At 72.4% G+C, this 92,968-nt stretch carries 83 protein-coding genes and 2 pseudogenes (1 of these 85 cut by a window edge); 40 read left to right on the top strand and 45 right to left on the bottom strand.

Annotation, left to right across the window (positions count from 1 at the left end; genetic code table 11):
• Nucleotides 1-251: 251 nt before the first annotated feature.
• The 7 genes from B056_RS35045 to B056_RS0104025 are packed head-to-tail and all read right to left on the bottom strand — an operon-like array spanning nt 252 to nt 8,602.
• Nucleotides 252-3,686, bottom strand: a complete 3,435-nt coding sequence (locus tag B056_RS35045; RefSeq protein WP_051105523.1) for a protein kinase domain-containing protein — start codon at nt 3,684-3,686, stop codon at nt 252-254.
• Nucleotides 3,683-5,113: a phosphotransferase gene (locus B056_RS0104050; protein ID WP_018500625.1), complete on the bottom strand. Its 1,431-nt coding sequence runs from the start codon at nt 5,111-5,113 to the stop codon at nt 3,683-3,685. The genes B056_RS35045 and B056_RS0104050 overlap by 4 nt, the downstream gene beginning before the upstream one ends.
• Nucleotides 5,110-5,904, bottom strand: coding sequence for a hypothetical protein (locus B056_RS0104045; RefSeq protein WP_018500624.1), 795 nt, complete (start codon nt 5,902-5,904; stop codon nt 5,110-5,112). Before B056_RS0104045 ends, B056_RS0104050 begins: the two co-directional genes overlap by 4 nt.
• Before the next feature lie 10 nt (nt 5,905-5,914).
• Nucleotides 5,915-6,757, bottom strand: coding sequence for a VWA domain-containing protein (locus B056_RS0104040; protein ID WP_018500623.1), 843 nt, complete (start codon nt 6,755-6,757; stop codon nt 5,915-5,917).
• Between the two features lie 17 nt (nt 6,758-6,774).
• Complete coding sequence (locus B056_RS0104035; protein WP_026239297.1) at nt 6,775-7,410, bottom strand: hypothetical protein; 636 nt, start codon at nt 7,408-7,410, stop codon at nt 6,775-6,777.
• On the bottom strand, nt 7,407-8,084 hold the full coding sequence (locus tag B056_RS0104030; RefSeq protein WP_018500622.1) for a hypothetical protein: 678 nt from the start codon (nt 8,082-8,084) through the stop codon (nt 7,407-7,409). Before B056_RS0104030 ends, B056_RS0104035 begins: the two co-directional genes overlap by 4 nt.
• Nucleotides 8,081-8,602, bottom strand: coding sequence for a hypothetical protein (locus B056_RS0104025; protein WP_018500621.1), 522 nt, complete (start codon nt 8,600-8,602; stop codon nt 8,081-8,083). The genes B056_RS0104030 and B056_RS0104025 overlap by 4 nt, the downstream gene beginning before the upstream one ends.
• A 121-nt stretch (nt 8,603-8,723) precedes the next feature.
• On the opposite strand from B056_RS0104025, the gene B056_RS0104020 reads away from it, so the two are divergent.
• On the top strand, nt 8,724-9,107 hold the full coding sequence (locus B056_RS0104020; protein ID WP_018500620.1) for a response regulator transcription factor: 384 nt from the start codon (nt 8,724-8,726) through the stop codon (nt 9,105-9,107).
• Here the strand turns inward: B056_RS0104020 and B056_RS0104015 are convergent.
• The 3 genes from B056_RS0104015 to B056_RS0104005 form a co-directional block, all read right to left on the bottom strand.
• The gene (locus tag B056_RS0104015; RefSeq protein ID WP_018500619.1) at nt 8,999-9,814 is read right to left on the bottom strand and encodes a response regulator transcription factor; all 816 of its coding nucleotides are present in this window, start codon (nt 9,812-9,814) and stop codon (nt 8,999-9,001) included. The two genes, B056_RS0104020 and B056_RS0104015, sit on opposite strands and share 109 nt — an antisense overlap.
• On the bottom strand, nt 9,811-11,592 hold the full coding sequence (locus tag B056_RS0104010) for a sensor histidine kinase (protein ID WP_230202807.1): 1,782 nt from the start codon (nt 11,590-11,592) through the stop codon (nt 9,811-9,813). Before B056_RS0104010 ends, B056_RS0104015 begins: the two co-directional genes overlap by 4 nt.
• Before the next feature lie 267 nt (nt 11,593-11,859).
• Entirely contained in the window at nt 11,860-12,735 is an 876-nt protein-coding gene (locus tag B056_RS0104005) for an LLM class F420-dependent oxidoreductase (RefSeq protein ID WP_018500617.1), read from the bottom strand.
• Between the two features lie 127 nt (nt 12,736-12,862).
• Here B056_RS0104005 and B056_RS45670 point away from each other — a divergent pair.
• Nucleotides 12,863-13,054, top strand: a pseudogene (locus tag B056_RS45670) (VTT domain-containing protein); the annotation flags it as partial.
• Here the strand turns inward: B056_RS45670 and B056_RS40185 are convergent.
• Nucleotides 13,012-13,239, bottom strand: a pseudogene (locus tag B056_RS40185) (ABC transporter ATP-binding protein); the annotation flags it as partial. The pseudogenes B056_RS45670 and B056_RS40185 overlap by 43 nt on opposite strands.
• A 328-nt stretch (nt 13,240-13,567) precedes the next feature.
• On the opposite strand from B056_RS40185, the gene B056_RS43470 reads away from it, so the two are divergent.
• The 3 genes from B056_RS43470 to B056_RS0103980 all read left to right on the top strand — a co-directional run bounded on the left by B056_RS43470 (nt 13,568) and on the right by B056_RS0103980 (nt 16,291).
• On the top strand, nt 13,568-13,738 hold the full coding sequence (locus tag B056_RS43470) for a hypothetical protein (protein ID WP_018500615.1): 171 nt from the start codon (nt 13,568-13,570) through the stop codon (nt 13,736-13,738).
• The gene (locus tag B056_RS0103990) at nt 13,722-14,453 is read left to right on the top strand and encodes a phosphatase PAP2 family protein (protein ID WP_018500614.1); all 732 of its coding nucleotides are present in this window, start codon (nt 13,722-13,724) and stop codon (nt 14,451-14,453) included. Before B056_RS43470 ends, B056_RS0103990 begins: the two co-directional genes overlap by 17 nt.
• A gap of 1,232 nt (nt 14,454-15,685) precedes the next feature.
• The gene (locus tag B056_RS0103980) at nt 15,686-16,291 is read left to right on the top strand and encodes a hypothetical protein (protein WP_020572304.1); all 606 of its coding nucleotides are present in this window, start codon (nt 15,686-15,688) and stop codon (nt 16,289-16,291) included.
• Nucleotides 16,292-16,833: 542 nt separating this feature from the next.
• On the opposite strand, the gene B056_RS0103975 is transcribed toward B056_RS0103980, so the two are convergent.
• Nucleotides 16,834-17,550: a TetR/AcrR family transcriptional regulator gene (locus B056_RS0103975; RefSeq protein ID WP_020572303.1), complete on the bottom strand. Its 717-nt coding sequence runs from the start codon at nt 17,548-17,550 to the stop codon at nt 16,834-16,836.
• Between the two features lie 35 nt (nt 17,551-17,585).
• Nucleotides 17,586-18,575, bottom strand: coding sequence for an HAF repeat-containing protein (locus B056_RS0103970; RefSeq protein ID WP_230202806.1), 990 nt, complete (start codon nt 18,573-18,575; stop codon nt 17,586-17,588).
• Nucleotides 18,576-20,033: 1,458 nt separating this feature from the next.
• Between B056_RS0103970 and B056_RS0103965 the strand changes: the two genes are divergently transcribed.
• Complete coding sequence (locus B056_RS0103965) at nt 20,034-21,866, top strand: glycosyl hydrolase (RefSeq protein ID WP_018500610.1); 1,833 nt, start codon at nt 20,034-20,036, stop codon at nt 21,864-21,866.
• Between the two features lie 316 nt (nt 21,867-22,182).
• Here B056_RS0103965 and B056_RS43465 read toward each other — a convergent pair whose 3' ends face one another.
• Together B056_RS43465 and B056_RS0103950 are read right to left on the bottom strand one after the other, a co-directional pair.
• Complete coding sequence (locus tag B056_RS43465) at nt 22,183-23,571, bottom strand: hypothetical protein (protein ID WP_026239293.1); 1,389 nt, start codon at nt 23,569-23,571, stop codon at nt 22,183-22,185.
• Between the two features lie 1,112 nt (nt 23,572-24,683).
• Nucleotides 24,684-25,130 carry an SRPBCC family protein gene (locus tag B056_RS0103950; protein WP_018500607.1) on the bottom strand — a complete coding sequence of 149 codons (447 nt, stop codon included), beginning with the start codon at nt 25,128-25,130 and terminating at the stop codon, nt 24,684-24,686.
• Between the two features lie 103 nt (nt 25,131-25,233).
• Between B056_RS0103950 and B056_RS0103945 the strand changes: the two genes are divergently transcribed.
• On the top strand, nt 25,234-25,857 hold the full coding sequence (locus B056_RS0103945) for a TetR/AcrR family transcriptional regulator (RefSeq protein ID WP_018500606.1): 624 nt from the start codon (nt 25,234-25,236) through the stop codon (nt 25,855-25,857).
• 142 nt (nt 25,858-25,999) lie between these two features.
• Here B056_RS0103945 and B056_RS0103940 read toward each other — a convergent pair whose 3' ends face one another.
• Nucleotides 26,000-27,697 carry a choice-of-anchor I family protein gene (locus tag B056_RS0103940; protein WP_018500605.1) on the bottom strand — a complete coding sequence of 566 codons (1,698 nt, stop codon included), beginning with the start codon at nt 27,695-27,697 and terminating at the stop codon, nt 26,000-26,002.
• A gap of 358 nt (nt 27,698-28,055) precedes the next feature.
• Between B056_RS0103940 and B056_RS0103935 the strand changes: the two genes are divergently transcribed.
• Together B056_RS0103935 and B056_RS39275 are read left to right on the top strand one after the other, a co-directional pair.
• Nucleotides 28,056-28,937: a mechanosensitive ion channel family protein gene (locus B056_RS0103935; protein WP_018500604.1), complete on the top strand. Its 882-nt coding sequence runs from the start codon at nt 28,056-28,058 to the stop codon at nt 28,935-28,937.
• Nucleotides 28,934-29,371, top strand: coding sequence for a hypothetical protein (locus B056_RS39275; RefSeq protein WP_018500603.1), 438 nt, complete (start codon nt 28,934-28,936; stop codon nt 29,369-29,371). Before B056_RS0103935 ends, B056_RS39275 begins: the two co-directional genes overlap by 4 nt.
• Nucleotides 29,372-29,400: 29 nt before the next feature.
• On the opposite strand, the gene B056_RS0103925 is transcribed toward B056_RS39275, so the two are convergent.
• On the bottom strand, nt 29,401-30,423 hold the full coding sequence (locus B056_RS0103925; protein WP_230202805.1) for an N-acetylglucosamine kinase: 1,023 nt from the start codon (nt 30,421-30,423) through the stop codon (nt 29,401-29,403).
• 123 nt (nt 30,424-30,546) lie between these two features.
• On the opposite strand from B056_RS0103925, the gene B056_RS0103920 reads away from it, so the two are divergent.
• The 7 genes from B056_RS0103920 (at nt 30,547) to B056_RS0103890 (ending at nt 40,806) form a co-directional block, all read left to right on the top strand.
• Nucleotides 30,547-30,963 (top strand): hypothetical protein, encoded by a 417-nt coding sequence (locus B056_RS0103920; RefSeq protein WP_018500601.1) that lies wholly within the window; start codon nt 30,547-30,549, stop codon nt 30,961-30,963.
• A 346-nt stretch (nt 30,964-31,309) separates the two neighbouring features.
• Complete coding sequence (locus B056_RS0103915; protein ID WP_018500600.1) at nt 31,310-32,572, top strand: DUF5925 domain-containing protein; 1,263 nt, start codon at nt 31,310-31,312, stop codon at nt 32,570-32,572.
• Between the two features lie 749 nt (nt 32,573-33,321).
• Nucleotides 33,322-34,446, top strand: coding sequence for a Rossmann-fold NAD(P)-binding domain-containing protein (locus B056_RS0103910; protein ID WP_035750123.1), 1,125 nt, complete (start codon nt 33,322-33,324; stop codon nt 34,444-34,446).
• Entirely contained in the window at nt 34,443-35,783 is a 1,341-nt protein-coding gene (locus B056_RS0103905; protein ID WP_018500598.1) for a glycosyltransferase family 2 protein, read from the top strand. Before B056_RS0103910 ends, B056_RS0103905 begins: the two co-directional genes overlap by 4 nt.
• Nucleotides 35,780-37,267 carry a right-handed parallel beta-helix repeat-containing protein gene (locus B056_RS0103900; protein WP_018500597.1) on the top strand — a complete coding sequence of 496 codons (1,488 nt, stop codon included), beginning with the start codon at nt 35,780-35,782 and terminating at the stop codon, nt 37,265-37,267. The genes B056_RS0103905 and B056_RS0103900 overlap by 4 nt, the downstream gene beginning before the upstream one ends.
• 1 nt (nt 37,268) lies before the next feature.
• Nucleotides 37,269-39,557 (top strand): acyltransferase family protein, encoded by a 2,289-nt coding sequence (locus B056_RS0103895; RefSeq protein ID WP_230202804.1) that lies wholly within the window; start codon nt 37,269-37,271, stop codon nt 39,555-39,557.
• 349 nt (nt 39,558-39,906) lie between these two features.
• Nucleotides 39,907-40,806: a polysaccharide lyase gene (locus B056_RS0103890; protein ID WP_026239292.1), complete on the top strand. Its 900-nt coding sequence runs from the start codon at nt 39,907-39,909 to the stop codon at nt 40,804-40,806.
• Between the two features lie 224 nt (nt 40,807-41,030).
• Here B056_RS0103890 and B056_RS0103885 read toward each other — a convergent pair whose 3' ends face one another.
• Nucleotides 41,031-43,760 carry a Tex family protein gene (locus B056_RS0103885; protein WP_035750121.1) on the bottom strand — a complete coding sequence of 910 codons (2,730 nt, stop codon included), beginning with the start codon at nt 43,758-43,760 and terminating at the stop codon, nt 41,031-41,033.
• A gap of 436 nt (nt 43,761-44,196) precedes the next feature.
• On the opposite strand from B056_RS0103885, the gene B056_RS0103880 reads away from it, so the two are divergent.
• Nucleotides 44,197-45,297 (top strand): sensor histidine kinase, encoded by a 1,101-nt coding sequence (locus tag B056_RS0103880; protein ID WP_230202803.1) that lies wholly within the window; start codon nt 44,197-44,199, stop codon nt 45,295-45,297.
• A 104-nt stretch (nt 45,298-45,401) separates the two neighbouring features.
• Here the strand turns inward: B056_RS0103880 and B056_RS0103875 are convergent, their stop codons facing one another.
• Nucleotides 45,402-45,851 (bottom strand): SRPBCC family protein, encoded by a 450-nt coding sequence (locus tag B056_RS0103875; protein ID WP_018500592.1) that lies wholly within the window; start codon nt 45,849-45,851, stop codon nt 45,402-45,404.
• Nucleotides 45,852-46,168: 317 nt separating this feature from the next.
• On the opposite strand from B056_RS0103875, the gene B056_RS0103870 reads away from it, so the two are divergent.
• Nucleotides 46,169-47,449, top strand: a complete 1,281-nt coding sequence (locus tag B056_RS0103870; RefSeq protein ID WP_051105534.1) for a DUF4407 domain-containing protein — start codon at nt 46,169-46,171, stop codon at nt 47,447-47,449.
• On the opposite strand, the gene B056_RS0103865 is transcribed toward B056_RS0103870, so the two are convergent.
• The 10 genes from B056_RS0103865 to B056_RS0103820 all read right to left on the bottom strand — a co-directional run bounded on the left by B056_RS0103865 (nt 47,450) and on the right by B056_RS0103820 (nt 58,298).
• Nucleotides 47,450-47,965 carry a DUF3618 domain-containing protein gene (locus B056_RS0103865; RefSeq protein ID WP_018500590.1) on the bottom strand — a complete coding sequence of 172 codons (516 nt, stop codon included), beginning with the start codon at nt 47,963-47,965 and terminating at the stop codon, nt 47,450-47,452.
• A 95-nt stretch (nt 47,966-48,060) separates the two neighbouring features.
• Nucleotides 48,061-48,627, bottom strand: a complete 567-nt coding sequence (locus B056_RS0103860) for a phage holin family protein (RefSeq protein WP_018500589.1) — start codon at nt 48,625-48,627, stop codon at nt 48,061-48,063.
• 138 nt (nt 48,628-48,765) lie between these two features.
• Complete coding sequence (locus B056_RS0103855; protein WP_018500588.1) at nt 48,766-49,650, bottom strand: alpha/beta fold hydrolase; 885 nt, start codon at nt 49,648-49,650, stop codon at nt 48,766-48,768.
• A 205-nt stretch (nt 49,651-49,855) separates the two neighbouring features.
• Nucleotides 49,856-51,079, bottom strand: a complete 1,224-nt coding sequence (locus tag B056_RS0103850) for an MSMEG_0565 family glycosyltransferase (RefSeq protein WP_051105533.1) — start codon at nt 51,077-51,079, stop codon at nt 49,856-49,858.
• Nucleotides 51,080-51,183: 104 nt separating this feature from the next.
• The gene (locus tag B056_RS45270) at nt 51,184-52,782 is read right to left on the bottom strand and encodes an FAD-dependent oxidoreductase (protein ID WP_018500586.1); all 1,599 of its coding nucleotides are present in this window, start codon (nt 52,780-52,782) and stop codon (nt 51,184-51,186) included.
• Nucleotides 52,782-53,795, bottom strand: coding sequence for a carbon-nitrogen hydrolase family protein (locus B056_RS35030; RefSeq protein WP_018500585.1), 1,014 nt, complete (start codon nt 53,793-53,795; stop codon nt 52,782-52,784). The genes B056_RS45270 and B056_RS35030 overlap by 1 nt, the downstream gene beginning before the upstream one ends.
• The gene (locus B056_RS0103835) at nt 53,792-55,252 is read right to left on the bottom strand and encodes an MSMEG_0567/sll0787 family protein (RefSeq protein WP_026239290.1); all 1,461 of its coding nucleotides are present in this window, start codon (nt 55,250-55,252) and stop codon (nt 53,792-53,794) included. The genes B056_RS35030 and B056_RS0103835 overlap by 4 nt, the downstream gene beginning before the upstream one ends.
• A 5-nt stretch (nt 55,253-55,257) precedes the next feature.
• Entirely contained in the window at nt 55,258-56,388 is a 1,131-nt protein-coding gene (locus B056_RS0103830; RefSeq protein WP_018500583.1) for an MSMEG_0568 family radical SAM protein, read from the bottom strand.
• A 455-nt stretch (nt 56,389-56,843) separates the two neighbouring features.
• Nucleotides 56,844-57,353, bottom strand: coding sequence for an MSMEG_0572/Sll0783 family nitrogen starvation response protein (locus tag B056_RS0103825; RefSeq protein ID WP_018500582.1), 510 nt, complete (start codon nt 57,351-57,353; stop codon nt 56,844-56,846).
• 81 nt (nt 57,354-57,434) lie between these two features.
• Nucleotides 57,435-58,298 carry an amidohydrolase family protein gene (locus B056_RS0103820; protein WP_051105522.1) on the bottom strand — a complete coding sequence of 288 codons (864 nt, stop codon included), beginning with the start codon at nt 58,296-58,298 and terminating at the stop codon, nt 57,435-57,437.
• A gap of 207 nt (nt 58,299-58,505) precedes the next feature.
• Between B056_RS0103820 and B056_RS0103815 the strand changes: the two genes are divergently transcribed.
• The 6 genes from B056_RS0103815 (at nt 58,506) to B056_RS0103790 (ending at nt 65,030) form a co-directional block, all read left to right on the top strand.
• Nucleotides 58,506-59,159, top strand: a complete 654-nt coding sequence (locus B056_RS0103815; protein ID WP_018500580.1) for a metallophosphoesterase family protein — start codon at nt 58,506-58,508, stop codon at nt 59,157-59,159.
• A gap of 823 nt (nt 59,160-59,982) precedes the next feature.
• Complete coding sequence (locus B056_RS0103810; RefSeq protein WP_018500579.1) at nt 59,983-61,119, top strand: DegT/DnrJ/EryC1/StrS family aminotransferase; 1,137 nt, start codon at nt 59,983-59,985, stop codon at nt 61,117-61,119.
• Complete coding sequence (locus B056_RS0103805; protein WP_018500578.1) at nt 61,116-62,183, top strand: NAD-dependent epimerase/dehydratase family protein; 1,068 nt, start codon at nt 61,116-61,118, stop codon at nt 62,181-62,183. The genes B056_RS0103810 and B056_RS0103805 overlap by 4 nt, the downstream gene beginning before the upstream one ends.
• Entirely contained in the window at nt 62,180-63,352 is a 1,173-nt protein-coding gene (locus B056_RS0103800; protein WP_018500577.1) for a glycosyltransferase family protein, read from the top strand. Before B056_RS0103805 ends, B056_RS0103800 begins: the two co-directional genes overlap by 4 nt.
• 172 nt (nt 63,353-63,524) lie before the next feature.
• Nucleotides 63,525-64,652 carry a DMT family transporter gene (locus tag B056_RS0103795; protein ID WP_018500576.1) on the top strand — a complete coding sequence of 376 codons (1,128 nt, stop codon included), beginning with the start codon at nt 63,525-63,527 and terminating at the stop codon, nt 64,650-64,652.
• Nucleotides 64,653-64,751: 99 nt separating this feature from the next.
• On the top strand, nt 64,752-65,030 hold the full coding sequence (locus tag B056_RS0103790; RefSeq protein ID WP_018500575.1) for a hypothetical protein: 279 nt from the start codon (nt 64,752-64,754) through the stop codon (nt 65,028-65,030).
• A gap of 374 nt (nt 65,031-65,404) precedes the next feature.
• On the opposite strand, the gene B056_RS0103785 is transcribed toward B056_RS0103790, so the two are convergent.
• Nucleotides 65,405-66,214, bottom strand: a complete 810-nt coding sequence (locus tag B056_RS0103785; protein WP_018500574.1) for an NUDIX hydrolase — start codon at nt 66,212-66,214, stop codon at nt 65,405-65,407.
• 98 nt (nt 66,215-66,312) lie between these two features.
• Here B056_RS0103785 and B056_RS0103780 point away from each other — a divergent pair, with 98 nt between their 5' ends.
• The gene (locus tag B056_RS0103780) at nt 66,313-67,401 is read left to right on the top strand and encodes an SPFH domain-containing protein (protein WP_018500573.1); all 1,089 of its coding nucleotides are present in this window, start codon (nt 66,313-66,315) and stop codon (nt 67,399-67,401) included.
• Nucleotides 67,398-68,375: an NAD(+)/NADH kinase gene (locus B056_RS0103775; RefSeq protein WP_018500572.1), complete on the top strand. Its 978-nt coding sequence runs from the start codon at nt 67,398-67,400 to the stop codon at nt 68,373-68,375. The genes B056_RS0103780 and B056_RS0103775 overlap by 4 nt, the downstream gene beginning before the upstream one ends.
• A gap of 25 nt (nt 68,376-68,400) precedes the next feature.
• Here the strand turns inward: B056_RS0103775 and B056_RS43460 are convergent, their stop codons facing one another.
• The 3 genes from B056_RS43460 to B056_RS0103760 form a co-directional block, all read right to left on the bottom strand.
• Complete coding sequence (locus B056_RS43460) at nt 68,401-68,559, bottom strand: hypothetical protein (RefSeq protein ID WP_018500571.1); 159 nt, start codon at nt 68,557-68,559, stop codon at nt 68,401-68,403.
• A 477-nt stretch (nt 68,560-69,036) separates the two neighbouring features.
• The gene (locus B056_RS0103765) at nt 69,037-69,276 is read right to left on the bottom strand and encodes a DUF397 domain-containing protein (RefSeq protein ID WP_018500570.1); all 240 of its coding nucleotides are present in this window, start codon (nt 69,274-69,276) and stop codon (nt 69,037-69,039) included.
• The gene (locus B056_RS0103760) at nt 69,273-70,136 is read right to left on the bottom strand and encodes a helix-turn-helix domain-containing protein (protein ID WP_035749970.1); all 864 of its coding nucleotides are present in this window, start codon (nt 70,134-70,136) and stop codon (nt 69,273-69,275) included. Before B056_RS0103760 ends, B056_RS0103765 begins: the two co-directional genes overlap by 4 nt.
• A 538-nt stretch (nt 70,137-70,674) precedes the next feature.
• On the opposite strand from B056_RS0103760, the gene B056_RS43975 reads away from it, so the two are divergent.
• Complete coding sequence (locus B056_RS43975; protein ID WP_018500568.1) at nt 70,675-70,884, top strand: hypothetical protein; 210 nt, start codon at nt 70,675-70,677, stop codon at nt 70,882-70,884.
• A gap of 151 nt (nt 70,885-71,035) precedes the next feature.
• A complete protein-coding gene (locus tag B056_RS0103750; protein WP_026239287.1) occupies nt 71,036-71,377 on the top strand; it encodes a hypothetical protein in 342 nt (113 codons plus the stop codon).
• 11 nt (nt 71,378-71,388) lie between these two features.
• On the opposite strand, the gene B056_RS0103745 is transcribed toward B056_RS0103750, so the two are convergent.
• Nucleotides 71,389-72,282: a phytanoyl-CoA dioxygenase family protein gene (locus B056_RS0103745; protein ID WP_018500566.1), complete on the bottom strand. Its 894-nt coding sequence runs from the start codon at nt 72,280-72,282 to the stop codon at nt 71,389-71,391.
• Between the two features lie 138 nt (nt 72,283-72,420).
• On the opposite strand from B056_RS0103745, the gene B056_RS0103740 reads away from it, so the two are divergent.
• The gene (locus B056_RS0103740; protein WP_020572299.1) at nt 72,421-73,218 is read left to right on the top strand and encodes a class I SAM-dependent methyltransferase; all 798 of its coding nucleotides are present in this window, start codon (nt 72,421-72,423) and stop codon (nt 73,216-73,218) included.
• Between the two features lie 33 nt (nt 73,219-73,251).
• Here the strand turns inward: B056_RS0103740 and B056_RS0103735 are convergent, their stop codons facing one another.
• Complete coding sequence (locus B056_RS0103735; protein WP_018500564.1) at nt 73,252-73,689, bottom strand: PPOX class F420-dependent oxidoreductase; 438 nt, start codon at nt 73,687-73,689, stop codon at nt 73,252-73,254.
• Nucleotides 73,690-73,724: 35 nt separating this feature from the next.
• Nucleotides 73,725-74,231 (bottom strand): MarR family winged helix-turn-helix transcriptional regulator, encoded by a 507-nt coding sequence (locus tag B056_RS0103730; RefSeq protein WP_018500563.1) that lies wholly within the window; start codon nt 74,229-74,231, stop codon nt 73,725-73,727.
• A gap of 67 nt (nt 74,232-74,298) precedes the next feature.
• Here B056_RS0103730 and B056_RS0103725 point away from each other — a divergent pair, with 67 nt between their 5' ends.
• Both B056_RS0103725 and B056_RS0103720 read left to right on the top strand, forming a co-directional pair.
• Complete coding sequence (locus B056_RS0103725) at nt 74,299-75,396, top strand: epoxide hydrolase family protein (protein WP_018500562.1); 1,098 nt, start codon at nt 74,299-74,301, stop codon at nt 75,394-75,396.
• A 58-nt stretch (nt 75,397-75,454) separates the two neighbouring features.
• Nucleotides 75,455-75,781, top strand: a complete 327-nt coding sequence (locus B056_RS0103720; protein WP_018500561.1) for an antibiotic biosynthesis monooxygenase family protein — start codon at nt 75,455-75,457, stop codon at nt 75,779-75,781.
• A gap of 119 nt (nt 75,782-75,900) precedes the next feature.
• Here the strand turns inward: B056_RS0103720 and B056_RS0103715 are convergent, their stop codons facing one another.
• The 3 genes from B056_RS0103715 to B056_RS0103705 all read right to left on the bottom strand — a co-directional run bounded on the left by B056_RS0103715 (nt 75,901) and on the right by B056_RS0103705 (nt 78,113).
• Complete coding sequence (locus B056_RS0103715) at nt 75,901-76,491, bottom strand: RNA polymerase sigma factor (RefSeq protein WP_020572298.1); 591 nt, start codon at nt 76,489-76,491, stop codon at nt 75,901-75,903.
• Nucleotides 76,488-77,279, bottom strand: a complete 792-nt coding sequence (locus tag B056_RS0103710; protein WP_018500559.1) for a hypothetical protein — start codon at nt 77,277-77,279, stop codon at nt 76,488-76,490. The genes B056_RS0103715 and B056_RS0103710 overlap by 4 nt, the downstream gene beginning before the upstream one ends.
• A gap of 168 nt (nt 77,280-77,447) precedes the next feature.
• Entirely contained in the window at nt 77,448-78,113 is a 666-nt protein-coding gene (locus B056_RS0103705; protein ID WP_018500558.1) for an NADPH-dependent F420 reductase, read from the bottom strand.
• Between the two features lie 130 nt (nt 78,114-78,243).
• Between B056_RS0103705 and B056_RS0103700 the strand changes: the two genes are divergently transcribed.
• Nucleotides 78,244-78,636 carry a winged helix-turn-helix transcriptional regulator gene (locus B056_RS0103700; protein WP_018500557.1) on the top strand — a complete coding sequence of 131 codons (393 nt, stop codon included), beginning with the start codon at nt 78,244-78,246 and terminating at the stop codon, nt 78,634-78,636.
• 43 nt (nt 78,637-78,679) lie between these two features.
• Here B056_RS0103700 and B056_RS0103695 read toward each other — a convergent pair whose 3' ends face one another.
• The gene (locus B056_RS0103695; RefSeq protein ID WP_018500556.1) at nt 78,680-79,573 is read right to left on the bottom strand and encodes an NmrA/HSCARG family protein; all 894 of its coding nucleotides are present in this window, start codon (nt 79,571-79,573) and stop codon (nt 78,680-78,682) included.
• Nucleotides 79,574-79,667: 94 nt separating this feature from the next.
• Between B056_RS0103695 and B056_RS0103690 the strand changes: the two genes are divergently transcribed.
• Nucleotides 79,668-80,288: a TetR/AcrR family transcriptional regulator gene (locus tag B056_RS0103690; protein ID WP_018500555.1), complete on the top strand. Its 621-nt coding sequence runs from the start codon at nt 79,668-79,670 to the stop codon at nt 80,286-80,288.
• A gap of 84 nt (nt 80,289-80,372) precedes the next feature.
• Here B056_RS0103690 and B056_RS0103685 read toward each other — a convergent pair whose 3' ends face one another.
• Nucleotides 80,373-81,218, bottom strand: coding sequence for a siderophore-interacting protein (locus B056_RS0103685; protein WP_018500554.1), 846 nt, complete (start codon nt 81,216-81,218; stop codon nt 80,373-80,375).
• Nucleotides 81,219-81,275: 57 nt separating this feature from the next.
• Between B056_RS0103685 and B056_RS0103680 the strand changes: the two genes are divergently transcribed.
• Both B056_RS0103680 and B056_RS0103675 read left to right on the top strand, forming a co-directional pair.
• A complete protein-coding gene (locus B056_RS0103680) occupies nt 81,276-82,202 on the top strand; it encodes a LysR family transcriptional regulator (protein WP_018500553.1) in 927 nt (308 codons plus the stop codon).
• Between the two features lie 103 nt (nt 82,203-82,305).
• A complete protein-coding gene (locus tag B056_RS0103675) occupies nt 82,306-82,893 on the top strand; it encodes a DJ-1/PfpI family protein (protein ID WP_018500552.1) in 588 nt (195 codons plus the stop codon).
• Between the two features lie 160 nt (nt 82,894-83,053).
• Here B056_RS0103675 and B056_RS39270 read toward each other — a convergent pair whose 3' ends face one another.
• Nucleotides 83,054-84,937, bottom strand: a complete 1,884-nt coding sequence (locus B056_RS39270) for a DUF6777 domain-containing protein (protein WP_230202801.1) — start codon at nt 84,935-84,937, stop codon at nt 83,054-83,056.
• Nucleotides 84,938-85,209: 272 nt separating this feature from the next.
• On the bottom strand, nt 85,210-85,971 hold the full coding sequence (locus tag B056_RS35020; RefSeq protein ID WP_018500551.1) for a hypothetical protein: 762 nt from the start codon (nt 85,969-85,971) through the stop codon (nt 85,210-85,212).
• A gap of 230 nt (nt 85,972-86,201) precedes the next feature.
• On the opposite strand from B056_RS35020, the gene B056_RS0103660 reads away from it, so the two are divergent.
• Complete coding sequence (locus tag B056_RS0103660; protein ID WP_018500550.1) at nt 86,202-88,337, top strand: sensor histidine kinase; 2,136 nt, start codon at nt 86,202-86,204, stop codon at nt 88,335-88,337.
• Entirely contained in the window at nt 88,334-88,975 is a 642-nt protein-coding gene (locus B056_RS0103655) for a response regulator transcription factor (RefSeq protein WP_020572297.1), read from the top strand. Before B056_RS0103660 ends, B056_RS0103655 begins: the two co-directional genes overlap by 4 nt.
• Before the next feature lie 83 nt (nt 88,976-89,058).
• On the opposite strand, the gene B056_RS0103650 is transcribed toward B056_RS0103655, so the two are convergent.
• Nucleotides 89,059-89,892 carry a helix-turn-helix transcriptional regulator gene (locus B056_RS0103650; protein ID WP_018500548.1) on the bottom strand — a complete coding sequence of 278 codons (834 nt, stop codon included), beginning with the start codon at nt 89,890-89,892 and terminating at the stop codon, nt 89,059-89,061.
• A gap of 186 nt (nt 89,893-90,078) precedes the next feature.
• Between B056_RS0103650 and B056_RS0103640 the strand changes: the two genes are divergently transcribed.
• The gene (locus B056_RS0103640) at nt 90,079-90,810 is read left to right on the top strand and encodes a dienelactone hydrolase family protein (RefSeq protein ID WP_020572296.1); all 732 of its coding nucleotides are present in this window, start codon (nt 90,079-90,081) and stop codon (nt 90,808-90,810) included.
• A gap of 6 nt (nt 90,811-90,816) precedes the next feature.
• Here B056_RS0103640 and B056_RS0103635 read toward each other — a convergent pair whose 3' ends face one another.
• Entirely contained in the window at nt 90,817-91,440 is a 624-nt protein-coding gene (locus B056_RS0103635; protein ID WP_018500545.1) for a TetR/AcrR family transcriptional regulator, read from the bottom strand.
• Nucleotides 91,441-91,527: 87 nt separating this feature from the next.
• Here B056_RS0103635 and B056_RS0103630 point away from each other — a divergent pair, with 87 nt between their 5' ends.
• Nucleotides 91,528-92,295, top strand: coding sequence for an SDR family oxidoreductase (locus B056_RS0103630; RefSeq protein WP_018500544.1), 768 nt, complete (start codon nt 91,528-91,530; stop codon nt 92,293-92,295).
• 134 nt (nt 92,296-92,429) lie between these two features.
• On the top strand, nt 92,430-92,968 hold the start of the coding sequence (locus B056_RS35015; RefSeq protein WP_018500543.1) for an FtsX-like permease family protein. The gene runs 853 nt beyond the window's last position; only the first 539 of its 1,392 coding nucleotides appear in the window; it begins with the start codon at nt 92,430-92,432; its stop codon lies beyond the right edge, outside the window.

Here is a 92,968-nt window from a genome sequence, read left to right as displayed (position 1 = left end):
CTCACCCTGCCGTACAGCAACGGCGGCACCGAAGGCGTCAACACCAAAACCAAGAAGATCATGCGCCAGATGCACGGCCGAGCCGGCTTCCCGCTCCTCCGCCACCGAATCCTGCTCGGCTAACTCTCTGTCACCACCGGATGTGCGGCAGAGCCAGTAACTTTACAGACCCGTGCCACGCGCTCCCGGCCTTCGTCGCCGTGGCCGATCACCGCGCCGCCCAGAGGCCGGCGGGCCGGGTCGTGGGGTGGTCAGCGGCCCTTCCGGGGGGTGGATCCGCGGCGTAGCACGGGCCAGGTGACCGCGGCGACGGCCGCGGTCAGCAGCACGAGCGCGGCGAGGTCCAGTGCCCAGGTGCCGGCGTCAGCCGTCCACAGCGGGTCGAGGTCGGGGCTGGCCGGGTTCTGCCGGTAGCCGGTGGTCGCGGCGACCAGTGCGAAGCCCCACCGGGCCGGCATCAGGTACGCGAGCTGTTCCAACGGCGGGCGGCCGTCCAGCGGGATGAGCAGGCCGCACAGCAGGAACTGCAACAGCAGGACCACGACCAGGATCGGCATGCCGCGGTCGGCGTTGCTGATCAGCGCCGAGACCAACAGACCCTGGGCCATCGCGGCCAGCGCGACCGCGACCATGGCGACAGCGACCTCGGTGACCCCGCTCCCCAGCGCGAGCGGGGTGTCCGGCCCGGGCTTGCCGACCAGCCCGACGAAAGCCAGGATCAGTGCCTGCGCGCTGGTGATCATTCCTAGTACGGCGAGTTTCGACCAGAGGTAGGCGCTGCGGGAGAGCCCGATCGCCTGCTCCCGGCGGAAGACGGAGCGCTCCTTGACCAGCTCCCGGAACGCGCCGGCGAACCCCGTGAACGCGCAGCCGAGGACCAGCATGAGCATGAGCGGGGCGATGTCGTCGCCACCGCCCCGGTTGGCCCGCAGATGGGCCCACGACAGCCCGTGCCCGCCTGGCAGCAGCTGCGCGAACAGGCTCAGGACCAGCGGCAGCGCCAGCAGGAACAGCGCGTAGGGCCGGTCGGCCGCGATCACCGCGAAGTAGCGGCGGGCGAGCACGGCGAACTGGCGCAGCGCCGGCTGCTGGCGCGGCGGCGGGTCCGGCACGGCCGGTGCCGGACCCGCCGCCGCGGGCCGGACCGGACCGCTCGGCGTCCCGTACCTCGCGTACTCGGGCGAGGTCCGGAACCGGGACGTCCAGTCGACCTCCCGGGACTGGTCGAGGAGCAGGAACATGTCCGCGAAGTCACGCTGGCCGAAGTAGCCGAGGGCCTCGCCGGGCGGGCCGAAGTAGGCCAGCCGGCCGCCGGCCGCGAGCACGAGCAGCCGGTCGCACAGGTGGAGCTGCGCGGGTGAGTGCGTGACGACTACCACCGTCCGGCCGTCGTCGGCGAGTGTGCGCAGGGTCTGCATCACCGACTTGTCCATGCCAGGGTCCAGCCCGGACGTCGGTTCGTCGAGGAAGAGCAACGACGGGCGGGTGAGCAGCTCCAGCGCCACGCTGGTGCGCTTGCGCTGCCCGCCGGACAGGGTGCTGATCCGCTGTCCCGCGTGGTCGGCCAGCCCCAGTTCCCCCATGACCTCCTCGACCCGCGCGTCCCGGTCGGCCGCCGGGGTGTCGGCGGGGAACCGCAGCTCGGCCGCGTACCGCAGGGCCCGACGGACGGTCAGCTGTGGGTGCAGGATGTCGTCCTGCGGGACGAGGCCGATGCGCTGGCGCAGTTCGTCGTAGGACGCGTAGAGGTCACGGCCGGCGTAGCGGACCTCACCGGAGTCGGCGGGGCGCTGCCCGGTCAGCGCGCCGAGCAGGGTGGACTTCCCGGCGCCGCTCGGACCGACGACGGCCAGCAGGCTGCGCTGCGGCAGGGCGAACCCGACACCGTCGAGGAGTCGCCGGCCGGAGCGGGTGACGGCCAGGCCGTCGGCCTCGAACGAGATGTCACCCGAGTCGGTGTACTCGACGAGGGTGCCGCCCTGCAGGTGCAGCAGGGCATGCCCGATGCCGACGATGTCCCCGGCCCCGATCGTGGCCGCCTGGCCGATCCGGTGGCCGTTGACGAACGTGCCGTTCCAGCTGCCGAGGTCGACGATCCGATGCTCGGTCCCGACCTGGCGCAGCTCGGCGTGCCGGCGCGAGACGAGCGGGTCGGTGAGCACGATGTCGCACTCGGGCGTGCGGCCGATCACGACCGGCGCCGCCCCGACCGGGTGCAGGGCTGTGGCCTTCCGTCCCCACCACATCCCGCCCGGGCTCTGCCCGGCGGAGGAACCCGGCGCCGGCGCCGGCGCCGTTGGCGGTGGCGGTGGTGTGGAGCGTTGGGCACCCGGCGCCTGCACCGTGGGCGACGGCGCGGCGGTAGCCGGCCACTTCGCATGGTGGTGACTGGTTTCGAAGAGCGCCGTGGGCGTCAGCTGCGATGCGGGCGGCGGTGATGCGGATGGCGTCGACGGCGACGCGGGCGGTGCCGGTGGTGGTGCCTGCGGCGGCGCGGATGGCGTCGACGGTGGGGTGCTCGCGGCCTGCCACCAGCCCGCTGTGGGTGTGGGTGTGGCTGGCGCGGCGGGTGTGGCTGGCGCCGCGGGGGTGGTCGGCGCGACGGGCGGCGCGGCCGGTGGGGTGCTCGCGGCCCGCCACCAGCCCGCGGCGGGTGTGGTCGGCGAGGTGGGTGCGGCGGGCGGAGCTGGCGCCGGCGCTGTGGGAGACGGGGGCGGGGGCGTGGGGGTCGCCGCGGGAGCGGCGTTTCCCCGGGTCCACCACTTGCCTCCCGGAGCCGGAGCCGGGGCCGGGGCCGGGGCCGGGGTCGGGGTCGAGACCGGGGCGGCGGGCGGGGGGACCGGTACCGGTCCTGCCGGGACCGCCGACCCGAGGGCGGCGCGGGCGGCGGCCGCGAACACGGACGCGGCGGGATGCCGGTCGGCCGGAGACTTGGCCAGGCCCTGCGCGATGACGGCGTCGAGAGCGGCCGGTGCCCCGGGCCGCACCGCGGACAGGACGGGCGGCGGCTCCTCCAGATGCGCCCTGATCACCCCGAGCCGCTCGGCGGTGACGAACGGCCTGCGCGCGGTCAGGCACTCGAAGAGCAGGCAGGCCAGCGAGTAGACGTCCGCCCGGTGGTCGACCCGGTCGGAGAGGAACCGCTCGGGCGCCATGTACTCGATCGAGCCGATCGCCGCCCCGGTCGCGGTCATCCCGGCACCCTCGACCGTGCGGGCGATCCCGAAGTCGACGAGGTAGACGAAGTCGGTCGGACGTCCGCGGCCGGCGCACAGCACGTTGGACGGCTTGACGTCGCGGTGCACCAGCCCGTCGGCGTGCGCGGCGTCCAGCGCCGAGGCGATCTGCTCGACGACGTCGACGGCGGTCCGCGGGTCGAGCGGCCCGCCGCGCAGGACCGTGCCCAGGTGGGCGCCCTCCACCAGGCGCATGTCGATGAAGAGCTGGCCGTCGATCTCGCCGTGGCGGTGGATCGGGATCACATGCGGCTCGCGCAGCTGCGCCACCGTCTCGGACTCCCGGCGGAACCGCTCGGTGTAGTGCGAGTCCCCGGCCAGGCTCGGGAGCAGGAGCTTGAGGGCGACCATCCGCTGCTGCCCGGTGTCGTAGGCGCGGTAGACCTCGCCCATCCCGCCGCGGCCCAGCAGTTCCTCGATGCGGTACGGGCCGAACATCCGCTGCGTCATCGCGCCTTCCCCGGTGGTTGTCGCTGTCGCTTTCGCCGTCGGCGGCGGCGGACCATGAGGACGAGGACGGCCAGCGCCGGCACGAGGGCGACCAGCGCGGAGACGGCGGCCTCGTCGTCGGAGGTCAGGCCGGTGAGCGAGGCGGCGACGAGGGCGCGGCCGAGCCCCCAGACCAGGACCGTCACGACCGCCGCGAACAGGGCCCAGCCCACCTCGCGCAGCCACCTCCCGGCGTTGCGTACGGGGGCCCACGGCACCGGCTCCGGCCGCGTCGGTGTGGGCTGGGTCGGCCCGGGTGGCTGCTCCCACCAGGCCGGCTGTCCCGCCGGCCGCGCGGCGGACCGGGGATGTGGCCCGGCCGGTGTGCCGGTGTTCCGCGGCGGTGCGGCGGTGGGCCGAACCGGCGTGGTCGGCCGTACCGGCGTGGTGGTTCCCTGGGCCGGCGCGGGGATGATCGGGAGCGGCGCGGTGGTGGCCTCGGGCGGCGCGCCGGCCGGCGGGTGGGCGGCCGTGCGGGTCCACCAGGGGACGGGCCCCGAGATCAGGCCTTCCAGGTCGCCGGTGGCCGTCCAGCCCGGGGCGCAGCAGGCGCGCAGCCGGGCCGCGAGCTGGTCGATCTGTGGGTCGTGCAGCCGCTCGACCCACGACCACACCTGGGTCCGGTGCGGGGGCCGGTAGTCCTTGTCCCGGAAGAGCAGGTTCTCGCCGTCGTTGAGCCGCTCCCACTGCTTCGGCTCGCGGGCGAGCGCCAGCAGCGACAGGTAGATGACGAGCCCGGGGAAGGTGTCCATCCACGGGCCCCAGGGCCGGTTCTCGGGCTGGTAGTTGCGGTGGCCGCCCTCCGTGGGCGGCGGGGAGCCGGTGAACGGAGCGATCCACGAGCTGTCGAAGTCGACCAGGCGCAGCTGGCCGGCCGAGTCGACGAGCACGTTGCCGTGCTGGAGGTCGCCGTGCGCGAACCGGGCGGCCTGGGTGCGGCGCAGCAGGTCACGCCAGGAGGCGGCGAGGGTCTCCAGGGCCGTGCGGTCGTCGGCCTCGACGAGGTCCTCGACGTGCCGGTCGAGGGTGTGCCCGTCCACCCAGTCCATCTGGACCATCGGCCAGCGCCGGCCGTTGACGAGGATCGCGTCGTCCACCCAGCGGCAGCCGGCGACGTCGCCGGTGAGCCCGCGTTCGGTGAACCAGGCGTTGAGCGCGGTGTAACGCTGCTGGGTGGAGGCGTCCTCGCGGGTGAAGAACCGCAACGCCTGCGTGGTGCCGCCGACCGTAGCCCGGAACACGACCGCCGTGCTGCCCGACGCCGGGACGGGAATGCCCAGCATCGGGTGGACGTCGAACTCGGCCCGCGCCAGCTCGGGACGGTCGAACACGAGGTCGGGCCGCTGCACGGCCTTGATGTAGTCCTCGGCGGACAGCTGGTCGCTCACAGCGGGACCACCAGGGCGCCGGGCTCGGTGGTGGCGAGCCGGACCCGCAGCAGGGTGACGTCGTCGTTGCGCATCCGCCCGGCCGCGCGCTGGTCGGCGACGATCGCCGCGAACACCGCGTCGTGGTCCAGGCCGGCGAGCGCCGCCCACAGCGACGCCTCGTCGCGACCGGCCTCCAGCAGCAGCCACTGGGCCAGCGCGTCGGTGGCGATGTAGAGCACGTCGCCCGGGTGGACCTCGCCACTGGACAGCTCCAGCGCGCGCAGCATCGGGCCGAGTGCCTCCGGGCGGGTGCCGATCCCGTCGGGGGAGAGCCCGAAGTCGTCCACGCCGATCGGCGGGAAGTGGGTGAGCAGCCGGCCGGCCCGGACGTGGAACAGCACGGTGTCGCCGAGCGCGGCGGCCTCCCAGCGGGCCCCGGGCCCGCCGAGGCCGGTGAGGCGGCAGCCCAGGAACGTCGCGAACGACCCCTCGGTGTGGAACTTGTGCTCCTCGATGACCGTCGCGAACCGCGTGGGCGCCCCGGCCACCCACAGCCGCTGGGCCTGCTCGAACCAGGCGCGCAGCGCGTCCGGGGTGAGGTCGGGCCCGGTGTCGGCGACGAACGAGCCGACCAGGTGCGCCACCCAGCGGATCGCGTCGTAGGCCTCGGTGGCGCCGTCCACGACCGCGTAGCGGGGAGTGGTACCGGCGGCCGGGTCGCCGTCGTGGAAGGCGGCGGCGTCCTCCCATTCCGACGCCGCGCTGCCCAGCTTCTCCAGCCAGAAACAGGCGGAGCGGGCGAGGATCATCAGCGGGTCCTCACCGGTCCCGGACGTCGGCGACCCGGGTGCCGATCTCCAGGAACCACACCAGCGTCGCCAGGCCGGCGTTGAACACGAACCCGCGGGCGCCGTCGGCGATCTCCACCCGCGCGCCGCGGGCGTTCGCGACCATGGACGCCGGCAGCGTGCTGGAGATCGCGAACAGCTCGGGGCCCGGTTCGGGCAGCCCCGCCGCGGTGACCGGGAACAGCGCCTCGGGCGCGAGCGTCGGCGACAGGAAGATGTTGAACAGCAGCGCCTGGCCGTGGTGGGTCTCGATCGAGGTGAGCCGGGCGGCCCATTCGGCGAGGCCGGCGCCGTCGTACGGGCTGTCGGTGACCATCCCGTCGGTGATGTTGATGACGATCGGCGGGAACGAGTCGGGATGGCTGGCCGCCCACCCGTACACGTGCTCGCCCGCCGTCGCGATGGCCTGGCACATGGGGGTGCGGTAGCCGAACACCGGCTCGATCCAGACCGGGAGTTTGGACCCGGCGACGGCGTCGACCGACTGTTCGGCCTCGACCCGCAGCGGATGGTCGAACACCTCCGGGATCGGCACGATCGGCTGGCCGCCCAGAGCCGGTTCGACGCCCTCGCCGCCCGCCACCGGGCAGGCGCCGTAACCGAAGACGCCGACGTCGAAGTAGTGCCGGGCCCGGCCGCCGACCTCCTTCGCCGACTTCACGCACAGGTCGAGCAGGATCTTGTTCACGGCGCGGGCGGCGCCCTCGGCGAGCGTGCCCCCGCTGGACTGCCACGGCTGCTTCATCGAGTCGGACCGGTCCAGCAGGAACACGATGCAGCCGGGGTTGGTGCGGGAGAAGGTCTGCTCGTACATTCGTCCATCCGTCCTGGTCAGCGGGTGTTCCGGCGGCGACTCGCGACGACGGTGACCGGCCACGCGGTGCCGGGCCGCCAGGTCCATTCGTGGCCGTCGACGCGGCAGCGGAACGCGTAGCCCGCACCGGTCTGCCGGACGTCGAGGCGGAACGCGCCGCAGCGCGGGCACTGCACGACGCGGGCGGAGTCGCGCAGCTCCCCGAGATCGCGCGGTGCCGGGCGGGCCGGCGTGGCCGCGGCGGTGGGCGCCGCCGCGGGCGGTGGGGCGTCCCTGCCCCACCACTGCCCCGCGGGCGGGGCGCCCCCGACCGGCTGCCCGACCGGCAGCACAAGCTGTGCGGTCTCCGGCTGCCCGGTCTGCGGCTGCCCGGTCTCCGGCCGCGCGCCGCCGGCGCCCGGCCCGGACGACGGGCGCCTCGGTTCCGGGGATTGGCCGCGGTCCGTGACCGGTTGCCCCAGCAGAGCCGCGAGCAGCGTGCCGGCGGCGGCGGACCCGAGAACCACGGCGAGCGTCGTCTCGAACGGGCGGTCCCGGAACAGCAGGGCCCAGCCGAGTCCGGACGCGACGAGCGCCGACGCCGCGAGCAGCGGGAGCTGGACCCGCCCCGCCCGTCCCGCCGGGGCCCGTCCCGCAGCGGTGCGCCCCGTCATGACTCCTCCAGGCGGAACAGCACGTCGGCGGCCGGGTTGGTGACCGCCTGGCACTGCTGGTCGCGGGTCTCCGTGTCGGCGAACCGCCACCCGGCCGGCGGGTCCAGGCAGACCACCGCGTTCAGCGGCAGCTCGGACGGCATGAACCGCCCGTTCGAGTCGAGGGCGTCGCTCCGCGGCTCGCTCCGCCCGTGGCGGATCGTGACGGTGCCGCCGCTCGGGGGCGGGTCGTCCCCGTCCGCCCGCTCCGCGACCACGCGGACCCGCTCGACGGTGACCTTGGTCGGGGTGTCGCCGGACACCCGCTCCCGGGTGCACGTCGAGGCCGGGTCCGAGCCGGCCACCCGGATCGGCGTCGTCGACGAGACCACGCACACCTCGTGGTCGCCGGGAACGACGTTCTCGGACCACCGGCCCTCCGCGTCGATCCCCCCATCGGCCAGCACGGTCGTGCCGTGCCGGATCTGGACGGTCAGGCCGGCCGGGAGCGAGGTGCCCGGCGCCCCGACCAGGGTGACGTCGACCTGCTCCGGCTTGCCGGTGACCGGCGACTGCGACGCCGCCGCCGACGCCACGACGACGCTCGACAGCGCGACGGCACCGACCGCGATCGCCGCCGCGTAACCGGGTGTCAGCGCCGGATGCCGCCACAGCGACGCGCGGCGCGTTGTCATGCGCACGTGAACTGGTAGGTGACGCTGCCCGATCCGGACCGGTTCGGCGCGGAGACGACCACGTTGAAGCCCCCACCGCCGCCGGAGTAGCTCCCGCCGATGCGGACGACATCGCTCTCGCCCTCGTCGAGGAACCCGGACGACGGGCTGACCGAGACACCGGACGCGGACGCCGCGTTCCAGCGGACCGCCCCGTCGAACGCGGAGATCTTCAGCTCGCTGTCGATGCTCGAGCAGTCGACGCGGGAGGTGCCGTTCGTGCCCCGCTGTGTGACGGTCGCGGTTCCGGTCGAGTCCGGCGTCACGCCCGTCGGGATGTCCGGACGCTCGGCCGGCCCCGGCCCGTTCGGGCCGCCACCGCCGAGACCGAGCGAGCCGGAGCCGGAGCCGGAGCCCGAGCCGGAGCCGGAGCCGGGATTTGAGTCGGAGGCGGAGTCGGAATCGATCTGGCCACGGACTACCACGAATACGACGATCACGGCGAACACGCACGCGAGCCCGGTCAGGACGGCCTTCATGGGAAGGAGTGTCGGACGGACCGGATCTGGGCACATCCGTGCCGGCACGGGCTTTCGGGAGCGATTTTCCCAGTGCTGGCACCGAGATCCGATACGGCCGCCGGGTGCTACCGTCCGTGACATGGACCGGGTGGCGGTGGGCCGCGTCTTCATCGTCGACGACAGCGAGCCGTTCCGCGCCGTCGCCCGCGCCCTCCTGGAGAGCGGCGGCTACCAGGTGGTGGGCGACGCCGGGACCGGGGCCGAGGCGCTGGCCGGTGTGCCCGAGGCGGGCCCCGACGTGGTGCTGCTCGACATAGCCCTGCCCGACATGGACGGGTTCACCGTCTGCCGGGCGTTACGACGAACGGCCCCCGGAGCCACCGTGGTCTTCTGCTCGGTGCGCGACGCCGAGCACTACGGCGACGCGGTCGAACGGTCGTCCGCCGCCGGGTTCCTGCCCAAGTCGACGCTGTCGGCGGCCGCGCTGGCGCTGGTCGTGGCCCGTCGCGCCGAGCGCAGGTAGGCGAGCACCGCGAGGACGCGGCGGTTGTGCTCGGCCTCGTCGGGCAGCGCGAGCCGCTGGAAGACCCCGCGGACGTGCGTCTCGACGGTGCGGGTCGTGAGGTGCAGCTCGTCGGCGATCGCGTTGTTGGACCGGCCCTGCGCCATCAGCGCGAGGACCTCCCGCTCCCGCGGGCTGAGCTCGGCCAGCTCGTCGCGCCGGCCGCCCCTGCCGCCGACGAGCAGCGGGACGACCTCGGGGTCGAACGCGCAGCCGTCCGCCGCCACCTGGCGCACGGCGTCCAGGAAGCCGGGCCCGGTGACCCGGTTCTTCAGCAGGTAGCCGACGCCGCGCGCGGTGTGCCCGACCAGCTCGTCGAGGTGGGCGGCCTCCAGATGCTGCGACAGGAGCAGCACGCCCGTCCCGGGATGGCTCCGCCGCAGCCGCACGGCCGCACGCAGCCCCTCCAGGTGGTAGCCGGGCGGCATCCGGATGTCGACGACCGCGAGGTCCGGGCGGTGCCGTTCGACGGCGTCGAGCAGCCCGGCGGCGTCCCCGGCCTGCGCGACGATCGCGCACCCGTCGCGTTCCAGCAGCTCGGCGAGCGCGTCCCGGAAAAGCGCGGCGTCGTCGGCGAGCACGACGCGGGTCACCCCCGCGGGCGGGCCGGCTGGGCCGGGCGGGCCGGGCGGGCCGGGCGGGCCGGGCGGGGTGGTGGCGGTGGTCAAGGCCCCTCCAGAGGTAACTCCGCGTGGACGGACGTCCCGGCGCCGGGGAGGCTGCGCACGACCAGGCTGCCGTCGAGCACGGCGGTCCGGTCGCGCAGCCCGAGCAGGCCGGTTCCGGCGCGCGTGTCGGCGCCGCCGACACCGTCGTCGGCGACGGTGACGAGCAGGCGGTTCCCGGACGTCCGGACGTGGACGTGGATCTGGCTGGCGCGGGCGTGCTTCGCCGCGTTCGTCACCGCCTCGGCGACGACGAAGTAGGCCGTCGCGGCGACCTGGTCCGGCAGCGGCGGCAGCGCGGGCCCGTCGACGACCCGCACGGGGAAGGCGGAGCGGGCGGCGAGCGCGCGCAGCGCGGGCAGTAGCCCGGCCTCCGTGAGCACCGCCGGGTGGATGCCGCGGGCGAGCTCGCGCAGCTCCGTCACCGCCACCTCCAGTCCGTCGGCGGCCCGCCGCAGGAGCACGCCGAGCTCGGGGTCGGGTGGCTCCGGGCCGAGCCGGTCCCGCGCCAGTCGCAGGATCAGCGCGGCCGTGACGAGCTGCTGCTGGGCGCCGTCGTGCAGATCGCGTTCGATCCGGCGGCGCTGCTCGTCGGCCGCGGCGACGATGCGGACCCGGGACGCCCGGACCTCGGTGAGCTGGGCCCGCACCTCCGCGGCGAGCCGTTGGTTGTCCAGTTCGAGCGCCGCGGCCGCCGTCACCGCGTGCAGGACGTGCCGGTCGGCGCGCAGCGCCGGGTCGTGCAGGAGCACGGCGACCACCCGCAGACCACGCCGGACCGGGCTCACCGCGTCCTTCGGGCGGGGTGTCACCGGCCGCCCGTCGGCGTCGACGTAGCCGTCGGTGGGACCGGCGTCGTCCGGGCGGGGGTAGGCGATGCGCAGCGTGGGGTCGCCGAGCGCGCGGGCCAGCAGGTGGCGCAGCTCCGTCGGCGGCCGCTGCGGCAGCTGGAGCAGGAGGTCCCCGACGGCAGTGCGGCCGAGCCGGACGCGCAGCGCGCCGGCCAGGAACGCCACCGGGAGCCCGAGGGTGGCCAGGTGGGCGACCTCGTTGACCAGCAGCGCGGTCGAGCCGGTCAGCGCCGGGTGGAGCAGCGACGCGACGCTCCCGACGAGCCCGACCCCGTACACCGGCGCGAGCACCCGGCGGGCCGGCGGGGTGGCGGTGAACCAGCGCCGGACGAGCAGGCCGCCGACGACGACGGCGACCACCGCCTGCACGCTGTCGATCAGCAGGTCCTGCGTCCGGGCGAGGTTGGTGACGAACAGCAGGTTCGGCGTGTACGACTCGTAGAACGGGACGCCCAGCGGCACCAGGACGCCCACGAACACATACACGCAGCCGGTCAACGCCCGCTCGGTGCGCGTCCGCAGCCGCCCCTCGGGAAAGGCCAGCAGCAGGTGCACCAGGCAGCCCGAGGCGACGCACCGGAAGAACATCCCGACGGTGTGCGGCACCGGGTGGTTCGAGACCTGCAGGTCCTCGGCGAACCAGGAGATGCCGACCAGCACCATCCGCAGCCCCAGCCGGCCCGGCCGGCGCAGGTGGGTGACCGAACCGGTCAGCAGGTAGAGCCCGCCGACAAGGCCGGAGAACAAGGTGCTGGTCGTGTCCTTGTCCCGACCGCTGTCGGCCAGCCAGAGCACCACCGCCCCGAGGACCGCGCCCGCCACGGCGAGCGCCGGCACACCGTACGGCCCGCGCGACCCGCCCCCGCTCCTGGTCGGGGACGCCGTGGCCACCGCCCCCGGGAGGAGCAGCCCGCCCGCCTGACCGCGCACGGCCGCGTCCCCCACTCCCAGACCGCCCGAATCCGACCGGCGGATCGCTCAGATTACTGATCGATTATTCGCCAGGTGGTGACCGTCGACAAGGCGGTTGTGCACTCAGCGGAACACCGGAAAGGCGCCTTCCACCAGCCCTGCTCGCCGGTGCCGGAGTGATGACGGAGAATGCCTGGTAGACGGCCTCCGATGGTGTGGTCGAGGTGGCCGCCCCGAAAAATCCTCCGCGATGTCCCGGGTAACGAGCCGCCGCGAAACCAGCCGTCAGGCGGCCAGGTCGAGCGCGGTGGCGAGGGCACGCCACTGCGGCCGGGGAACGGTCGTCGGGTCCTCGGTGAGGACCTGGAGGCACACGTGGTCCGCGCCCGCGTCCTGGTGCTCCCGCACCCGGCTGAGCACCGCGTCGAGATCACCCCAGGCGACCAGCGCGTCGACGAGACGGTCGCTGCCGCCGCCGGCGAAGTCGTCCGGCGTGAAACCGAGCCGGAGAAGGTTGTTGGTGTAGTTCGGGAGGGGCATGTAGCGGCTCACCGTGGCGCGGCCGATCGCGCGGGCCCGCTCCGGGTCGGTCTCCAGGACGACCTTCTGCTCGACGGCGAGCAGCGGAGCGCTCCCGAGGATCTCCCGCGCCCGCCGGGTGTGTTCCGGCGGGACGAGGTAGGGATGCGCGCCCGCCGTGCGCTCGGCGGCGAGCGCGAGAACCCGCGGGCCGAGCGCGGCGAGCGCGCGGTTCTCCCGGGGTACCGGGGTCTTCGCCGCGTCGAGGCCGTCCAGGTAGTCGACGACCTTCCGGTACGGTTGCTCGTAGCGTTGCCCGGTCGGCTCGACGTTCGCGGCGTGCCCGGCCCCGAGGCCGAGGAGCAGCCGGTCGGGGTGGGCCCCGGACACGCGGGCGTAGCTGTCGACGACCTGGTCCAGTGGCTCGGTCCAGACGTTGACGATCCCGGTGGCCACGGCGATCCGCGGCGTCGCGTCCAGCAGCGTCTCCGCCAGCGTGAGGTCGGCGGCGGACGCGCCGACCCAGATCGCGTCGTACCCGAGCTCGGCCAGCTCCGCGGCGATCTCCGCGCGTTGCCCGAGGTCGCCGGGCCAGTAGAACGAGGCCCGCCACACTCCGACCCTGCCGACGTCAACCGCCATGACCCTGTCCCTCCGCCGCGACCGGTCCTTCAGTACTCAGGATTCCAGCCGTCGCCGGCGACGGCTTATTCCGCCGGTTCGGACGACCTCGCTGGGCGGCGTGGGTCGGCAGTGTGAGATCACGGTGGCGCTGTTCCGGCGTCCGGACTCGCGGCTGTTCAAGCGGGAGTATGTGGAGCAGGCGCACGAGTTCTTCGAGAAGCATGGTGGTCGTTCGATCGTGCTGGCGCGTTTCGTGCCGATCGTGCGGACGTTCACGCCGGTGATCGCCGGGGTGAGGACGATGAGATGGTCGGCGACCAGCGCCATCTCGCTCATCAGGTGCGACGAGACGAAGATGGTCCGCCCGGCGGCCGCCAGGTCGGTGAGCAGATTCCGGATCCACAGCACGCCCTCCGGGTCGAGCCCGTTGACCGGCTCGTCCAGCATGACGGTCTGTGGGTCCCCGAGCGGCGCCGCGGCGATGCCGAGCCGCTGGCCCATGCCGAGCGAGAAGGCGCCGGCACCCGCCAGCCAGCGGGAGCTGCCCTTGCGGCCGGCCACCGCCCCGCCGATCCGCCAGGTACGGGCGCGCCGGTATCCGCCACGAGGACCGTCCCACATCGTCCTCACATGTCGGCCGTCCTAGTCTCCCCTGGCGAGGAGCGGTCTTCGGACGGGGCACACCCGGCGGATGGGACGCGCTCTCCGGTCGAGCACGTCTCGGGGCCCGGAACGACCGCGGGACCGAACGCGAAAGCCCGACCGCGGAGGGAAGAAACGCGCAGAGAACGGCCACGAAAGGCCAGTCGCGAACGACCGACCGAGAAAGCTCGACCGGGGAACAGGAACATTGGAAGCGATCATCATCGACCGTGTCGCGGCGCCTGACATCGAGGCGGTGGCCATCGTGTCCCGACGAGCCCTGCCGGCGACCCGTGCGATGATCGCCGACGTGCCGACGGGGTCTCCCGTCGGCGGACATGCGTCGACCCGGCGGGCAATCGGTGCGCTCGACCTCTGACCGGCCGGCGGGCCCGCCCGCTCCGGAGCGGGCCCGCACCGAGACCGTCCGGTACGCCGTCGTCGGAGTGGCAGGGATCCTGCTCACGGTGCTGCTGGGCGCTGTCGTCTTCCGGAGCGGAACGCCGCTCGGTCTCGACGCCGGGTGGCACCGGTGGGTGCTGGCCCACCGTAACCCCGGGATGTCCGACGTCGTGGTCGCCGTCACCGACACCGGCGCCGGTGCCTGCGCCTACTCCCTCGCCGCGCTCGCCGGCGCCCTGGCGGCGCCGAGGTGGCGGCGATGGTGGCTGGGCGCCGTCACGGGAGTCGCGGCGCTGCTGTTGGGGCAGTTGTTGAGGACCTCGCTGGCGGTCATCGTCGGCCGGGCGCGACCGCCCGTGGCGGACTGGATAACCCATCCGTCCGGCTTCGCGTTCCCATCCGGCCACACGACCACCTCGGCGCTGGTCGCCGCGGGTCTCGCCGCGGTGCTGTACCGCCGGGCGCGCAGGCGCTCGACCAGAGCCGCGGCTGTCGCCGTCCCGGGTGTCTGGGCCTTCGCCGTTGGGCTCAGCCGGATCTACCTCGGGGTGCACTGGCCCACGGACGTTTTTGCCGGATGGCTGTTGGCCACGGTCCTCGCTGTCGCCTGCCTGCCGTCGCTGGGTGCCCTGCTCGCGTGGAGCGGCCAGATCGGCCACACCAGACGCGGACGCGGACGCGGTCGCGGGTGAACCCGAACCCACCCGCGCCTGCCTCATCCCCGCGGCGGCGGCGATGACAGGCCGGCACGGCCGCTTACCGGTGCGGCGCCAGCCGGCGCTCCTGACGGACCACGCGGGATCGTCTCGTCGGTCTCCTCACGGTTCTTCCACGCCGAACCGGCCGAGGCGGATATAGAACAGATCTAAGTACTCCTGGTTAATATCTGTCTATCGATCAAAACGGGTCTGATTGGGTGGTGCCTCCGGCTGACAGCTGAGCCGAGCGGGAGCGGCGGCAGCCGGGGATCGCTGCGCGGCTCAGCCGGGCCATGACTTTCCGACCGAGCCAGTGCGCTCATCACGCCGGCCATCGTTCCCCGTCCCGCTTACGGCGTCGCGCCCGATGAGGATCTGGGACCGGAGCGAGGTGGCCGCCTGGATCGCGCAGTACCGGCCCGCTGCGGTTGGCGAGCCCGGCCTCGACTAGCCATGAACGACTACGGGGAGCGTCAGGTGAGCACCAGATGGGGCACTTGCTTCCTGGTGACTATGGGCGGTCGGTTAACTACGTCGAGCGTGGCTCTGCAACTCTTCGGCGCCGGCGGGATCGTGGCCTGTGCGTGTGTGGCGCGCTGTGGGCCCACTTGCGTGCCACCAGGGCATCGCGACGGTCGTTCTGGCTGCGGGAGACCGGCATATTCTCCGTTCCGGAGAGCGGTTTCCGGTTGGTCTGGAGTTGGCGGCCGGGCCTGCCCGAGCCCCTTGCTGGTTCCAGCGCCCTGAAGTTCGACGGCTCGTCGCGCGAAGAATGGTCCAGGCGGATGTCGGTATCTCAAAAACCCGGACAATGCGGACGGGTCACCCGTCGCGACCTTCGAAGATCTGTGCCTGATTTGAATAATTTGTTTCGCGTATGCGTGCTCCGGCCTGTCATCGTAACGTGCGTCTCAACCTTTTAAGGGCTGGTCTGGTTGGCGGAAGCCGGTCATCCGCCGGTTACCTGCTGGCCAGTCGGAAAACTCGCGCGAGTGCCGGTCGCTCGTCTCCGCGCTTCCGTCTCTTCGTCATATACTCTTCTCTCGTCAGGCTAGTGATGACTCTCGGGGCCGAAAGTCCTATGGGCATCTAAACTTCTGGCCGGTATGCTGCGAGCGCAGGAGGTAGCGGAAGCGGTGGCTACTCGGATACCTAGGAGGAGAGCCGATCAGGGGGCGGTTCGACTTAACGCGCGCGACTTGCGCGCGCTAGAGTGGATCTTCGATATGTATGCGGTCTTCGAGAGCGATCTGCCTGACGTGCTCGACCCCATTCGGCTCATCTCGAAGAACGCGGCACGGTCGATCGTGACTCGTTGGGCCAACGCCGGGGTCGCGTACGCCGAGCCGGTGCTCGCCAACCAGGGGCGCCTCGTCCGGCTGACGCCGGACGGGGAGAAGCTGGTGAGCACCGGAGGTGTGCCCTCGCCCACGGCGGCGTCGGGCGTGGCCGCGACGGCGGTCCACCACGCGATGGTGGCCCGAACTCGGCTGCGGCTGGAGCGCGACGGTCTCTCCGACCTGGTTGTCGTGGGCTGGCTCAGCGAGCGGCAATGGCGAATGGAGAACCGTTCCCGGGTCGCCGCCGGCGAGCAGGTACCCGACGGAATGGCGCGTCTGGACAATGGCGACCTCTGCCTGGTGCAAGTCGGACACACGCGAATCGAATTCATGCGAATCAGATCAATTGTCATTGATCTCCTCGGCAAGTACGAGACTGTCATCGTCGCCGTACCTGGCGATATCGCGTCGCTCGTGCAGTCGACCTGGAACGAGCCGGACCTCTCCGGCCCTGGAACGGATCACGGCGGCCTGCACCTGATCGTGATTTGAGCGGGCATTCCAGCTGGAGGACGGCTGATGCGTGCCCGCGTCCGGGAGGACCGCCTGCCGCGGGGACGCCCTCCAGGCCCCACGCCGCCTGCGAGCACAGCTAGAGGCTGTTTCGTAAATCGGTTGGGTGCGGTGTGGATGGTCAGCGAGGCTGGTCCACCGGTCCGGCTGATGTTGTGGAGATAGACGATTCCGGCAGGGGTGACCCCGAGGGCGCGGGCCTGGCGGCGGTAGTCCCGCAGAATCTTCCAGGTCTTCATTCCGGCGAGGGTGTGCCCGACGCGGGCCCGGACCTCGTGGTGCGCTCGGTTGAATTCCTCCTTCCACGTCGATCGTGACCCACGGGCTCGTCGAGTACCGGCAGTTCTTCGACGGGCGGCCAGGGCGTGGTCGCGGGTCGGGGTCGACGTGCCGTCCACGATCGCGATCTGGTCACGGCGGGGGCGTCGGGTCGGGCCAGGGCCGGCAGCGGAGATGACCCGCACCCCAGTATGATCCACCCGGTCGACTCGGACCCGGCCAGCCGGGTCGCGGAACAGTCCTCAGGGATGACCGTCGCGGTCGCTGATCTGCCAGCCGTCCGCGATGAGTGACAGCAGCCGGTCAAGATCTACGCCGGAATAATGATTTTGTGAATGTCGGGCGCCGAGTTCCCTCTCCTGACCGGCGGCCGGCTGAGCCTCAGGCGCGCCGGAGTCTCGCCACCCGCGGCCAGGGCCCAGCGCCGACACGAGTGCGGCCGTGACCGTCACCAGGTCGTCCACGGTGATGTCGGTACGCGCGTTGCCGGCGCGCTGAGCACGGGCGAGCAGTCCGGCCCCGGCGTCACCGAGTGGCGTGGCGGGGGAGGCGGGCGGCGCCGCCCGAGGTAGCGGCGCTATCTGCGGGGCCTCGAGTGGGAGTGTGGAGACCCCCTGCCGGATCAGGAGATGCCTCGCGAGCTGCCGGAGCCAGGCGGCGAGCGCCGCGCCGGGTGGGAGCCGGTCGCCCAGCTCGTCCGCCTGGTGGTGGAGGCTGGCGACATCCTGGCGGTACACCGCCTCGATCAGGTCCTCGCGGTTGGCGAAGTTCCGGTAGAGCGTCGCGGGGCCGACCCCGGCGCGTCGCGCGATCGCGTTCAACGGTGCGTTCGTACCGAACTCGGCGAAGACCGCCCGCGCGGCGGTCAGCAGGCGCTCCTGGTTGCGGACGGCGTCGGAGCGTCGGCGCCGTTCCGCCGGTCTGTAGGCGATGCCGGCATCGCCACTCTGGCCGCTCACGGTCGCATGCCGCGTACCACCGCTCTCAGGCATCACTACTGCGTCCAGAAGGTGGCGTGGGGGACAGAACCAGAGACACCCATCGCCTCACCGAGAACGACTCCGCTGGCCGTCACGTGACTGGCCGAACTCTGCCTCCCGCCGAGGGTTCCGAGATCGGTGACCACTCCGTGCCGCCAGCGAAACGCGTGCCCGTCCCCGTTCGGGAGCTCGGCTGTTCCGCAGACCACACCGGAGTCGTTGAGCCCGGCCGGGTCGACCCAACCCTCGCCGAAACCGAGGATCTCGGTACGACCGCCACCGGCCCAGAGGAATCCCCGAACTCCCTCGCCGTAGCTGCGTACGAGCACCTGGCCGGCCTTGTTTATCGCGACAGCTTCGCTGTGCTCTTCTCCATCGATCGTGCCGAGATCTGTCATTATTCCGTTCTGCCAACAGAATGCGTGGGTCCGGTCGTCCGCGGTGCCGCTGCTCCCGATGACCAGCCCGGCGTTGTTCACGCCGGACGCGCGGCTCCAGGTGCCCCCGAGGGTGCCAAGGTCGTGCATACGGTGGTCGGACCACACGAACGCATGATTGTCCCCACTGGGCGTCTGGCTCGTTCCGACAACCAGGCCGAGGTCGTTGATGGCGGCGGCGGAGCTCACCGGGCCGCCGAGGGTGCCGAGATCCTCGCCGATGTCTCCCCTCCACAGACAGGCATGCCGGTCCCCGCTGTTCGTGCTGCTGCTCCCGACGACCAGGCCCAGGCCGTTGACACCCACGGCGGTACTGAAACGCCCTCCTGGGATGTCCGTCCCGCCCAGGTGGGGAAGCGCGGAGTGGATGCCGTAGCTCCAGCGGAAGGCCTGTCGGCCATGCCCGCCGGTCATCTCACCCACCACGACGCCCAACGGACTCATGGCGATCGGACGGCTGTTTCCGGGGAGGCGGCGAATCGTGTTGCCCTGCCGCAGGAAGCCGTCGGCCCGATCCCGGCCGCTCTGCCAGAGGCCGGCCAGCAGGCCACTGGCGTCACCGCACACCAGGCGTCCCGGCACGCCCGGTGGCCCGGCTATGGGGGTCGCGGCCCGACCGGCCCGCCACGGGGGTATCGCCGTAGTGGTCGCGGTAGCCACTGACGCCGGGTTCCTCAGGCTGATCGGCCCCGCGGCAGCGGCCGACACCGCGAAGCGCGCGACTGCTCGACGGTCATTTGGCATGAAAGGCTTCGCTCCATTTGTCTGGCTTCGGGAGTTCGGTGGCTCACGACGTTGACCGGGCGTGAACGCCTGGGGCGGTCATCTGGTGTTCCGAGACCGTCATCAGTGTCAGAGAATTTCATTCTGCGGCATCGGTAGACCGTCTACGACACATCGTCGGACCACATGCGTGCCACAAAAATATTGCTCGCTGTGTCTCGCGTTCTGGACCCCCGCCGGATGGTTGTACGGCAAAAACTCGACCGTTGGCCCGGAAAACTTTCAGGGGATTGCCGAGAAATTCCTCGAAAGATCCTGGTGACGGTTTAGATAATGGCTCGGAAACTGCTGGTTAAGTGCCTGTTTTCATTCGGGCTGGCAGTGGTCGAATCAGCTGGGATGGCTGATGGTCGGGGGTCCGCGCGCCAGCGGATGCCCAGGTCGGCCGCTCGTGCCGCCGCGGACGTCGACAGTGCGGCGGGGTCGAGCGGTTCCGGGCCCGCCGCGCTGTAACCCGAAGGCGTGGCCTCTTCGCCTGCGGAATACCGGCTTCGCGCGGGTGACACCGCCCTGGGGAGATTGCGGCTTCGGTGCCACCGCCTGGCTCGCCCTCGCTGCGCCGATTGGCCGGACGGGCCCCGCTGAACCATTGGGCCGGGTCGGGAGGGAGCCGCTGAGCCGCGGAGCGGGGAGTCGCCGGGCCGCCGGACCGGGTGACCTCGGCGATCCGTGATACGGCCGGTAGTCCCAAGCGGGCCCGACCACACTCGGGTCGGCCGGCCCGTGGAGCTCGCGCTGTCGGTCCCCGATGCGTCGCGCCGCCCTCGGCCGTTGGGCTCGAGGCCTGTCGCCAGCGTTCACGACGGTACCTTCTCCCAGTCGAAAACAGGTCGCTGACTGGACGGTCACGAGAAGTTAACCACTGTTCTGAAAGGCGTAGTCGGTGGTTTCTCTCTGGGATTTACGGCCGATGGATCGAAATTTTTATGCCATTCGGCGGTGATCAATCGATGCGGCATCCTCGGATGGTGACCATTGGGTTCGGGTGTCTTGAATCTCCGAAAAAACTGCGGCGTCGCGGTGAAACCCTGAGGTGATTTATCCTGAGGTGCTGTTCGTGGTTGTGACCTCCTTTGTGGAGAGTGTGGCCGCCTTGGTTCACGGTGGGATATAAGGATGCGTGCAACGAGAGAAAAAATCCGGGCGAAGCATCGCCCTTCGGGGCGCTTCGGTAGATTCAACCGGCGGTGTTCGGGCCCTGCCCGCCGTGTAACGAATCTTGTCGCGCTCATCGTGATTGCCATGGCCGGCGCGGTACTCGGGCCGGCGGTGGCCCCGGCCCGTGCGCAGACGACCATGACGACCATCGAGGACACCGCCGTCGGCACGGGCGTCAACCAGGTCTCCTACACGGGAGCATGGTCGGTGTGCACCGGTTGCGGGCCGGCGACCCCGAACAGCAGCTTTCGCTACTCCTACGGCTACGGTTCCCAAGCCACGATCCGGTTCTCCGGAGCCCAGATCTCCGTATTCGGCATCAGGAACCCGCTCGGGGGGTTCGCGGCCTTTAGTGTCGACGGTGCGACGCCGACCATGGTCGATACTTTTCTCATCTCCTCGGCGGTGGCTCTGAACTGGAGCTCGGCGCGGCTGCCCGAGGGCGTCCACACCCTGACGATCACGAACGTGCATCAGCGCAGCGGCGCCTCGTCGAACTTCTACGTGGGATTCGACCGTGCCGTGGTCGGCGACGCGGCGGTCGTGCCGACACCACGGATCACACCTCCGGTCACCGTTGAGGACACCGCCCTCGGGATGGGAGCGAACCAGGTCTCCTACGCCGGCACCTGGACCCAGTGTGTGGGCTGTGTGGCCGTCTCTCCCAACAACAGCATCCGGACGTCCACGGCCGCCGGTGCGGCGGCCACCATCCGCTTCTCCGGCGTCCAGGCGGACATCTACGGGGTCAAGGGGCCCAACGGAGGGCGCGCCGAGGTGCGCGTGGACGGAGGAATGGCCTTCCCCATCGACACGTACGCGCCGACCGCGTCGATCACGCTGTTGTACAGCTCTGCCCAGCTCTCTCCTGGAAACCACGCCTTCACGCTCGCGAACACAGGGCAGCGCAATGCGGCGTCCACCGGGAACTCCGTGAGTTTCGACCGTGTGGAGGTCCCCGCCGGCCTGACGCCGACCCCGGTGCCGCCGCTGTACGCGGGACTCCTCTCCGGCAAACCGTGGAACTCGGGGAGCTTCCCGGACCCGGTGATGAACACGACGAACATAGACGCATTCTGCACCTGGCGGGGGGCGCCCTGTGACTTCGTCCTGCTTTACACCACGCGCAACAGCTGGACGAACATCACGCAGCCCACTGATCTGCTGCGGAACTTCGCCGGCTGGCCGGGCCGACTGATAATCGCGAACCCGCCCTTCCCGGAGAATATGGGCGCGAGCAACTCGACCTGCGCGACCGGCGCGTACGACTCATATTGGCGGAATTTCGGCAGCACGCTGAACGCCTACGGTCGCCAGAATTCGATCATCAGGCTCGGATGGGAGGCGAACGGCGACTGGTTCCAGTGGTCCGCCACGAGTCCGACGGCCTTCATCAACTGCTGGCGCCATGTGGTGGACTCCATCAGGGCCACGGCCGAACCTGATCCCGAGATATCGTGGAGTCTCAACGCCCACTACTCGCAGAATCCGCCCAGCCACAACGCGCTCGACATCTACCCGGGGGACGCCTGGGTCGACGACATCGGTCTGGACTACTATGACTTCTGGCCGCCGTCACGCACGAAGGCGGAATTCGATGCCCAGGCCACCGCGGTCGGTGGGCTGGCCTACTACTACAACTTCGCGATCGCCCACAACAAGAAGTTCGGCGTCGGTGAGTGGGGAGTCGTGAGCGGGGCGGGATCGAACGGGGGAGGCGACAGCGCCAACTTCATCCAGTGGATGAACGACTGGTTCGTGGAACGCGCGGGGCGGGGGCTGTCGTACGAGTTCTACTTCGGCAACTGTGATCCCGGGAACGTGGGCTCCAACCTGTACCGACCTCTCGGGCCCGGTTGTATCTACCGGAACACGAACGCCGGCGCTCGCTATCAGCAGCTCTGGCGGCGGACATAGGCCCGACTTGGTTTGGCCTTGGCGCGTCCCGCGAGTGAGCCCTGCCTGAGCCCGGTACTCGATCCCACCGGGCGTGTATCGGGTCCGGCGGGCGGGCTCGGCGGCGGACCGCGGGCACCGCCCCCGCGCCGAGGGCCAGCCAAGGTGGGAGGCTTCCAGATCCTGGAAGCCTCCCACTCTGCCGTTCCGTGCTCGTCGCGGAGTTCGCCTTCGATCCCCGCGACCTCCCCCGACGCTCGCCGGGAGCGCCGGGGGCGGCGCCGGTGTCGCTAGCCCGGCTGACGAGGGCTGACGGTGTCCCGCTTCATGCCGGCGATCAGCCGGTGTAGTACGGCACGGCGGACACCGCGGTCGGCGCGGCGGGCGCAGCAACAGGCAGCCCGCCGCCGCCGCCGCTACCGCCGGCAGGCGCACCGCCGCCGCCGCCACCACCACCGCCGCCGCCGCCGCCACCACCGCCGCCGCCACCGCCGCCGCCACCGCCGCCGCCACCGCCACCGCCACCGCTACCGCCGGCAGGCGCACCGCCGCCACCGCCGCCACCGCCACCGCCGCCGGTGCCGCCGGTGCCGCCACCACCGCTACCGCCGGCAGGCGCACCGCCGCCACCGCCGCTACCGCCGGCGGGTGTGCCGCCTCCGCCTCCGCCTCCGCTACCGCCGCCGGCGGGTGTGCCCCCACCGCCACCAGGTGTGCCTGTGCCGCCGTTGCCGCCGCCGGGTGCGCCGTTGCCGCCACCGGTGCCCGTTCCGCCGGTGCCGGTGCCGCCGCCGCCGCCGCCACCGCCACCGCCGCCGGTGCCGGTGCCGTTCCCGCCGGTGCCGGTGCCGGTTCCGCCGCCGGGCGCGCCGACGCCGCCGGTTCCACCGCCCCCGGCAGGTGCGCCGCCACCGCCCGGAGTGCCCCCGCCGCCCGTGGCGCCTCCGCCGCCGCCGGGTGTGCCGCCGCCCCCGACCCCGCCAGCGGTCCCGCCGCCGGTACCGACGCCGGCACCGACACCGGCTGGCGGCGTCGAGCCCACCCCGCCGCCGCCCGGGATCACCGTGGGCGCCGGTGTTCCGGCGCAGGTGGAGACGCCGACGGCCGGAACGGTCACCAGGAGGTTTCCGGTCGTCTCGTTCCATGGCGAGGCGATCACGGCCATGGCGCGGGACGGCAGTTCCAGCGACTGTCCCGGGCCGAGGGTGGAGATCCCGGAGCCCTGGCTGGTGTCGAACCAGCCGAAGCCGAACGCGACGTCCGACTGGTTGCTCACCCGCCAGGTGGTGCCCGCGCCGGTGCAGGTGTAGCTGAGGCGCAGCGGGTTGGTCTCGAAGTCGTCGATGCCGTCGATTTCCCGGTCGAAGGGGAGCCGGAACGGGAGCAGGGACAGGAACTGGTCCAGCGTCGCGTCACCGGTACCGGTCGGCGTGGCCGAAGGGCTGCTGATGATGACGCCCGGACCGGTGCCCGGGGACGGGCTCGGACCCGTGCTCGGGGTGGCCCCGGGAGTGGCGCTCGGCGAGGCGCTCGGATCGAGGTTGACGGTTATCCCGCTTCCCGGGGAGGCGGTGGGATCCGGCGAGCCGAGGATGCCCTCGGTGATGTCGGCGGACGGGCTCGCGGTCGCAGCCGGCGTGGGAACGGCCCAGGCCGGTACGGCCGCCGCCGTCATGGCCGCGCCGAGAACGCCGGCCGTCACGGCCCGCATTCTGGTGATACGCATTAATCCTTCTCCCTTGACTGTGACGAGTCGCCATGACACTCACCGACGGCGCCCGTCGAACCGCCCTTATCGGGAGTACGGCGGTCCGGCGCAGGGTGTGGATCAGCGTTTGCCGGTCAGTCTCGACTTGCGCAGAAAACTACCAACGCCAGGTTCACCGCAACCCGGGAGGGTCTGGCGTGTGGGAGAGTCCGAGTGCTCCTCTGTATTAATCGCGTACTGCGCCGATGACCTTGTTCCGGGTGTCCGGATCGGTGGTGGGCGTGGGCCGTCGGGTGCTCGGGATGATCCGCTCGGCCGCCATGGACGATCTTCGGAATTCGCTGCGCCACAGGCATTTATGTTCCGTCTCCGCAGCATAATGACCGAAATGAACTGTTTGTTCATCTTGACATCGAACGCCGCAGTGTGTCAGTCCGACTGCTGAACGTGGTCAGATCCTGGCGTGGTCCGGGCCCGTGGAGACGGTCGGTCAACGGCCCGCCGGGCTCGGGATCCGGCTTCATTGGCCCATTCGGGCAGGCGAATTCGGGTAGGTGCCCGACCGGGCCGGTCGGCGTGAAAGGCGGCCGGTTCCGCGCGTCCGCGTCCCGCGGTGACGACCCGTCGCCGGACCCGACCGCGCGGGGCGGCGGCCGCGTCGTGCAGCGGCCCAAAGATCCGACCGTTACCGCGATCAGTGGCCTGACCTGCGTTGATGAGTGTGTATGCCGACTTTGGGCGGACCCGGCGAGGGCGCGGTCGGCTGACGGCCGCTCGTCTTCGGCCCGATTCCGGACGGTACCCGGAGCCGGTGGGAACGGATGCCGATCCGATATCGCGACAGCGGGGCCGGAGAAAGCTGAGAAGAAATGGTCAGCTGGCTGCTTCGGCGCGTTACCTTCCAGGTTCGGCGGGCCGACCTCGGCTCCCCGGCCCGTCGCTGCTGTGGCCGATCCCGGGGAGAGCCGTCCGGGGAATCACCGGGAACGATTTCCGGTGCGGATGATCCGGAATGTGGTCGGTTCGAGCCGGTGTTTTGCGGGATCAGCTCGAGGCGGGCCGGCCGGGTACGTGACCCAATCCGCCCCGCCGGTCGCATTCCGGTGGCCGGGCGAGGGAGGCTCCGGGTTTCAGCTGTCGCTTCGGCCGGCGCGGGACCGCTGCTCGCAGTGCTGTCGCAGCCCCTGGGCCTCGGTGTCGACGTAGCGGCGGACCAGCCGCGCCATGAACGGCGCCACCACCGGAGCCAACGGCCCGGACTGTCGCAGGCTCAGTCGCACCGTGACCCTGCCGGGTTCCGCGGCCGGCGTGATTCGGTGGTCGGCGACCGTGGTCATGCCGGTGGCCCTGGAGATCCAGGAGAAGCCCGCGCCGGGCACCAGGTCGGTCACGGTCCACTCGGCCGCGGGCAGTCGGGGCTGCCGGATCCGCACGAGGCTGCCGTCACGCAGCTCGCCGTCGGCCGTGTCCACGGTGGTCATCGTCGGAGTCCAGGTGGGCCAGCGTTCGACGTCCCGCAGCACGGCCCAGACCTCGTCGGCCGTGGCGTCGATGGTCACCGAGGTCTCGTAGTACATCGGGTGCCTCCCGTGGGGCGATCGGCTGCTCGACCGGCGCCGATGGCGCCGGGGTGTGTACCAGGTGGTACATCTTCCAGGTGGTATATGTACCATCTGGTACATGGCGTCGCAAGGTCAGCTGCCGGACAGTCCGCGGACCGACGCGGGGCGCCGCGCGCGAGAGGCCCTGCTGGCGGACGTCATCGCCCACCTGGCGAAGCACGGGATCGGCGACCTGAGCCTGCGCCAGCTGGCGACCGCCCTCGGCACCAGCCATCGCATGATCATTTACCATTTCGGTTCCCGGGACGGCCTCCTCGTCGAGGTGGTCCGGGCGATGGAGGAGCAGCAGCGGGCCGCGTTCGCCGAGATGCGGCGCGAACCGGCGGCTTCCGCGGTCGAGCTCGGGCGTCAGATGTGGCGGCGGCTGAGCCAGCCGGAACTGGCGCCGTTCGAGCGCCTGTTCTTCGAGATCTACGGCCAGGCGCTGCAGGGCCGTGCCTACGCCCGGCCGCTGCTGGACGGAGTCGTGGAGGACTGGCTCGGCCCGATGACCGAGTTCCTGGTGCGAGACGGCCTGCCGCCGGCGCAGGCGCGAACGCGGGCCCGCCTCGCGCTCGCGACCACCCGCGGCCTGCTCCTGGACCTGCTCGCCACCGGTGACCGCGCGGGCGTCGACCTGGCGATGGAACAGATGCTGGCCGCGTTCGACCATCGACCCCGGCCCGGCGCCCCACCCGGGTGACCCGACCGCGGGCCCGACCGCGGGCCCGACCGCGGGCCCGACCGGAGGCTCGCGCCGGCCACGCCGGCCGTGCCGATACGCGAACGGGCCCACCTTCCGGTCTGTTGCCTACCGGAAGGCGGGCCCGTCGTGGGCGGTCGGGTCAGCGGCGGGGGACGTCGACGGTGTACACCGTGGTCGAGCCGGAGACCTCGTTGCCGACCGCGAGCAGCGGCCTGCGGGTCGGCGAGTCGCTGTCGGAGAGGAAGGCCAGGCCCTCGGGACCCAGGTCACCGGTGTTGCCGGCGAAGTCGCGGTTGTTGACGTAGGTCACGAACGCCGGCGACCGGGGGTCGGTGACGTCGTAGACGAAGATCCCGCTGACGCGCTCGAGGCCGACGAAGGCGTACAGACGGCGCTCGATCTCACCGACCGTGACACCCTCGGGCTCCGGACCCTTGTCGTCGCTGCGGCCGTCGAAGGCGACCTCGGTGTGGTTGGAGTTGAAGAACGTCGGCAGCGCCTGCGCGGTGAGCTGCTCGAACTGGGCGGCGCTGCTGCTCACCAGCTTGCCGTCGGTGGTCCAGATGGAGAAGCCACGGCCGCCGTATGCGTAGAGCGTCGAGTAGCAGCTGCCGTCGGCCGACAGGCCCTGCGCCTTCGTGATGTTCAACCGGCCGAGGTTCGCGTCCTTGCGCAGGTCCGCGACCGTCATGCCGGCGGCCTCGGCGACCGACGGGCAGATCGGCTTGAGACCCCCCGAGCCGAGGTCCTTGACCCGGACGACCTCCGAGTAGCCGTCCCAGTCCCGGGTGTCGCCCTCGTCGGCGGTGATCAGGTAGGTCGTGCTCTTCACCTTGAAGGTGGCGACCGTGTCCGGCAGGCGGTAGGCCTGCACGGGCCAGGTACGGATGTTGACGGCGCCGTCGCGGTCGCTGGCGTCGAACGGCACGACGTTGTGGTCGACGGTGCCGAACGGCCAGATCTTCTCGACCTTGGCCGACCTCAGGTCGACCACGGCCATGCCGTTGGCCTCCTGCAGGGTCACGTAGGCGGTGTCGGAGTGCTCGTCGACGGCGATGTACTCCGGCTCCAGGACCTCACTCACCGGGAAGGCCGGCGTACCGGTCCCGGCGTCGGCGCGGCCACCGAAGACACGGATACCGGCGGGCAGCCCCGCGCCCTCGAACGCGTGGAACCCGGCGGTCCGAACCGCCGACTGCCCGACGGTCTCGACGTGCCGGGGCAGCTCGATGATCGAGATCGAGCCCTCCGGGTCGACCGAGTAGTCCTCGGCCGGCTCGCCCTCGTTGGCCACGACCGCGCGGTCACCGTCCGGGGTGATCGTCACCATGTCCGGCAGCGCGCCGACCCGTACCGCGCCCAGAGCGGCGCCCGTGCCCGCCGCGTCGAAGAACACCAGCCAGCCGGCGTCGGTCTTCCGGTCGGACTCGACCGCCACGACGCCGAGGCCGTCGTCCTCGCGCACGGCCACCGAGTTCGCGACCGCGCCGGCCGGGATGACCGACCCGTCCGCGGCGGTGACGCCCGTCGTCTGGAGCGCGAACAGCCGGGTCGGCCTGGCCGGGTCGGCGATGCTGAGCACCTCGACCTCGCCGGCGGCGGCGTTCACCTTCAGCAGGCGCTTGCCCTTCGCGTAGAACTCGACGATCTCCGCTGCGCTCTCGTCGAAGATCCCGGTGTCGTAGCTGCCGGTCGGCGTCAGGGAGAGGACGGCCCCCGGCGCGGACAGCGTGACCGGGTTGGGCACCACCACGGCGGACGCCGGTGATGCCAGCAGGGCCATCACCGCCAGGCCGGCGGCGGCGGCGAGAGGTGGCCAGAAACGGCGGATGAGCACGAGCCCCCCAGTCAGGTCCGACCGGGCCGGGTCGCGCGGTCGGTGCCTCAGGGACGTTAGGGACCCGCGTTAATCCACACGCGAATAGAAGATGAACGGCGCAGTACACGGATGACTTCAACTGCCCATCAACCGCAGGTCAAGCCGATGGCGCCGGCCGCGGGGCCCTCCGGTCGGGCGTGGGCGTAGGTGGAGATTTTTTTGCGGCTTGTGGGGCGCGGGTGGTCGGGGCCGGGGGCGCGGGTAGGTTCGGATGGGTGAGGGCATACCGGACCTGTCTGCGCGGGACCGCTGGCCGCGGGTGGCTCGCGAGAACGCGATGCGGGCAGGATCGAGCCGTCCTGACCACACTGACGCCATGATCACGGCGGCCGCTCCGCTGACGGACATCTCCGAGTGGGCCCGGGGCCGCGGGCTCGAGATCGTCATGATCGTGATCGCGGCCGTCCTGTTGACCCGGTTCGCGACCTGGGTGGGCGACCGCGTCGAGCGGCGCATCGACCAGCGGTCGAGCCAGACCGACGGGGTGGTCCGCTCCGAGGCGACGAAACACCGGCACGCGGTCGTCCAGGTGCTGACCTGGGTGTCACTGGCCCTGGTCTACTGCGTGGCGGTCGTGCTGGTGCTCCAGCGCCTCGGGGTGCCGGTGACCGGCATCGTCGCCCCGGCGACTGTGGTCGGCGTGGCGCTCGGCTTCGGCGCGCAGCGCGTCGTCCAGGACGTGCTCGCCGGGTTCTTCCTGGTCACCGAGCGGCAGTACGGCTTCGGGGACCTCGTCCGCCTGATCGTCCAGGGGGCGCCGAGCGCGATCACCGGGACGGTGGAGGAGGTCACGCTGCGCATCACCAGTGTGCGGACGTCCAACGGCGAGGTGGTGATCACGCCGAACGGGCAGATCGTCCAGGTGGTGAACCTGTCCCGGGGCTGGGCCCGGGCCGTGGTGGACGTCCCGATACCCACGAGCGTTGACGTGACGACGGTCAGTGAAGTACTCACCCGGGTGGGTGCCGAGGCGTACGCCGACGACGCGCTGCACGACCTGCTGCTGGACGCACCGACCGTGATGGGGGTGGAGAGCATCGACCTCGACCAGTTCAAGATCCGGGTCGTCGCCCGGACCCTGCCGGGCAAGCAGTTCGAGGTCGGCCGGGCGTTGCGTGCCAAGATCACAATGGCGCTGCTGCGCGCCGGGATCCACGTGCCGGCCGACCTCGACACGGCCCCACCGACGTCCTCATGAGGTTCCTCGACCGGATTCCGGCGCAGCGCTCGACGTTGCTGCTCGGGTTCGCGCTCGCCGCCGTGTTCGCGCTGTACATCATGGTGCGGCCCGAGTCGCTGCCGGCCTCGCGTTCGTACACGGCGGCGGTCGAGCAGGCCAAGGCCGACCGGCGTGACGAGCAGGCGAGCGCCACGCCGACCCCGCGGGCGCGGGCGAGCACCGCCCCGGCGCCGGAGACCTCGCCGACGCCGACCGCCTCGCCCTCCCCGGAGGTCACCGCCACCCCGACCACGACGGCGGACCCGTCCGGCACCGCCGATCCGTTCGGTTCCACCGACCCGTCGGCGGTCGGCACCTCGCCGGCCTCCGCGCCGCCGTTCGCGCGGGTCCCGTCGGTGTCCGGTGACCCGTTCGCCCCGGCCCCTGGTCCGACCGCGACGTCCGCGCCCTGACCAGGCCTTCGGCGACGCCGACGCCCTGATCAGGCCCTGAGCGCGCCCAGGCCGGCCCAGTCGACCAGCCGTTCGGCGCCAGCCTGCCGCGCCGCCAGCAGGACGGCCCCGACGGCCGGGGACATCCGCGGCCGGACGAGGCGCGCGTGTGGGCTGGTGGCGGTGACAAGGGCGGTGAACGCCTCCAGGAACGGCGGCCCGGAGTTGAACGTGCCGCCCACGAGCGCGACGGGGAACTCGCCCACCAGGCCGAGCCGGTCGATCACGGTGCGCACCTGGTCGGCGAGCAGCCGGCCGGCCTCCGTCAGGATCCGGTGGGCGACGGCGTCACCGGCGGCCGCGGCGGCGGCGACCTCGACGGCGAACGCGGCGATCCCCGCCTTGTCGAGGCTGCCGTAGACGAGATCGTCGACGCTCTCGACCAGGTCGAGGCGGTAGAAGGCCAGCAGGCGGGGCACGAGCGCGGACCAGGGGGCGCGCCCGTCACGGAACTCCACGGCGGCGCGCATCCCGTGCAGGCCGATCCAGTAGCCCGAGCCCTCGTCGCCCAGCAGGTGCCCCCAGCCGCCGCACCGCCAGGTACGCCCGTCGGCGGCGACGCCCAGGGCGTTGCTGCCCGTCCCGCTGATGACGGCGACACCGGGACGGCCCAGCGTGCCGGCGGCCCAGGCCGCGACGACGTCGTTGAGGACCAGCGGGCGCCCGACCGGCCGGAGCTCGGTGAGCCGGTCGCGCAGGGCCTCCTGGTTCTCGTCGGTGTCGGCGCTGGCCACCGCGAGTACCGCGGCGGCCACCTCGTGGGCCGTGGCACCCGCCCGGCCGAGTGCCCCGCGGACGGCCTCCATGATCGCGGCGGCGGCGCCGTCGAGGCCGACGACGTCGAGATTGCTCGGGCCCGCGGTGGCGGTGGTCAGCGTCGACCGCCGCAGGTCGAGGACGGCGGCGGTGGTCTTGGTACCGCCGCCGTCCACGCCGAGCAGGAAGGGGCGGGGGAGAGCGACGCGGGGCGCCGGCACCGGCTCCAGTGCCGCGACCGCCTCCGGTGCCGGCACCGTCTCCGGGGGCGGCCGGAGGGACGGCGGCAGACTGATCAGCGGCCTGGAGTCCGCTGGCCGCGGGTTGTGCATCCGATCACCCCGTGTCCCATCGTGGCTTCGTTGAGAGACGGTAGTGCAGTGACCGATGACGACGACGACTGGGCGCCGCCGCCCGTGCCCGACGGCGGCGGCGATCCGGTGGCAGCCGTGGACGAGGCCCTCACCGAGGCCGAGAGCGCGCTGCGAGCCGGAACATGGCTGCCGGACGTGGACGAGATCGACGCGGTGGTGACCATCCTGCACCGTACCGACCCGGCGCGGCGGCGCCCCGACACGCCGCTGCGCCGCGTCCTGCACCAGACGCTGGACGAGACCTACCCGCAGCTCACCGTCTGGCGCCCGCGCCCGCAGTACCTCTACGCCGTGGTGAAGACCCTGCACCTGCTCGCGTCGGATCCCGTCACCGGTGAGAACAGCGCCGCCCTCCTCGTCGGCTGGGACCGTCTCATCGAGCTCCTGCGAGCCGTGCTCGAGGTGGCCGGATCCGGGCCCTGAGCCAGCCCGGCCCGGGTGTCGGGCCCGGCACCCGGCGGCCACGCGGGAGCCACCCTGATGGCTCCTGCGTGGTACCAGTACGGGCACTGACGGTCCGCCACCGACCTCCTGCCGCGGGAGCGGGCCAGGCGTATGCGGCGGGAGGTCGTCCGGGCATGACCGGTGGGGCCCCGGCCACACAGGGTGAGACCGGGCCCCCGCAAGGCCGCCAGGATGCGGCGTGCCGGGCGTCTCCCACCACCTTCCGCGACGGAATGGAGGAACCAGGTGGTGTCAGGAGCAGTCGTCACCGAGTATCTGTCTCGTGTCCATTCCGCGGCAGGGTTCCTCGTCCAACGGCGATCGTGTGAGGGGTGAGCGCTCCGGCCGGCTCCCGGCGGAGCTGCCCTTCGTCGTCGCTCTCGACGATTCGGACACCCCCTACGACGTCGTCGACGCGCTCGCGCTCGGCCCGTTCACCAAGGGAGACCAGCCCTGGGCGCGCAGCGCCCGCATCGACCGGCTCAAGCCCGGCGCGAGCCTGCTGCCGGTCGACGCCGAGGTCGTGCGGACCGTGGTCGAGGACGCCCGTGACTCGCGGCTGGCGACCGGTGACGGCTGGACCATGCGCGCCGTGCGCTGGCGCGGCGGCAGCGCCGAGGTCCTGGTGACGGCGGTCAGCGAGGAGCTCGCCCGGACGGTTCTCGACGGGGTGGTGCGCCAGGCGACGGCGGAGTCCGTCGGCGAGGGCACCGTGACCATGGGCTTCTGGTATCTCTCCACCCAGCGTGGGCCGACGAGGATCATCCGCCGGGCCGCGACGACGGCCTGGCGGTCGATCCGGCGAAACTACGCGGAGACCACGCTGACGCCGCTGGACCATCTGATGACCATGCGCCCGGAGAACCTGGTCGGCCGGCTGATCCTCCTGCACGGGCCGGCGGGAACCGGCAAGACGACGATCCTGCGCGCGCTCGCGCACGAGTGGCGGAGCTGGTGCCAGGTCGACTGCGTGCTCGACCCGGAGGCGCTCTTCGGCGATCCCGGCTACCTCATGGAGGTGGCGATCGGGTCGGACGACGCGGACGACGACGGACCGGCCGAGGGGACCAGCCTGGCGCTCGGCGACACGGTGCCGGACTCCGCCGGTGCCGCCGGAACGGCCGCGGCCGACGGAGCCGCCGGAACCGACGCGGAGAGTGGTGGCTCGGTGGACGCCGGGGACACCGCGCGCACGGACGACTCGCCCCGCCGCCGCTGGCGGCTGCTGGTGATCGAGGACTGCGACGAGCTGCTGCGCGGCGACGCCCGCAGCGTCTCCGGCCAGGCGCTGTCCAGACTGCTCAACCTCACCGACGGCCTGGTCGGGCAGGGCCGGGACGTCCTGGTCGCGGTCACCACCAACGAACCGCTGGCCCGCCTGCATCCCGCGATCGTGCGGCCGGGCCGCTGCCTGGCCCAGGTCGAGGTCGGGCCGCTCCCGCGTGGGGAGGCGCTCGCCTGGCTCGGGACGCCGGCGGACGCGGGCGTCGGGACGTCCGCGACCCTGGCCGAGCTGTTCGCCCTCCGTGACGGACGGATGCCCGCGACCACCCCGGAGCGGGAGGGCCACACCGGCCTGTACCTCTGACGACCCGGCGGCGCCGTCCCGTGTCATCGGGCGGCGCCGCCCGATCCCCGGCGGGGGAAGATAAGCTCCCGGACCGCCAGGAAGAGGATTAACCGCGGTTCCGGTCGGGTCGCTGTCGCGCAATTCTATGCCGGAATTCGCTTCACGGTCGTCTCGCGTAACACGCCCGGTGTCGGCCTTCTGCGACGAACCACGTGCCGATCGACTACTCTTCCGCACTTGGACGGGGTATTTGGGGATGCTCTGTTCTGGGGTAATCATCGATCGGTAAACATGTCTGGGGGGTCGGTTCCGGGGTCCGGCCGCGAACCACTGGGGGAAACGGCAGTGATGGCAACACAGCATGCGGACGGCATTGCGCCCATGTCCGCGAGCGTGCCCGGGGGGCGCACGCCATCGATCGCACCGCCACCGGTCATACCGCCGTTGGTCACACGGCCGCCGGTCATACGGCCGCCGGTCACATCGTCGACGGCGACGGCGGACGCCGGGCCGCGGGCCGGTGGGGACCTGCCGCGGCGGCACCGCCTAATCGTTTAGAGAATCACCGGGCCCAAAGCCCAAAGCCCAAAGCCCGAGGACCGTGAGTCCGCGCGGCCCGACCGGGACGCGGACTCCACGACAGTGCCGCGTGGACCGGGACGGCCCTCCGTCACCCTCCGCGCGGATTCCCGGACGTCATCGTCCGCGCCCGCTCGACGCCGCCCGGGTCGACCATGCCCTGGGCGCGCCCCAAGGAGCTGAAGAAGATGCGAATCTTTGTCGTCGGATCCGGAGTCGTTGGAACAGCCACCGGGAGGGGGCTGCTCGACGCCGGGCACCGGGTCACGTTCATCGACGTCTCGCCGGAGCGAATCGCATTCCTGAACGAGATCGGCCTGGACGCGCGGCCCGAGATCGACCTGCGGTCGGAGGGCGACTCCGTCGTCTTCCTCACCCTGCCGACACCGAATGCCGGCAGCCGCTACGATCTCACCGCGTTCGTGGCCGGTATCCGCGGCCTCGGCCGCGCGCTCCGTGAGACGTCCGCCGTGCACACCGTTGTCGTCCGGAGCACCGTCGATCCGGGCACGACCGAGGGTCTGGTCGGCCCGCTGCTCGAGCAGGAGTCCGGGCTGCGCCAGGGCAGCGGGTTCCTGCTGGCCAGCAATCCGGAGTTTCTGCGCGCCTCGTCGGCCGCCGAGGACTTCCGCTGGCCGTGGATGACCGTTGTCGGGGCCCGTAACCGGCGGGTCCAGGAGCGCCTTGCGGAGCTTTTCGCGCCGTTCGGGGGGACTATGCGGATCTTTGATGATCCGATGACCGCCGAGTTCGTCAAGTGTGCGCACAACATCTTCAACGCCACGAAGATCTCGTTCTGGAACGAGATGCACGTCGTCGCGGAGCGCCTGCACCTCGACCTCGGGGCGGTGGCCGAGACGGTCGCGCGATCAGCCGAGGCGTCCTTCAACCCGGCCTACGGGACCAGAGGTGGCGCGCCGTACGGGGGCGTCTGCCTGCCGAAGGACACCATGGCCTTCCTCGGGTTCGCCGCCGGTGTCGGCGTGGACATGCCGATCCTGCGGTCGGTCATCGAGATGAACAGCCGTTTCGTCGACCGCGCCGCCGGCGGCGCCGTGACCGGCGAGCGGGCCGGGGCCGTCGACTCGCTCGGCGACAGGTCCGGTAACGGATTCGGCGACGGCACGGGCGAGCGCGTAGGCGACGGGTTCAGCGCCGGCGTCGGCGATGGATTCGGTGCCGGTGCCGGTGCCGGTGCCGCGGGTCGGGGTCCTGGGCTGGCCGCCGCCCGCGCGCTCTGGTCGCCTGACCGGCTTCCGCGGCAGCCGCGCGACTCCCGCGGCGTCGAGGCGACGGAAGGCGCACCCCGATGAGCACCTGGCTGCCCTGGCTGCTGCTCGTGGCCTTCCTCCGACCGATGATCGAGATCTTCATCCTCGCCGCGGGCGAGTGGTGGTTCCACACGACCTTCCGGCAGAACCGGGACCTCTTCTCGCGATACATCATCCAGATCACCACCGTCGGCCGGGAACAGGACCGCGTCAACGAGATCATCCGGGAGATCCGCTCGTTCCCGATGACGATGAACTACGAGATCTGGGTGACCAACGAGCCCGGGAACGGTGACATCTACCCCGAGGCGGACCGGGTCATCACGGTGCCGACGGACTTCACCTGCGTGGCCCAGTACAAGGCCCGTGCCCTGGAGTTCAGCCGGATCGTCCGCCAGCACCTCGGCTACGACACGGCCGACACGAAGATAACGTTTCTCGATGACGACACGTCGCCGACGTGGGAGTACCTCGAGACCGCCTACGCGGCCGACTACGACATCTGCCAGGGTGTGACGGCCCCGCGCATCGACTACGGCAGCGGGCCGTTCGCGCACTTCATCCTGAGCCACATCGACGACCTGCGGTTCCACAACTGCATGACCTACTGCTCCTCCTTCCAGGGAATCCTCGGGCGCCCGCTTTTCGTCCACGGGGAGGGCCTCACCATCACCGGCCACACCGAGCGGACAGTCACCTGGAACTGGCGGATCTTCGCCTCCGAGGATCTCACCTTCGGCTGCAACGCGGCGGCGGCCGGTCTGCGCTGGGGCTTCTTCCACGAGTACATCCAGCTCACCTCACCGTGGACGTGGCAGGCCTACTTCAAGCAGCGCCGCCGGTGGATGTGGGGCAACATCCACGCCATCGTGAACCGCGACGTGCTCCCGCTCGGCGCCGCGATCAGGATCGCGATCCGGTACTTCCTCAGCCTGTTCACGTTCCTCGCGTCGGGTTCGGCGGTCGTCCTGATTCTCACCGACACGATCGAGGTGGCCGGGTGGGCGCATTCGCTCTTCTGGTGCTCGCTGGCGGTCTGGCTGGTGAACTTCGGGCTGAGTGGCTGGGTCAACGCCGGCCTGCGCCAGCCCGGGGTGAGCACCGCGAAATTCTGGACCAACCGCGTCCTGCAGAGCCTCGCGGCCGTGGTCCTGGCACCCGTCACGGCGACGTTCACGATCGTCGCGCTCGTCGCGACGCTCTACATGGGGAATCCGCGCAGCTTCGAGGTCATCGCCAAGACCGCGGCCACCAGCGGCCAGCGTGAGCGCGACCGGGACGACGACGGCACCACCGGGGACGGCGCCACCCGGCACGGCGACGCGGTGGCCGGCGGGGGTCGCGTGCCGGCGTCCGTCGCGGGGGAGGGAAACCGATGACGACCCACCCGACCGACCAGCCCTACTCGATGGGCTCGGCGAGCACGGCCAACACGGCCACCCTGCCGACCGCGGTGCCCGTGCGGCAGCCGGCGCGGGCGCCGGGCGAGCGGGCCGCGGTGACGGCGGCCGCCCGGGCCCGGCGCGAGCGGTCCCGCCGCCGGGGCGTCCACTTCCTGCTGGCCGTGATGACGGCGCTGAGCGCGGTCACCCTCAGCGTGACCGTCGGCCGGGACTACCGGGAGCTCACCTCGACCACCGAGTACTTCCACCGGCACGCCTACACACCGTCCTACGACCCGCTCAGCAACGTGATCCTGGGGCTGCCGCCCAACACCGTCGACGCGCGGACCAGCCCGGCACCGGAGATCCGCAGCATCGCGGTGGGGCCCGGCGCGGTCACGCTGCTGGCCGGCGGCCGGCCGGAGCGGGTCGTCCCGCTGCGGCAGCCGGTCACCGGGCTGCTGGACGTCGTCGAGAAGGTCGACGACCCCTCGTGGGTCGGATACGACGGCCGCGGCCGGGTCACCGTGTCCGCCGCGCTCGTCGTCTCGCCCGGGGCGTCACTGACGATCACCGCTCCGGTCTCGGAGCTGGTGCTCGTGGCCCGGCGCGGCGTGCTGCTCGGCGTGGACGGCGGGCGGCTGGCGCTGGACGGCGTCGCCGTCCGCCCGAGCACGACGAGTGACGACTCGCAGCGGAGCAGCGTCGACGAGCAGCGGCCGTTCGTGGTCGCCACGAACGCGGCGACCCTCACCATCACCCGCAGTCACCTGAGCTATCTCGGACGGGACTGGAACAGCTCCTACGGTGTCTCCTGGTCGGACCGCTCCACCGGGAGCATGACCCATTCCGAGGTCGACCACAGCTTCATCGGGACGTACACGGACCATGCCCGTGACGTGAGCATCGAACAGAACTGGTTCCACGACAACACGCTCTACGGCGTCGACCCGCACAGCCACTCGACCGGGATCTCGGTGCGCAACAACGTCAGCGAGCGCAACGGCCGGCACGGCATCATCTTCTCCGACTTCGTCACCGGCGGTGTCGTGGCCGGCAACATCACCCGGGACAACCGGCTCAACGGCATCATGATGGACGCCTCGAGCACCGGGAACCGCATCGTCGGCAACACCGCCAGCGGCAACCGCGGTGACGGCATCGTGCTCGCCTCCTCACCCGACAACGTCGTCGAGCAGAACACGGTCACCGGGAACCGGGTGGGCCTGCACGTCCGCGGCGGCGCGGAGAACCTCCGGGTACGGGGCAACACGATCGTCGACAACCAGCTCGCGGCGCAGGGGACCGATCTCGACGGGAACACGCTGCGCGACAACGGCGACCAGTGGCGCACCCGGGTGCTCGTCGGGATCTGGGCGTCGGTGCCGCTCGTGCTGGTCCTGCTCAGCGGCGTCACCGGCCTCGCCCGTCGGCGTCGGGCGCGGGTGACCGGCCGGCCGGCGTTCGGTGCCGGAGTCTGAGGTGGCCGGCGGGGACGCCCGGCTCAGGAAATTCCGGCCGGACATCGAGGGGCTGCGCGCGGTCGCGGTGGCCCTGGTCGTGCTCGGCCACTCCGGGCTCGCCGTCGCCGGCGGGTTCGTCGGCGTGGATGTCTTCTTCGTGATCTCGGGCTTCCTCATCACCAGGCAGCTGCTCGCCGAACGGGCCGCCAGCGGGCGGATCTCGCTGCGGGGCTTCTACGCCCGGCGGGCGCGGCGGATCATCCCGGTGGCGACGGTGGTCATCGTCGCGACGATGGTGGCCGCCTGGCGGTGGGCGTCACCGCTGCGCCTGCACTCGATCAGCGTGGACGCCGCGTTCTCCGCCGTGTCGGCGATCAACATCCGGCTCGCCCAGGCCGGGACGGACTACCTGCGGGCGGACGGTCCGCCGTCCCCGTTCCAGCACTTCTGGTCGCTCGCCGTCGAGGAGCAGTTCTACGCCCTGTGGCCGCTGGTGCTGGTGGTCGTCACCACGGTGATCGCCGGAGGCTCGCACCGGGGCCGCGGCGGAGCGGTCCGCACCGGGCCAGCCGGGACCGCACCGGCCGGGACCGGACCGGCCGGGACCGGACCGGCCGGCACCGGACCGGCCGGCACCGGACCGGTCCGCACGGGGCGGGTGTTCGTCGTGCTCGTCGCGGTGTTCGGCGGCTCGCTGGCCCTCAGCGTGCTGCTCACGCCGCGGTCGGCGCCGTGGGCCTACTTCGGGAGCCACACCCGTGCGTGGGAGCTGGCGGCGGGGGCGCTGGTCGCGCTCGGCGCGCCCGCGTTCGCCCGGATGCCCCGCGCGCTGTCGTCCCAGCTGAGCTGGCTGGGCCTGCTGGGGATCCTGATCGCCGCGGCGCGGTTCGACGAGAGCACGCAGTACCCGGGGCTGGCGGCGCTGCTGCCGGTCGCGGGCTCGGCGTTCGTGATCGCCGGTGGGTGCGCCGGGCCACGCCGGGGTGCCGAGCTGCTGCTGCGGCGGTGGCCGCTGCAGGTGGTGGGCCGCCTCAGCTACTCGTGGTACCTGTGGCACTGGCCGGTGCTGGTGCTCTGGCCGGAGGCCGCCGGGGCACCTCTCGGGACGGCCGGGAAGGTCGCCGCCGTCCTGGGCTCGCTGGTCCTGGCCGCCGTCACCTACCACGCGGTCGAGAACCCGGTCCGGACCCGGGCGGTGCTGGTCCGCCGGCCGGCGGTCGGTCTCGGCCTCGGTGGATGCCTGGCCGGCACCGCGGTGGCGGTGGCGCTCGCCGTGGGCCAGGTCGCGGCCATCCCCACCACCGGCGGTGGGACGCCGGCCCCCGGCCTGGCGGCCGGCCCGGCGGGAGGACCGGGTGGCGCCGGAGTGGCGGGTGGCGCCGGAGTGGCGGGTGGCGCCGGAGTGGCGGGTGGCGCCGGAGTGGCGGGTGCCGCCGGAGTGGCGGGTGCCGCCGGAGTGGCTGGCGTCGAGGGAACAGTGGGGGCGGCGGGGGCGTCCACCGCCCTGTCCCGGGTGATCGAGCGGTCGCTGGATCTGCCGGGGCTGCCGGCGGGGCTGCGGCCGTCGCTGGAACAGGTCCCGTTCGACTACAAGGCGAACAGGTGTTACGCGTCGATCACCGCCAGCACGCCCACCGACTGCGTCTACGGGGACCCGAACGGCCACCGGACGGTCGTCCTCTACGGCGACTCGCACGCGAACCAGTGGTTCAACGCGATGAACGAGGTCAGCCGCGAGCGCGGCTGGCGGCTGATCCCCTACACGAAGGGCGGCTGCCCACCGGCCGACTACCAGGACTTCGTGCTGGAAACCCTGAAACGGGTCTACACCGAGTGCAACACCTGGCGGGCGGAGGTCCTCGCCAGGATCGGCGCGCTCCACCCGGATCTGGTCATCGTCGGTTCCGAGGCGCGCACCGAGGCCATCCGGGTGGGCGCCGGCGGGATGGCGAGCCTCGTGCGCACGCTGCGCTCGACCGGCGCCAAGGTCGTGTTCATCTCGGACACGCCCTACCCGGGATTCGACGTCCCGGACTGTCTGGCCAGGAATCCGTCGAACATCCGCCGGTGTGTCGTACGGGTCTCCGACGCGAAACTGACCGAACCGCAGCGGGCCATCGAGACCAACGGTGCCCGTGACGGTGGCGCGATGCTGGTCGACCCGGTGCCGTGGCTGTGCGCGAAGGAACAGTGCCCGCCGATCATCGGCGACACGGTCGTCTACTACGACAAGAGCCACATCACCGGTACCTACTCCACCACTCTGGCGTCGTATCTGGGCCCGGAACTGATCCGGCTGGCCGGATGACCCGAAAAAGACCCCGGATACCGTCGTTCTGTTGACCCTTTCGTGTTCTGCTCGCCCCTTCGGGAAAGAATCGGACCGCATCAGCTCACGAAACGGCGAGCGCGACATTAAAGGGCAAGAAAGCCGGCCGGTGCCGGGACTGCCGCCGGGGTCACCGCCGGTCGGCGTGCCGGTCGGCGTGCCGGGTCGGCGTCATGCCCGGGCGCCGTCCGGCCCGGGGCTAGAATTCCAGCCGGCGCGGATGATTCGAATTCGTGGTTCGCGCTTTCGGGAGATCGTGCCGCGCGCCGACAGGTGAAATCGTCGGCGGCGGGCCAGGCGGGCGAAATGCGGGTCGGGGGGCATCGCGATGACCGTACTGTCGCGAAGAGGAGCGATTCTGACGGCGTTGCTCGGCGCCGCGGGCGCCGTGGGTGCCGCGGGCTGCACCACCGGGCCGGACGAGCACCGGCCGGAGCCCGAAGTGCCCGAGCCGAACGGGCTGAGTGCCCCGGCGACACCGCCGATGCCCCCACGGCTGCAGAGCTTCTTCGGTGACGAGCTGATCATGCGCCGGCGGGGTGCCTTCGGCCTGGACGACGTCACCGTGGAGCGGCCGGAGGCGGGCTGCGGCTGGAAACACATCCGGGTCAGCTATCCGGCGGGTTCGGCCAGCCAGCTCTCCGTGGAACAGGACGGGGCCCCCTCCGGCGGTGCCCAGGTCTATCTCCAGCTTCGCGACGGACCCGCCGACGACCTCTTCCTGAGCTACCGTGTCCGGTTCCAGGAGGGTTTCCAGTTCGCCCGAGGTGGCAAGCTTCCGGGATTCTTCGGCGGCACCCACGTGGCCGGTGGAAACACCCCGGACGGTACGAATGGATTCTCGACGCGATACATGTGGCGGGCCGGCGGAAAGGGACAGGTGTACGCCTACCTCCCACGCTCGAAAGAGTACGGTACGACGCTTGGCCTGGGGAGCTGGAAATTCGTCCCGGGGAGGTGGGCGGCCATTCAGCAACGGGTTTGTCTGAACAGTCCGCAGGCGGCGGACGGATCGGTGACGGTCTGGGTCGACGGTCGTGAGGTCTTCCACCAGGGCGGTCTTTTCTACCGCAGCACGCCGGCGCTGCGCATCGAGGGCGTCTTCTTCTCCACCTTCTTCGGCGGCGATGACCTGAGCTGGGCCAGCCCCATCGACCAGTACGCCGACTTCGCCACCTTCGTGGTCTCCGACCGGTTCATCCAGGCCGGCCCCGCCAGCTCATGCTGACCTGGCCGACGGGCCCGGTACGGTTCCCGCTGGCTTACGTGACGCGCACCCGGTGACATGGTTCCCCAGGTACCGACCGTGGGAGCCAGGCCGCGGTCAGCGCTGCCGGTGAGATCGCCCAGCCGCTGATCTCACCAGGAAGATCCACACTCGTCGAAGGGTGTTGCCCCAGCCGGTACAGGCGCGGCTGAGGCAACACCCTTCGGAGCGAAATCCGGGCGCGGCTAGCGGCGCCCGCGACGGCGGCTGTCGCGCGCGTCGTCCTGGTTGCCGCTGAGGGTGACCTCGTCGCCGGTGACCAGACCGGCGCGGCGCAGCGCGTCGGCGATGGCCCCGTCGGTCCGCCCGCCACGGTGGCCCGCACCGCGCTGGCCACCGCCACCGCCACCGCCAGCACCGCCACCGCCAGCACCGCCACCGCGCTGACCGCCACCCGCGCCACCGGCACCGCCGCGCTGACCCGCGCCACCGCCACCGCGCTGGCCCGGACCACCCCGCTGGCCGGGGCCGCCACGCTGACCCGGACCGCCACGCCCGCCTCCGGGCTGGCCGCCACCCGGCTGCCCGCCGCCGGCCGCCGCCGCCTGCCGGCCGCCCTGCTGGTCGGCGGGCGGCCCCCCGTCACGCTCCTGGCTCCGGCCGGCGCCACCGGCGCCACCGCGGATCTGCCCACCGCGGCCACCGCGGCCCGCGCGCCGCTCACCGCCCTGACCGCTCTGCCCGCCGCCGGCGTCCGCCGCGCCCGGCTCGTCGTCCAGGCGCAGGGTGAGCGAGATGCGCTTGCGCGGGATGTCGACGTCGAGGACCTTCACCCGCACGATGTCCCCGGGCTTGGCGACCTCGCGGGGGTCGCTGACGAAGTTCTTCGACATCGCCGAGACATGGACGAGGCCGTCCTGGTGCACGCCGATGTCGACGAAGGCGCCGAAGGCGGCGACGTTGGTCACCACACCCTCGAGGACCATCCCCGGCACCAGGTCGGCGAGGGTCTCGACGCCCTCGGTGAACTCGGCGGTCTTGAACGCCGGCCGCGGGTCGCGGCCGGGCTTCTCCAGCTCGGCGAGGATGTCGGTCACCGTCGGCAGGCCGACCGTGTCGTCGACGAACTCGGTGGGCTTCAGCGAGCGCAGCGTCTTCGTATCGCCGATCAGCGCGCGCAGGTCGCCACCGGTCACCGTCAGGATCCGCCGGACGACCGGGTAGGACTCCGGGTGCACGCTGGAGCTGTCGAGCGGGTCGTCGCCGCCGGTGATCCGCAGGAAGCCGGCGCACTGCTCGAACGCCTTCGGGCCCAGCCGGGCCACCTCCAGCAGGCCGGTCCGCGACCGGAACGGCCCGTTGGTGTCCCGGTGGCGGACGATGTTGTCGGCCAGCCCGCCGCTGATGCCGGAGACCCGGGAGAGCAGCGGTGCCGAGGCGGTGTTGACGTCCACGCCGACCGCGTTCACGCAGTCCTCGACGACGGCGTCCAGGGAGGACGACATCCGGGCCTCGGAGAGGTCGTGCTGGTACTGGCCGACCCCGATCGACTTCGGGTCGATCTTGACGAGCTCGGCGAGCGGGTCCTGCAGGCGGCGCGCGATGGACACCGCGCCGCGCAGCGAGACGTCCATCGAGGGCAGTTCCTGGGACGCGTAGGCGGAGGCGGAGTACACCGAGGCACCGGCCTCGGACACCATCACCTTGGTCAGCTTCAGCTCGGGATGCCGGCGGATCAGGTCGTCGGCCAGCTTGTCGGTCTCCCGGGAGGCCGTCCCGTTGCCGATGGCGATCAGCTCCACGCCGTGCTCGGCGGCCAGCCGGGCCAGAGTGGCCAGGGAGTCGTCCCAGCGCCGGGCCGGGACGTGCGGGTAGATCGTGTCGGTGGCGACGGCCTTCCCGGTCGCGTCGACCACCGCCACCTTGACGCCGGTGCGGAACCCCGGGTCGAGGCCCATGGTGCGCCGCTCCCCGGCGGGGGCGGCGAGCAGCAGGTCACGCAGGTTCGCCGCGAACACGCGTACGGCGGTGTCCTCCGCGGACGTCCACAGCCGCATGCGGAGGTCGACGCCGAGGTGGACGAGGACCCGGGTCCGCCAGGCCCAGCGCACCGCGTCGAGCAGCCAGCGGTCGGCCGGGCGGCCGGCGTCGGCGATGTCGAAGCGCTCGGCGATGCGCCGCTCGTAGTCGGTGGGGCCGGGGGCCGGGGGCTCCGCCGGGTCGGCGGGCTCGTCCGGCTCCAGGGTGAGATCGAGGATCTCCTCCTTCTCCCCGCGGAACATCGCGAGGATCCGGTGGGACGGCAGCTTCGTGAACGGCTCGGCGAAGTCGAAGTAGTCGGCGAACTTCGCGCCGTCGGCCTCCTTGCCCTCGCGGACCCGGCTGACGAGATACCCGCGGGACCACATCTGCTCGCGCAGCGCGCCGATCAGGTCGGCGTCCTCGGCGAAGCGCTCCACCAGGATGGCGCGGGCGCCCTCGAGCGCCACGGTGGCGTCGGCGACGCCCTTCTCGGCGTCGACGTAACGCTCCGCCTCCGCCCGGGGGTCGAGCGAGCGGTCGGCCAGCAGCGCGTCCGCGAGCGGCTCCAGCCCGGCCTCGCGCGCGATCTGCGCCTTCGTCCGGCGCTTCGGCTTGTAGGGGAGGTAGATGTCCTCCAGGCGGGCCTTGGTGTCGGCGGCCATGATCTGCGCCTCGAGGGCGTCGTCGAGCTTGCCCTGGCTCCGGATGGACTCCAGGATCGCCGCGCGCCGCTCCGCCAGCTCCCGCAGGTACCGCAGCCGCTCCTCGAGGGTCCGCAGCTGGGCGTCGTCGAGGGTGCCGGTCACCTCCTTGCGGTACCGGGCGATGAACGGCACTGTCGCCCCGCCGTCGAGCAGGTCGATCGCCGAGGCCACCTGCCCCTCGCGCACGCCCAGCTCCGCGGCGATCCGCGCCTGGACAGACACCGTCTCTGAGACGGACACCGTCGTCACGATCCGCAACCGCCTTTGCCTGTGTGCTCGTCGTCCCCACGGTTCGGACCCGGGGGTTGGTACTCCCGATAATCCCTCTCGTCGGATCACCGGTGCCGGTCGGGGTGAGCCCCGGTACCGGCCCGGACGCCCGCGCGGCCCCGCCGCGGCGCTGGTCGCCCGCCCGGGTGCCGTGCCCGCCGGGGACACCCGCCGGGCGGCCCGGCCGGCGGCACCCAGGCTCTTTAGCGCAATACGGTGTTCTTCCGTCGACATACCATGTCATGGTGTTTCGGATTGGCCTGTCACGTTCTGTACGGGGACCACGACGTCGCCGCTCCGGCCGGGGAGGCCCGGAACCGCGATGACGCCGTCCCGGCGGCGGTCCGGGCCGTGATTGATCGAATTCGGGGGGGACACCGTGAGGGACGCCCGCGGGTCAGAGGTCGGTCCAACCGTGGCATTCGTGCACGAGGCGCTCGTCCACCGCGGCCCGGCCGGTTTCCTGGCTGGCGCGGTGGAATTCGTCCGGGCCGGTGTCCAGCGTGACGAGGCCGTCCTGGTCGCGGTCACGCCCGCCAACGCCGGGCTGCTGCGATCCGTGCTGGGCTCGATCGTGGCGAAGGTCTCCTTCCTCGACATCACCGAATTCGGGCGAAATCCAGGCCGGGTCATTCCGGCCTGGTCGGCCTTTCTGGACGAGGCCCGGGCCCGGGGAACCCGCGCGCGTGGCCTCGGCGAGCTGGTCTGGGCCGGGCGGAGCGCGGCCGAGATAGCCGAGTGCCACCACTGCGAATCACTGGCCAATCTGGCCTTCGGGGCATCGTCCGGGCTGCGGCTACGCTGCGCCTACGACGCCGCCACGCTGCCGGCACCGGTGGTGGACGCCGCGTGGCGCACCCATCCGCGGGTGCTGGGCGACGGCGCGGCCCGCGGTGGCGGCGGCCGGTACCGCGCCGCACCCGGCCCGTTGTCGGGCCCACCGCCCGGTCCTCCGCCCGGCCCGTTGTCGGGCCCTCCGCCCGGCCTACCTCCGGGCCGCGTCCGTCCACCGGCTTCCGCGCCGCTGGGGCCGGGGGTGCCGGAGCCGTTCGAGATGGGGCTGCCGGCGCCCGCCGTGGCCGGCCGGGCCGTGGTCAGCCTGCGCTTCACCGGGCGGGACGTGTCGGCCGCCCGGCGGATGGCGGTCGGCCGGGCCTGCGAGGTCGGCGTGCCCGACAGCCGGGTGGACGACCTGAAGCTGGCCATCCACGAGATCGTCACCAACAGCGTGCGCCACGGCGGTGGGATCGGCCGGCTGCGCGTCTGGGTGGAGGGGCCGACCCTGATCTGCGAGGTCGCCGACCGCGGCCGGGTACTCGACCCGCTGGTCGGCCAGCGGATCCCGGAACTGGACTCCGAGGGCGGCCGGGGGCTGTGGCTGGCCCACCAGCTCTGCGACCTCGTCCAGCTCCGCTCCTCACCGGCCGGCACCGTGGTCCGCCTGCACATCGCGATCCGTGGCGCGGCGCCCACCCACGGCACCACCGAGGACGGCGCGGCCGCCGAGGCCGGTTAGCCCGGCCCCGGCCCAGGTGTCGCGGAGGGTGCGCAACGCCGCCCGTCGGCGCCGCCGAGGCCGGTTAGCCCGGCCCCGGCCCCGTTCGCGGAGGAGACCGCTGGTCAGGCCGGCTGGCGCAGCCGGGTCTCCAGGCCGTCCAGGACGGCGTTGCCCAGCTTGCGGATGCCGATCGGGGCGAAGGTCTTCTCGAAGAACCCACCGACCCCGCTCGCGCCGTCCCAGGTGGTCAGCGCGGTGACCGTGCTGCCGCCGGCGCCGGCCGCGCGCACCTGCCAGCGGGTGCGCAGGGAGGAGCACTGGTCGGTCTCCAGCAGGCTGCCCGCCGCGGGGGCGCTGACCAGCGCGTCCACCTCGCGGACGCGCTTGCGGGTGGCGTGCAGCCGGTAGGTGATCCGGGTACCGGGGCCCTCGCCGCCCTCGACCACCTTGTAGTCGGTGATCATTTCTGGCCACAGCTCGGCCCGCGTGCCCGCGTAGTCGGCCAGCAGCGCCAGCACCCGCTCCGGCGGGCCGCCGACGATCCGTTCCACCTCGACACTGATCTGTGCCATCGCTCGCTCCGTCCGAACTCGGCCCGGCTGGCGCCGGCACCTCCGCCGAAAAAGAGACTATCCCGGGCACGACAAATCCGGTTGACCGCCCCACCGGGCCGCCGATCTCGGCCGTGAATTGTGGGGACGGCGGTCGGGAGATAACGTTGCCGCGCTGCCCGGAGGCGTAACCGGCGGCGCCCGATCCGCCCGGCAAAATGCTGCGCGAATCTGTGAGGTACCGGTTGGACGGGGGTCCTGTGTCAGATTCACCGCAGACTTCCGAACATTCCCGTGAGCGGATGCGCCGGCCTGGCCCGGTGCGGGCTTTCGGGGACATGCTGGCATTCTTCGCCGGTGCGCAGGCCAAATTCCTCCCGCCGACGGATCGCGCCCGTTTCGTCACCGCCGGCACGCTGATGCTGCTGACGGCGGCACTCGCCACCTGCGCGGGGTCGACGGTGGTGGCCATCGGGTTCGGCATCGGGACACTCCAGGCGCTGCCCTTCGGCATCTTCTACGCCCTGTTCATCTTCTTCATCGACCGGTCCGTCCTGCTGACCCAGACCCCGTACCGTTATGGCGCGGACGGCGGAGTGGAGACCGGTCGGGCCGGATTCTCCGTGGCGGTCCGGGTGTTCATCGCGGTGTGCGCGGCGGTAATTGTCGGGGAGACGGTGCTTCTCCGGATCTTCGAGTCCTCGATCGCGAACCGGGTCGCCGAGATCCAGCAGGAGGACGCCGGGCGCGTACTGGCCGGGTGGGACGCGAACCAGGAGAGCGAGATCGCCGCCCGCACGGCCGATCTCGCCGCCAAACAGAAAGGCCTCGACGCCGCCGACGATCTCGTCGAGGCGAAGACTGCGGAGGTGAACTGCCAGCTCGCCGGCGGCCCGGACTGCCTGGGCGGGGCCGGCCCGGTCTATCAGATCAAGCTGGCCGAGCTGGCCGCGGCGACCGTCGCCGTCACCGACGCCACCCGGCTGCGCGACGCCGCCCAGCGCGACCTTGACAAGTTCCAAGCCACTCAGCAGGCCAGCCGTTCCGCCTTCGCGGGCACGGTGGAGGCCACGACGGGCGCGGCGGACGACCTGCTGATGCGGGAGAAGGCGTTCTGGCGGCTGACCACCGAGGACCGCTCGGTCCTGGTGTGGCGCCTGTTGCTGACGTTGCTCCTGCTCGGTGTCGACCTCGCCCCGCTGCTGTTCAAGCGTGGTCTGGACCGCACCTCCTACCGGCAGCGCGAGCGGCTCGAGCGCTGGCGGGACGAGACCGCCGTCGAGGTCGACGCGCTCCAGGTCGGTCACACCGCCCGGGAACGCCGTGATCTGGCTCCGGTGGTCGCGGCGCGGCTCGCCGGGCGCTGGGAGGACTATCTGCTGCGCCGCGACGGCGTCGAGACCGCTGTGCGCTGGACGGCCGACACGGCCCAGGCGCGCCTCGCCGAGGAGGAGATCAGCGCCGACCAGGAGTCGCGGATGCGCGAGCTGCGCGCGCGGCACGGCATCGTCGCCGTGCCGCGCGCGCCGACCTCGGAATCGGCTGTGGCCACCGGATCAGCCGTGGCCACCGGATCGGTCAGCGGTCACGCGGTACCGCCGCCGCCGGAATCGCCGTGATCAGACGCCGCCGGCGCGGCGCCGGCGGCGGCGGCGGGCGATCAGGGCGGCCACGACGCCCAGGGCCGCCGCTCCGCCCGCGGCCGAGCCGGCCGCGCGCGGGTTCTCCCGCGCCCGGTCACGCCCGGCCGTGATGAGCGGTCCCGCCTTCGCACGCCCCGCGGCGGCCGTCTGGGCGGCCTTCTCCCGGCCGACGGTCATCGCGCTGCCGGCGGTCGCCGTCGTCCGGTGCAGGACGTCCGCGACCTGCGGGTGGGCGTCGAGCTGGCGGTGGGCCGTCTGCTGCGCGGCGGTGGCCGCGTGCCCGGCGGTCCCTCGGGCCCGGACGGTCGCCTCGTCGAGCTTCGGCTTCAGCGCGCTGCCCGCCCCCGCGACCTTGTCCTTGACCCCGGCGGCGGTGCGCCCGGCGACCTTGTGCGGGCTGATGCGGTCGGAGAGCTCGTCGAGGTCGTGGCCGAGCTGGGCGCGGGTCGCCTCGATGTCGGCCCGGATCTCGTCAGGTGTTGTGCTGGTCACGCGCGCCTTCCTTTCGGCCTGGACGTCGGCCTGGGACGTCTTCTCCGTCGCTCGTCGCTGGTTGCTGGTCGCGGGTGGCGGTGGGCCGGACGGGCTCAGTGGCGGCGGCTCTGCGCCCACTGGACGTCCTCGCGCAGCGTCTCGACCGTCTGCGTCGGCGCCGGGTGCACTTCGCGGACCGTGCTGCGGCCGCGCAGGGCGAGCACGGCGGCGACCGCGGCGAGCACCACTCCGACGATCAGCGCGGCCCAGCCCAGCGCCATGACCTCGCCCAGCCCGAACATGACCGCGAGCAGGACGAAGAGCAGCGCGAAGTAGCCGGCCCCGCCGGCTCCGGCGAACATCCCCGCGCCCTTGCCGGCCTTCGTCGCCTCCGCGCGCAGCTCGGCCTTGGCGAGTGCGATCTCCTGGCGGAACAGGGTGGAGACGTCCGCCGCCACGTCGGAGACGAGGCGGCCGGTCGAGGCCGGCCGGGGCTCCGTCATCGTGGCGGGGGCTGACGGCGTGATCCGTACCGTGGCATCGGGCGGAAGGCCCGGGATGCCGGCCTGGTCGGCGGGCACGCCGTCCGCGGATGTCGGGACGCCTCCCGGGGCGACCGGGAGATCGGCGGGGGGTGCTGGGGTCGACGTCGTGGGCTGGCGGGTGTAGGTGCTGGTCATGCCGTCTCCTTCTCGACCGGACCTGACCCCGCCCTCCGGCGGTGTCCATTCGGATCGGTGTAGACCCGGATGCCCGCCCGACCTCGGATTAACCGTGGATGTGGCAGAGGGTGCCGGCCCGCCCCGCCGGCCGGCCGGCTAGTCGGCGCGTTCCTGGGGGGACGAGTGCTCCCAGTCGGCGAGGATGGTGCGGATCCCGGTGACCAGCATCAGCGGCTGGTCGAGCATCACGTGGTGCCCCGCGAGCGGGATCTCGATGACCGGCGCGACCCGGCCCAGCAGGTTGTACATCAGCTCGCCGATGTCCGGGGTGACCAGCCCGTTCTCGGCGCGGAACAGCGCGACCCGGCAGTGCACCTTGCGCAGGATCTCGGGGGACGGCGTCCGGTTGCCGAACACGTTCGGGTCGAACTTCCACGTCCAGCCGCCGAGCATCGCCCCGATGGAGTTCCGGGCGATGTGGTCGATGATGTAGGGCAGGCTGCTCGGCTGCTCGGGGACGGTGCGGAACCGCGCCAGCGCGTCGGCCGCCGTCGCGTAGACCCGCAGCGGGCCGAAGGCGGTCCGCTCGCGGGCGGCGCGCTCCTCCGGGGTCGACTCCTTCACCGGCGAGTCGACGACGACGATGCCGGCGACGCGGTCCGGGTACTCGGCGGCCGTCGTGATGGTCACCCAGCCACCCATGCTGTGCCCGATGACGATCGGTGGGGACGTGATCCCGGCGTGGTCGATCACCGCCACGACCTCGGACGCCCACGTGCTCAGCGAGTACTCCTCGCGGCGCCCGCTGTCACCGTGGCCCGACAGGTCCAGGGCGACCACCCGGTACTCGGCCGGGATCAGTGGCGCGATGTGGTCCCACCAGCCCGCGTGGGCCGCGCCACCGTGCACCATCACGATCGCGGGGCCGCCGACCCGTCCCCAGCACCGGTAGCTGATGGTCGTCCCGTCGACCTCGGTCTCCAGCCGCTCGGGACGAGTATCGATGGCGGCCTCGTACCAGGCCGGTGCTTCGTCATACATCTATGTCTGCCGTTCGGCTCGTCGTTGTGGTTCTCGGCGACCGCCGCATCCTCGATGAAACACCGTGGGCGCGGTGCGGCCGGGGTCCATCGGCACCGTGACACATTCGTCGGATTTCCGACTCGACTCGACCGACGGAGCAGAGTCGATTCGACACCCAGTGGGACCGTCCGGATCCGGGCTATCGCTCTCCGTTATTAAATTCTTACAGTGAGACAGATGATTTGTCGGTGGTGGCGCTGATGCGGCCGGCCGGCCGGCCGGTGGACCGCGCCCTGATCAGTTCGCGGTAGCGGGCGACGTGCCGGTCGGCCGCGGCCGACCAGCTGTACCCCGAGGCGACCGCTTGCCCGGCGGCCCGCCCGGCTGGCCGCGCGGGCGCTTCCGCGCGATGGCCCTGTTCCGTGGAGCCACCCTGTTCCGCGGAGTCCAGGTACGCCTCCAACGCGGCCGCGAGGCCGGCCGGTGTCGCGGCGAAACGCACCGCGTCCCCGGCCGCGGCCAGCACCTCGCGCAGTACCGGCAGGTCACGGGTGACCACCGGGACGCCCGCGGCCAGCGCCTCCAGCGCGGCCAGCCCGAACCCCTCCTTCACGGACGGGAACGCGAACACGTCCGCCGCCGCGACCAGGGCGGGTAGTTCCTCGTGGGCCACCGGCCCGAGGATGACGGGCTCGACGCCGAGGCGCGCGGCCCTGGCCAGCACCCGCTCGCGGTACCCGCGGTAGTCGAAGAGGGTCTCCCCGCCGGCGAGAACGAGCGACACCGGCGTCGCCCGCTCCCGCAGCAGGGCGAACGCCTCGACCAGGTCGGCGGTCCCCTTGCGGGGCTCGATCCCGCCGACGGCGAGCACGTACCGGCCGAGCCGGGCCCGCCAGCGTTCACGGGCCGTGCGGGCGGGGTCCTCCGGTCCGGCCGCCGCGCTGAAGCGGGCCGCGTCGACGCCGTTCGGGATCACCGTCGCGGTGATCCCCCAGCCGTCGGCCAGCTCGGCCGCGACGGCCGCCGACACGCACACGTGCGCGTACGGCCGGCGCAGCGCCCGCTCGTGGCAGGCGACGAGCTCGGGGGTGGTGAAGGCGTCCAGGTGGTGGACGGTGCGCATGCAGTCGGCCACGGCGTTCGCGGTGATGCAGTCCTGGGCGTGGACGATGTCGTACCCACCGGGAAACGCCTCGAAGGCCTCCCGCAGGACGGTGATCGAGCGCAGGACGCGCGCGCCGACCGCCTCTCCGGCGATCTCCGGGAACGGCACCGCCACCACCTCGACCGCCGGGTCGACCGGGCGGAAGAAGCCGGCGTCCCCGCCGCGGGCCAGTGTCCACAGGCTGACCCGGTGCCCGGCGCGCGCCAGCGCCTCGGCCAGCGCGAGGGTGGCCACCACCCCGCCGCGGGGCCGGGTGGAGTAGGTCAGCAGCGCCACCGACAGCGGGCCGTCCGCCATGCTTCCGCCCGGCGCGCTCCTGTCCACCGTGCTGCCGCCCGCCGGGCCGTCCGCGCCGCCCTCGCCCGCCGGGGCCTCGCCGTTTCCGCTCACCGGGGCTCCGGGGCGCCGACCCGGGCGAGCGCGTCGGCGGCCAGCCCGACCAGGTCGTCGTGGCCCGGTCCGGGCACGCCCGCGGGCCGCCAGCCCGTCGCCAGGACCTCGCGGACCCGCGCGGCGAACCCCGGCTCGCCCAGCACGTCCGACGGGGTGGCGAGCAGGTTCTGCAGCCGGGTGAAACGGTGCCAGATCCCGGGGTCGCGACGCGCGGCGAGATAGGCCTCGCCGTTCGTGACACCGGCCGGCCACGCGGCGCCCGCACCGGTGGCCGGGGCCGCCGGCCAGGGGGTGTAGCCGGTCGGCGGCGCGCCCTCGGCGGGCTCGGCGCCCCGGGCCCGCGGGACGACCGGTTGCTCGGGCCGCCAGCGCAGCAGCCGGGCCGCGTCCTGGGCGCACGAGTCCTCGAACCACGGCGCGAGCTCCGCCCGCGTCGACTCGTCCAGGGCGAGCGCCCGTTCGGCGGGGTCGCGCAGCGTGCTCGCGACCTCCGCCAGCCGGACGGCGCCGAGGACGCCGAGCGAGACCCCCCGGGTGTGCGCGGGGTTGGTGATGACCGCCGCGTCGCCGATCGCCAGCAGCCCGAGCACGCCCGGACGCCCGTCCGCGACCAGCGGCCGCAGCCGGTTGGTCAGGTGCGACATCGCGGTGACCGGCGAGACCGGCCGTACGTCGGCGGGATCCAGCCACGGGACGAACAGCTCGATGGACCGCACCGCCGCGTCGAACGCCGCGCCGTGCCGAAGCACCCGGATGTCGGCGTCCTCGGGGAGCACCCCGAAGGTCAGCGAGAAACTGTCGCCGTCGGCCGGGAACATCAGGCAGGAGTAGCGGTCGAAGGAGGCGCCGGTGGTGTGACCGCGGTTGAGCGCGATGTCCGGAGTCGGGCCGGTGCGCCGGTAGAAGCGTGAGTAGTAGGCGATGCCGCAGTCGGCCTCGGCCGGCATGGGCAGGTCGGCGCCCGCGTCGACCAGCCACCGCCGCACCGGCGAGAGCCGGCCCGCGGCGTCGACGACGAGGTCGGCGTCCCGGCTGGAGCCGTCGGCCAGCCGCACGCCGCGGACCAGCACCGGCCCGCGCGAGAACGCGGCCCCGCCGCCAGCCCCGGCCCCGGCACCGGCTCCGATCCCGCCACCGGCTCCGCCCGGGGCGGTTTCGGTGCGCAGGCCGACGACGCGTGTCCCCGACCGGACGGTCACCCCGGGCTGCGCGGCGACGACCTCGCGCAGCACCCAGTCCAGTACCGCCCGCCGGCATCCGAGGACGACGAGCTCGTCGTCGGCCGGCGCGGGGCCGGTCAGCGTCGGCGGCGCGTGCTCGGTGAGCCGGACCTCGAGCGCGCCCGCGGCGCGCAGCGCGTCGAGGACGTCCGGGGCGTGCTCGGCCAGCAGCGACCGGCAGCGGGCCAGGAAGGCGTGCGAGTGCCAGGTCTGCGTCGCGCCCGGCCGGCGCCAGCCGTCCACACCGGCCAGGTCGCCGGGCCGGTCGTCGACGTCCCGTTCGAGCACGTCGACCCGCCAGCCGCGGCGGGCGAGCAGCAGGCCCGCGGTCAGGCCGGCCGCCCCGGCGCCGATGATGATCGCGTCGGGCATCAGCGCACCGGTCCCGCGGGGCGAGGGCTGACGGGGCGCGGGTCGGCGGGGCGCGGGTCGGCGGCGCGGGAGCCAGCCGGCTGGGCGGCCCGCCGCGGGTCGTAGGGCTCACCGGCCAGCAGGCACTGCTTGTCGTAGCTGGCGGCGCGGCGGTCCCGCAGGTGGTTCAGGCCGCGGCGGGCCGCCCGCAGCGCCGCGGGGACGTCGACCGTCGCGACGGCCGTCCCCGCGCCGGTGCCCGTCGAGGCGAGCACGGAGCCGTCCGGATGGACGATCTTCGCGTTGCCGACGAAGCGCAGCGAGCCGAACGTGCCGGCCTGGTTGGACGACACCCACACGACCTGGTTCTCCAGCGCGCGCACCTGGTCGTAGAGGTCGAAGCGGTGCCGCCACCTGTCCGTGGCGAGGTCGTCGGCCGGGTGGGTGCGCGCGGCCGGCCAGGCTGACAGGCAGGCGATGATGTCGGCGCCGTCGAGCGCCAGGCTACGCCCGGACTCGGGGAACGCCTTGTCGTAACAGATCATCATCCCCATCCGGCCGAGCGGGCTGTCGAACGCGGTGAAGCAGCGGCCGGCCTCGTAGGCGAGGGACTCACCGAGCGGCTGGTGGACCTTGCGGTGTCGGCCGAGGACGCCACCACCGTGCACACACACCGCACTGTTGTACCGGTATCGCCCGTCACGCTCCGCGTAGCCCGCGCAGACCACCATATCCCCGGCGATCGCCGCCAGCCGGGTGATCTCCGGGCCGTCCGGGTCGAGGGCGGGCGGCCCCCCGCGCGGGGTCAGATCGTCCCCACGCGGCGGCAGCGCCCGCAGGTAGCCGCCGAGCGCCCCCTCGGGCAGGACGAGCAGATCCACCCCGCGCCGGCGGGCCCCGGCGACCAGCACGCTGATCGCCGCGAGGCATTCGTCCAGGTCACGGGTGAACGGAGCGGTCACCGCGGCGATCGTCACCGCGCGGGAGGCCGCTGCCGGCCCCCCGCGTGTGGCGTCCCCGCGGTCCGCGATCACGCGTGGCCCAGCCCCGTCACATGGCCGGACAGCGCCGGGGTGAGCACGCCGTCCGGCCAGCGCAGGGTCACTCCGGTCCCGTTGAGCAGCCGGCCGCAGCGCCGCGACGTCGCCGGGCTGAGCGCGGGGACGGGCCGGTCGTCGACGTCGGCGGTGAGCATCGCGTAACCGGGGAAACAGGTCAGCCAGTCACCGACGGTGGCGCCCGCCGGCCGGGGGACCGCGGCCACCTCCAGCTCGGCGGCGCACCCGCTCGCCTCGGCGAGCATCCCGAGCGTGCCGACGATCCCGACCATGCTGACGTCCTTCGCCGCGCACGGGCGGTGCCGCCGCGGCAGGTCCAGCAGTGCGCGCAGCTCCGCCGTCCGGCGGTCGGAGGTCGAGTCCCACTGCCGGCCGGAGTACCCGGGGCGCCAGTCGCCGCCCAGGTCGGCGGTCAGGGTCACCGCGTGCCCCGGCAGGCCGCCGCCGGCGGGGATCGGCCGTTCGGCGCGGCCCAGGGCCGTCACCGACAGCGCGGCCGCCACCCCGAGCTGGGTGTGTCCGCCCAGGATGGGCACGCCGTAGCGCTCCGCCGCCGCCCGCAGCCCGCCGATCACCCGGGCCACCCGGGACGCCGTCGGGCCGGCGACCGCGTCGAGCATGCCCACCGGCCGGGCACCCATCGCCGCCAGGTCGTTGAGGTTGACCAGCACGCCGCACCAGCCGGCCCAGTACGGGTCGCGCTCGACCATCGACGGCACGATCGCGTCGCAGGCCGCGACGACGTCGGTGCCGGGCACGGGTGCCCCGTCGTCACCGACGAACCCGGGGCCGCCGGGGCGCATCCCGGCCAGCAGGGTCGCCAGCGGGGCCTTGATCGAGGCCGCCACCGCCGCCAGCCGGTTGATGGGCCAGCGCATGAGCACGTGGGGGCGGCCGGCGACCGTGGTCGTCCCGGCGATCATCCAGCCGAGCCGGCCGAAGAAGCGGGCTCGGTCGGGCTGCACCGCGGCGTCGAAGCGCAGCACCCCCTCGTTCTCGGCCCGCGCGCACGCCGCCCGGACCAGCGCGGCGCCGACCCCCGCGTAGCGCCCGCGGGCGGCCGCGGCGACCACGAGCCGGCCGCCCTGCCAGGCGCCGATGTCCTCGCCGCGCCAGATCGGCGCCAGCCGGACCCCGCCGATCACCGTGCCGTCCTCCGGCCCGCCGACCACCCGGGCCACCAGGACGATGCTGCGCGGGTCGCTGTCGACCTCGTCGAGATCGCCGGCCACCGTCGCCGGGAAAAGGCCCTGCTCGTCGACGAAGACCTCCCGCCGCAGCCGGGCGTAGGCGGTGAAGGTGGCCAGGTCCTCGGCCTGTTCGACGCGGTACGGCGGCTGGCCGGCCAGCGCGCGGCGGTCACCCCAGATCGCCAGCGTGTCCACGGTGCGGTGCCGGATCGGCGAGTGCCCCCCCGACAGCAGGCTGGACATCGCGCTCACCCCCCGGCCTGGGGCAGGGCCGAGCACGCCCCGCAGGCCGCGCAGCCCGCGCCCTGGTCCGCGCCGCGCATGCCGGCCGCGCGCAGCTCGGCGGCGACGCGGGCCGTCACGTCCGCGACGAGGCCCGGCTCGGGGGCCCGCGCCCCGTCGCGCTCGGCGAGCGTGCCCGCCAGCGGACGGAACGGGACCACGAACGGGTACACGCCCATCGCGATGAGCCGGCGGGCGCCGGCTACCAGCTCGTCCGGATCCTCCCCGAGCCCGATCAGCAGGTAGGTCGACACCCGGTTGCGGCCGAACACCCGGACGGCCTCGGCCCACGCCCGCTCGTACCGTTCCACCGAGACGGTCGCCTTGCCTGGCGTCCAACGCCGCCGGACGGACTCGTCCAGCGACTCGATGTGGATGCCGATCGTGCTCGCCCCGGCCGCGCGCAGCTCACCGATGAACGCGGGGTCGGCCGGCGGCTCACACTGCACCTGGACGGGCAGCCCCGGCACGGCGTCCGTCACCGCCCGCACGCACTCGGCGAGCAGCGCGGCACCGCGGTCCGGGCCGGCGGTGCTGCCGGTGGTCATCACCATCTGGCGCACCCCGTCGAGCCGCACGGCGGCCAGCGCCACCTCGGCGAGCTGCCCGGGGGTCTTGAGCCGGGTGGTCGCCCCGGTCCGCAGCGACTCCTCGATCGCGCAGAACCGGCAGCGCTCCGGCTCCTGGTACCGCACGCAGGTCTGAAGAACGGTCGTGGCCAGGACGTCCGCGCCGTGCAGCCGGGCGAGCTGGGAGTAGGGGACGCCGTCGGCGGTGCTCAGGTCGTAGAAGCGCGGCCGGCGCACCGGTCGGGCCTCGACGCCGAGGTCCACACCGTCGAGCAGCAGCCGGCCGGCGTCGACGGAGTACGGGCTGCTGGGGACGATCGGCAGGGCCAGCCCCTGGCCCGCGACGACGACGTGGCCGTCGTCGCTCGGGCCGGCGCCGCCGCGGCGGCGTACCGGGGTGTTGACGCGCACCCCGCGGACGGCGACGGCGCTGCGGACCGCGAGGTCGAGGCCGCCCGACGGGCGGACGCCCACGGGGATCTCGGCTCCGTCGTCAGGCCGGAGTTCGGCCGCCGGACCGTTTCTCATCTGTGTCTCCCGTCGGGAATCCGCGCCCGGCCCGGTGGCGGATGGGGCAGCGCCTGTGGGCCTGGGCGGGAGATCGGGGTGGAGATATCGGGGTGGAGATATTTCGGGGCAGCCGGGCCTCGACGGCGCCTGATGTCCGGAGGCATCCGAGGCCGGGAGGCATCCGAGGTGCCGGCCGGCGCGCGGACGCGCGCGGGAGCCCGTGCCTGCTGGGCCCAGGTCCGCGGGGCCCGGTACGCCGAGATGCGGAGAAGCTGCTGGGTGCGGAGAAGCTGCTGGTGGAGGTACTGCCAGGTTGTGGAACTGTCGGAACTGGTGGAACTGGTGGAACGCGAGTGTCTGGTACCCGCGGTGCGCGGGACCCGCGGTGCCTGGCTCCCGCGGTACCCGGCGCTCGCGGTGCGCGGCGCCCGCCGTGGGCGGAGCCGGGAGCGCCCGGAGCCGGACGCGGGGCGTCAGAGCATGTACGTCGAGTTCACGATCGCGCCCTTGCGGGTGTAATGGATCACACAGTCCTGGATGTCGAGCGGGTGCGCCGGGATGACGCCCTCGATGAGGTCCTCCTCGCGCAGGCCGTGCAGGGAGAGCCCGAACCGGCAGACGTAGACCTTGCCGCCCTCCTTGATGAAGGTCTCGATCTGGGCGTTGATGTTGTGCTCGCCGGCGAACGCGGAGTCGCCGGTGTGCGGGAACCCGCGGGTGGCCATGCAGTTCATCGCGCCGGGCCCGTAAAAGTAGATGACTGACTCGAAGCCCTTACGTAGTGCTCGGGTGGCTTGGAGGATCGCGACGAAGCTCACCGACGACTCGTGCGCGATGCCGTGGATGAGCGTCAGGTAGGACTCGCCGTCCTCGGCCTGGTAGTCGGGGAAGAGCTTCGTCGAGCCGTAGAGGTTGCTCCCGGGCGGCAGCGAGGGGTGTGGAACCTCGGTGAGGCTCTGGCGCTCCAGCTCCGTCAGCTCCATGCGTGCTCCTGTCTCGGTCGGTGGTGTCTCGATCTGGGCGGTTGTGATCGGACTACCCACATCTTGACCGCCCGACGGTTACTAAGTAGTCGCTGGATGTGGTCGCGGTGTCCGCTTCCGCAGATATAGATCATGAAAGTTCTCCGTGCGGACCCGCCGGGCGAGCTCCGGGTCACCGATGGCGCTGGTCAGCCGGGCGAGCTCGCCCTCGTGGTCGCTCCACGGCTCGTCGCTGGCGAACAGCAGCCGATCGTGGCCGAGGCCACGACGAGCCACCTCCGCCGCGAACCACCGCGGCGCGAAGCCCACCGCCCAGCTCGCGTCGGTGTAGACCCGGCGCCCGGCGGCGACCCAGTCGAAGAAGCGGCCGCCGATCAGCTTGATGTGCCCACTCGCGCCACCACCCAGATGGACCAGATGAACTGTGACCTCGTCCGCGTAGTCATCGACCAGCGTGCCCATCCGGTCGACGTCGGCGGCACCTCCGGGTGAGGTGTGGACGTGTACAACCAGGTCGTGCGCGCGGGCGACGGCGAAGATCCGGTCCAGCCGGCTCCGGCAGGCCGGGTCGGTCACGTCCCCGCCAAGCAGGAAGCTGAGCTTGAGGGCGACCACCCCCCGCTCGCCCGCCAGCGCCAGCGCGCGCTCGGTGGCCTCGGTGTCCTCGGGCCGGGCCGAGACCCACAGGCCGGCCAGGATCCGCTCGTCCACCTGGGCCGCCTCGACGCAGAGCTCGTTGAACCCGAAGGCGACCGAGGGCTCCGGCACGCCGTAGTTCGGGATCACCACGGCCGCCGACGTCCGTTCGGCGTCCAGGTCCGCGCGCAGCTGCGCGATCGTCGCCCGGGCGCGGACGTCGGGGACCACCGGCGGTCCACCGTAATAGGGGTGGGCCGGCAGCACCCCGAGATGTCGATGCGCATCGTGTACGTCCGGTCGCGGCACGGTCGCAGTGAAGCACCCTGGTGTTTCCCGGGTGTGGCCAACGTGACAATCCGGTCGCGGCACTGGCCCTTTTGGTCCCTCGATCGTCCTGGCCTGGTCCTGCGCTGACCCCTCCGGGTAGTCGGAGGGGGGGCTTCTGTTCACTCGATGTGATCTTTCTGTTGATCGTGTCGTCCAGGCTCCCGTCTGCGGAGCAAGCTGGATGGCATGCGGTACGCGGTCATGGCCGACCTGCACGGAAAACGCAAGGCCCTGCGGCGCGTCCTGGCCGCCGCCGACGAGGTCGGCGTCGACGAGGTGGTGTGCCTGGGTGACTACCTCGAGGCCAAGGTGCCCATGCGCCGGCACGATCCAGGGCGGTTCTGGTCCCTCGACGAGGTCGTCGAGCCCGACCCCAGACTCTGGGCCGAGCTCGCCGACCTGCGGCGGATCCTGGGCAACCAGGAGGAACGCATCCGGGACCTGCTCGCTCCGGAGCAGGTGCCGGAGCTGCTGGCCCCCCTGCTGTCCGGTGTGTCGATGACCCATGTGGACTGCGCGGTGGGGATGCACGGCCACCAGATCGGCTGGGATGTCGATCCGGGCTCGGGCTCGTTCGTCCCCCGCGTCCGCGACGTGCCGGCCGTCCCGCTGGTGCTGGTGGGGCACACCCACCGCCGGGCCGTCTTCGAGATCCGCCGGAGCGGGCGGTCCGGGGCGGTCCGGTCCGTCCCGGTGGTCTCCGGGGTGCCGGTGCCGGTACGGCCCGCGGGGCCCGATCCGGTCACCGTGGTGGTGAACGTGGGCCCGGCGATCGGGCGGCCGTCCAACTGGCTGTTCTTCGACGCGGACCGTGGTGAGGTCGTCTTCGAGGAGGCGTGAGCCCGCCGCCAGACCGTGGGTCGGACCAGGCTCGGGACTTTAGTCCTGTCGCGTCCGACATCTGGGGGTCGTAAGCTGGACAGACGTCCCGGCGAGCTCCGTGTACTCCCTGCGTTCCCCCCGTACGCGAGGAGCCGCGCGGCCGCCGGGACTTCTTCTTCTCCCGTGTCGAATGTCGGTGGCATGCCGATGGAACCTGTCGACGGGCCTTCTCCCACACTCGTGTGCGCCGCGCCGGGCGTGGTCCGGAGCGCGCGGTGCCGTCGTCGAGGTGCGGGCCGGCGACGGGTGCCCGTTCGGAGCGTCCCTGTTCGGCCAGTGTTCGTCCGGCAGGTGTCGGTTCGGTGGGTCAGTGTCCGGATGGGTTGTCGTGCCGTCGGATGTTTGACACCGATCGGGCCTACCCATCTGGTGATCCGCGCCCATCCTGGTGATGACAACACGAACCCAGCCGATTCTGATGGGTAGCAATCGTCCGGCATCGGTTGCGGTACGTCGCGCAAAAACTGTGAACAGTTACGTTGTGGTGGAGATCAGGTGAAGGAAAAAGGCGTGCGGTGATGTGTCGACCGGGTTGTCGCGGCGTCGACGCGGCAGCAACGACCGAGGTCCCGCCGGGGGTCTGTAGCCTGCCAACGGCAGGGTCCGGTGCAAATCAACGCGATCTGGGCGGACCGGACCTTTGGTTTCGACCAGTCGGATGTTCAGGTTTCGCGATGTTGCGAGCCGGCCCGGGGGCGAGCCGGTAGCGTTCGAAGCTGCTCGCGCTGCGTGCGCGACCGACTACAGCTAATAGGCTCGTTGACCTAGGGGGGTTGAACTGGTGCAGGTCCCCGCGGCGCGCATCGTGTTCTCGCCAGAAGACCGCGCGGAGGTCGCGTCGGTCGCGGCCGAGGTCCTCTCGACCGGTGCCCTGACTCTCGGTGTGCACACCCAGGAATTCGAGGCGGCGTTCGCGGCCGCTCACGGCGCGCGGCATGCCGTCGCCGTGAACAGCGGAACGGCCGCCCTCGAGATCATCCTGAGAAGCATCGACGTAGGCGGATTCGACGTCGTCGTGCCCACCAACACCTTTGCCGCTACCGCGTTCGCGGTTCTGCGTGCCGGCGGGACGCCGGTCTTCGCGGATGTGAGCGCGGACACCTTCGCGCTCAGCCCGGAGACCGTCGCCGCGGCCGTCACCCCGCGGACGAAAGCCGTTGTCGTCGTGCATATCGGCGGCATGATCCCGCCGGACATCGACGAGTTGCGCGGCCTGCTCGACGAACGGGGCATCGTGCTCGTCGAGGACGCCGCCCACGCGCACGGATCAAGCCTCGCCGGCCGGCACGCCGGTTCCTTCGGGGTGGCGGGGTCGTTCTCCTTCTACCCGACCAAGCTGATCACGTGCGGTGAGGGTGGAATGGTCGTCACCTCGGACGACCGGCTGCGCGACGAAGCCCTCCTCTACCGCGACCAGGGCAAGGCGGGATTCCTCGGTAACATTCACATCCGTGAGGGATACGCCTGGCGGATGAGCGAGGTGCACGCGGCGACCGGCCGCGCCCACCTGCGCCACCTCGACGACTTCCTGGCCCGCCGCCGTCGTGTCGCGGCCCGTTACGACCAGGCGATCGACGAACTGGGCGTGGAACGGCCGCTGGCGGTCCAGGACGGCGTCACCAACTACTACAAGTACCCGGTTCTCCTTTCCCGGGGTGTGGACCGGGCACAGGTGAAGAAGGAGCTCCGGGAGGGCCACGGTGTCTCCATGGCGGGTGAGGTGTACGAAGCCCCGCTGCACCAGCAGCCGGTGTTCGAGCGGTATGCGCGGGTCCAGCTTCCGGTCGCCGAGGACATCTGCGCGCGGCACGTGTGCCTGCCCCTGCATTCCGACATGACCGACGCCGAGACCGAACATGTCATCTCGGCATTCCGTGCCGTCGTTCACGGAATGGAACTGGACGGTGCCTGGCGATGAAGATAGCCGTCACGGGAGGATCCGGATTCATCGGCGGACACGTCGTCGACCGCCTGCTCGACGCCGGTCATGAGGTGCTGTCGCTCGATCTGAGCGGTTGCGGGCGGCCCGACCCGCGTGCCGCCTACCGCGAGATCGACGTTCTTGACCTCGACGCGCTCGTCGACGCGTTCACCGGCGTGGACGTCGTCTTCCACATCGCCGGAATGTCGAACGTCGACTTCGCCTTCGCCGACCCGGTGCGAACGGTGCGCCTCAACGTGGAGGGGACCGGCAAGGTCTGTGAGGCGGCCCGGCGCGTCGGTGTCCGCCGCGTCGTGTTCGCGAGCACCGTCTGGGTCTACGGCGCCGTCGCCGACTCGCCCGCGCGGCTGCCGGGCCAGCCGCCCGCGCAGCCATCCGGGCATCCGGCGGACAGCATCCCGGCTCCGGCGGGGCACGGTGAGCACCCGCGGCCCGCGCCGCTCACCGAGGACGCCGAGATCGTGCTGGCCCGGGCCGGGCACGTGTACACCTCGACCAAGCTCGCGGCCGAGCTGCTACTGCACAGCTACCAGCAGACCTACGGGCTCCCGTTCACGATCCTGCGGTACGGCATCCCCTACGGCCCCGGCATGCGCGACGAGCTGGTGCTGGCCAGGTTCGTCCACAACGCCGCGCACGGTCGGCCGCTGACCGTCGCCGGCGACGGCCTGCAGTTCCGCAACTACGTCTACGTCCGTGACCTGGCCGACGCGCACGTGCTCGCGCTCGCCGACTCGGCGGCGAACACCACCCTCGCCCTGGAGGGCAACGAGCCGGTGAGCGTGCTGGAGATGGCCCAGGCCGTCCAGCGGCACTTCCCCGGTACGAAGATCGAGCACATGCCCGCCCGGCCCGGAGACTTCCGCGGCCGGGAGATCTCCGCGCAGCGGGCCGCCGGCCTCCTCGGCTGGCGGCCGACGACGCCGTTCCTGGACGGCGTCCGGCAGTACATCGAGTGGTATCAGGCGAACCGGCAGCCACCCGCGGTGACTGCGCCGTCGATCGGGGATCTCGGCGTCTCCGCGACCTCATCGGAATGAGCATGTCGAAGATGGACGGGATCGAGGGGATCATGGACGACGTCACTGCGGCGGGCGAGCCCGAGTCTCGGCGCGGGAACGTGCTGCTGCTCTCCGGCTCCCTCGGGATGGGCCATGACGTGATGGCCGAGGCCTGCGCGACGTCGCTGGAGCGCCGCGGGTTCCACACCCGCACCGCGGACTGCCTGCGCCTGACGGACGGCCGCAACGGCACGCTCGGGCAGAACGCCTTCCGCGGGCTGATCGCCGTCCCGGGGGTGTACGACGCGCTGCACTTCTCCCAGCTGCGTACGGGCGGGCGGGTGGCGCGGGCGATCGAGCGGACGTCCAGCCACTTCCTCGTGCCGCGGCTGCGCGAGGACATCCGGGCCGAGCCGGCCGATCTGGTGATCTCCATCTTCGCCTCCGCCGCGGCGGCGGTCAGCCGGCTGAAGTCGGAGTTCCCGGGGATGACCACGGCGGTCTTCTCCTCGGACTGCTGCGTGCACCGCATCTGGGTGCAGGACAACACCGACCTGTTCCTGGTGACGTCCCAGACCGCCGCCCGCTATGTGCGCCGGTTCGCCCCGCAGGCCCGGGTCGCCGTGGTGCCGACCCCGGTGCGCACCCCGTTCTACGACCCGCCGACCCAGGAGGAGGCCCGGGGCAACCTCGGCATCCCGCTGGAGAGCCGGTGTGTGCTGCTCATGTCCGGGTCGTGGGGTCTCGGCCCGCTGGTCGAGGCGGCCGAGGCGCTCGCCGCCGCCGGGGTGTGGGTGCTCGCCGTCGCCGGCCGCAACGAGAAGCTGGCCGCCCGGCTGTCCGCCCTCGCGCAGCGCGACCACCGGGTGATCCCGTTCGGTTTCACCAACCGGATTCCCGAACTTATGGCTGCAAGTAACCTGGTAGTGACCTCGTCGGGGGACACCTGCAGCGAGGCTCGCGTGATCGGGCGCGACCTGCTGTTGATGGACGTGGTCCCCGGCCACGGGCGGGACAACCTACAGAAGGAACTCGACCGTGGCCACGCCGAGGTGACCAGTACGGACTCGCTGTCCCTGACCCGGTCGGCCCTGGCCTGTCTGGACCGGGTCAAGCCGCCCTCGCAGCGGGTCGCCGTCAGCCCACAGGCCTGGGAGCAGGCATTCGGTGCGGCGCTGGCCCAGGTCGGGCTGGGCGTCCACTGGTGATGCCGCGGGCTCGGGTGGGCCGGGTGCCGTGAGGGTCGAGACGTCATGAGATGTGCTGGGGGAGCCGTCGCGTTGTGGGAGATGATGCCGCCGGGGTCGCCGCCGTTGCGGCGGCGCACCCTGACTGGGCCGCCCGTGCCGGCGGATGGGACGCTGCGATGGTGAGCCGCGCATGAACACGGCGCTCGTACTCGGGCTGCCCACGACCGTTGTCTCGGCGGCCCTGTACGGGGTCGCACCGCTGCTGCAGGCGATGGCCGCCCGGAGGGAGGAGGCCGGCACCGGCCTCGGGCTCGGGCTGCTGGCCCGGCTGGCCACCCGCCCGCTGTGGCTGGTCGGCCTCGGGGTGGAGGCCGGCTCGTTCCTGCTGGAGGTCTACGCCCTGTCGGTGGCGCCGGTCGCCCTCGTCGCGCCGGTGATGGCCCTCGACATGATCGTGTTCACCATGCTCGCGCGCCGATTGCTGGGCGAGCGGATCAGCCGGGTCGGCTGGAGCGGCGTGGGCTCGATGGTCGCCGGTGTCGGGCTGCTCGCCTACGCGTTCCACCGCAACGCGGAGGTCGGCAGCCCGGCGGGCAACGGCGTCCTGCTCGCCTTCCTGATCCTCGGGCTGATCTTCTCCCTGCTGTGCGCGTTCGGCGCGAACCTGGCCGCGGCGAAACGCAGGGTCGCCGGGGCCGCACTGGGGTTCGGGCTGGCCGCCGGGGTCAGCTATGCCATCGCGACCCTGGCCACCCGCCAGATCGGGCTCGCGGTGCACGAACGCCGCAACAGCGACTCGACCCTCATCGACCTGCTCTCCACCCCGACGCCCTACATCCTCATCCTGTTCTCCGTGCTGGCTCTCGGGTTGGAACAGCGCGGTCTGCAGGGCCGGGCCGCGGTCATCGCCTTCCCCGTCACCAGCGGTGTCTCCGCGTTCCTCCCGGTGACCCTGGGGCTGACCCTGTTCGACGAGCCCGCGCCGGACGGCCCGCGCCTGCTCGCCTTCGTCGTCTCGCTGGTGATGGTCGCCGCCGGCATCGGCGCGCTCGGCCGCGACCGGATGGCCGCCAACCGGTCGGTCGAGGACGAGTCGGTGGAGGACGAGCCGGCCGTCGATCCCCGAGCCGGTTACGATCCCGCCGACGAGGACGGCTATCGTCCCCTCGACGGTGCCACCGACGAGGACGACTGGGCTGTTCCCGGGGCGGGAGCCGGCTGTGACGGCGGCGGACCCACCCCGGGTGGCGCGCCCGCGCACGGGTCGGCCGACCGGTTCGGCGTGGTCATGGACCCATTGCGGAGTGCGCAGAGCTGAGTCAGGATGGGGCTCATGGGCGAAATGTCCCGTGGGCCCGTGGGTCGGTGAGGGCATCGCGACAGGTGTTCGAGATGCGGCCCCGCTCGGCCGGGATTGGTGGATCGCGTGTACGCGGACGACTCGGGGTTCGACGATGCGGCGGGCTACCAGGACCCGGGGTACCGGGTCGTCTCGGTCAATCTGCCGAGCGATCTGCTGGAGGTCGTGCTGCGCCGGGTCGGCCCGAACGGCCTGTCCGCCTACGTGACCCAGGCGCTGTGGCGGCAGGAGCCGCGCGCGTCACTGATCGACTTCCATCGCTGGACGGCCGCCCTCAGCCGCGCGGCGCTCGACCAGGACGTCTCCCGGGCCGCGGAACCGCCGGCCCTGCACTGAGGCGTGACCCGCGCTGAGGCTCGCCCTGCGTTGGGCCTGGCCCACGGCCGAGTCTTTCGGCGCTGGGCCCGCCGCGGATCACCTGGTTGGACGGCCGGGCGCCCGGGCGATCGGGGGGTGAACCCGGGCGGCCGGCCACGAAGACTGTCTCACGCTCGGCACACGATGCGTTACTAACAGTTTCTTGATGTGTGCATCGCGTGAGCGAGTCCACGGGTAGGACCGCATTGGTGCGGCCTGCCCCCGCCTCGCCCCGATCGTTCCGTTCTGGACGTCGATTCCGCCCCACTGGCGCTCGCTCCCACCCACACTCGCGCCGAATGGCCTCGGGTCACCCGGGCTGGGCGGGTCCGGGCCGCGCCGGTGCCGGGTGGTCAGCGGTTTCCGGGTTCCGGCCGCAGCATCGCCGGATGCAGCAGGCGGGCGTCCCCGCGGGTGAACAGCTCGGCCGGACGGCCGCCGTCGCGCGTAGTGGTCCGTCCGGTCGGGACGAGGAAGCCCGCCGTGCGGGTGACCTTGCGGTGGAAGTTGCGGGGATCCAGTCTGGTCCCCCACACGATCTCGTAGATCCGCCGCAGCTGCGCGACGGTGAACTCGGCCGGGCAGAACGCGGTCGCCACCGGGCTGTACTCGATCTTCGAGCGGGCACGTTCGACCCCGTCGGCGAGGATCCCGGCGTGATCGAAGGCCAGCCCGGTCATCCCGCCGCCCACGCCGCCGCCCGTACGGCCCGGGTCTCCGGCTCCGCCCACGCCGCCGGCTGAGCCGGCTCGCGGGATGTCGGTGACCGCCCACCACCGGCTGGCCGCCGCGTCGGTGCCGGCGACGGGAACCGGCAGGTCGGGCGCGAGGGCCAGGTACGCGACCGTGGCCACCCGCCCGCGTGGGTCGCGGCCCAGGTCGGCGTAGGTGGCGAGCTGTTCGAGATGGCTGGTGGAGCGCGCCAGGCCGGTCTCCTCCCGCAACTCCCGGACGGCGGCCGCGTCGAGGTCCTCGTCGGGCCGGACGAACCCGCCGGGCAGCGCCCAGCGACCCGCGAAGGGCTCGATCCCGCGCCGGACCAGAAGCACGCAGAGATCATCGTCGCGCACGGTCAACACGACGAGATCCACGGCCAGCGCGACCGGGACGATCCCGTCGAGTCCGGGCGCGGCGCGGAGGTCGGGGGCGGGCGGCGTGGTCATGGCCGCGATGGTATCTCGTCAGGTTGACGAAAAGGGGGGTGGAGGCCTACAGTCCTTCTTATCGTCAGTTCGACGATAAGAGGGTGAGGAGGTCGGCGATGGCCGACATCAGTCGTGTTCTGTTCCTGCGTCACCTGCGTGGCACCCCGACGGCGTACATCCGGCACCAGCGGGGCACCGCCGTCGCCCACGAGGGCGTCGGCCTGGTGTTCTGGTACCGGCCGCGGACCGCCGTCATCAGCGAGGTCCCCGTGGACGACCGTGAACTCCCGGTGGTCTTCCACGCACGCACCGCGGACTTCGCCGACGTGGCCGTCCAGTCGACCGTCACCTTCCGGATCGCCGACCCGGCGCTCGCCGCGAGCCGCCTCGACTTCGGCATCGACCCGGAGCTGGGGAGCTGGCGCGAGGACCCGCTCGCCCGGCTGGCCGAGATGATCACGGAGACCGCCCAGCAGTACGCCGCCGACCAGCTCGTCCGCATGCCGCTCACCGACGCCCTGGTGGACGGTGTCGCGGCGGTCCGTCAGCGTGTCGGTCAGGGTCTCGGCGGCGACGCCCGTCTCGCTCAGACCGGGATCGCGCTCGTGGGCGTCCGGGTCGTCGCCATCCGGCCGGTGCCGGAGATGGAGAAGGCGCTGGGCACCCCCACCCGGGAGAGGATCCAGACCGAGGCCGACCGCGCCACCTACAGCCGCCGCGCGCTGGCGGTCGAGCAGGAGCGTCGGATCGGCGAGAACGAGCTGCAGAGCAAGATCGAGCTGGCCCGTCGCGGGGAGCAGCTCGTCGTCCAGGAAGGCGCCAACGAGCAACGCCGGATGACCGAGCAGGCGGCGGCGGCGCGGATCAGTGCCACCGCGCAGGCCGAGCGGGCCGAGACCGCCGCTCGCGCCGAGGCCGGGCGGGTGCGGTTGGAGGCCGCCGCTCGCGCCGACGCCGTCCGCCTGGTCGGTGCGGCCGAGGCCGACGCCGAGGCCGCCCGGATCGGCGCGCTCGCCGGCATGGACACGGCGACGCTGGTCGCCCTCGCCGTGCGCGACCTGGCCGACCACCTGCCGGACATCGGCGCCCTCACCATCACACCGGACGTCCTCACCGAGGCGGTCGCCCGCTTCGTCCGGCCCGGCCTGACGGCCGCGGCCCCGGCTGGCGCGTCGGCCGGCGCGCCAGCCGGGGGCGAGCGGTGAGTCTCGCCCCGCGCGCGGTGATCGTCCACCGGCGTACCGAGTACACCGAGCTGCTCGAGCACCACGGCACCCGTGGCCAGGCGGAGTTCTTCCTGCGGTCGCGGGGCCGGGACATCGCCGAGGTGGAGGCTCGGCATGCCGCCCAGACGGCGGCCCGGCGCCAGGTGGCCGCCGCGGTGCCGCCGAGCTGGCGGCGTGGCGAGGTGGAACGCGCCGACCTCGACCGTTTCCTGTTCGACCCGGAGGACGTGATCATCTGTGTCGGCCAGGACGGTCTCGTCGCCAACGTCGCCAAGTACGTCGACCGGCAGCCCGTCGTGGGCATCGACGCCGACCCCGCGCGCAACCCCGGGGTGCTCGTCCGGCACCAGCCGGGCGAGACCGGGCACCTGTTGGCTGTCGTCGAGGCGGTCCGGCACGCGGGTGGTGCCGACGGGCGCGGTGTTGACGGGCGCGGTGTTGACGGGCGCGGTGCCGACGGCCACGGGGCCGGCGGCCCGCTGCGCCACCTCACCATGGTCGAGGCACGCTCCGACGACGGACAGGTGGTGCGTGCCCTGAACGAGGTCTACATCGGGGACCCCGGCCACCAGACGGCCCGTTACCTCCTGCGCGCGCCCGGGTACGACGGAGTCACGACAGAGCGGCAGGCGTCGTCCGGGCTGATCGTCAGCACCGGTACGGGCAGCACCGGGTGGTGTCGGTCCGTCTGGCGGGAGCGGCACAGCGCCCTCGACCTGCCGGCCGGCGAGGCACCTGCCCTGATCTGGTTCACCCGCGAGGCGTGGCCGTCTCCGAGCACGGGGACGGCCTGCACCGAGGGGCTCCTCGTCGGATCGGTCCGGCTCGAGCTGCTGGTCGAATCCGAGCGCCTGGTCGTCTTCGGCGACGGCATCGAGACCGACTCGGTGGCCCTGACCTGGGGTCAGCGTCTCACGATCGGGATGGCCGACCGACGGCTCAACCTGGTCTGACGTCGCCCGCCCGTCCGGCGCGCGGTCAGTGCCCGAAGCGTTCGATCGCCTTGCTGACCCGGGAGTTCGCCTGCGCGAAGCTGACCTTCCCGTCCACATACGCGGCGAGTGCGGCGCGGCGGACCCGCTCCGCACGCGGATCGCTCAGCGGGGTGTTCAGCAGGTTGGTCGTGGCGGTGGCCACGGCGATCACCTCCCGGTACCAGGGGAACAGGCGGAGTGCTACAGGGCGGACTCAAAATGCAACGGAGTGGGTCGAACTGTTAACTGGGCTTGGCGGAGTGGACCGGGTGGACGAGTCGGATCGGGCTTGACGCGACCGGCGGTGTCGTGACCGGCGGTGCCGGTCGGAAACGCGGTCCGCGTCGCGGAAAGCCCGGTCACGGAGCCGGTGCGGGGTGGCCGCTCGGCAGGTCGTACCGGGTCAGGCCGGGGCGGGTACCCGCTCGATGGCAATCACGACGTCGCTCCTCCGTGACGGACGGGCACCGTGCGCCCGCGCTCGGCCTCAGCGAGCCTCGCACGATCGACACGACCGTGACGTCTGAACAACGCGGCCCGCACGAACATCTACAGAGTGCGCGACGTGGGCCGGTTACGCAAGAGCCGAAGAACGGCCGGTCAGCGGCTCGACATCCCCCGAGGGCGCGGTCGGCGCCGGTCAGCGGTGGGCGCGCGGGCGGTCGAACTCGCCGTCGTGGACGCCGGCGAGGAACGCGTCCCACTCCGCGCCGCTGAAGGCGAGAACCGGGCCGAGCGGGTCGGTGGAGTCGCGGACCGCCACACCGCCGTCCACGTCGGCCACCTCGACGCACATGCCGCCCTCCCCGCCGCTGTGCCGGCTCTTGCGCCAGGGCAGCGTGGACGGGTCGGTGATCGCGGGTTTCCCGGATGTCCTCATCGAAGTGCCTCCGAAACGGCGGAAATCAACGCCACGGAGTCCGCCGGGCCAAGAGCGGACGCCATCAGGTGATCCAGCCTGACTCTATAGCGGCGAATTTCTGACGGACGTTCCAGGTAGAGGCTTCCGGCGCCTTTTTCTATGTAGACCACATCGTGATCCGTCTCGTCCGCGAATCCCAGAACGGAGAATGTGCTGCCCAGGCCGGCATGTGCCCCGGCCGCGAAGGGAAGCACCTGAACGGTGACATTCGGCAGTTCGGCCGCCTTCGCGACCCGCTCGAGCTGGGCGCGCATCGCCGCCGCGCCGCCGACCGGACGACGCAGGACCGCCTCGTCGAGGATCACCCAGAGCCGGGGCGGGTTGTCGCCACGCAGGCGGGACTGCCGGTCGAGCCGCAGCGCCACCCGGCGCTCGATCTCGTCGTCGGGAGCCTCCGGGTTGCTCGCCCGCATCACCGCCCGCGCGTAGTCCGCGGTCTGCAGCAGGCCGTGGACGAGTTGCGGCTCGTACACGCTGATCGAGGAAGCGTCCGCCTCGAGGCCGATGTACACCTCGAACCAGGCTGGGACCACGTCCTGATAGGCCTGCCACCAGCCGTGCCGCCGCGACTCCCGGGCCAGGCCGAGCAGCGCCCCGCGGTGGTCGGCATCGGTCACCCCGTACAGCCGGAGCAGGTCCGCGACGTCCTTCGTGCGTACCGGGATCCGCCCGTTCTCCAACCTGCTCACCTTCGACGCCGAGCAGCGCAGCACCTCGCGGACCTGCTCGACGTCGACGCCGGCGGTCTCGCGCAGCCGGCGGAGCTCGGCGCCGAGCCGTCGGCGCCGCACTGTGGGACCACTGTTCCTCGCCGTCACACCCCGTCCTCCCGGTCATCGGAGCTGATGTGGAGCGTTCCGTCACTCATCCACAATCTGATCACATGGATAGTGCGCAATCTGTAGCGAAACCAACACACAAGACCTTGCATATGCGTGGTGCAAGCTCCATGCTGCAGAAGCGGTGCTCACCTTGAGTGGCGAATTCGAGTCCCTGGGTGAGATGTTGTCGACGATGGGGCCTACCGGGGGAGCGTCGGTGCTGGTCGGGACGGGATGGATGGCCGTGAGCCGGTACCGTCCGCCCCGCCACGGCCGGCCTCCCGGCTTCGGCGGATCGACTCGGTGCCCCGGGCCGCCCGGCCGCGCCGGCATGGCTACTCCGCCGACCCATGTGGTGTCGACCCGGGCGGTCGACCCGGTGACCGTGCCCGCCGCCCGTCAGGCCGCTGTCCGGCCGGCCGCCGCGCGTCCGGTGGCAGCCCCGGAAATCCCGGCAGAACAGGGAACTGGAGTCCCGATGAATCGTTACTCGCGCAGTAGGGGTCATTGCGGCAGGCGCGTCCGGCCGGCCACGATGCGGCCGGGGGAGGCCGACGACCCCGACTCCTCCTCGATGTTCGGCGTGATCCTCTTCGTGGCCGGTTCGCGTCGGGCGCGCCGGATCGTCCTCGCCTTCGACTCCGCGTCCGACGCCGATGCGTACGCGGTCGAGAACCATTATGTCGACTACCTGGTCGCGCCGCTGTCCTTTCTGTCGCCGGCGGGTATCCGCCGCGTCCGGTGAAGCCCGGCGAGCCCCACCAGGCGGCGGGAGTTACCAGAGGGCGAGACGCACCGACCGGCGAGAGCCACCGAACGGCGAGACCTTCCGACTGGCGAGACAACCCGACCGCCGAGAAGACCCGGCCGGCCGTGAGAAGAGAGGCGGGACGACGATGACCCGGCGATTTCTTGTGTTCGACGGCGACGGTGAGCTCGTGGGCACGTTCGCGGCGTGGGAGGACGCGCATTCCTGGGCACACCTGCGATCAGCCGAACCCGCGAACACCGGCCCCGTGCAGGTGGAGGACCGCGCCGAACGCCGCACCTGGACGGTGAGCGGCGAGCAGTGCCGGCTCACCGTCTGGCGGCGCCAGGTCGAGTACGGCTACTGCGCGCCTCCGCCGCCGGTGCCGCTCCCGGCCCCGCCCGCCTTCGTCACCCCCTCGGCACCGCCGCCGGGGACGGTGAGCCCACGTCCGCGTAACAGGCTCCGCCGCCAGGTCAAAGCCTCCTGACCGCGGCCGGGTCAGCCGGGTCGGCCGGGTCCGCCGGAGTGCCCCGGGTTCCCGGAGGGTCCTGAGCCGTCGGCTCCCAGCCCGCGGCGGATCGCCAGTTCCACCGGCGAGCGGGGGCGGTCCTCGCCGTCGGGGAGCGGTGGGCCGCCGGGCTCGAGTGGCGGCTGGGCGAGGAACCGGGGGACCGACCCCCGGTGCGCCTGCGCGGCGTGGATCAGGAACGGGTGGCAGAGGTAGACGTCCCCGGCCTGCCCGGTGGCCGGCGCGGTCCGCCGGTCCGCGGCGTCGAGCCGGCCGGCGGCGTCCATCGTCCGGCACAGGCTCAGGACGTCCGTCCCGCGCTCGCCGAGTGGCGCGAGGAACCGGGGGACGTCCAGATGCGACCCGACCTTGATCCTGGTCGGGGCGTCGGCCGGGCCGACGTCGGAGAAGAGGAAGAGCATCAGCAGGGCGCGGCCTCGTGAGGCCACATTGAGCCACGGCCAGGGCGTCGTCGCCGCGGCCTGAGCCGGGTCGTCCGGGAGGTAACTGCCGTCCATGTGCCAGCCTGTGTCACCGGGGTCGTCGGGATGCGGGAACCGGATCGGGAAGGTGCCCAACCCGCTCCGGGGCAGCCAGCGCCCGGGGCCCACCAGCTGGTCGAACGCGGCGTTCAGCCGCGGTGCGGACGCGGCGGCGCGGAACGGCTCGTCGGCGCGCCCGTCCACGCGGACGACGGGGCGCGTCCAGCTGGCGCTGTCTGCGGGATCCGCGCCGATCGCCTCCCAGAGAATCGCCCGGCCCGCGTCGGCGACCGCACGGCTGAACGCCCCGGGCACCCGCACGAATCCGTCCGCGACGAACCGCTCGATCTCCTCGTCGGTAAGCGTGGGACGACTCGGCTCGGCCGTGAGTCCGGATGTCATGGGTGGCGACCACCTCCGCCGCAGGAGTCTGCCCGCGACCGCCGCCCGCCCGCCACGCATTTTCCGCCGAGCCGGGCGGCGGCCGATGCCGGCGGCCGATGCCGGCGGAGTGTCGTGGGACGGGATTAGCCTTGGGCTGTGCCGGAGTCCGTGAACTTTGACCGCATGGCGGACCGCTACGACGAGACACGGGGCGGGGAGGAACGCGGCCGGACCGTCGCCGCCGCGCTCGCTCCGCACCTGCTCGGCGAGACGTCCCCGGAGCATGCGCGGCTGCTGGAGATCGGCGTCGGTACCGGTCTGATCTCCGCCGCCTTCGCCGAACTCGGCTGGTCCGTGGCCGGGGTGGATCTCTCCGAGCGGATGCTCGCCCACGCCGCGGTGCGGCTGCCCGGTCGGGTCGTGCGCGCCGACGCCACGGCGCTCCCGCTCCGCACAGGCACCGTGGACGCCTGTATCGCGGTGCATGTGCTGCACCTCGTCGGCGATCAGCCCGCGGTGCTGGCGGAGGTGGCCCGGGTGCTGCGCCCGGGCGGCCGGTTCGGTTTCGTCGGGGCGGGGGCGCCCGACGGATCGGACGTCTCCGAGGTGATTCGAGCCATGCACGCCACCCTTTCCGGCAGTGCGTCCCGCCGCGACGCCGCCGACACTGTCACCGGGCTCGCCGAGCGGGCCGGTATGCACCCGATCGCGGACCACACCGTCACCGCCGGCGGGCACACCGCGACCCCGCTGGAAGCCGCCCGGCAGATCGAGCTGCGGACCTGGTCGTCGCTGTGGGACATCCCCGCGGCGAAATGGTCCTCGATCGTCGAACCCGCGCTGGAGGCTCTTCGCGGCCTCCCGAACCCGACCGAGACCCGGCCAGCGACAATCCGCACGCCGTGCCTGACCTTCGAGAACCGCGCTCCCGGGCGGTCGGTCCGCGAACAGTAGGTCGACTACCCTGGGGCACTTTCCGTCGTCGGGTCAGCGGGCGGCCGGGCTCGCGGTCGGCACCCACGGGCCGACACCGCTGACGCGCTCGACGGCGTAGCGCACGACGAACCCCGGGCCCCGCGGCGCCGGGAACTCGGTCTCCGGCGAGACGTAGACCTTCGCCAGGCGGTTGAGCAGGTCCCAGGCGTCGTCGCTCGGCGTGACCGTCGCCCGTGCCCGCACCACGGCGTACTGGTTCATGAAGGCGCCCGGCACCCGCGGGGCGTCGAAGGACAGCGCGACCCGCGGATCACGCTCGATGTTGCGCAGCTTCACCTGCCTCGACATGTGCCCGGTGACGATCTCGTCGCCGTCCAGGCCGATCCAGATGACCGTCACCTGCGGGCTGCCGTCGGCGTTGATCGTGGTCAGATGGGCCATCGGGCCGGATTCGATGAGGTCCTTCAGTTCCGGCGGCAGAGCGCTCATGGCTCGATCCCTCTCTCGGTCAGTGTGTCAAACAGTCAGTGTGCCGAGTGCTGATCGTCGATTCGTTGTAGCAGGCGGACGAGTTCCGCGCGTTCGGCCGGGGTGAGCGGGGCGAGCAGCTCGTCCTGGGTCTCGTCGACGAGCTGGTCCAGGGTGCGTAGCCAGCTCCGCCCGGCCGGGGTGAGGGTGACGATGTTGCGCCGCCGGTCGGCCGGGTCGGGGGCGCGTCGCACGTACGCGGTTCCGGTCCCGGTCCCGGTATCGCTCCCGGTCAGGCCGCTCAGCACGGCCACCATGTCACTGCGGTGGATGCCGGTGCGCTCGCTGAGCGTGGCCTGGCTCGCCGGTCCGCCGTCGCGGAGGGTGACCAGCGTCGCGTACTGCCAGCGCGTCGCCCCGGCCGCGGCGAGGCGGGCGTTCGAGATCCGTTCCGCGTGCACCGCGCCGCGGCCGAGGAGCCGGCTGGCCAGTGACCGCAGGCGCGCGGGGACGGCGGACGGGTCGGTCGGCCCGTGGCGGTCGGGTTCCGGCATGGTCCGCATCCTAGGGGCTTGCGTTGGTAACACCAATGATTTAACGTTAGTCTCACTAACATTAGGGAGACTAACGATGAAGGTCGAACCGTTCCTCGTCGCGGTGCCGCAGGCCGACCTCGACGACCTGCGCGCCCGTCTCGGCCGCACCCGCTGGCCCGACGAGCTGCCGGGCGTCGGCGACGAGTTCGGAGTGCCGCTGGCCCGGGTCAGAGAACTGGCCGACCACTGGCGCCACCGTTACGACTGGCGGGCGGCGGAGGCCGAGCTGAACAGCCATCCGCAGTTCGTCACCGAGATCGACGGCCAGCGGATCCACTTCCTCCACGTGCGCAGCCCGCGGCCGGACGCGCTCCCACTGGTGCTGACCCACGGCTGGCCGGGGTCGGTCGTGGAGTTCCTCGACGTGATCGGGCCGCTCTCGGTGGACTTCCACCTGGTCGTCCCGTCGATTCCGGGGTGGGGCTTCTCCGGCCCGACGCGCGAGCGCGGCTGGGACGTCGACCGGGTGGCCCGGGCCTGGGCGGAGCTGATGCGGGGCCTGGGGTACCGCCGGTACGGCGCGCAGGGCGGCGACTGGGGGGCATCGGTGTCCCGGGCGCTGTCGCAGCACGACGCCGACCACGTCGTCGGAGTACATCTCAACTATCTGCCGACGCCGCGCCTGCCCGGTGACCCGGACAGCGCCCGGCTGACCCCGGGGGACCAGGAGCGGCTCGCCCAGACCGAGGCCTACCTGCGCGACCAGCCGGCGGTCCGGCTGGTCAACGGCACCCGGCCGCAGACCCCGGCGTACGCCCTCAACGACTCGCCGGTCGGGCTGCTCGCCTGGCTGCTCGACCCGATGACGATGTGGGCGGCCCGGGACTTCCCGATCAGTCCCGACCGGGTGCTCACGAACGTGACGCTGTTCTGGCTGACCGGCACCGCCGGGACGGCGCCCCGCCTGCACCGGGAGACCGGCGGCCCGCGGTCGTGGCACACCGTCCAGCCGGTGGGCGTCCTCGTCCTGCCCGAGGACATCACCCGCCCGGTCCGGTCGTACGCCGAGCGGCGGCTGCCGATCGCCCGGTGGACGGAGGCCGACCGTGGCGGCCACTTCCCGGGGCTTGAGGTGCCCGAGCTGCTCGCCGCCGACATCCGGGCGTTTTTCCTGGACCTGGGCGGCCGATAACATCGGCGAAACGTGCGACCACCGCGTTGCGACCACCGAGTGGGGAAGCCGGGGCACCGTGACCGTCATCAAGATCAACGCTATCTCCGTCGATCCGGACAGCGGCGACGAGCTGGCCCATCGTTTCGCCGCGCGGGCCGGCGCCGTCGACGACCGGGACGGCTTCGAGGGCTTCGAGCTGCTCAAGCCGACCGACGACCGCACCACGTGGCTGGTGGTGACCCGCTGGCGCGACGAGGAGTCGTTCCAGGCATGGGTCAGCTCACCGGCCTTCGCCCACGGGCACCGCTCGGAGGCGGAACGAGCCGGCGGCGAGGCGCCCAAGCCGGTCGGCGTGCACAGCGAACTGTGGAGCTACACGATCGCCGGCGGCTCCGCGGGCTGACCCGGGCCGACCGTTCCGTCCCGCGCGGCCCCGGAGGCGTGCGATGCGTCAGACGACATCGGCCCGAGGGGCGAGCTGGCCGTCCGGCTGTGTCGTCCTCACGGCAGGGGCGGCACCGGTCACCTGGAGGCCGCCTGGTCGGTCGCCGGGTGTCCAATGACCAGCGCCTCCCGCAGCCGCTCCCGGGCCCGGTGCAGGCGTTGCCTGACCGCCGACGGCGTGATCCGCAGGATCTCGGCGATCTCGTCCGCGCTCAGGCCGTCCCAGCCGGTCAGCGTGAGAATCAGCTGGTCGGCCTCGGTGAGCCGCGCCAGCGCGGTCCGGACCTCGACGGCTCGCTCGGGTAGTACGGCGTGCGCCGGGACGACAGTGGCGAGATGGGCGCGAAGGCGGTCGGCCAGTGCCGCCCGGCGGGTCTGGCCCCGACGGTGGTTGGCGAGCGTGTGACGGGCGATGCCGAACAGCCAGGCGGTGGCGGAGCCGTCGTCGGACGGCAGGTCGGCGACCCGCCGCCAGGCGGTCATCAGGAGCTCGGCGAGCAGGTCGGCGGCGTCGGCCGGCGGGTCGACCCGGCGGGTGAGAAAGGCGAGAAGCCGCGGGCCGGTCGTGCTGACGAGGCGGGTGAACCGTTGCTCGGTCGTCTCCTCGGCTGTCGGCGTCTCAGCGCTCGACGCCGTAGGGGCGGCGGATCTGACGGGCTCAGAGGTCACTGGCCGGTACCGCTCCACTCGGAGCCGCAGTTCGCGGTGATGTACTGCCGGGCCGGGCCCTCGTCGCCGCGGGCAGCGGCCTCGGCGGTGTCGCGGAGGTAGTCCCTGACGCCACCCCCGTCGACCGCGACGATGATCGGCCAGGCCGGCATGCCGCGCATGACTCCTACAGCCCGCCCGGCCCGGGCGCTGTCCCCCGCTCCGCGCGCAGCGAGCCATTCGCCGTCCCAGACACAGATCGCGTACGAGGCGAAAGTCGCACGCACTCCGGTGACCTGCATCAGCGCCCTCTCCCGCTGGCCGTTCGCAACCTCTCGGTCGATGACGGGCTGCCAGCTCCGGCCGGCCGGCAGGGGGATGTCGGCCGGCCGCAACGACTCCATGGCCTCGCGAAAGTCCGACGCTCCGGTGTTCAGCCACTCACTGGTGTCGTTCTCCGTCATCCCCGGAGAGCCGAACAGACCTGTGCGGGCGGCAAGCTCGTCGCCGAAGGTGAACGCCGCCGTTCCCAGCAGCGCCGCGGCCGCGAGTCCGGCGACCGCGACGCGCCGTCTGGCGGAATGGTCTCCCGGCGCTCGCACCGACATCAGGCCCAGGCGTTGCGGTCGCCCCGACCGGGCCGGCCGCTCCGTCGGGCCGTCCGGCCTGGCCTCGTCAGCGGACCCGGTCCGTACAACCGCCCGCGCGAGCTCGCCGACCAGGCGGGCGACGTCGTCGTGGCTCGCCAGGTCTGCTCTTACCGGGTCCGCGGACCGCACCCGGCGATCCAGCTCGCCGTCATCCAGCAACCTGATTCTGATCAGCCTCCAGCGTCGACGTCGATCGGCTGACCAGAAGATGTCCGGCACGGCCGCCGGTGTGACATGGCGCTGGCAAGCGGGGTGATCACGTGTCCCACCTGGCGAGCAGACGTGTGGATGACGGCTCGCACGCTGGCTGACCGTCTCCGTCCTCGGCTAGGCCGATACTGTTCCCCGCGGTACGCGGGGGATGGCCGAAGCCGGATCAAAGCCCGCGAACGCCAGCCCGATGACGAAGCCCGCGACCTCCTCGAGCTGACGTGCGCGGACCAGCGCTCCCAGCGTGGCCGGTACGCCGCCGACGTCCCGGACGAGATCGCTCACGACCCGCAGCGCCGACTTGTCGTCGCCGCAGATCGCCACTGTGGGCGCTGAGGTGTCCGCACCGGCGTCGCCGGCCGGCGGTCGTGCCCACTGGGCGGCGGGATAAAGGTGGAACGCCTTCACGACGTGCGCTCCAGGAGCCGCCGCGGCGATCCGGGCCGCGGCCGAGTCGCCCTGCTCGGTGAGCAGGACGCCGACGCCGTGCTCGACCGCGTTCGTCGGGTCGATCAACGGAACCCCCGCCAGCGTTCCCTCGCCCGCGCCCGCGCTGCGCAGGACATCCTCGACACCGGTCCACAGCACGGCCAGCAGCACCGCGTCGCGGCCGGCGACAGTCGCGCGTGGGGCGGCCGCCCGCGCCGTCCCGCCCAGGCGTTCCGCGAGCGCGTCCGCCCTGGCACGCGATCGACCGCCGATCACCACCTCGTGCCCGGCCTGGACCCAGGCTCGTCCCAACCCCTCAGCCAGCACCCCGGTGCCCAGAATTCCGATCCGCATGATTCCTCCTCGTGCGTGCTTGTGCGCGTCGACCGTGTCGACCGCGGGCGGCGCGATCGCCTCGGACCGAGACCGTAAGGCGGCCGTTACGCACCAATCGGTGCGCGCGAGATCTGCGACGATGGCGAGAATGAGCGACCAGGGACGTCACTGCGAGGAGCTGGTGGCGGACTGCCGTATCCGGGCGGTGACCGACCTGTTCATCCACATCTGGGACCCGGTCGTGCTGATGGCTCTTCGTGCGGGGCCGTGTCGGCGCCGCGAGCTGCGCGTCGCGATCGGCGGTATGAGCGACAAGGTCCTCACCGAATCGCTACGCCGGCTCGGCGCCTACGGTCTGGTGGCCCGCCGTGCGTTCGCGCAGGCCCCGCCGCGGGTCGAATACGCGCTGACCCCACTCGGGCAGAGCCTGGTGGACGGTCCGATGGAGGCGCTCGGAAACTGGATCACCGAGCACGGCGAGGAACTACAGGACGCCCAGGACGGATCGGCGGAGCTTCAGGCGCGTACCGGCGCTGGCTGAGATCGGAGCGGCGGACGCGGGTACGCCCCGGGCACCGGGCGTGTCAGGGGCTCGCCGGTTCGGCGAACAGCGCGGCGAACCGGGCCACGCCCTCCCGCGCCAGCCAGGTCTCGAAGTCCATCAGCCCCGGGTGCAGCCGCCGCAGCGCGGGAACGTCGGCCTGCCAGCCGTTGAAGGACCTCTCCCGCTCGAGGCCGTCGACGTCGACCCCGAGCTGGACGAGAGTCTCCCGGGGGAGCGGGTCCAGCTGAAGGTCGCGCCCGGTCGCGCGGCTGATCGCGGTGATCAGGTGTTCGCGGGTCACCTCGTCGCCGGCCAGCTCCAACTCCGCACCCACATAGTGGGCCGGGTCCGCGAAGGCGAGCGCGGCGAACGCTCCGACGTCGGTGACGGCGATGAGCTGGACCGTCACCCCCGCCGGGATCATCCGGACCAGCGAGGCCTGGCCGGTGACGCCGAAGACCGGGTCGGTGTGGTTCTCCATGAACATGACAGGTCGTAGCACGGTGGCGGGAAGGCCGAGCTCCCGGATGTGGAGCTCGATCCGTGCCTTCGAGGCCGCGGGGCCGTCCGGGTCCCGATCGGTACCGGCCGCGGAGGTGTGGACGAGATGCCGGACCCCGGCTTCACTGGCCGCGTCGGCGAGGTTGACGCCGTACCTTTCCTCCCCCTCGTCGAAATGGGGGGCATGGCTCGCCGGCTGGACACTGAACACCCCGTACACGCCCTCGGTGGCGGCGGCCAGCGCGTCCCGGTCGTCCAGGTCACCGGTCACCAGTTCGGCGCCGTCGAGGGCGAGCCGCCGCGCCGCCGGCCCGGCGGGGTCGCGGACCAGCGCCCGCACCCGCCAGCCGTCGGCCAGGAGACGCCGCGCGGTGGCCCCGCCCTGCTGACCGGTGGCTCCGGTGACGAGGATGGTCCGGTCGGGCGTCGGCATGCGGAGCCCCTTCTGTTAGGCTCAGGTCATGTTCCGGAGCGGTGCTCCGAAACATACGGAGCGGTGCTCCGGATGTCAATGACGGAGGAGCCGGTTGGCCGAGTCGCCGCGCGCGGACGCTCGCCGCAACTACGAACTGATCCTTGACGTCGCCCGGGACGTGTTCGCCGAGCACGGCATCGACGCCTCGCTAAGGGACATCGCGCGTCGGGCCGGTGTCGGCATCGGCACGCTCTACCGCCACTTCCCGACCCGCGAGGCGTTGCTGGAGGCGTTGCTGGGCCGGGGCTTCGACGGGCTGCGCGCGCGGGCCGAGAGCCTGCTCGCCGCGCCGCGTCCCCGGGACGCGCTGCTCACGTGGCTGGGAGAGGTCGCCACCGGCTCCGCCGTCTACCAGGGCCTGCCCGCCTCGATCCTGGCGGCCCTCGAGGACGAGAGCTCGGCGTTGCACGGCTCGTGCGCGGCCATGCGGGCCGCCGGCGCCGGGCTGCTCGAACGCGCGGCGCGGGCCGGGGCCGCGCGCGGCGACATCACCATCGACGACCTGCTCGCGTTCGTCACCGCGATCGCGTGGGCGAGCGAGCAGTCGCCCGACCCGCCGGGCCGGACGGAGCGGCTCCTCTCGATGATGATCCACGGGCTGGCGGCCCCCGGAGCCGTCCCACCGCCCGCGCCGTCACGACCAGGCGGGCAGGCGGCCCGACCCGGGTCATAGGCGCCCTGACTTGGTCAGAGACGCAGGGACAGCTCCAGCCCGTCGTCGAGGGGCAGCAGGGACGAGAGGTAGCCGTGGCCGGGGTCAGTCCATGCCGCGTTTGCCCGGGGTCCAGAACGGCTGGACGATGACCTGGCGGCGCTCCCAGCCCCGCTCACTCACCAGGTGGCGGCGGACGGCCTGGCAGGTCCGGGCCTCCCCGGCGACGTAGGCGACGGGCCGACCCGTGCGGCCATCGGATCCGGTGGCGGGGGCGGATCCGGCGTCGGATCCGATGGCGGGGTCCCGCGGGTCGGGCAGGTCGAGGTCGGCGAGCGCCGCCGGCAGCAGCGGGGAGCCGGCTGCCGGGGCGCCGTGGCGGTAGCTCCAGGCGAGGTCCCCGGCGCGGGGTGAGGGCAGCGCGTCCGCCGGCTCGTCGCACTCGAACACGCCGCGGACCTGGGCGGAAGCGGGCAGGCCGCGCAGGATCGCGCCGAAGGGAACCGCCGCGGTGTCGTCACCGACGAACAGGTGGAAGCTCGCGTCGGCCCGCGCGACGAGGCGCCCGTCCGGCTTCGTGATGATCGCTTCGTCTCCCGGCGCGACGCCGCGGGCCCACGCCGCGCCGGGGGAGTCGCCGCCGTGGTCGTACACGGCCAACGCCAGCCGTCCGGCCGGGTCGTACTCCCAGACCGAGTAGCTGCGCTTGAGGTCGCGGGGCCCCTGCCGCCAGCTGTCCAGCCGGGTCGGGTCCTGGGGGAACAGGGTCACGTTCTGGCCCGGTGTCCAGGTGAGGTCGGCGAGCGCGGGGCCGGCCAGCACGATCCGGCGGGTGCGCCGGGCCAGCTGGTCGACGCTGTCGACCTCCGCGCGCAGCAGCATCCGGTCCAGCAGCGCGAGCGGCCCCCGTCGGGGACGGGGCGGGGAGACAGCCGGGGAGTGTTCGGTCACGAGGCGAGCGTAGGCAGCCGACGATCAGCACTCAAATGAAACTTACTCAGTGGCAAGATGCATGCCATGCAATCAACGTCCTCGCTGGACCTCAACCTCCTGGTGGCCCTCGACGCCCTGCTGGAGGAGCGGAGCGTCAACGGTGCCGCGCGGCGGCTGCGACTGACCGAATCCGCGGTCAGCCGGGCGCTGGGGCGCGTACGGCGCGCGATGGACGACCCGGTCCTGGTACGCGCCGGTCATCGGATGGTGCCCACCCCGCGGGCGTTGGCCGTCCAGGTCGAGGTGCACGCGCTGGTGGAACGGGCCCACGCGGTGTTCGCCCCGGTTCGGGAACCCGACCTGGCCACCCTGGCCAGAACGTTCACCATCCTGGCCAGCGACGCGCTGACCACGGCGATCGGCGTCGATCTGCTCGACCGGCTGACCCGGGACGCCCCGGATGTGCGGGTGCGGTTCCTCCCCGAGCCGTCCGAGACCGACGACCCCCTCCGTGACGGGACCGCCGACCTGGAGATCGGTGACATCGACTCGACCTCGCCGGAGATCCACATCGAGGTCCTGGCCGAGGAGCGGGCCCTCGCCGTCGTCCGCGCCGGGCATCCGCTGACCCGGGGCCGGCTGACACCGGAACGCCTCGCCGCCGCCCGGCACATCACGGCATCCCGCCGGGGGCGGTTCGCCGGTCCGCTGGACGAGGCCCTCACGGCGCGTGGCCTGCGCCGGACGGTGGCGGTCTCGGTTCCGTCCCACTCCGCCGCACTGCTGCTCGTCGCCGGCAGCGACCTGGTCGGCCTGGTACCGGCCCGGCTCGGCCGCGGCCTGCTCGACAGCCTCGGCCTGGTGGCCCTCGACCTCGGCCTCGACCTGCCCACCCTGACGATCGCGCAGGCGTGGCATCCCCGCTACGAGGCCGACGCGCCGCATCGCTGGCTTCGCGGCCACGTGCGTGACACCCTCCGGCTCGCGCTCGATCCCCGGTGACCGGCCCGCCGCGTACTTTCCGAAGCGCCGGGCCGGCTTGCTGAACGACCGGCCCGGCGCAGGTGCCGGCCGATGTGGGTGTGAACCTGGCGGAGGTGACGGTGTGAGATCCATTGGGATACTGCTGTTCGATGACTTCGAGGAACTCGACGCGGTGGGGCCATGGGAGGTTCTCTCGTTCTGGGCGCACCAGTTCCCCGACGACGGCTGGCAGGTCACCACGCTCTCCCGGGACGGCGCGCCGGTCACCGCCGCCAAGGGGCTCGTCGTCCACCCCGAGCACTCCTACGAGACGGTTCCGCCGCTCGATGTGCTCATCTATCCAGGTGGGCAGGGCACCCGCGCCCACCTGGACGACGAGGCGCAGCTCGACTGGGTGCGCCGGCAACGCGCGCAGGTGCCGCTCATGACCAGTGTCTGTACCGGTTCGCTGGTGTACGCGCGCGCCGGGCTGCTGGCGGGGCGACCGGCGACGACGCACTGGGCATCGCTGGGCCTGCTGCGTGAACTCGATCCGACGCTCGTCGTCCGTCCCGACGACCGTTTCGTCGACGACGGGGACATCGTCACCTCGGCAGGTGTCAGCGCGGGCATCGACATGGCCCTGCACCTCGTGGCGCGCCTGCGGGATGTCGAGCGCGCCAGACAGGTGCGGCGCGGCATCCAGTACGACCCGCGGCCGCCGGTCTGACCGCGCCTGGACGATCGACCACGTGACCATCCAGTGGGGCTGGTGTGAAGGTCCCCGCCACGATGTCGGCCGCGGTGACCAAGACCCCTGGCCCACCCGCATCCGGCGGATGCCCCACCCGAGACTGACGCGGGGGCCGTGCCGGGACGGGTTACCCGGGTCAGCCGCCGCGCCGCACGCTCCAGGTGCCCCGGCCGTCGTAGCACCGAGACGTCCCGGTTCCCGCGATGGTGTCCCCCTGAACCTGTCCCTCGAAGCGGGTCTCGTTCGGATCATCGGAGACGGCGAACTCGATCTTGTCGCCGTCGAGTGTCCCGGAGATCGGGCGCCCGCTCAGGCCACACGCGCTTGCGGCCACGCTGTCGGGCGAGCTGATGGTGCCGGTGATGGACGAACCATTCTGATTGATCTCCAGGATGACCGGAGCTTCGTACGGGCCCGGCTGAGTGATGTGCAGCTCCCCCCGCCAGGTGCCGGAGATGTTTTCCTTCTTGCTGCCCGGAGTGCTCGTCCCAGGCGATGGGCTTGCGGTCAGCGAGGTGGGGACAAAGCGTTGCCCATTCCACAGGAATCGCGCATCGCGTGTCGCCCCGGTACCCGATCCGGCCGTACTCGGGAAACTCGCCTCGGTGACGAGCAGCCCGTTCTCGACAGCCAGCCGACCTCCGGTGAAATCTGTGGCCTGCTGGCCGTTGTCCAGCGGTGGCTGCGGATGATCGAGAATATTAGGACCATCGTAGTAGACGTACAGCAGATTCTTGTGTGGACTGCCGCTCGCGCCGCACGAGAGCAGGACCGCGACCTCGCGATGTGAGCTGCCCGCCAGGTCGCCGACGGCCACCTTCAACACGCGCAGTTCGTAGGTTCCCGTCGCGTCGGTCAGGGTACCAACGCCGTTTTCCGCCGTGAATGACTTCTCCCCGGCGCAGTCCACGTGATATTTGGTGTTGAGCCAGTCCGTGTCGGCTGCCGGGGTGAAGTCGTGGTCGCCTTCCCCGGCGGAACCGCGTTCGCGTGTGAAGGGCTGGTCCGATTTCACGTCGACGAGAACGAACACGTCCGCGGGGATCTCGTGTGGCTGCGTCTGGGTCAGTGTGTTCTTCGAGAAACGTGGCCAGGCCTCGCCGACGGTCTTCGCCTTCTTCGCCTCGACGGGGTTGACCGCCGGCCTGGTCAGCGGGTTCCCGCAGCCGCACTTGACGACCGGTACACCCGCGCCGTTGACGAGTACCGCCGTCCCGGCCTGCAGCACCGCCTGGAAAGACGTCGCCGAGCCGGACTTGTACCCATGGTTCGTGACGAGGGTGTCGGCGCGCAGAACGACCGGCGTCAGGGATTTAACGAAGGCATCGAGATCCGCCGGCTTCACCTGGAGAACACCTGTCCAGGCAGCCAGTAACGGCGGATTATCACGCAGGTAGCGGACCATCTTGTCCCGGTCGCAGGTGCCTGCGTTCCTGGTGCCCCCGTAAAGGCCGACGGTCTCCGCTGGTATGACGCCGCTGACCGGCCCCTGCGAGGAGGAAAGCGGCTCGACGACTTCGTCCTGGCCGACAGGCGGCATAAACGCGTCAAGGGTCGGCTTGCCGGCGAGCTCCAGACGCAGCTCACGACCGCCGCTTACCCCGCTTGTCAGAGCGAAACCGGCGGCCAGGCTGACGCCGGCCAGGACGAGAACAAGCCCGGCGGCCACAGCCACCCGGGTCCTGGGGCTCGCGAGCGGACCCCGGCGCCACAGCCGCACGGATCGGACTGGCGAGGTTCCGCCGGGGACCCCGTCGGGCGGATCCCGGAGCTGGGTGGCGGCGGCGAAGACGACGTTCGCGGGAAACACGCTGTGGGCGGCCGCGAGAACACGGTGACGTCCGTCATGAAGGACGCCGGAGCTGAGCTCGGAGCTGACCTGTCGCCAGAAATCCTCGGAGTTCTGCGCGGCCCAGGTCGGATGGCGCCCGCGCGGGAAGCCTGCCGCGTCCAGCAGATGGCCGGCCGCCTGCTGCTTCTGGAAGACGCGTGCGAGCTCACGTATCTCGTCGTTGCTCAAACTGTCGCTGGACATGCCGCCTACCCCCGCGATGACGACCGCATGACGCCTGCCGATCCGAGGCGGCTTTCGCGACAGATCACCTGGCCGGACACATAGTAGCGGGTCAGGCACGAACGGACACAGACCTTTGGGGCGCGTCCCAGCTCGCCCCCAGCCGCGCCCTCACCGCCGGCTTGCTGGACCTGCCAGCCAGCCGGCGGCGTACGGTCGCGGTCGCGACCGCAACTGAGACCGCGACCGCGATCGGCGACTCGGTAGCCGCTTCCGAGTCAGCGGCGACCGAGAGATCCGGATCCGGATACCCGCCGGGAATCGGGCTGGGACTTGGCGGTGCCGAGGAGCTCGTGGCTGCCGAGGCTGAGTCCGGCGAACGCGACGATCAGCCAGATCGGCCCGACGATGCCCGGGAAGCCGGCGATCGACAGCACACCCGACATGAACAGCACCGCGACCGGCGGGATCAGGCTGACCAGGCCCAGCCACCGCGACACCAGGCGGTCGCGCAGGCTCAGCCAGGCGACCGCGCCGGCGGCCACGACGACTCCGAGATAGCCGATGAACGGGCCGAAGTCGTTGAGCATGAAGTAGAAGAACTGCCCGTCAGTGGTGAAGCCGTTCTCGTTGATCCCGCCCGGCAGGTACAGCGCCAGCGCCAGCTTCCAGCCGTAGCCCAGGCTCAGCGCCGCGGCGGACGCGGTGAGCCCGTCGGCGACGACCCGGGCGGCCACGGCGCCGCGCGTCGTGGCCAGCGCCTTCACACGCCAGGACGCGGCCAGCACCAGCAGGAGCGCGACGGTCGCGTAGCCGAGCGCGCCACCGAGCTGGAGCTGCCCTCGGGAGAGCCCGGCGAGGGCCTCCGGCCCGACCCGGTCACTGCCGACGTTCGGGCTGGTGAACATCGTCGCGACGATGCCGAGCACCCCGGCGCCGACACCGAGCCACGTCCACCGGGCCCGGGCGGGCGCGCCGGCCGCACCGGCGGCGCCGCCGTCCGCGTGGCCGCGGGTGGCCCGCGCTGTCGTGGTTGTCATGGTGTGCCGTCCCCTCCTCGCACCGGCGGCTCGATCGCCGTCGGCGTTGTGAGGATCACCCTCGGGTGCCCGGCGTCCCGGAAACGAGGGACAGCCGCCCCCCGCGGTGGACGCGCGCGCGACACCGCGCCGAGCCGGCGTGCTCCCGGCGCGATCCTGGGTGCATGGGGGCATCTGCACCGGTATCCGCCGGCACCTGGGATGACACGGCATCAAACGCGGCGGCGCCTGTGTTCCTGCCCGCGCCGGCACCCGAGCCCGTGCTCCCGCCGGCGCCCGTGCTCCCGCCGGCGCCCGTGCTCCCGCCGGCGCCGGCACCCGCGCCGGCGGGCACGGTGACGACCGGAGTCGTCGCGGCCTCGGTGCTCGTGGTCGGCCTGGCGCTGTCGTCGGTCCTCTGCTCGGCCGGTGCCCTGCTGCTGCACCGGTACGTCACGGCCCGCACGGCCCAGCACGTCGCGCTGGACCCCGCGGATCTGGTCCTCGCCGTCGCGTTCCCGCTGGTCGCGGCCCTGGTGCTGGTCTACCAGCCGGGTAACCGGGTCGGCTGGCTGCTGCTCACGACCGCGCTGACCGGCCCGTACCTGCTGGCCTCCCAGTACGCGGCCCTCGCCCTGCTGCCCGGCGAGCGGGGGCTGCCCGCGCAGGACGCGGCCACCTGGTTCGCGGTCTGGGGCTACGTTCCGTACTTCGTGCTGTGGGGGTTGGTGCCGGCGCTGTTCCCCGACGGACGGCTGCCCTCCAGAAGGTGGCGCGCTCCCGTCGCCGCCATCGCCGTGGCCATCGGATGTCACCTGATCGCCCGGATGCTCAGCCCGACAGGGCTGGACGTGTCCGCGGCGTTGCGCAACCCCTACGGCTTGGAGACCGTGACCTGGCTGCGCCACGTCACCATGGTCACCGCCCTGGCCGCCATCTTCGGCGGCGGGCTGCTCGGGCTCCTGGCGGTCGTGACGCGGCTGCGCCGGTCCACCGGCGTCGAGCGGGCCCGACTGCAGTGGCTAGTTCTCGGGGTGGCCGGTCTGGTCGGCGCGACCCTGCTGGGTTCGCTCCCGCACGGGCCGGACGCGCAGGCCACAGACCTGGGCGTCGGGATGGTGCTGCTGGTCGCCGCCATCGGCGTCGGAGCCGTCCGCCATCGGCTGTTCGACATCGGGACGGCGCTCAGCAGGACCCTGGTGTACGGCCTGCTCACCGCGTTCCTGGTGCTGGCGTACGCCGCGACGGTCGCCGGCGCGGGCGCGCTGGTGCCGGGGCGGCGGATCGCCTACGGCGTGCTCGCGGTCGCGGCACTGGTCGCGGCGGCGGCCCGCGACCAGCTGCAGCGGCTCGTCGACCGGCTGCTGTTCGGCGCGACCCGCGACCCGTACGCGGTGCTCGCCGTCCTGCGCGGCCGGCTCGACCTGGCCACCGGGCCGCTGGACGCTCTCTCACAGCTCGCGGACGGGGTGCGGGAGGCGCTGAAAGTGCCCTACGTGGCGATCGAGAGCAGTGACGAACGCCTGGCGACGATCGAGTCCGGGACACCCGTCGGCTGGCTCGAGCGGCTGGCGGTGCCCGCCAGGACCGGCCGTGGGCGGGCCGGCACCCTGCTCGTGGGCCGCCGCCACCCGGCGGACCAGTTCACCGAGCCGGAACGGGCGATGTTCGACGACATCGCCCGGCGGGCCGGTGACCTGCTGGACGCGGCGAGTACGCAGCATGACCTGCGGCGCAGCCGGGAGCGGCTGGTCGCCGCGCGCGAGGAGGAACGCCGCAGGCTGCGCCGCGACCTGCACGACGGCGTCGGCCCCCAGCTCGCCGCGATGGCGATGCAGCTCGACAGCATCGCCGAGGGCCTGGCGGAACGGGCCGATCCCGCGGCGGAGCGCGCCGCCCTGGTCCGCGACCGGCTGCGCGGCACCGTGCGCGAGATCCGGCACATCGTCGAGGACCTGCGCCCGCCCGCGCTCGACGAGGGCGGGCTGGCCGTCGCCCTGGCACAGGCCGTCGCGCCGTTCGCGCCGGTCGTGACCCTGAACGCGCCGGCCGAGCTGGCGGAACTCGTACTGCCGGCGGCTACCGAGGTGGCGGCGTACCGGATCGTCGCGGAGGCGGCGACGAACGCGGTCCGCCACTCGGGCTGTGAGAGGTGCGTGGTCCAGGTCCGGGCCGAGCCCCCGTGGCTGATGGTCGAGGTGGCCGATGACGGCGGTGGCCTGGCCGCCGACGCGGTCCCGGGAGTCGGCCTGCGCAGCATCCGGGAGCGGGCGAGCGAGGTGGGTGGCCGGCTGGAAGTCCTTGACGCCCGATCCACCGGCGGGACCGAGGACGGCGGCACGCTTGTGCGGGCTCGCCTTCCGCTGCGGGAAGGCGGGCCGGCGTGACGTCCGTGCGGGTCGTGATCGCCGATGATCACGAGTTGTTCCGGGACGGGCTGCGCGGCCTGCTGGTCGAGCTGGGCGCGACCGTGGTCGCCGAGACCGCGGACGGCAACGCCGCGCTGGCGGCGACGCTGCTGCACCGGCCCGACGTGGTGCTCATGGACCTGCGCATGCCGGGCCTGGGCGGCATCGAGGCCACCGCGCGCATCGGCGAGCAGGCGCCCGGGACCGCGGTCCTGGTCCTGACGATGAGCGAGGACACCGCGTCGCTGCAGGCGGCCCTCCAGGCGGGGGCCCGCGGCTACCTGCTGAAGGAGTCGTCGAAGGCGGACGTCGCGCGAGCGCTGGCGGCCGTCGCGCGAGGCGAGCTGGTCATCGGTCCGGGGATCGCCGACAAGGTGCGGCACGCCGTCGGCGGCCTCTCCCCGCGGCTGTTCCCCCAGCTGACGGAGGCCGAGGTCCGGGTGCTGGACCTCGTCGCGGACGGCCTGGCCAACGGGCAGATCGCCGCCCGGCTGCTCCTCTCCGAGAAGACGGTGCGCAACCGGATCTCGACGATCCTCACCAAGCTCGGGGCGGCGACCCGTACCGAGGTGGTCCTGCGGGCCCGCGACGCCGGCTTCGGATCCGGCCCGTCATGACCGCGGCGCGCGTTCACCGGACGCGGGTTCACCGAACAGGCAGGAGGCTGTGACACCGCCGTCCACGAGGACGTCGCTCCCGGCTACACCGTCGGCCCGTCGGTCCGCACGGTGTAGGTGACCAGGGTCTGCTCCGGGTGATCGGCGACCCTCAGTACGACGTGGGTGAACTCCACCGGGCCGAGACGTGGATGGCGCAGCCTCTTCACCCCGCTGCCGCCGATCGACACGACGTCGTGGTTCGGCCACCACCGCCTGACGTGCGGGCTGTCGCGAAGAAGCTCGGCGATGAGCGCGGCGACGCTCGGCTCGGTCGTGTACGCCGCGGTCGCGAGCCGGAAGCGTCCGAGCATGGCCCGCGCCTCGCGCTCCCAGTCGAGGTAGACCTGCCTGGCCTGATCATCGGTGAACATCCACCGCACCAGGTTCCTGTCCGCCGGCGGCCGTGCCTCCCAGTCGGTGAACAGCTCGCGAGCCGCCGAGTTCGCGGCCAGCACATCCCAGCGGCGCCCCTTCACGATGGTCGGATGGGGGGCGAGGCGCTGGACCAGATCGGCCACCTCGACGGCCACCACCTCGGTCGGCGGCTCCGACTGCCCGTCGGACGCGGGACGTGACGCGAGGTGGCCGGGGCGGCCGTAGGCCAACACGTCCAGGTACTGGCGTTCCGCGGCGTCCAGGAGGAGCGCCGTGGCGAGCGCGTCGAGAACCTGGGAGGACGGGCGGACCTGGCGGCCCTGCTCGAGGAACGTGTAGTAGGTGGGCGACAGGTTCGCGAGCAGGGCGACCTCCTCGCGGCGCAGCCCGGGAGTGCGCCGCCGGGCCCCCGGCGGGAGGCCCACGGCCGCCGGGGTGAGCCGGGCCCGGCGGGAACGGAGCAGCTCGCCCAGCGCGGCCGGATCCCCATCAGGTCCCATGCCCTGCCAGCCTAGTCATCACCAGCCTGGTCATCACCAGCCTGGTCATCACCAGCCTGGTCATCACCAGCCTGGTCATCACCAGCCTGGACCGTAACCAGCCTGGACCATAACCAGCCTGGTAATGCCCGTACCAGTATGAGCGTGCTGTGGTCCCGTCTTCCCCGGAGCTGAAGACTGGTCCGCATGGACGTTGTCGGGCAGTGGATCGATATACCGGTGGAAGACGGAACCACGATGGCCGCGTACTGCGCTCGGCCGGCCGGTGATTTCTCCCCGGTCGGTGTGATCGTGGCGCACGAGTTGTTCGGCGTGACCCCCGGGATCCGTTCGGTCGTGGACGAGATCGCGGCCGCGGGACACCTGGTGACAGCGCCGGAGTTCTACCATCGGGACGCTGAGAAGGGGCGGTTCCTCTCCCGCGACGACGCCGGGCGCACCGAGGGTTTCGCCCTGCTCCACAGCATGACCCGGGCCGGGGCGGTCGCCGATGCGCGGGCCGCGGTCTCGGTGCTCACCGATCGGTACGCGGTCCGCGAGGCCGCGGTGGTCGGTTTCAGCGCCGGTGGGCACCTGGCCTATCTCGCCGCGGCCACGCTGCCGATCGCCCGTACGGCCGTCCTGTACGGCGGCTGGCTCCCGAGCACCGATATCCCGCTCAGCCAGCCGGAACCCACGCTGGAGCTGACCAGGGGAATCAGCGGAGAGCTGCTGTTCGTCGTCGGGGAAGAAGATTTCCTGATCGACGCGGATCAGGTCGACAGGGTTTCCGCGGCACTGCTTTCCGCCGGGGTCCGGCACGAGGTCGTGGTCTATCCGGAGGTTCAGCACGCCTTCTTCTGGCCCGACACCCCGGCCTTCGACCGGGCGGCCCGGGACGATGCGATGAAGAGAGTCCTCGCGCTGCTCTCCCGGTAGTCGGGGTCAGGGCGTGGCCGTCTCCGCCGGCCACGCGGCCCGCGCCACGTCGACGACGGCGAGCAGGTCCGTCGCGTCGGCGCCGTCGCGTGCCTGCTGCGACATGCCCTGTAGCAAGGCGCCCACGTACCGGGCGAGCGCGTCGGCGCGGGTCGCGGCGGGCAGCACCCCGGCGGCGATGTCGGCCTCGATCCGCTCGCGCAACGCCGCGGTGTTCGCCTCCCGACGCTCCCGCAGCAGCGCCTCGACGTCGGCCGACGCGGTGCCGCAGTTCACCGCGGCGCTCAGGACGAGACATCCGCGCGGGCGGTCGGGCCGGGTGTACTCGATCGCCGCGGCCCGCAGCGCGCGGTGGACCCCGCGGCCCACCGTCTCCTCCGCCGCCAGCGCCCGGTCGAAGAAGGCGCCGTAGGAGCCGGCGTACGTGTCGACCACCTCGCGGAACAGGGCGCGTTTGTCCCCGAAGGCCGCGTACAGGCTCGGCGCGGCGATGCCCATCCGCGCGGTGAGCTCCGCCATCGAGACGGCGTCGAACCCGCGCCGCCAGAACTCGAGCATCGCCACCTCGAGCGCCCGCGCCCGGTCGAACGTGCGGCGTCTGCCCGGACGGGGGGAGTCTGCCGTCTCCATTGACGCATTCTATAGCGATCGCTAAAGTTCATCCCGAGATCTTTAGTGATCGATAAAGATCTAATCCGCGATGGAAGAGGGAACGCGATGGCACGTCTCGACGGCAGGACCGCGCTGGTGACGGGGGCCAGCCGGGGTATCGGACGGACGATCGCGCAACGCCTGGCGGCCGACGGTGCCCTGGTCGCCGTGCACTACGGCAGGGACGAGGCCGCGGCGAAGGAGACGGTCCTGCGCATCGTCGGGGCGGGCGGCCGGGCCTTCACCGTCCGGGCCGACCTCGAGGCGCCCGCCGCCGCGCGCGACCTCTGGGTGGCCTTCGACACGGGGCTGGCCGAGATCCACGTGGAGCCCGGGGTGGACATACTGGTCAACAACGCCGGCATCTCGTCCTCCGGCGACCTCGCCGGCACCGCCGTGGCGGAGTTCGACCGTGTCTTCGCGGTCAACGTCCGGGCGCCCTTCTTCGTCATCCAGGAAGCGCTGCCGCGGCTGCGTGCCGGCGGGCGGATCATCAACATCTCCTCGGGAGTCACCCGGATCGCCGCCCCGGAGATGCTGACGTACGCGATGAGCAAGGGTGCGCTGAACACGCTCAGTCACAGCCTGGCGAAGGGGCTCGGCGCGCGTGGGATCACGGTCAACGCGGTCTCACCCGGCATCGTCGACGTGGACAGCAACGCGAGGTGGCTGCGCGACGACCCCGAGCAGGTCGCGCTGTGGAGCTCCTTCTCCGCCCTCGACCGGATCGGGCAGCCCGCCGACATCGCCGACGTGGTGGCGTTCATCGCCTCCGACGAAGCCCGCTGGATCACCGGCCAGGTCATCGACGCCACCGGCGGGGCGAAGCTCTGACGCCCACGCCCACGCCCACGCCGCCCCCGCCCTGGACGGACGCTCGGGCGCGGGAGCTGGGAACGCGGGATGTCAGGCGTGGGCGCGCAGCGCCTGGGCGCGGCCGGCCGGCCGCGGGGCTCGCGTTGTTCTTCGTGAGCCGGCCGGGACTCGCCACGATCCCGTTCACCGGCGACCGGTTCTTCCCGTCGGACCTTTCGCTCACCGCCGCCAACGTGCTGGCGGTCGCGGTCGGCATCCCGCTGGGCGCCGTCGTCGCGGCGTGGCTGGCGCTGCGTCGGGTGCAGGTCTCGCCGCTGGGCGTTCACCAGCGGGTCACGCCGAATCGGCCGAGCGCATGGCGGGTGCTCCCGCCGGCCGTCGGACTCACGGAGCTGACCTACCTCATCGGCCGGCGGCCCCAGACCTCGAACGGACAGATCCTCGCGTTCCTGTCGGGACTCACGCTGATCATGATCGGCCTGGTGCTGGCCGGGCCGTGGCTGACCATGGTCGGCGCGCGGCTGCTGGCGGGGCGGGCGAAACGGCCGGCCACCCTGATCGCCGGGCGGCGACTGGCGGACAACCCGTACGCGGGCTTCCGGCCGGTCAGCGGGCTCGTGGTGGCCCTGTTCGTGACCACCGTCGCGACCGCCACGATCACCACGTACGTCGCGAACCGGGGCCAGTCACC

It is taken from the genome of Parafrankia discariae, assembly GCF_000373365.1.
GTDB classification, from domain to species: domain Bacteria; phylum Actinomycetota; class Actinomycetes; order Frankiales; family Frankiaceae; genus Parafrankia; species Parafrankia discariae.
This window is presented reverse-complemented; position numbering and strand designations above follow the sequence as displayed.

What these genes read in the sequence shown, in the direction of transcription:
- B056_RS35045 (WP_051105523.1), bottom strand. Translation starts at nt 3,686, where the DNA reads ATGACGCAGCGGATGTTCGGCCCGTACCGCATCGAGGAACTGCTGGGC.
- B056_RS0104045 (WP_018500624.1), bottom strand. Translation starts at nt 5,904, where the DNA reads ATGATCCTCGCCCGCTCCGCCTGTTTCTGGCTGGAGAAGCTGGGCAGC.
- B056_RS0104040 (WP_018500623.1), bottom strand. Translation starts at nt 6,757, where the DNA reads ATGTACGAGCAGACCTTCTCCCGCACCAACCCCGGCTGCATCGTGTTC.
- B056_RS0104035 (WP_026239297.1), bottom strand. Translation starts at nt 7,410, where the DNA reads ATGACGGGGCGCACCGCTGCGGGACGGGCCCCGGCGGGACGGGCGGGG.
- B056_RS0104030 (WP_018500622.1), bottom strand. Translation starts at nt 8,084, where the DNA reads ATGACAACGCGCCGCGCGTCGCTGTGGCGGCATCCGGCGCTGACACCC.
- B056_RS0104025 (WP_018500621.1), bottom strand. Translation starts at nt 8,602, where the DNA reads ATGAAGGCCGTCCTGACCGGGCTCGCGTGCGTGTTCGCCGTGATCGTC.
- B056_RS0104020 (WP_018500620.1), top strand. Translation starts at nt 8,724, where the DNA reads ATGGACCGGGTGGCGGTGGGCCGCGTCTTCATCGTCGACGACAGCGAG.
- B056_RS0104005 (WP_018500617.1), bottom strand. Translation starts at nt 12,735, where the DNA reads ATGGCGGTTGACGTCGGCAGGGTCGGAGTGTGGCGGGCCTCGTTCTAC.
- B056_RS0103980 (WP_020572304.1), top strand. Translation starts at nt 15,686, where the DNA reads ATGTATGCGGTCTTCGAGAGCGATCTGCCTGACGTGCTCGACCCCATT.
- B056_RS0103965 (WP_018500610.1), top strand. Translation starts at nt 20,034, where the DNA reads ATGGCCGGCGCGGTACTCGGGCCGGCGGTGGCCCCGGCCCGTGCGCAG.
- B056_RS43465 (WP_026239293.1), bottom strand. Translation starts at nt 23,571, where the DNA reads ATGCGTATCACCAGAATGCGGGCCGTGACGGCCGGCGTTCTCGGCGCG.
- B056_RS0103950 (WP_018500607.1), bottom strand. Translation starts at nt 25,130, where the DNA reads ATGTACTACGAGACCTCGGTGACCATCGACGCCACGGCCGACGAGGTC.
- B056_RS0103945 (WP_018500606.1), top strand. Translation starts at nt 25,234, where the DNA reads ATGGCGTCGCAAGGTCAGCTGCCGGACAGTCCGCGGACCGACGCGGGG.
- B056_RS0103935 (WP_018500604.1), top strand. Translation starts at nt 28,056, where the DNA reads ATGATCACGGCGGCCGCTCCGCTGACGGACATCTCCGAGTGGGCCCGG.
- B056_RS39275 (WP_018500603.1), top strand. Translation starts at nt 28,934, where the DNA reads ATGAGGTTCCTCGACCGGATTCCGGCGCAGCGCTCGACGTTGCTGCTC.
- B056_RS0103910 (WP_035750123.1), top strand. Translation starts at nt 33,322, where the DNA reads ATGCGAATCTTTGTCGTCGGATCCGGAGTCGTTGGAACAGCCACCGGG.
- B056_RS0103905 (WP_018500598.1), top strand. Translation starts at nt 34,443, where the DNA reads ATGAGCACCTGGCTGCCCTGGCTGCTGCTCGTGGCCTTCCTCCGACCG.
- B056_RS0103900 (WP_018500597.1), top strand. Translation starts at nt 35,780, where the DNA reads ATGACGACCCACCCGACCGACCAGCCCTACTCGATGGGCTCGGCGAGC.
- B056_RS0103890 (WP_026239292.1), top strand. Translation starts at nt 39,907, where the DNA reads ATGACCGTACTGTCGCGAAGAGGAGCGATTCTGACGGCGTTGCTCGGC.
- B056_RS0103875 (WP_018500592.1), bottom strand. Translation starts at nt 45,851, where the DNA reads ATGGCACAGATCAGTGTCGAGGTGGAACGGATCGTCGGCGGCCCGCCG.
- B056_RS0103870 (WP_051105534.1), top strand. Translation starts at nt 46,169, where the DNA reads ATGCTGGCATTCTTCGCCGGTGCGCAGGCCAAATTCCTCCCGCCGACG.
- B056_RS0103860 (WP_018500589.1), bottom strand. Translation starts at nt 48,627, where the DNA reads ATGACCAGCACCTACACCCGCCAGCCCACGACGTCGACCCCAGCACCC.
- B056_RS0103855 (WP_018500588.1), bottom strand. Translation starts at nt 49,650, where the DNA reads ATGTATGACGAAGCACCGGCCTGGTACGAGGCCGCCATCGATACTCGT.
- B056_RS45270 (WP_018500586.1), bottom strand. Translation starts at nt 52,782, where the DNA reads ATGCCCGACGCGATCATCATCGGCGCCGGGGCGGCCGGCCTGACCGCG.
- B056_RS0103835 (WP_026239290.1), bottom strand. Translation starts at nt 55,252, where the DNA reads ATGTCCAGCCTGCTGTCGGGGGGGCACTCGCCGATCCGGCACCGCACC.
- B056_RS0103830 (WP_018500583.1), bottom strand. Translation starts at nt 56,388, where the DNA reads ATGAGAAACGGTCCGGCGGCCGAACTCCGGCCTGACGACGGAGCCGAG.
- B056_RS0103825 (WP_018500582.1), bottom strand. Translation starts at nt 57,353, where the DNA reads ATGGAGCTGACGGAGCTGGAGCGCCAGAGCCTCACCGAGGTTCCACAC.
- B056_RS0103815 (WP_018500580.1), top strand. Translation starts at nt 58,506, where the DNA reads ATGCGGTACGCGGTCATGGCCGACCTGCACGGAAAACGCAAGGCCCTG.
- B056_RS0103805 (WP_018500578.1), top strand. Translation starts at nt 61,116, where the DNA reads ATGAAGATAGCCGTCACGGGAGGATCCGGATTCATCGGCGGACACGTC.
- B056_RS0103800 (WP_018500577.1), top strand. Translation starts at nt 62,180, where the DNA reads ATGAGCATGTCGAAGATGGACGGGATCGAGGGGATCATGGACGACGTC.
- B056_RS0103795 (WP_018500576.1), top strand. Translation starts at nt 63,525, where the DNA reads ATGAACACGGCGCTCGTACTCGGGCTGCCCACGACCGTTGTCTCGGCG.
- B056_RS0103785 (WP_018500574.1), bottom strand. Translation starts at nt 66,214, where the DNA reads ATGACCACGCCGCCCGCCCCCGACCTCCGCGCCGCGCCCGGACTCGAC.
- B056_RS0103780 (WP_018500573.1), top strand. Translation starts at nt 66,313, where the DNA reads ATGGCCGACATCAGTCGTGTTCTGTTCCTGCGTCACCTGCGTGGCACC.
- B056_RS0103765 (WP_018500570.1), bottom strand. Translation starts at nt 69,276, where the DNA reads ATGAGGACATCCGGGAAACCCGCGATCACCGACCCGTCCACGCTGCCC.
- B056_RS43975 (WP_018500568.1), top strand. Translation starts at nt 70,675, where the DNA reads ATGCGGCCGGGGGAGGCCGACGACCCCGACTCCTCCTCGATGTTCGGC.
- B056_RS0103750 (WP_026239287.1), top strand. Translation starts at nt 71,036, where the DNA reads ATGACCCGGCGATTTCTTGTGTTCGACGGCGACGGTGAGCTCGTGGGC.
- B056_RS0103745 (WP_018500566.1), bottom strand. Translation starts at nt 72,282, where the DNA reads ATGACATCCGGACTCACGGCCGAGCCGAGTCGTCCCACGCTTACCGAC.
- B056_RS0103735 (WP_018500564.1), bottom strand. Translation starts at nt 73,689, where the DNA reads ATGAGCGCTCTGCCGCCGGAACTGAAGGACCTCATCGAATCCGGCCCG.
- B056_RS0103730 (WP_018500563.1), bottom strand. Translation starts at nt 74,231, where the DNA reads ATGCGGACCATGCCGGAACCCGACCGCCACGGGCCGACCGACCCGTCC.
- B056_RS0103725 (WP_018500562.1), top strand. Translation starts at nt 74,299, where the DNA reads ATGAAGGTCGAACCGTTCCTCGTCGCGGTGCCGCAGGCCGACCTCGAC.
- B056_RS0103705 (WP_018500558.1), bottom strand. Translation starts at nt 78,113, where the DNA reads ATGCGGATCGGAATTCTGGGCACCGGGGTGCTGGCTGAGGGGTTGGGA.
- B056_RS0103700 (WP_018500557.1), top strand. Translation starts at nt 78,244, where the DNA reads ATGAGCGACCAGGGACGTCACTGCGAGGAGCTGGTGGCGGACTGCCGT.
- B056_RS0103695 (WP_018500556.1), bottom strand. Translation starts at nt 79,573, where the DNA reads ATGCCGACGCCCGACCGGACCATCCTCGTCACCGGAGCCACCGGTCAG.
- B056_RS0103680 (WP_018500553.1), top strand. Translation starts at nt 81,276, where the DNA reads ATGCATGCCATGCAATCAACGTCCTCGCTGGACCTCAACCTCCTGGTG.
- B056_RS35020 (WP_018500551.1), bottom strand. Translation starts at nt 85,971, where the DNA reads ATGACAACCACGACAGCGCGGGCCACCCGCGGCCACGCGGACGGCGGC.
- B056_RS0103650 (WP_018500548.1), bottom strand. Translation starts at nt 89,892, where the DNA reads ATGGGACCTGATGGGGATCCGGCCGCGCTGGGCGAGCTGCTCCGTTCC.
- B056_RS0103640 (WP_020572296.1), top strand. Translation starts at nt 90,079, where the DNA reads ATGGACGTTGTCGGGCAGTGGATCGATATACCGGTGGAAGACGGAACC.
- B056_RS0103635 (WP_018500545.1), bottom strand. Translation starts at nt 91,440, where the DNA reads ATGGAGACGGCAGACTCCCCCCGTCCGGGCAGACGCCGCACGTTCGAC.
- B056_RS0103630 (WP_018500544.1), top strand. Translation starts at nt 91,528, where the DNA reads ATGGCACGTCTCGACGGCAGGACCGCGCTGGTGACGGGGGCCAGCCGG.